General features: G+C 71.5%; 98 protein-coding genes (1 of these 98 only partly in view). 43 read left to right on the plus strand and 55 right to left on the minus strand.

Features of this window, described 5'->3' with window-relative positions:
- Nucleotides 1-76: 76 nt before the first annotated feature.
- Complete coding sequence (locus tag IG84_RS0104765; RefSeq protein ID WP_037799293.1) at nucleotides 77-433, plus strand: hypothetical protein; 357 nt, start codon at nucleotides 77-79, stop codon at nucleotides 431-433.
- A 42-nt stretch (nucleotides 434-475) separates the two neighbouring features.
- Here the strand turns inward: IG84_RS0104765 and IG84_RS0104770 are convergent, their stop codons facing one another.
- The 9 genes from IG84_RS0104770 to IG84_RS0104810 all read right to left on the minus strand — a co-directional run bounded on the left by IG84_RS0104770 (nucleotide 476) and on the right by IG84_RS0104810 (nucleotide 8457).
- Nucleotides 476-1225, minus strand: coding sequence for a disulfide bond formation protein B (locus IG84_RS0104770; RefSeq protein WP_245659219.1), 750 nt, complete (start codon nucleotides 1223-1225; stop codon nucleotides 476-478).
- A 70-nt stretch (nucleotides 1226-1295) separates the two neighbouring features.
- Nucleotides 1296-1460: a DUF5993 family protein gene (locus IG84_RS41475; protein WP_169749854.1), complete on the minus strand. Its 165-nt coding sequence runs from the start codon at nucleotides 1458-1460 to the stop codon at nucleotides 1296-1298.
- Between the two features lie 111 nt (nucleotides 1461-1571).
- Nucleotides 1572-2402 (minus strand): cytochrome c biogenesis CcdA family protein, encoded by an 831-nt coding sequence (locus tag IG84_RS0104780; protein WP_031051675.1) that lies wholly within the window; start codon nucleotides 2400-2402, stop codon nucleotides 1572-1574.
- Complete coding sequence (locus tag IG84_RS0104785; protein ID WP_031051678.1) at nucleotides 2399-3166, minus strand: DsbA family protein; 768 nt, start codon at nucleotides 3164-3166, stop codon at nucleotides 2399-2401. Before IG84_RS0104785 ends, IG84_RS0104780 begins: the two co-directional genes overlap by 4 nt.
- A 92-nt stretch (nucleotides 3167-3258) precedes the next feature.
- The gene (locus IG84_RS0104790; RefSeq protein WP_031051679.1) at nucleotides 3259-3699 is read right to left on the minus strand and encodes a hypothetical protein; all 441 of its coding nucleotides are present in this window, start codon (nucleotides 3697-3699) and stop codon (nucleotides 3259-3261) included.
- Nucleotides 3700-4082: 383 nt separating this feature from the next.
- A complete protein-coding gene (locus IG84_RS0104795) occupies nucleotides 4083-4631 on the minus strand; it encodes an ATP-binding protein (RefSeq protein ID WP_031051680.1) in 549 nt (182 codons plus the stop codon).
- Between the two features lie 276 nt (nucleotides 4632-4907).
- On the minus strand, nucleotides 4908-5675 hold the full coding sequence (locus IG84_RS0104800) for an enoyl-CoA hydratase/isomerase family protein (RefSeq protein WP_030258286.1): 768 nt from the start codon (nucleotides 5673-5675) through the stop codon (nucleotides 4908-4910).
- Between the two features lie 112 nt (nucleotides 5676-5787).
- Entirely contained in the window at nucleotides 5788-7014 is a 1227-nt protein-coding gene (locus IG84_RS0104805; protein ID WP_078648607.1) for a L,D-transpeptidase, read from the minus strand.
- A 225-nt stretch (nucleotides 7015-7239) separates the two neighbouring features.
- A complete protein-coding gene (locus tag IG84_RS0104810) occupies nucleotides 7240-8457 on the minus strand; it encodes a L,D-transpeptidase (RefSeq protein WP_382467305.1) in 1218 nt (405 codons plus the stop codon).
- Between the two features lie 165 nt (nucleotides 8458-8622).
- Between IG84_RS0104810 and glgX the strand changes: the two genes are divergently transcribed.
- The 6 genes from glgX to IG84_RS0104840 all read left to right on the plus strand — a co-directional run bounded on the left by glgX (nucleotide 8623) and on the right by IG84_RS0104840 (nucleotide 19744).
- Nucleotides 8623-10842, plus strand: coding sequence for a glycogen debranching protein GlgX (gene glgX, locus IG84_RS0104815; protein ID WP_031051689.1), 2220 nt, complete (start codon nucleotides 8623-8625; stop codon nucleotides 10840-10842).
- 120 nt (nucleotides 10843-10962) lie between these two features.
- On the plus strand, nucleotides 10963-12831 hold the full coding sequence (locus IG84_RS0104820) for an ABC transporter ATP-binding protein (RefSeq protein WP_078648608.1): 1869 nt from the start codon (nucleotides 10963-10965) through the stop codon (nucleotides 12829-12831).
- A complete protein-coding gene (locus IG84_RS0104825) occupies nucleotides 12828-14705 on the plus strand; it encodes an ABC transporter ATP-binding protein (protein ID WP_031051693.1) in 1878 nt (625 codons plus the stop codon). The genes IG84_RS0104820 and IG84_RS0104825 overlap by 4 nt, the downstream gene beginning before the upstream one ends.
- A gap of 33 nt (nucleotides 14706-14738) precedes the next feature.
- Nucleotides 14739-15584 (plus strand): hypothetical protein, encoded by an 846-nt coding sequence (locus IG84_RS0104830; protein ID WP_031051695.1) that lies wholly within the window; start codon nucleotides 14739-14741, stop codon nucleotides 15582-15584.
- A gap of 331 nt (nucleotides 15585-15915) precedes the next feature.
- Complete coding sequence (locus tag IG84_RS0104835; RefSeq protein WP_031051696.1) at nucleotides 15916-17904, plus strand: M4 family metallopeptidase; 1989 nt, start codon at nucleotides 15916-15918, stop codon at nucleotides 17902-17904.
- Between the two features lie 211 nt (nucleotides 17905-18115).
- Nucleotides 18116-19744, plus strand: a complete 1629-nt coding sequence (locus IG84_RS0104840) for a M4 family metallopeptidase (RefSeq protein ID WP_031051697.1) — start codon at nucleotides 18116-18118, stop codon at nucleotides 19742-19744.
- Nucleotides 19745-20029: 285 nt separating this feature from the next.
- Here the strand turns inward: IG84_RS0104840 and glgP are convergent, their stop codons facing one another.
- Nucleotides 20030-22669 (minus strand): alpha-glucan family phosphorylase, encoded by a 2640-nt coding sequence (glgP, locus tag IG84_RS0104845; protein ID WP_031051698.1) that lies wholly within the window; start codon nucleotides 22667-22669, stop codon nucleotides 20030-20032.
- A 416-nt stretch (nucleotides 22670-23085) separates the two neighbouring features.
- On the opposite strand from glgP, the gene IG84_RS0104850 reads away from it, so the two are divergent.
- The 5 genes from IG84_RS0104850 (at nucleotide 23086) to glgB (ending at nucleotide 33111) form a co-directional block, all read left to right on the plus strand.
- Nucleotides 23086-24315: a S8 family peptidase gene (locus tag IG84_RS0104850; RefSeq protein ID WP_031051701.1), complete on the plus strand. Its 1230-nt coding sequence runs from the start codon at nucleotides 23086-23088 to the stop codon at nucleotides 24313-24315.
- A gap of 329 nt (nucleotides 24316-24644) precedes the next feature.
- On the plus strand, nucleotides 24645-26636 hold the full coding sequence (locus tag IG84_RS0104855; RefSeq protein ID WP_031051703.1) for an alpha-1,4-glucan--maltose-1-phosphate maltosyltransferase: 1992 nt from the start codon (nucleotides 24645-24647) through the stop codon (nucleotides 26634-26636).
- Nucleotides 26633-28336: a maltose alpha-D-glucosyltransferase gene (gene treS, locus IG84_RS0104860; protein WP_031051705.1), complete on the plus strand. Its 1704-nt coding sequence runs from the start codon at nucleotides 26633-26635 to the stop codon at nucleotides 28334-28336. Before IG84_RS0104855 ends, treS begins: the two co-directional genes overlap by 4 nt.
- Nucleotides 28337-28718: 382 nt before the next feature.
- Nucleotides 28719-30335 (plus strand): maltokinase N-terminal cap-like domain-containing protein, encoded by a 1617-nt coding sequence (locus tag IG84_RS0104865; RefSeq protein ID WP_157848812.1) that lies wholly within the window; start codon nucleotides 28719-28721, stop codon nucleotides 30333-30335.
- A gap of 58 nt (nucleotides 30336-30393) precedes the next feature.
- Nucleotides 30394-33111 (plus strand): 1,4-alpha-glucan branching enzyme, encoded by a 2718-nt coding sequence (gene glgB / locus IG84_RS0104870; RefSeq protein WP_078648609.1) that lies wholly within the window; start codon nucleotides 30394-30396, stop codon nucleotides 33109-33111.
- A 311-nt stretch (nucleotides 33112-33422) separates the two neighbouring features.
- On the opposite strand, the gene IG84_RS0104875 is transcribed toward glgB, so the two are convergent.
- Entirely contained in the window at nucleotides 33423-35030 is a 1608-nt protein-coding gene (locus IG84_RS0104875) for a M4 family metallopeptidase (protein ID WP_051861427.1), read from the minus strand.
- A 249-nt stretch (nucleotides 35031-35279) separates the two neighbouring features.
- Nucleotides 35280-36686, minus strand: a complete 1407-nt coding sequence (locus IG84_RS0104880) for a cation:dicarboxylate symporter family transporter (protein WP_031051713.1) — start codon at nucleotides 36684-36686, stop codon at nucleotides 35280-35282.
- Between the two features lie 152 nt (nucleotides 36687-36838).
- Here IG84_RS0104880 and IG84_RS0104885 point away from each other — a divergent pair, with 152 nt between their 5' ends.
- The 7 genes from IG84_RS0104885 (at nucleotide 36839) to IG84_RS0104915 (ending at nucleotide 43935) form a co-directional block, all read left to right on the plus strand.
- Entirely contained in the window at nucleotides 36839-38455 is a 1617-nt protein-coding gene (locus IG84_RS0104885) for a sensor histidine kinase (RefSeq protein ID WP_031051714.1), read from the plus strand.
- Nucleotides 38452-39165 (plus strand): response regulator, encoded by a 714-nt coding sequence (locus IG84_RS0104890; RefSeq protein ID WP_051861394.1) that lies wholly within the window; start codon nucleotides 38452-38454, stop codon nucleotides 39163-39165. The genes IG84_RS0104885 and IG84_RS0104890 overlap by 4 nt, the downstream gene beginning before the upstream one ends.
- A gap of 84 nt (nucleotides 39166-39249) precedes the next feature.
- Complete coding sequence (locus IG84_RS0104895; protein ID WP_211266413.1) at nucleotides 39250-40584, plus strand: extracellular solute-binding protein; 1335 nt, start codon at nucleotides 39250-39252, stop codon at nucleotides 40582-40584.
- The gene (locus IG84_RS0104900) at nucleotides 40581-41501 is read left to right on the plus strand and encodes a carbohydrate ABC transporter permease (protein WP_031051720.1); all 921 of its coding nucleotides are present in this window, start codon (nucleotides 40581-40583) and stop codon (nucleotides 41499-41501) included. Before IG84_RS0104895 ends, IG84_RS0104900 begins: the two co-directional genes overlap by 4 nt.
- Nucleotides 41502-42353 (plus strand): carbohydrate ABC transporter permease, encoded by an 852-nt coding sequence (locus IG84_RS0104905; protein WP_031051722.1) that lies wholly within the window; start codon nucleotides 41502-41504, stop codon nucleotides 42351-42353. It begins immediately after the preceding gene.
- Between the two features lie 127 nt (nucleotides 42354-42480).
- Complete coding sequence (locus IG84_RS0104910) at nucleotides 42481-43029, plus strand: hypothetical protein (RefSeq protein ID WP_031051724.1); 549 nt, start codon at nucleotides 42481-42483, stop codon at nucleotides 43027-43029.
- A 204-nt stretch (nucleotides 43030-43233) separates the two neighbouring features.
- The gene (locus tag IG84_RS0104915) at nucleotides 43234-43935 is read left to right on the plus strand and encodes a helix-turn-helix domain-containing protein (protein WP_342668400.1); all 702 of its coding nucleotides are present in this window, start codon (nucleotides 43234-43236) and stop codon (nucleotides 43933-43935) included.
- Between the two features lie 68 nt (nucleotides 43936-44003).
- Here the strand turns inward: IG84_RS0104915 and IG84_RS0104920 are convergent, their stop codons facing one another.
- Nucleotides 44004-45029: a 6-phosphofructokinase gene (locus IG84_RS0104920; protein WP_031051727.1), complete on the minus strand. Its 1026-nt coding sequence runs from the start codon at nucleotides 45027-45029 to the stop codon at nucleotides 44004-44006.
- Between the two features lie 276 nt (nucleotides 45030-45305).
- Here IG84_RS0104920 and pta point away from each other — a divergent pair, with 276 nt between their 5' ends.
- From pta to pyk, 3 genes are all read left to right on the plus strand, one after another.
- Nucleotides 45306-47405, plus strand: a complete 2100-nt coding sequence (pta, locus tag IG84_RS0104925) for a phosphate acetyltransferase (protein WP_031051729.1) — start codon at nucleotides 45306-45308, stop codon at nucleotides 47403-47405.
- Between the two features lie 42 nt (nucleotides 47406-47447).
- A complete protein-coding gene (locus tag IG84_RS0104930; RefSeq protein ID WP_031051731.1) occupies nucleotides 47448-48659 on the plus strand; it encodes an acetate kinase in 1212 nt (403 codons plus the stop codon).
- A gap of 61 nt (nucleotides 48660-48720) precedes the next feature.
- Nucleotides 48721-50139 (plus strand): pyruvate kinase, encoded by a 1419-nt coding sequence (gene pyk / locus IG84_RS0104935; protein WP_031051733.1) that lies wholly within the window; start codon nucleotides 48721-48723, stop codon nucleotides 50137-50139.
- 84 nt (nucleotides 50140-50223) lie between these two features.
- Here pyk and IG84_RS0104940 read toward each other — a convergent pair whose 3' ends face one another.
- From IG84_RS0104940 to IG84_RS0104960, 4 genes are all read right to left on the minus strand, one after another.
- On the minus strand, nucleotides 50224-51507 hold the full coding sequence (locus IG84_RS0104940; RefSeq protein ID WP_031051735.1) for a hypothetical protein: 1284 nt from the start codon (nucleotides 51505-51507) through the stop codon (nucleotides 50224-50226).
- Nucleotides 51497-52087 (minus strand): DUF6114 domain-containing protein, encoded by a 591-nt coding sequence (locus IG84_RS0104945; protein WP_031051737.1) that lies wholly within the window; start codon nucleotides 52085-52087, stop codon nucleotides 51497-51499. Before IG84_RS0104945 ends, IG84_RS0104940 begins: the two co-directional genes overlap by 11 nt.
- Nucleotides 52088-52228: 141 nt before the next feature.
- A complete protein-coding gene (locus IG84_RS0104950) occupies nucleotides 52229-52846 on the minus strand; it encodes a DUF6230 family protein (RefSeq protein ID WP_031051739.1) in 618 nt (205 codons plus the stop codon).
- A 577-nt stretch (nucleotides 52847-53423) separates the two neighbouring features.
- Nucleotides 53424-54395, minus strand: coding sequence for a tetratricopeptide repeat protein (locus IG84_RS0104960; protein ID WP_031051741.1), 972 nt, complete (start codon nucleotides 54393-54395; stop codon nucleotides 53424-53426).
- 370 nt (nucleotides 54396-54765) lie between these two features.
- On the opposite strand from IG84_RS0104960, the gene IG84_RS0104965 reads away from it, so the two are divergent.
- Nucleotides 54766-55431, plus strand: a complete 666-nt coding sequence (locus tag IG84_RS0104965; RefSeq protein WP_245659220.1) for a TetR/AcrR family transcriptional regulator — start codon at nucleotides 54766-54768, stop codon at nucleotides 55429-55431.
- A gap of 53 nt (nucleotides 55432-55484) precedes the next feature.
- Here IG84_RS0104965 and IG84_RS0104970 read toward each other — a convergent pair whose 3' ends face one another.
- Together IG84_RS0104970 and IG84_RS0104975 are read right to left on the minus strand one after the other, a co-directional pair.
- Complete coding sequence (locus IG84_RS0104970; protein WP_031051745.1) at nucleotides 55485-56498, minus strand: GDP-mannose 4,6-dehydratase; 1014 nt, start codon at nucleotides 56496-56498, stop codon at nucleotides 55485-55487.
- Nucleotides 56495-57661 carry a UDP-N-acetylglucosamine--N-acetylmuramyl-(pentapeptide) pyrophosphoryl-undecaprenol N-acetylglucosamine transferase gene (locus IG84_RS0104975; protein ID WP_031051746.1) on the minus strand — a complete coding sequence of 389 codons (1167 nt, stop codon included), beginning with the start codon at nucleotides 57659-57661 and terminating at the stop codon, nucleotides 56495-56497. The genes IG84_RS0104970 and IG84_RS0104975 overlap by 4 nt, the downstream gene beginning before the upstream one ends.
- A 64-nt stretch (nucleotides 57662-57725) precedes the next feature.
- On the opposite strand from IG84_RS0104975, the gene IG84_RS0104980 reads away from it, so the two are divergent.
- Nucleotides 57726-58454 carry a response regulator transcription factor gene (locus IG84_RS0104980; RefSeq protein ID WP_031051747.1) on the plus strand — a complete coding sequence of 243 codons (729 nt, stop codon included), beginning with the start codon at nucleotides 57726-57728 and terminating at the stop codon, nucleotides 58452-58454.
- Complete coding sequence (locus tag IG84_RS0104985; RefSeq protein ID WP_031051749.1) at nucleotides 58451-59857, plus strand: sensor histidine kinase; 1407 nt, start codon at nucleotides 58451-58453, stop codon at nucleotides 59855-59857. The genes IG84_RS0104980 and IG84_RS0104985 overlap by 4 nt, the downstream gene beginning before the upstream one ends.
- A gap of 19 nt (nucleotides 59858-59876) precedes the next feature.
- Here IG84_RS0104985 and IG84_RS0104990 read toward each other — a convergent pair whose 3' ends face one another.
- From IG84_RS0104990 to IG84_RS0105020, 7 genes are all read right to left on the minus strand, one after another.
- Nucleotides 59877-60974 carry an alpha/beta fold hydrolase gene (locus IG84_RS0104990; protein ID WP_031051751.1) on the minus strand — a complete coding sequence of 366 codons (1098 nt, stop codon included), beginning with the start codon at nucleotides 60972-60974 and terminating at the stop codon, nucleotides 59877-59879.
- A 105-nt stretch (nucleotides 60975-61079) separates the two neighbouring features.
- Nucleotides 61080-62780: a coenzyme B12-dependent isobutyryl-CoA mutase large subunit gene (icmA, locus tag IG84_RS0104995; RefSeq protein WP_031051753.1), complete on the minus strand. Its 1701-nt coding sequence runs from the start codon at nucleotides 62778-62780 to the stop codon at nucleotides 61080-61082.
- Nucleotides 62781-62878: 98 nt separating this feature from the next.
- Nucleotides 62879-63952: an acyl-CoA dehydrogenase family protein gene (locus tag IG84_RS0105000; protein ID WP_031051755.1), complete on the minus strand. Its 1074-nt coding sequence runs from the start codon at nucleotides 63950-63952 to the stop codon at nucleotides 62879-62881.
- Between the two features lie 10 nt (nucleotides 63953-63962).
- Nucleotides 63963-64304, minus strand: a complete 342-nt coding sequence (locus IG84_RS0105005; RefSeq protein ID WP_078648621.1) for a DUF3817 domain-containing protein — start codon at nucleotides 64302-64304, stop codon at nucleotides 63963-63965.
- 88 nt (nucleotides 64305-64392) lie between these two features.
- Nucleotides 64393-64902, minus strand: a complete 510-nt coding sequence (locus IG84_RS0105010) for a MarR family winged helix-turn-helix transcriptional regulator (RefSeq protein ID WP_031051758.1) — start codon at nucleotides 64900-64902, stop codon at nucleotides 64393-64395.
- 97 nt (nucleotides 64903-64999) lie between these two features.
- A complete protein-coding gene (locus tag IG84_RS0105015) occupies nucleotides 65000-65302 on the minus strand; it encodes an MTH1187 family thiamine-binding protein (protein WP_031051760.1) in 303 nt (100 codons plus the stop codon).
- Entirely contained in the window at nucleotides 65299-65649 is a 351-nt protein-coding gene (locus IG84_RS0105020; RefSeq protein ID WP_031051762.1) for a DUF3817 domain-containing protein, read from the minus strand. The genes IG84_RS0105015 and IG84_RS0105020 overlap by 4 nt, the downstream gene beginning before the upstream one ends.
- 196 nt (nucleotides 65650-65845) lie before the next feature.
- Between IG84_RS0105020 and IG84_RS0105025 the strand changes: the two genes are divergently transcribed.
- The 4 genes from IG84_RS0105025 to IG84_RS0105040 all read left to right on the plus strand — a co-directional run bounded on the left by IG84_RS0105025 (nucleotide 65846) and on the right by IG84_RS0105040 (nucleotide 68515).
- Nucleotides 65846-66484 carry an AIM24 family protein gene (locus tag IG84_RS0105025; protein ID WP_037799297.1) on the plus strand — a complete coding sequence of 213 codons (639 nt, stop codon included), beginning with the start codon at nucleotides 65846-65848 and terminating at the stop codon, nucleotides 66482-66484.
- Nucleotides 66484-67134: an AIM24 family protein gene (locus IG84_RS0105030; protein ID WP_031051766.1), complete on the plus strand. Its 651-nt coding sequence runs from the start codon at nucleotides 66484-66486 to the stop codon at nucleotides 67132-67134. The genes IG84_RS0105025 and IG84_RS0105030 overlap by 1 nt, the downstream gene beginning before the upstream one ends.
- Nucleotides 67131-67901: an AIM24 family protein gene (locus IG84_RS0105035; protein WP_031051768.1), complete on the plus strand. Its 771-nt coding sequence runs from the start codon at nucleotides 67131-67133 to the stop codon at nucleotides 67899-67901. The genes IG84_RS0105030 and IG84_RS0105035 overlap by 4 nt, the downstream gene beginning before the upstream one ends.
- A gap of 137 nt (nucleotides 67902-68038) precedes the next feature.
- Nucleotides 68039-68515: a MarR family winged helix-turn-helix transcriptional regulator gene (locus tag IG84_RS0105040; protein WP_031051770.1), complete on the plus strand. Its 477-nt coding sequence runs from the start codon at nucleotides 68039-68041 to the stop codon at nucleotides 68513-68515.
- Nucleotides 68516-68618: 103 nt separating this feature from the next.
- Here IG84_RS0105040 and IG84_RS0105045 read toward each other — a convergent pair whose 3' ends face one another.
- Together IG84_RS0105045 and IG84_RS0105050 are read right to left on the minus strand one after the other, a co-directional pair.
- The gene (locus tag IG84_RS0105045; protein ID WP_031051771.1) at nucleotides 68619-70016 is read right to left on the minus strand and encodes a sensor histidine kinase; all 1398 of its coding nucleotides are present in this window, start codon (nucleotides 70014-70016) and stop codon (nucleotides 68619-68621) included.
- Between the two features lie 4 nt (nucleotides 70017-70020).
- Nucleotides 70021-70683: a response regulator transcription factor gene (locus IG84_RS0105050; RefSeq protein WP_031051772.1), complete on the minus strand. Its 663-nt coding sequence runs from the start codon at nucleotides 70681-70683 to the stop codon at nucleotides 70021-70023.
- A gap of 364 nt (nucleotides 70684-71047) precedes the next feature.
- Between IG84_RS0105050 and IG84_RS0105055 the strand changes: the two genes are divergently transcribed.
- Nucleotides 71048-71722 carry a PepSY domain-containing protein gene (locus IG84_RS0105055; RefSeq protein ID WP_031051773.1) on the plus strand — a complete coding sequence of 225 codons (675 nt, stop codon included), beginning with the start codon at nucleotides 71048-71050 and terminating at the stop codon, nucleotides 71720-71722.
- 85 nt (nucleotides 71723-71807) lie between these two features.
- Here IG84_RS0105055 and meaB read toward each other — a convergent pair whose 3' ends face one another.
- Together meaB and IG84_RS0105065 are read right to left on the minus strand one after the other, a co-directional pair.
- On the minus strand, nucleotides 71808-72767 hold the full coding sequence (gene meaB, locus IG84_RS0105060) for a methylmalonyl Co-A mutase-associated GTPase MeaB (protein WP_031051775.1): 960 nt from the start codon (nucleotides 72765-72767) through the stop codon (nucleotides 71808-71810).
- 41 nt (nucleotides 72768-72808) lie between these two features.
- Nucleotides 72809-74014, minus strand: a complete 1206-nt coding sequence (locus tag IG84_RS0105065; protein ID WP_031051777.1) for an acetyl-CoA C-acetyltransferase — start codon at nucleotides 74012-74014, stop codon at nucleotides 72809-72811.
- 136 nt (nucleotides 74015-74150) lie between these two features.
- Here IG84_RS0105065 and mce point away from each other — a divergent pair, with 136 nt between their 5' ends.
- The 8 genes from mce (at nucleotide 74151) to IG84_RS0105105 (ending at nucleotide 85621) form a co-directional block, all read left to right on the plus strand.
- On the plus strand, nucleotides 74151-74579 hold the full coding sequence (gene mce, locus IG84_RS0105070; RefSeq protein WP_030258452.1) for a methylmalonyl-CoA epimerase: 429 nt from the start codon (nucleotides 74151-74153) through the stop codon (nucleotides 74577-74579).
- Between the two features lie 162 nt (nucleotides 74580-74741).
- A complete protein-coding gene (scy, locus tag IG84_RS37670) occupies nucleotides 74742-79169 on the plus strand; it encodes a polarized growth protein Scy (protein WP_037799299.1) in 4428 nt (1475 codons plus the stop codon).
- Nucleotides 79170-79283: 114 nt separating this feature from the next.
- Nucleotides 79284-80219 (plus strand): coiled-coil domain-containing protein, encoded by a 936-nt coding sequence (locus tag IG84_RS0105080; protein ID WP_031051781.1) that lies wholly within the window; start codon nucleotides 79284-79286, stop codon nucleotides 80217-80219.
- A gap of 309 nt (nucleotides 80220-80528) precedes the next feature.
- Nucleotides 80529-81569 carry an ABC transporter ATP-binding protein gene (locus IG84_RS0105085; protein WP_037799344.1) on the plus strand — a complete coding sequence of 347 codons (1041 nt, stop codon included), beginning with the start codon at nucleotides 80529-80531 and terminating at the stop codon, nucleotides 81567-81569.
- A 2-nt stretch (nucleotides 81570-81571) separates the two neighbouring features.
- Entirely contained in the window at nucleotides 81572-82345 is a 774-nt protein-coding gene (locus tag IG84_RS0105090) for an ABC transporter permease (RefSeq protein ID WP_031051785.1), read from the plus strand.
- Nucleotides 82345-83235: a hypothetical protein gene (locus tag IG84_RS0105095; protein ID WP_051861396.1), complete on the plus strand. Its 891-nt coding sequence runs from the start codon at nucleotides 82345-82347 to the stop codon at nucleotides 83233-83235. The genes IG84_RS0105090 and IG84_RS0105095 overlap by 1 nt, the downstream gene beginning before the upstream one ends.
- Nucleotides 83236-83333: 98 nt before the next feature.
- Entirely contained in the window at nucleotides 83334-84560 is a 1227-nt protein-coding gene (locus IG84_RS0105100) for an ABC transporter ATP-binding protein (protein ID WP_031051787.1), read from the plus strand.
- Entirely contained in the window at nucleotides 84557-85621 is a 1065-nt protein-coding gene (locus IG84_RS0105105; protein WP_169749855.1) for an ABC transporter permease subunit, read from the plus strand. Before IG84_RS0105100 ends, IG84_RS0105105 begins: the two co-directional genes overlap by 4 nt.
- A gap of 51 nt (nucleotides 85622-85672) precedes the next feature.
- Here IG84_RS0105105 and IG84_RS0105110 read toward each other — a convergent pair whose 3' ends face one another.
- Nucleotides 85673-85990 (minus strand): hypothetical protein, encoded by a 318-nt coding sequence (locus IG84_RS0105110; protein WP_031051789.1) that lies wholly within the window; start codon nucleotides 85988-85990, stop codon nucleotides 85673-85675.
- Between the two features lie 192 nt (nucleotides 85991-86182).
- Here IG84_RS0105110 and IG84_RS0105115 point away from each other — a divergent pair, with 192 nt between their 5' ends.
- Nucleotides 86183-87211: an LLM class flavin-dependent oxidoreductase gene (locus IG84_RS0105115; RefSeq protein ID WP_031051792.1), complete on the plus strand. Its 1029-nt coding sequence runs from the start codon at nucleotides 86183-86185 to the stop codon at nucleotides 87209-87211.
- A 285-nt stretch (nucleotides 87212-87496) separates the two neighbouring features.
- On the opposite strand, the gene IG84_RS0105120 is transcribed toward IG84_RS0105115, so the two are convergent.
- The gene (locus IG84_RS0105120) at nucleotides 87497-87889 is read right to left on the minus strand and encodes an SCO5389 family protein (RefSeq protein WP_030258482.1); all 393 of its coding nucleotides are present in this window, start codon (nucleotides 87887-87889) and stop codon (nucleotides 87497-87499) included.
- 282 nt (nucleotides 87890-88171) lie between these two features.
- On the opposite strand from IG84_RS0105120, the gene nucS reads away from it, so the two are divergent.
- The gene (nucS, locus tag IG84_RS0105125; protein WP_030258485.1) at nucleotides 88172-88834 is read left to right on the plus strand and encodes an endonuclease NucS; all 663 of its coding nucleotides are present in this window, start codon (nucleotides 88172-88174) and stop codon (nucleotides 88832-88834) included.
- A 90-nt stretch (nucleotides 88835-88924) separates the two neighbouring features.
- On the opposite strand, the gene IG84_RS0105130 is transcribed toward nucS, so the two are convergent.
- The 3 genes from IG84_RS0105130 to IG84_RS0105140 all read right to left on the minus strand — a co-directional run bounded on the left by IG84_RS0105130 (nucleotide 88925) and on the right by IG84_RS0105140 (nucleotide 93063).
- Complete coding sequence (locus IG84_RS0105130) at nucleotides 88925-91462, minus strand: ATPase AAA (protein WP_031051795.1); 2538 nt, start codon at nucleotides 91460-91462, stop codon at nucleotides 88925-88927.
- A 284-nt stretch (nucleotides 91463-91746) separates the two neighbouring features.
- The gene (locus tag IG84_RS0105135) at nucleotides 91747-92070 is read right to left on the minus strand and encodes an STAS domain-containing protein (RefSeq protein WP_031051797.1); all 324 of its coding nucleotides are present in this window, start codon (nucleotides 92068-92070) and stop codon (nucleotides 91747-91749) included.
- Nucleotides 92071-92214: 144 nt separating this feature from the next.
- Nucleotides 92215-93063 (minus strand): 3-hydroxyacyl-CoA dehydrogenase family protein, encoded by an 849-nt coding sequence (locus IG84_RS0105140; RefSeq protein WP_031051798.1) that lies wholly within the window; start codon nucleotides 93061-93063, stop codon nucleotides 92215-92217.
- A gap of 275 nt (nucleotides 93064-93338) precedes the next feature.
- On the opposite strand from IG84_RS0105140, the gene IG84_RS0105145 reads away from it, so the two are divergent.
- Complete coding sequence (locus IG84_RS0105145; RefSeq protein WP_031051803.1) at nucleotides 93339-93911, plus strand: cob(I)yrinic acid a,c-diamide adenosyltransferase; 573 nt, start codon at nucleotides 93339-93341, stop codon at nucleotides 93909-93911.
- A gap of 3 nt (nucleotides 93912-93914) precedes the next feature.
- Here the strand turns inward: IG84_RS0105145 and IG84_RS0105150 are convergent, their stop codons facing one another.
- Nucleotides 93915-94505: a hypothetical protein gene (locus IG84_RS0105150; protein ID WP_031051804.1), complete on the minus strand. Its 591-nt coding sequence runs from the start codon at nucleotides 94503-94505 to the stop codon at nucleotides 93915-93917.
- A gap of 160 nt (nucleotides 94506-94665) precedes the next feature.
- On the opposite strand from IG84_RS0105150, the gene IG84_RS0105155 reads away from it, so the two are divergent.
- Together IG84_RS0105155 and IG84_RS0105160 are read left to right on the plus strand one after the other, a co-directional pair.
- Nucleotides 94666-95859 carry a sensor histidine kinase gene (locus tag IG84_RS0105155; protein ID WP_037799301.1) on the plus strand — a complete coding sequence of 398 codons (1194 nt, stop codon included), beginning with the start codon at nucleotides 94666-94668 and terminating at the stop codon, nucleotides 95857-95859.
- Entirely contained in the window at nucleotides 95856-96551 is a 696-nt protein-coding gene (locus IG84_RS0105160) for a response regulator (RefSeq protein ID WP_031051813.1), read from the plus strand. The genes IG84_RS0105155 and IG84_RS0105160 overlap by 4 nt, the downstream gene beginning before the upstream one ends.
- Nucleotides 96552-96591: 40 nt before the next feature.
- Here the strand turns inward: IG84_RS0105160 and IG84_RS0105165 are convergent, their stop codons facing one another.
- The 19 genes from IG84_RS0105165 to rho form a co-directional block, all read right to left on the minus strand.
- On the minus strand, nucleotides 96592-97056 hold the full coding sequence (locus tag IG84_RS0105165) for a DUF2550 domain-containing protein (protein WP_031051816.1): 465 nt from the start codon (nucleotides 97054-97056) through the stop codon (nucleotides 96592-96594).
- Between the two features lie 119 nt (nucleotides 97057-97175).
- Nucleotides 97176-97559 (minus strand): F0F1 ATP synthase subunit epsilon, encoded by a 384-nt coding sequence (locus IG84_RS0105170; protein ID WP_030258514.1) that lies wholly within the window; start codon nucleotides 97557-97559, stop codon nucleotides 97176-97178.
- A 108-nt stretch (nucleotides 97560-97667) separates the two neighbouring features.
- Nucleotides 97668-99110, minus strand: coding sequence for a F0F1 ATP synthase subunit beta (atpD, locus tag IG84_RS0105175; protein WP_031051817.1), 1443 nt, complete (start codon nucleotides 99108-99110; stop codon nucleotides 97668-97670).
- Between the two features lie 5 nt (nucleotides 99111-99115).
- A complete protein-coding gene (locus IG84_RS0105180) occupies nucleotides 99116-100039 on the minus strand; it encodes a F0F1 ATP synthase subunit gamma (RefSeq protein ID WP_031051818.1) in 924 nt (307 codons plus the stop codon).
- 20 nt (nucleotides 100040-100059) lie between these two features.
- A complete protein-coding gene (atpA, locus tag IG84_RS0105185; RefSeq protein WP_030258522.1) occupies nucleotides 100060-101649 on the minus strand; it encodes a F0F1 ATP synthase subunit alpha in 1590 nt (529 codons plus the stop codon).
- 154 nt (nucleotides 101650-101803) lie between these two features.
- Nucleotides 101804-102619: a F0F1 ATP synthase subunit delta gene (locus IG84_RS0105190; protein WP_031051821.1), complete on the minus strand. Its 816-nt coding sequence runs from the start codon at nucleotides 102617-102619 to the stop codon at nucleotides 101804-101806.
- On the minus strand, nucleotides 102616-103188 hold the full coding sequence (locus IG84_RS0105195; protein ID WP_031051823.1) for a F0F1 ATP synthase subunit B: 573 nt from the start codon (nucleotides 103186-103188) through the stop codon (nucleotides 102616-102618). Before IG84_RS0105195 ends, IG84_RS0105190 begins: the two co-directional genes overlap by 4 nt.
- 42 nt (nucleotides 103189-103230) lie before the next feature.
- Nucleotides 103231-103473 (minus strand): ATP synthase F0 subunit C, encoded by a 243-nt coding sequence (gene atpE, locus IG84_RS0105200; RefSeq protein WP_030258535.1) that lies wholly within the window; start codon nucleotides 103471-103473, stop codon nucleotides 103231-103233.
- 74 nt (nucleotides 103474-103547) lie between these two features.
- Nucleotides 103548-104363: a F0F1 ATP synthase subunit A gene (gene atpB / locus IG84_RS0105210; RefSeq protein WP_031051824.1), complete on the minus strand. Its 816-nt coding sequence runs from the start codon at nucleotides 104361-104363 to the stop codon at nucleotides 103548-103550.
- 264 nt (nucleotides 104364-104627) lie between these two features.
- The gene (locus IG84_RS0105215; RefSeq protein WP_031051825.1) at nucleotides 104628-105065 is read right to left on the minus strand and encodes a Cg1360 family ATP-synthase-associated protein; all 438 of its coding nucleotides are present in this window, start codon (nucleotides 105063-105065) and stop codon (nucleotides 104628-104630) included.
- 324 nt (nucleotides 105066-105389) lie between these two features.
- Nucleotides 105390-106727, minus strand: a complete 1338-nt coding sequence (locus IG84_RS0105220) for an MraY family glycosyltransferase (RefSeq protein ID WP_031051826.1) — start codon at nucleotides 106725-106727, stop codon at nucleotides 105390-105392.
- A gap of 99 nt (nucleotides 106728-106826) precedes the next feature.
- Nucleotides 106827-108167: a serine hydroxymethyltransferase gene (locus IG84_RS0105225; protein WP_031051829.1), complete on the minus strand. Its 1341-nt coding sequence runs from the start codon at nucleotides 108165-108167 to the stop codon at nucleotides 106827-106829.
- 176 nt (nucleotides 108168-108343) lie between these two features.
- Nucleotides 108344-109003, minus strand: coding sequence for an arsenate reductase/protein-tyrosine-phosphatase family protein (locus IG84_RS0105230; RefSeq protein ID WP_031051832.1), 660 nt, complete (start codon nucleotides 109001-109003; stop codon nucleotides 108344-108346).
- Nucleotides 109000-109647, minus strand: coding sequence for an L-threonylcarbamoyladenylate synthase (locus tag IG84_RS0105235; protein ID WP_030258559.1), 648 nt, complete (start codon nucleotides 109645-109647; stop codon nucleotides 109000-109002). The genes IG84_RS0105230 and IG84_RS0105235 overlap by 4 nt, the downstream gene beginning before the upstream one ends.
- 85 nt (nucleotides 109648-109732) lie before the next feature.
- Entirely contained in the window at nucleotides 109733-110572 is an 840-nt protein-coding gene (gene prmC, locus IG84_RS0105240) for a peptide chain release factor N(5)-glutamine methyltransferase (protein ID WP_030621168.1), read from the minus strand.
- Nucleotides 110573-110708: 136 nt separating this feature from the next.
- Nucleotides 110709-111779, minus strand: coding sequence for a peptide chain release factor 1 (gene prfA / locus IG84_RS0105245; protein ID WP_031051834.1), 1071 nt, complete (start codon nucleotides 111777-111779; stop codon nucleotides 110709-110711).
- A gap of 133 nt (nucleotides 111780-111912) precedes the next feature.
- Nucleotides 111913-112137, minus strand: a complete 225-nt coding sequence (gene rpmE / locus IG84_RS0105250; protein ID WP_030258568.1) for a 50S ribosomal protein L31 — start codon at nucleotides 112135-112137, stop codon at nucleotides 111913-111915.
- Nucleotides 112138-112305: 168 nt separating this feature from the next.
- Nucleotides 112306-113430, minus strand: a complete 1125-nt coding sequence (locus IG84_RS0105255; RefSeq protein WP_031051836.1) for an LCP family protein — start codon at nucleotides 113428-113430, stop codon at nucleotides 112306-112308.
- Nucleotides 113431-113825: 395 nt separating this feature from the next.
- On the minus strand, nucleotides 113826-115343 hold the 3' portion of the coding sequence (gene rho, locus IG84_RS0105260) for a transcription termination factor Rho (protein ID WP_031051837.1). Its footprint extends 537 nt past the window's final position; only the last 1518 of its 2055 coding nucleotides appear in the window; its start codon lies off the right edge, out of view; its stop codon occupies nucleotides 113826-113828.

A 115343-nucleotide genomic window follows, 5' to 3' on the forward strand; every position in this document is an offset into this window, starting at 1 on the left:
CATGCATCGGGCCATGGGATGCCACCAAGTGCGATCGGAAGATCAACTGTCAGTGGGTGCCTCTACGCTCCGGAGCATGAGTCACGCAGACCTGCGCGAACTCCATACCGCGCTCACTCTCGCCGCCGACCTCGCCTCGGGCCTGCAGACGGCCCCCAGCCGGCAGGACGCCGACCAGCTGGTCGACGTCCTGCGGCGCGCCCTGACCGCCGCCGGATCGCTCGGCACCGAGACCGGGCCGGCCGGCAGCCCGACCGGCTGCGCCGCGCATCCGCACGGCGCGGTCGACCCGCTGTACGGCGACCCCGAGGACCCGCTGCCGCCGGGGTACGGCAAGTGCCTGCTGTGCAACGACCGTCGCCGCCGCGCGGACGCGCGGCAGCCTTTGCGGCTGAACCGCCGCCGCTTTCGCGGACCTGATTGCTCGCCGTAGGGCTTCCTCAATTGATGGCTGATGTCTCATTCGCCAATGGACTCAGCCGGACAGCCCCAGGTCGTACAGGAGCTGATAGCGGCCGGGCGCGACGGGCAGAAAGGCGTGCAGTCCCGCCTGGAGGAAGACGGCCACCGTGCTCGCCCCGATGACCACTCCGGCGAGGAGCAGCGCGGTCTGCCCCGCCACGCGGTGCGGGCCCTGCGTGGGGATCCGCCGCGCCGTGGTGAGGTGCGAGGTGACCAGCACGGCGCCGATCGCGAGCACCGACGCCTGGAAGAACAGCCACGCCCAGACGCCGGCCGGCAGCCCCTGGACCAGGTCGCCGTACGCACCGGCGCCGTAGGTTCCACCGCCGAACGCCCCGCTGCCGTACGCCGTATCGCTCTGGGCCCCGCCGCCGGGCGTCCGGCCGCCGGGCAGGAGGTACGGCAGCGCCTGCCATCCCGCCGCCAGCGAACCGGCCGTGCAACCGACGAGCGCGAGCCCCCACCCCATGAGGTAGTCCCGGCGCGGCACCGCGCCGCGCAGTCCCTGCCGGACGATGTGCGCGGCGCCCAGCAGCGCCAGCACCATGAACATCCGCTGTACGACGCAGAGCGGGCATGGCGCTTCCCCCTCGGCGAACTGCAGATACAGCCCGGCGCAGAGAACGCCGGTCCAGGCGGTCACGAAGAGACAGGCGAACCAGTACTGCGCGCGGGCGATGATTCCCGGCGGCCCGGAATCCAGTGCGGGAATCGCCGGCATACTCATCGGCGTCGTCATCCGCCCGGTCAGCAGTGCACTCATGACAAAGAAAACTCCGGTCCAGTCGTTTCCGGTCCGTCGGCGGGAAAACGCCGGCGGGGCACGGCGCGGTTCACCGCGCGAGACCGAGCGCGAGAATCTCCGGGACGTGATGCGCCATCAGCCACACGACGGCGGCGAACATCGCCGACCACACCGCGACCACCACCACCCGGCTCCGCCGGCCCACGATGCACAGGAGCGTGGCGAAGAGACCGGCGAAGAGGAGGGCGTCCATGGCTCGGCAACGTAGTGGCCGGCCGGCGCCATACCGCGTACGCCACGGAAGGTCACCGGCCACCGCCCCGGATATGAGCCGAATGGCCCTACGCATCCCCCATGGGTGGGATCAGTCCTTCGTCTTCTTTTCCGGACGCAGCGCGATCCGGCCGAGCACCGCGGCGACCACGAGCGCGGCCGCCGCGATCAGCACGGAATCCGGCACGGCGGCGCCGACGCCGGACACCCATTCTTCCAGCCGGAATTCGGAGTCGGTGTCCAGAATTCCGGGCAGCGCACTCGTGCCGTTGAAGGCCAGGAAAAGAATGCCGATGCCGATGAAGAACAGCCCGGAAATCAGCGACGTGGTGTGCAGGCGCAGCGGCCCGACGGCGAATTCCCGGCCGCGCAGCCAGCCGCGCCGCCCCAGTTGGAAGCGGTCCCACAGCAGGGCCAGGACGAACAGCGGCAGCGCCATCCCGAGGGCGTACACCGCGAGCATCGACGCGCCGTACACGGGCGAGCCGCTGACCGCCGTGACCGTCAGCACGGCGCCCAGGATCGGCCCGGCGCAGAAGCCCGCGAGGCCGTAGACGCAGCCCAGGAGGAAGGTCGAGACGGCCGAGCGGGGGGTGATCCGCGCGGCGGCGGACTGTGCGCGGCGGGACGCGAAGCCCAGCCCCAGGATCTGCAGCACGCCCATCGCGATCACCACCCAGCCGCCGACGGCGATGAGCAGGTCGCGGTGGCCGTTGAAGAGCCGGCTCGCGGCGGTGCTGGCGGCGCCGAGCGGTACGAGCGTGACCGCCAGGCCCAGGTAGAACACGCCGGTCCGGGCCAGCAGCCGGCCGGGCGTGGCGAGCGAGTACGCGAAGAAGGCCGGCAGCAGCAGCGCGCTGCACGGGCTGAGCAGGGCGAGGGCGCCGCCCAGGAAAGCGGCGAGGTAACCGATGTCGGTCACTTGCCGCCCCCGCTCTTCCGCGCCCGGCCGGCGGCCTCGTCGACGGCCTGGGTGAAGGTGGCGGTGGGCTGTGCCCCGGCGATCGGCGCCCCGTTGACCAGGAAGGACGGCGTGGACTGCACGCCGAGCCGGTACCCCTCCTGCTGGTCCCGGTCCAGCGCCTTCTTCGCCGCGTCGCTCTTCATGTCGCGCCGGAAGCGGTCGATGTCCTCGACGCCGCTGTCGCGCGCCAGCTCGACCAGCTTGTCCTCGGCGAGCGCGGGGCCCTTGCGGCTCTTGGCGTACAGCGCGTCGTGCAGCTCCCAGAACTTGCCCTGCTGTCCGGCGGCCCAGGACGCGCGGGCCGCCCGCTCGGAGTCCTCGCCGTAGATGGTGAAGTTGCGGAACTCGATGCGCAGGACGCCCTCGTCCACGTACTTCTCGATCAGTTCGGGCTGGGTCTCGCGGGCGAAGCGGCCGCAGAAGCCGCACTGGTAGTCGGCGTACTCGACGAGTACGACCGGCGCGTCGGCGCGGCCGACGGCCAGCGCGTCGCCCTTCTCCCGGCGCGAGGTCTGCTTCGCGAGGTCGTCGTACATCTTCTGGCGCCCGCCGGGGTCCCCCTCCGAGACGGAGGCGGCGGGTTCGGGCTCGGCGGACTTGCTGTCGCCGCTGCCCTCGACGGCCGTGCCGACGGCGATGCCGAGGGCGACGAGTCCGACGATGAGGGCGAGGATCGCGCCGACGGCCGCGAGGCGGCGGCCCGGCGAAGCGGATGCGGACATGGGTGTGCTCCTGACGTACGGATGCGGATACGGAGGTGGTGCAGCCAGGGCGCGACGGCCGGTCCGGGGACGGACCGGGGCGCGCGGCGGGGCTATATCCGCAGTACGGGCAGGAGGGCGCAGGGGTCGGTGGCGGGGGCCGGGCCGGTGGGCGGCCGGGCGAGCGCGCAGCTCGCGGGGTCGTGGGAGAGGTACGGGACCGGGGTGACCGCGGGCGCCGCGAGCGGTTCACCGCGGTGCGTCGCGGGCGCGGGCACGGTCTCACCCTGCCCGGGCGCGTCGTGCGGCGCGCACTTCTTGGGCGCGGAGGCGGCGACGGGGGCGGGCGCGACGTCGGAGACGGGCGCCGCCTCGGATGGTGCGGAGCCCGGCGCCGCTACGGACGCGGTGGCCGGCATCGTCACGGATGCGGCGGCGGCCCGCGTCGCGGCCGGTCCGCCGGATGTACCGCACAGCAGCGGTGCGAAGACCACCGTCAGGAGGAGGAGCAGCGTCCAGGCCGCCGAGCGGTGCGCACGTCCCGTCGCTCCCATGCGTCCGCTCCCTCCCCGGTGTCCGGTGCCGCCCACGGGCGAGCGGCTCGGCGCCCATCCTACGGACCGCCGAGGCCCCGGCCCGGCACCCGTATCCCCCTTGGCGAATTCCGGTAATTACTCAGCGATTCCTGGCCGGGAAAGGCAATTGCAAGGTCGGTGGCACAACTCACCTTCGATCAGCCGTGACTTACTCCCTATACCTCCCCAGCTGACCGTTATGCCCTTTTGGCAGCCGCCCACCCCGCCTGCGATAGTCGGGGCAACGACCCCCCATTGACCCGGGCCAGGTCGTCAACGCGCCGCGGGCACACCCCTTCCGCTCTCGGCGCGCGACTACTGGGGCCCGTTCCGCGACACCGCGGAAGGGCCCCAGTCACGTTTTACGCGCGGTCCGTCACCCGCATCTCGAACCACGTCGTCTTGCCGCGCGGCAGCAGGTCAACGCCCCAGCGGTCGGAGAGCTTGTCCACGAGGAAGAGCCCGCGACCGCTGATGTCCAGCTCGTGGACCGGCATCAGACAGGGCAGGCCGCGGGACGGATCGCGCACCTCGATGCGGATCCAGCCGCGGCGGCGCAGCATCCGCAGGCCGAACGTGCGGGCGCCGGTGTGCCGGACGGCGTTGCCGACCAGCTCCGAGACGAGCAGCACGGCATGCTCGGCGAGCCCGGGCGTCAGCGACCACTGTTTCAGCAGGACGGACTGCGTCAATCTCCGGGCCGTGGCGGCCGATTCGGGGCGCGAGGGCAGCCGTACCTCTTCATGGGCGGGATCGCCGATGAGATCGAGCGTCCGGGACGCTCCGTCGTCCCGAGCGGCAGCCGTCACCCTGGCCCTCTCCCCCTCCGCGTCCTGGGCGGGCAGCACCCATCGCGCGGCAGCCGTGCCGGTCCCCGGCCGCGGCTGCTCCGTACCTTCGAGGCCCGCCATGCCACCATCATGGACGCAATGGGCACGGTACGGGGGCGGAACCGCTGGAATCGGTCGCCCGGAATCCACGGTTCCCCCGCCCCCTGCCGACATATGCCATGGGCAGTCAACACCCCCGCGCAGCCCTCCTGACCTGCGACGCAACCCGCCCGCAGATGATCGACAGGGCCGTTTCGCGAGGATCGCTCAAGCTTCCCCTGAGCCGGGCGTCATTCGCCCGCAAGGAGCACGGGCTATGGACGCCCGATCCCCTCCGTACCACCAACACCGCTCTTGTCAGCGGAACTTGGCCTTGCCGGGGCCCTCCTCGACGAAGCTGCGCATGCCCGTCGCACGGTCCTCGGTGGCGAACAAGCCTGCGAACCAGTTCCGTTCGATCGTCAGTCCGGTGTCGATGTCGGTCTCCAGACCGGCGTCCACCGACTCCTTCGCGGCGCGCAGTGCCATCGCCGGGCCCACGGCGAGCCGGGCCGCCCAGGCGTGCGCCTGCGCGTACACCTCTTCGGCGGGAACCACCCGGTCCACCAGCCCGAGGGCGAGCGCCTCGTCGGCCTTCACCTGGCGGCCGGTGAAGATCAGGTCCTTGGCCTTGGACGGGCCGATGAGGCGGGCGAGGCGCTGGGTGCCGCCCGCGCCCGGGATCAGGCCGAGCAGGATCTCGGGCTGGCCGAGCTTGGCGTTCTCCGCGGCGATGCGGAAGTCGGCGCAGAGCGCGAGCTCGCAGCCGCCGCCGAGCGCGTATCCGGTGACCGCGGCCACCACGGGCTTGGGGATGCGGGCGACGGCGGTGAAGGAGTCCTGCAGCGCCTTGGACCGGGCGACCATCGCCGCGTGGTCCATCACCTGCATCTCCTTGATGTCCGCGCCGGCCGCGAACACCTTCTCGCCGCCCCAGATCACCACCGCGCGGACGTCGTCGCGGCGGGTGGCCTCCTCGGCCAGCTCGCGCAGCCGGTCCTGGGTGGCGGTGTCCAGCGCGTTCATGGGCGGACGGTCCAGGCGGACGGTGCCGACGCCGTCGGCCACCTCGAAGTTCACAGTCATGAGGGCAGGTTAATAGCCGTTCACGGGAACGGCGCCGGTGCACTTGGTCACAGTGCACCGGACGCCCCGTCACGGCCCCGCCACAGCCCTTGCCGCGGCCCCGTACCGGCTCTTACTTACTGCGGCGCTTCCACTCCTCCCACGGCATGTTCCACACGTTCAAGCCGTTCTCCGGCTGGATGGTGCGGTCGTGGGAGTTCTTGACGACGACCAGGTCGCCGATCATGGAGTTCCCGTAGAACCACCCGGCGGGCGTGGAGGCGGAGCCGCCGCGGTAGTCGAAGAGGCCCACGCAGCCGTGGCTGGCGTTGCGCCGGCCGAAGGTCCACTGCCCGGACCAGTAGTTGCCGTGGATGAACGTGCCGGAGTCGCTGAGCCGCATCGCGTGCGGCACGTCCTTGATGTCGTACTCGCCGCCGAAGCCCACGGTGTCGCCGTTCATCCGCGTCACCGGGTGCTTCTCGCTGATGACCATCTTGCCGTTGTACGTCTCGGTGCCCGGGGCGCCCGAGGTGATCGGCAGCGTCTTGATCTTCTTGCCGTCGCGGACCACGGTCATCTGGTGCGACGCCGCGTCCACCGTGCTGATCTGGCTCCGGCCGACGGTGAAGGTGACCTTCTTGTTCTGCGTCCCGTACACCCCGGGGCGGCCCTCGACCCCATTGAGGTTCATGGTGACGGTGACCTTCGTGCCCGGCTTCCAGTACTTCTCCGGGCGGTACTCCAGGCGGTCGTTGCCGAACCAGCGGCCCTCGATGGGCACCGACGGCTCGGCGGTCACCTTGATCGCGTTCTCCACGGCCTTCGGGGCCGTGATGCCGCGCGTGAAGCGCACGTCGACCGGCATCCCGACGCCGACCGTCTGCCCGTTCTCCGGGACGTGGCGCCCGATGAAGGTGTTCTTGGGCACCAAAGTGGTGAAGTCGGCGTGCTCGGCGGCCTCACGGCCCTCGGAGTCCTTCGCCACCGCGTCGACCGTGTACTCCGTCGACGCGCCGAGGTGCCCGACCGGCTGCCAGACGCTGCCGCCCTTGGAGAGCCGCCCGTCGACGGTGTTGCCCTTGGCGTCCTTGACCGTCACGGACTTCAGCGTGCCCTTGTCCACCGTCACCTTCAGGGCGCCGCTCGTGGCGACGTCCTCGGCGCCGTCCTTCACCGAGATCTTCACCGCGGCCTGCGACGCGGCGTCCTTGCCGTCCTTGCCCCCCTTGTCCCCGCTGCCGCCGCACGCGGCCACCAGCACCATCAGCGCCCCGAGCACCGGAGCGAGCAGGACCTTTCCCCCCTGCCGCCGCCGAAACCGCCCTCGCGGCGCCCCCCATATCGGCTGCACGTCCAAGACTTGGCCTCTTTTCCCCTCGCACGGCCCGCATCCGCGGCGCGCGGCACGGGCCACGCGCGCGCCTGCCGCCAGATAACCACACCGGGGACGAGGGCGGACTCCCCGGACATGTCACCGTTTCGTCCCAACTGATAACGGTGGTACGGGACGTGCGGGAGAGGGCCGCGCGGGCGGTCAAGTCGGCCGGATAACGGTGCGGCCGGTGCCCGCGCCACCCCCGGATCAGCGGAGCGCGGAGCCCCGCAGCCATTCGTCCCACGGCATGTTCCAGCCACCCAGCCCGTTGTCCGGCGCCACCGTCACGTCCCGCGAGCGGATCACCTCGACGATGTCGCCGATCAGCGAGTTGCCGTAGAACCAGCCCGCCGGCGTGTCCGGGCTGCCGCCCTGCTCGTCGCGGAGCCCGACGCACCCGTGGCTGGTGTTGGCGCCGCCGAACGTCCCCCGCGACGCCCAGTAGTTCCCGTGCAGGAACGTCCCCGACGTGGTCAGGCGCAGCGCGTGCGGCACATCGGGGATGTCGTACTCGCCACCGAAGCCGACCGTTCCGCCGTCCATCCGGGTCATCGGATGCCGTTCCAGGATCACCATCCGGCCGTTGTACGTCGGGTTGTCCTGGTCGCCCGCGGTGACCGGCAGGGTCACCGGCGGCGTTCCCGCGCGCCGTACGGTCATGGTGTGCGCGGCGGCGTCAACCACGCTGGTCTGATCCCGGCCGATCCGGAAACGGACGGTCTTGTGCTGGATCCCGTACACCCCGGGTGCCGCACGCACGTCCCGCAGCCGCAGCGCCATCGTGACCTCCGTGCCCGGCCGCCAGCGCTCCCGGGGCCGGAAGTCCATCCGGCGCGCGCCGAACCAGTGGGGCGCGACGCGCACGGCGGGGCGCGCGGTGACGGAGACGGCCCGCTCGACGGCGGCGCGGTCGCGCACCGGGCGGTTGAAGTCGAAGGAGACGATCATTCCGGTGCCGACGGTGGAGCGGTGCTCGGGCCGGAAGAAGCCGACGAGACGGTGCCGGGGCACGTAGGTGGTGAAGGAGGTGTGCCGGGCGGTGCGCCGCCCGTGCCCGTCCAGCGCCACGGCCTCGACGGTGTAGCGGGAGGCGAGCGCGAGCGGGGGGCCGGCCGAGCGCCAGCCGAGCCCGTCGCGGGTGAGCCGGCCGGGCACCGGTGCGCTGCCGGTGTCCCCCGCCCGGGTGACCTCGACCCGCTCCAGGCGCCCGTCCGGTACCCGTACCTCGATGCGGTGGCCCGCGCGCACGCCGCGCGCGCCGTCGTCCGGTACCACCCGTACGGCCTCGCGCGTGGGCCGCGGCGCGTCGGAGGTCCACCCGCCCGGCCCCTGGCAGGCGGAGAGCAGGACGGCGCCGGTGAGCAGCGGTACGGCGGCCGTCCAGGGCCGCCCGGCCGCTCGGTTTCTGAGGGTTCGGTAGCTCACGGTGATCTCAACGAGCGTTCGCTTCGTGGGGAAACGTGAGGTCCTGCCCAGTTCGGGGAAGGAAGGGGGCAGGGATGGATCGCCGGGAGGGCACGTCCACGCGCGCGGCCGGGACGCCGCGCGGGCACCGCCCGATCGAGTCGCCGAGCGGCGGGAGGCTGCCACGTGTCGAGCGCGCTGGAGCAGGAGGCACTGCCGGACGACGGCCGGGCGAGAACGGCCCCGGGCACGGTCACGGTGCGGCCCGGAAGCCCGCAGCCCCTCGGGGCGCGCTTCCGCAGCGGTCCGGACGGCGTCGCGGGGACGAACTTCGCGCTGTGGTCGGCGGGCGCCGAGGCGGTGGAGGTGTGCGTCTTCGACGAGGCGGGCGCCGAGACGCGGTACGCGCTCACCGAGCTGACGCACGAGATCTGGCACGGCTTCGTCCCCGGCGTGCTGCCGGGGACGCGGTACGGCTACCGCGTGCACGGCCGCTGGGACCCCTGGACCGGGGCGCGGTGGAATCCGGCGAAGCTGCTGCTCGATCCGTACGCGCGGGCGATCGACGGGGACTTCCGGCTGCCTTCGGAGGTGTACGGCCATGTCCGCGACTGGCCCGAGCAGCACATAGCGGACACGGTGCGCGACAACCGGGACTCCGCGCCGCACGTCCCCAAAGGCGTGGTGGTGCACGACGACGCACCCGGTGACGAGTGGGCGGACGACCGCCGCCCGAAGACGCCGTGGGCCGACTCGGTCCTGTACGAGCTGCACGTACGCGGCTTCACGAAGCGGCATCCGGACATCCCGGAGCAGCTGCGCGGCACGTACGCCGGGCTCGCGCACCCGGCCGCGATCGGGCATCTGGCCCGGCTCGGCGTCACCGCCGTCGAGCTGCTGCCCGTGCACCAGTTCGCGCACGAGGACCATCTGCTCCGGCGCGGCCTGCGCAACTACTGGGGCTACAACTCCATCGGCTACTTCGCGCCGCACGCCGCGTACGCCGCTTCAGGGACGCGCGGCCAGCAGGTGGGCGAGTTCCGCCGGATGGTGCGCGCGCTGCACGACGCGGGCATCGAGGTCATCCTCGACGTGGTCTACAACCACACGGCCGAGGCGAACGAGATGGGCCCGATGCTGTCCCTGCGCGGCATAGACAATCGGGGCTACTACCGCCTCCAGCAGGACCCGCGCCGGTACGCCGACTACACCGGCTGCGGCAACACCCTGCACGTCGTCCAGCCCAACGTGCTGCGCCTGATCACCGACTCACTGCGCTACTGGGTCACCGAGATGGGCGTGGACGGCTTCCGCTTCGACCTGGCCGCGGCGCTCGCCCGGTCCATGCACGACGTGGACATGCTCTCGCCGTTCCTCGCGGTGATCGCGCAGGACCCGGTGCTGCGCCGGGTGAAGCTGATCGCCGAGCCGTGGGACGTGGGGATGGGCGGGTACCAGGTCGGGGCCTTCCCGCCGCTGTGGACGGAGTGGAACGACCGGTACCGCGACGCCGTGCGGGACTTCTGGCGCGGCGCGTACCCGGACGTCCGCGACCTGGGGTACCGGCTGTCCGGCTCCAGCGACCTGTACGCCTGGGGCGGCCGCCGCCCGCAGGCGTCGGTCAACTTCATCACCGCGCACGACGGCTTCACCCTGCGCGACCTGGTCTCCTACGAGCACAAGCACAACGAGGCCAACGGCGAGGGCAACCGCGACGGGACGGACGACAACCGCTCGTGGAACTGCGGCGCCGAGGGCGGGACCGACGACCCGGACATCAAGGCGCTCCGCCGCCGCCAGCTCCGCAACCTCCTCACCACGCTGCTGCTCTCCACCGGCGTGCCGATGCTGGTCGCGGGCGACGAGCTGGGCCGCACCCAGCAGGGCAACAACAACGGCTACTGCCAGGACAACGAGCTGGGCTGGCTGGACTGGTCGCTGGCGGACGATCCGGAGTGGCGGCCGCTGACCGAGCTGGTCACCCGGCTGATCACGCTGCGCCGGGCGCACCCGGTGCTGCGCCGCCGCGCCTTCTTCTCGGGGCGGCCGCAGGGGCCGAACGGACTGCGGGACCTGGCGTGGTTCACGCCCGCGGGCACGGAGATGACGGACGCGGACTGGTACGCGCACGCCGCGGGCCTGAGCATGTTCCTGTCCGGTACGGACATCCCGCAGCGCGACGAGCGCGGGCTGCCGGTCACCGACGACAGCTTCCTCGTCGTGCTGCACGCCGGGGAGGCGCCCGGTCGCTTCACCCTTCCGGGCGCGCCATGGGCCCGTACGTATGAACTCCTCGTCGACACCGCGCGGGAGGACCAGGAGGCGGCGCCGGGCACGGCGTACGAGGCGGGCGCCGAGGTGGAGATGCCGGGGCGGGCGGTGTGGCTGCTGCGGGCCGGGCGGTGACCGCTCGGTCCGGGGCCGCCCGGCCCGAGGCCGTGCTTCCCGTGTTCGCGCGTCCCGGGTCCGTGCGGCGGGAAAAAACCGCATGAGGAATGTCAGTGGTGACTTCTACGCTCGCTCCTGATGAGCGATGACGCGCACCGCCCCGAGTCCGCCGTCCCCACTCCCCGCTCCCCCGTGCGCTCGCTGCTGCGCCTGTGGCCGTACGTCCGCCCCGTGCGGGCCCGGCTGGCCGGTGCGGCGGGCGTCGCCGTCCTGGCGTCCGGCACGGGCCTGCTCATCCCGCTCGTACTGAAGTGGCTGGTGGACGGGCCGGTCGCGGCGCGGGACGCGGGCGGCATCTGGCTGGGCGGCGGGCTCCTGCTGCTCCTCGGGCTGGCCGAGGCCGGGCTCTTCGGGCTGCGCCGGTGGCTGGTCGCGCGCCCGCTCGCGAGCGTCGAGGCGGCCATGCGCGCCGCGCTCTACCGCCACCTCCAGCGGCTCCCGGTGGCCTTCCACGACCGCTGGCCCACCGGGCAGCTCCTCTCCCGCGGCACGACCGACCTGCAGCTCCTGCGGATGTTCCTGGCGTTCCCGCTGACGTTCCTGTTCGTCAACGGCGTCACGATCCTCGCCGGCTGCGCCATCCTGCTCACCCAGCGCTGGACGCTCGGGCTGGTCCTGCTCGCGCCGATCGTGCCGCTGGTGGTGCTGTGCTCGGTGTTCGAGGCGAAGTACTCCGTCGCGGCGCGCCGTTCGCAGGACCAGGTCGGCGACCTGACCACGCTGGTCGAGGAGTCGGTACTGGGCATCCGCATCATCAAGGGCTTCGGCCGGCACCGCGCCCAGGCCCACGCCTACACCGCCCTCACCCACGAGCTGCGCGCCACCGAGCTGCACAAGGCACGGCTGCTCGCCGCGATCTGGGGCGTCATCACGATCCTGCCGGAGACCGCCATCGGGGCCGCGCTGATCCTCGGCACGGTCCAGGTCGCCGACGGTGACCTGTCGGCGGGCACGCTCGTGGCGTTCCTGTCCACCGCGCTGGCGCTGCGCTGGCCGGTGGAGTCCATCGGCTTCCTGCTGGCGATCAGCAACGAATCGGCGACCGCGGCCGACCGGTACTTCGAGGTCATGGACGTCCCGCCGGCGGACGCGGCCGACGCGTCCGCACTCGCCGCCGCGGCCGCCGACGGCGCCCCGGCCCCCGACGGCCTGGCCCTCACCGGCGTGGAGTTCCGCTACCCCGACGCGCCCGCCGGCGCACCGCCCACGCTGCGCGGCGTCGACCTGCACGTCCGGCCCGGCGAGACGATGGCCCTGGTGGGCGCGACGGGCAGCGGCAAGACCACGCTCACCGCGCTGGTACCGCGGCTGTACGACGTCACCGGCGGCCGGATCACCCTGGACGGGCGCGACATCATGACCCTGCCGCGGGACGAGCTGCGGTCGCTGGTCGCGGTGGCCTTCGAGGAGCCGACGCTCTTCTCGGCGACCGCGGCGGAGAACGTCCTGATGGGCGGCGAGGAGGCGGACGGGGACGGCGTGCGGCGGGCGCTGCGGATCGCCCAGGCGCACGAGTTCGTCGCCGCGCTGCCTCAGGCCGAGCACACCCAGGTCGGCGAGCAGGGCCTGAGCCTGTCCGGCGGGCAGCGGCAGCGGCTCGCGCTGGCCCGCGCGGTGGTCGGGTCGCCGCGCTTCCTCGTCCTGGACGACCCGCTCTCCGCGCTGGACGTGCACACCGAGGCGCGGGTGGAGGCCGCGCTGCGCGAGGTACTGGCGACCACGACCGCGCTGATCGTCGCGCACCGCCCCTCCACGGTCCTGCTCGCCGACCGGGTCGCACTGCTCTCCGGCGGCCGCGTCACCGCCGTCGGCACGCATCAGCAACTGCTGCGCGAGAGCGCGGAGTACGCCCACCTGATGTCCGGCACGGGCCCGGCCGATTCGGCGCCGGCCGGCGCCGCGGGCCCCGCCGACCCGGCCCGCACCGCAGAGGAGACGGAGCGATGACCACGACCACGACCGCCGCCGGGCGGCCGCCCGAGGACAGCGACGCCGACGCTGCCACGCCGCCCGGCCCACCCGCCCCCGGCGACCCCTTCGACCAGGACGTCCTGCCCACTCCCAAGGGCGCCTCGCTCGCCCTGCTCCGCTCACTGCTGCGCCCGTACACGGCCCGCGGCCGGCTCACCGTCGTCCTGCTCCTCCTCCAGCAGGCCGCCGTGCAGGCCGGGCCGCTGCTGGTCGCGTACGCCATCGACCACGCCGTCCCCGCGCTGCGGGCGCACGACCACGGCCCGCTGCTCGCCGTGGGCGCCGGATACCTGGCGTGCGCGCTGGCCGCGGGCGCCCTGCAGTACGGCTTCACGCGGTCCTGCGCACGGGTCAGCCAGGACGTACTGCGCGACCTGCGCGGCCGGATCTTCCGGCACGCCCAGGCGCTCAGCCTGGACTTCCACGAGCGCTACACCTCGGGACGGCTGATCTCCCGCTCGACCACCGACGTGGAATCGCTGCGCGAGCTGCTCAACGACGGCCTGCAGGAGCTGGTCGGGGTCGTGCTGTCCATCGTCTACGTCACGGCGATGCTGCTGTACCTGGACTGGGGCCTGGGCACGGCGGCCGTGCTCTCCGCGGGGCCGCTGCTGCTCTTCATCCGCTCCTACCGGCGCCGCTCCAAGAGGGTCTACGCCCGCCGCTCGACGGCGATCGCCGCGGTCATCGTGAAGTTCGCCGAGACGCTCAACGGCATCCGACCGGTGCAGGCGTTCCGCCGCGAGCGGCCCAACGACGCGGCGTTCGGCCGCCTCAACCGCGTCCACGAGCGGGTCAACGGCAGCGCCACCCTGGAAATGGCCCGGTACGTCCTCCTCTCCCGCACGGCCGCCAACATCGCCGTCGCCGCCATCGTGCTGTGGGGCGCCTCCCGCGTCGCCACCGGCTCCCTCGCCCTCGGCGTACTGGCCGCCGCCGTCCTGTACCTGCGCCGCCTCTACGACCCGATCGACCGCCTCGGCATGTTCCTGAACGCCTACCAGTCGGCGGCCGCCTCCCTGGAGAAGGTCGCGGGCCTCCTCGCCCAGCGGCCCGCCGTCCCGGAACCGGCCGCGCCCGTGCCGCTGCCCGACCGCGCCGCCGACCGCCCGGGCCGCGAAGTGACCTTCTCGGGCGTCCACTTCGCGTACCGCACCGGTGGCGAGGTGCTGCCCCGCTTCGACCTCACCCTCGCCGCGGGGAAGACCGTCGCGGTGGTCGGCAGCACGGGCGCGGGCAAGTCCACCCTCGCCAAGCTGCTCGCCCGCTTCTACGACCCCACGGGTGGCCGGGTGCTGCTGGACGGCGTCGACCTGCGCGACCTGTCCACGACCGACCTGCGGCGCGGGATCGTCATGGTCACCCAGGAGGCGTTCCTCTTCTCCGGCACGGTCGCGGAGAACATCGCCATCGGCCGCCCCGAGGCCCCCCGCGCCGAGATCGAGCGGGCCGCGCGGGCCATCGGCGCCCATGACTTCATCGCCGCGCTCCCCGAGGGCTACGACACCGACGTCCGCAAGCGCGGCGGCCGCATCTCCGCCGGCCAGCGCCAGCTCGTCGCCTTCGCCCGCGCCCTCCTGGCCGACCCCGCCGTCCTCATCCTGGACGAGGCGACCTCCTCCCTCGACATCCCCGGCGAACGCGCCGTCCAGCGCGCCATGCACACCGTCCTCCGCGACCGCACCGCCGTCGTCATCGCCCACCGCCTCTCCACGGTGGAGATCGCCGACCGCGTCCTGGTGATGTCCCACGGCCGCATCATCGAGGACGGCACACCGTCCGAACTGATCGGCAGCAAGGGCGAGTTCGCCTCCCTCCACGAGGCATGGCAGGACAGCCTGGTGCAGTGAGGGCCGTCCCGCGCGCGTGAAATCATGTTGATCATGAGCACGCCGCCGCCTCCCGGGGCCTCCTATCCGCCGTATCCGCAGCAGCCCCAGCAGCCCGGCTTCGGCACACCGCAGTACGGCCCGCCGCAGGCTCCGCACCCGGGTCAGGCTCCGTACCAGGGGCAGGCGCCCTACCCGGGTCAGCCGCCGTACGGCCAGCAGCCCGGCGCTCCCTGGGGAATGCCGCCCATGGGGCCGCCGCCGAGGAAGAGCAACGCGGGCAAGGTCGTCGGCATCGTGATCGGCGTGGTGGTCGGCTGCTTCCTCGTCGGAGGCGTCGTGCGCGAATTCCTGCCGGGGGCGGGGGCTTCCCACTCCAGTACCGTCCCTTCCGGGCCCCGTTACACGCTGACGGTTCCCAAGACGCTCGACAACGGGACGTACAGGCTCGCCCAGGACATCAGCGACACGATCGACCGGCAGATTCCGCACGACGGCAACGGCATGCACGGCATGAAGGCGGTGGGCGGCCAGTACACCCGTGGCACCAAGTCCCTGACGTACACCGGGCTGTACGGCACCATCGACGACCCGGATCAGGCGCTCGACAACAGCATCAAGGGCATGAACGAGGGCGAGGGCGCCGCCCAGCCCGTGCCGGACCGGGAGTTCACCCCCGAGGGCGATGACACTCCGGTGACCTGCGGCGTCATGACCAAGGACCAGGCCGGCACGGTGATGACCGTGCCCTTCTGCGGCTGGGCCGACGGGAGCCACGAGGTGAGCGTGATGGAGGTGGACGGCGCCGACCCCGAGGCCGATCCGGCCTCCGTCGACCTGCAGGCATTCGCCGACAAGGCGGGCCGCATCCGGGACGAGGTACGCGTCGAGGCCGGCTGACCCGCCCTCTGCCCCGCCCGCCGTCATGGTTGACCGTTATACGAACACCAACCGCCGCTCTACGGACGGTTTCCGGCCATGTTGGTGAACGGATCCTGACAAGCGGGCGTGGCCGGTGGGAAGCTGCGCGGCAGTCGGAGCGGGTCCCCACAGCACCACTGCCCGCGCCGGTCACCTCCGTACCGCTCCCCCCACACGCACTTGTTCTGCCCGGACGGCCACCCCGCCGCCCGGTCCCCCCGGCCGTGGCCCACACCGCCGCGGCCCCGCAGAAGGAGCCAGCGTGAGACGCACCCCCCATGGACGTGCCGCGACGGGCCGCAGACGTGTGATGGCCACCGGCACGCTCGTCGCCGTGACGGCACTCCTCGCCGTCGGCGTGCAGACCGGCGCGGGCAACGCCGCGCCCAACCCCGGCAGCACACACGCACAGCCCCGGGCGGGCGCCCTGCCCGCCAAGCTCTCCCCCTCGCAGCGTGCGGAGCTGCTGAAGGACGCCGCCGCCACCACCGCGCAGACGGCGAAGAAGCTCCAGCTCGGCGCCAAGGAGAAGCTCGTCGTCCGGGACGTCCAGCAGGACCGGGACGGCACGACGCACACCCGGTACGAGCGCACCTACGAAGGGCTGCCCGTCCTCGGCGGCGACCTCGTCGTGCACGAGACCAGGACCGGCAAGGTCGAGCGGGTCACCAAGGGCGTCCGGGCCCGGATAGCCGTAGGCAGTACGAAGGCGGCCGTGACGCCCGCGACCGCCGAGGCGAAGGCCGTGCAGGCGTCGAAGGCGGAGGGCGCGGAGAAGTCCGCCGCCAAGGAGCCGCGCAAGGTGGTCTGGGCGGCGGACGGCAAGCCGGTGCTGGCCTACGAGACCGTGGTCGGCGGGGTGCAGGACGACGGCACGACGCCGAACCAGCTGCACGTCATCACCGACGCCACCACCGGTGAGAAGCTCTTCCAGTACCAGGGCATCGAGCAGGGCACCGGCAACAGCCAGTACAGCGGCCAGGTGACGATCGGCACGGCGCCCTCGTACACCATGACCGACAGCGCGCGGGGCAACCACAAGACCTACAACCTCAACCACGGCTCGTCCGGCACCGGCACGCTCTTCTCCGACCCGGACGACGTCTGGGGCGACGGCACTCCGCAGAACGCGCAGACCGCGGGCGTGGACGCCGCGTACGGCGCCCAGCTCACCTGGGACTACTACAAGAGCGTGCACGGGCGGAGCGGCATCCGCGGTGACGGCGTCGGCGCGTACAGCCGCGTGCACTACGGCAACAACTACGTCAACGCCTTCTGGGACGACAGCTGCTTCTGCATGACCTACGGCGACGGGTCCGGCAACTCGGCGCCGCTCACCTCGATCGACGTGGCCGCGCACGAGATGACGCACGGCGTCACCTCCGCGACCGCCGACCTCACCTACAGCGGCGAGTCCGGCGGCCTGAACGAGGCGACCTCGGACATCTTCGCGGCGGCCGTGGAGTTCAACGCCAACAACGCCAAGGACCCGGGCGACTACCTCATCGGCGAGAAGATCGACATCAACGGTGACGGCACCCCGCTGCGCTACATGGACAAGCCCAGCAAGGACGGCGCGTCCAAGGACTCCTGGTACTCCGGCGTCGGCAACGTCGACGTGCACTACTCCTCCGGCATCGCCAACCACTTCTTCTACCTGCTGTCCGAGGGCAGCGGCCCGAAGGACGTGAACGGCGTGCACTACGACAGCCCGACCTCCGACGGGCTGCCCGTGCCGGGCATCGGCCGGGCAGGCGCCGAGAAGGTCTGGTACAAGGCGCTCACCCAGTACATGAGCTCCAACACCAACTACGCGGGCGCCCGCACCGCCACCCTGCAGGCCGCCGCCGACCTCTTCGGCAAGGACACCCCGACCTACAACACGGTCGCCAACACCTGGGCCGCGGTGAACGTCGGCAGCCGCGTCGGGGACGGCGGCGACCCCGACCCGGGCGGCAACGTCTTCGAGAACACCAATGACGTGGCCATCCCGGACGCGGGTACCGCGGTCACCTCGTCGATCAGCGTCAACCGGACCGGCACGGCGCCCAGCACCCTCAAGGTCGGCGTGGACATCGTGCACACCTACCGCGGTGACCTGGTCATCGACCTGGTCGCGCCGGACGGCACCGCGTACCGCCTGAAGAACTCCAGCTCCTGGGACTCGGCGGCGAACGTGAACACCACGTACACCGTCAACGCCTCGGCGGAGAACGCGGCCGGCACCTGGAAGCTGCGGGTGCGGGACGTGTACTCCGGCGACACCGGCTACGTGAACAGCTGGAAGCTGACCTTCTGACGCAGCCCCGTTGAGTCACCGGTGCCACCCCCGCCGAGCGGCGGGGGTGGCACTCCTCCGTTATGCGGACGCGGGCTCGCTCTTTGCGAACAAATTGCGAAGCGGCGCCAATTACCCGGTGACAGACACCCGTTCGGGTGGCACGCTAACCCCGCACGTACCACCCGCATCGCTTTGCACCCCCACCACAGGCAAAGTTGAAGGAGCACGCGTGACCCCCCACATATCGCGTACCACCCGTATCGCCGGTGCCTCCGTGGCCGCCGCCGCGCTGCTCGCGGCCGGCATCGCCACCGGCACGGCGGGCGCGGCCCCCGCCGCCCACGAGGCAGCGGCCTCACCGGTCAAGATGACCGCCTCGCACCGCGCCGAGCTGCTGCGCGACGCGCAGGCCACGAAGGCGAAGACCGCCGAGGAGCTGGGCCTCGGGTCCAAGGAGAAGCTGGTCGTCAAGGACGTCATCAAGGACGCGGACGGCACCACGCACACCCGCTACGAGCGCACCTACGACGGCCTGCCCGTGCTCGGCGGCGACCTCGTCGTCCACCAGGCCAAGGGCGGCGCCATCAAGTCGACCACCAAGGCCACGAAGGCCACCATCAAGGTCGCCTCCACCACCCCGAAGATCGCCCCGAAGTCGGCCGCGATCTCCGCCGAGTCGGTGTCCGGTAAGACCGAGGGCATCAAGAAGTCCGACGCGGCGTCGCCGAACAAGGTGATCTGGGCCGCCTCCGGCAAGCCGGTGCTCGCGTACGAGACGGTCGTCAAGGGCGTCCAGAAGGACGGCACCCCCAGCGAGCTGCACGTCGTCACCGACGCCAGCACGGGCAAGAAGCTCTTCCAGCACCAGGCCATCGAGACCGGCGCCGGCACCAGCATGTACGGCGGCAAGGTCGAGCTGGCCACCAAGAAGGGCGGCAGCGGTTTCGAGCTGACCGACGACAGCCGCGGCGGCCACTCCACCTTCGACCTTGGCGGCTCGGAGAGCGGCGAGGGCAAGCTGCTCACGGACGACGACGACACCTGGGGCACCGGCAAGGGCGACGACCCGCAGACCGCGGCCGTCGACGCGGCGTACGGCGCGCAGGTCACCTGGGACTACTACAAGAACGTGCACGGCCGCAGCGGCATCAACGGCGACGGCAAGGGTGCGACCTCCCGCGTGCACTACGGCCAGAACTACGTGAACGCGTTCTGGGACGACAGCTGCTTCTGCATGACGTACGGCGACGGCGAGGGCAACACCCACCCGCTGACCGCCCTGGACGTCGCGGCGCACGAGATGTCGCACGGCGTCACCTCGGCCACCGCGAACCTGGAGTACAGCGGTGAGTCCGGCGGCCTGAACGAGGCCACCTCCGACATCTTCGGCACCTCGGCGGAGTTCAGCGCCAAGAACGCCGAGGACCCGGGCGACTACCTCATCGGCGAGAAGATCGACATCAACGGTGACGGCTCGCCGCTGCGCTACATGGACAAGCCCAGCAAGGACGGCAACTCGCTGGACTTCTGGAAGGAGGGCGCCGGCGACGTCGACGTGCACTACTCCTCGGGCATCGCCAACCACTTCTTCTACCTGCTGTCCGAGGGCAGCGGCCCGAAGGAGATCGACGGCGTGAAGTACGACAGCCCGACCGCCGACGGCTCCAAGGTCGAGGGCATCGGCCGGGACAAGGCCGAGAAGATCTGGTACAAGGCGCTGACCGAGTACATGACCTCCACGACCGACTACAAGGCCGCGCGCGAGGCGACCGTCAAGGCCGCCACCGACCTGTACGGCGCGGACGGCGCCGAGGTCAAGGGCGTCGAGGCGGCGTGGACGGGCGTGGCGGTGAAGTAACGCCGGTGAAGCGCTGCTCGTGAAGCAACGCTTCGCCACCAGGCCCCCCTTACAGTCCGGGGAGCTTAGGGGGGCGGGGAGCCGCGTGGGCGTTGTCCACAGGGTGATCCCGGGCGATCCGCCTCCTCCGGCCCGGAATCCCTCCCAGGGGGGCAGGCGATATGCACAGGCCGGGTGGGGGCGGGTCGTACGCACCCATCCGGTAGCGGCACACCGTACGCACGAGCCGGGCGGTGTCCGGGGGCTCCCGTTATCCCTCCGGACACCGCCCTTTCGCGGTTGCGGTCAGCGCAGCAGGACGCCGGCCGCCTCGCCGGTGGCTTCCGACGGGACGGCGATCAGGCCCATCTCCGCGTGTGTGGAGAGCAGGGGGTGGGCGGGGAGGATGCGGACCGTGTAGCCGAAGGGGCCGGTGCGGTCCAGGACGAGGGGGCCCTCGTACAGCCAGCGGCCTTCCAGGTCGGGGCCGCCCGCCGGCTTGAGCGGGACGGTGAGCGGGTCGGCGATCCGGTCGGACTCGTCGACCCGGCCGGAGACGAGCTGTACCTCGACGTCCTCGGGGGCCAGCTCGTCCAGCGTGACCCGGACGCGGAGCGCCAGGGTGCCGCCCAGTTCGGCCTGGCCGTTGGCGGGCGTGGTGGGGCTGCCGGTCTCGACGTGGTCCACCGCGACCCGCGGCCACGCCTCCCGCACCCTGGTCTTCCACTCCGCGAGACCGCGCGCGGACTCCGGGGTGAGGGCGCGGTGCGCGTGCGCCGCGGGGGCGTAGAGCCGCTCGACGTACTCCCGGACCATCCGGCCGGCGAGCACTTTCGGGCCGAGCGTGACCAGCGTGCGGCGGACCATCTCGACCCAGCGGTGCGGTACGCCCGCCTCGTCGCGCTCGTAGAAGCGCGGCGCGACGCGCTGTTCGAGCAGCTCGTAGAGGGCCGCCGCCTCCAGGTCGTCGCGGCGTTCCTCGTCGGTGGCGGTGCCGTCGGCGGTGGGGATGGACCAGCCGAAGTCCGGCTCGTACCACTCGTCCCACCAGCCGTCGAGGACGGAGAGGTTCAGGGCTCCGTTGAGCGCGGCCTTCATGCCGGAGGTGCCGCACGCCTCCAGCGGGCGCAGTGGGTTGTTCAGCCAGATGTCGCAGCCGGGGTAGAGCTTCTGCGCCATCGCCATGCCGTAGTCGGGCAGGAAGACGATGCGGTGGCGGACGCGCGGGTCGTCGGCGAAGCGGACCAGCTCCTGGACGAGGCGCTTGCCGCTGTCGTCGGCGGGGTGCGCCTTGCCGGCCACCACGATCTGGATCGGCCGCTCGGGGTGGAGCAGCAGCTCCATGAGGCGGTCGCGGTCGCGGAGCATGAGGGTGAGGCGCTTGTAGGACGGCACCCGGCGGGCGAAACCGATGGTGAGGACGTCGGGGTCGAGGACGCCGTCGATCCAGGCCAGTTCGGCAGTGGCGGCGCCGCGCTGCCGCCAGGAGGCGCGCAGCCGCATCCGTACTTCGGTGACGAGCTGTTCGCGCAGGGTGCGGCGGAGGTCCCAGATGGCGGGGTCGGCGATGTCGGAGACCCGGTCCCAGCGTTCGGAGCCGCCCACGGTGAGGGCGTCCTCGGTGCGCTGGGCGCCGATCTGGCGGGCGCCGAGGCGGAAGACCTCGGGGGCGACCCAGGTGGGCGCGTGCACGCCGTTGGTGACGGAGGTGATCGGCACCTCGTCGGGGTCGAAGCCCGGCCAGAGTCCGGCGAACATTTCGCGGCTGACGCCGCCGTGCAGCGTGGAGACGCCGTTGGCGCGCTGGGCCAGGCGCAGGCCCATCACGGCCATGTTGAAGACGTTGGGCTCGCCGCCTGGGTAGCTCTCCATGCCGAGGCCGAGGACGCGGGCCGCGTCGATGCCGGGGAGTTCGCCGTCGGGGCCGAAGTGCCGGGCGACCAGTTCGCGGTCGAAGCGGTCGATGCCGGCGGGCACGGGGGTGTGGGTGGTGAAGACGGTACCGGCCCGTACGGCTTCCAGGGCGCTGTCGAAATCCAGCCCGCCGGCGTCCTCTTCGGACAGTTCGCGGATGCGTTCCAGGCCGAGGAAGCCGGCGTGCCCCTCGTTGGTGTGGAAGACCTCGGGGGCGGGGTGGCCGGTGAGCCGGCAGTACGTACGGACGGCGCGTACGCCGCCGATGCCCAGCAGCATTTCCTGCAGGAGGCGGTGTTCGCTGCCGCCGCCGTAGAGGCGGTCGGTGACCTGGCGTTCGCCGGGGCCGTTCTCCTCGACGTCGGAGTCGAGGAGGAGGAGCGGCACGCGGCCGACGCGGGCCTGCCAGATGTACGAGCGCAGCCGGCGGCCGCCGGGGAGCGCGAGGGAGACCTGGGCGGGGCTGCCGTCGTCCTCGCGGAGGAGTTCCAGGGGCAGCTCGTTGGGGTCGAGGACCGGGTAGTGCTCCTGCTGCCAGCCCTCGCGGGAGAGGGTCTGGCGGAAGTAGCCGTGGCGGTAGAGCAGGCCGACGCCGATCAGCGGGACGCCGAGGTCGGACGCGGCCTTGAGGTGGTCGCCGGCGAGGATGCCGAGGCCGCCGGAGTACTGCGGGAGGGCGGCGGTGATGCCGAATTCCGGTGAGAAGTAGGCGACGGCCTCGGGCAGGGCACCGTCGACGGACTGGTACCAGCGGCGGCCGGCGAGGTAGTCCTGCAGGTCGTCGGCGCAGGCGGTGAGCCGGCGCAGGAAGCGGCGGTCGGCGGCCAGCTCGGCCAGGCGTTCGGCGGTGACGGTGCCGAGGAGCTGGACCGGGTCGGTGCCGGGCCGCTGCCGGCCCTCGGGGTCCAGGGCGTGGAAGAGCTCGCGGGTTTCGGTGTGCCAGGACCAGCGCAGGTTCCGCGCCAGTTCACTGAGCGGTCGTAGGGACGGGGGAAGGACAGGGCGCACGGTGAATCGACGAATGGCCTTCACGCTCCGACCGTAGCGGCGGGCGGGCCGCAGCAACCACAGCGCGCGCCCGGCGCTGCGGACAACCGCTCGAAAGGCCCGCCCCACGCGTCGGCCACACTCCCGTACGCCCCTTGCCGACCCTCCCGTACGCCTCTTGGCGGAGATGCCAGCACCGGAGCGGGCCCGTGGGCCCGCTCCGTGTGCCCCGCCGGGCGGCCGCGACCGGGCCGGGCGCGTGATCCGGCCAGAAATCGCCGCAACCTTCGCCATGCATCACCCACCCGATATGGCCGATTCCGCCCCGTCGTCCTCTCTTGTACGGACTGCGGGCCCACGGAAGGCTGCAGGATGGCGTCGGTGGAGCGCGGCGCGGCAGCCGGCGCCACGGAACGCAACACCCTTGCCTGCCTGCCGAGTTGAAGAGGGGAACTCCGTACATGGCCTGGACACGAACAGCCCGCCGACGGCTGGCCGCGGGGAGTACGGCCGCCGCGTCGGCGGCCCTGCTCTGCGCCGCCACGCTGCCGGCCCACGCCGCGCCGCCCGAAGGCCGGGTACTGGGGGCGGGGGCGTCCGGCGCGGTGAACAGCAGTTACATCGTCACCTTCAAGAAGGGCGCGCGGGGGGTCGACGCGCGGTCGGCGGCGGGGAAGCGGCTGGCGGCGAAGTACGGCGCGGCGATACGCCGGACGTACCGCAAGGCCATCAACGGCTACGCGATACGGGCGAACGCGACCCAGGCCCGGCGTCTCGCGGCCGACCCCGCGGTGGCGGCGGTGAGCCAGAACCGCACAGTACGGCTGACGGACACCGTGAAGGCGCCCGGGGCCCTGCAGAAGCACCCGCCGTCCTGGGGTCTGGACCGGATCGACCAGAAGACCCTGCCGCTGAACAAGTCCTACGTCATGCCGCCCGGCGGCGGCGCGGGCGTCAGCGTGTACGTGCTGGACACCGGCGTGCGCACGACGCACAAGGACTTCGGGGGACGGGTCAGAAGCGGGCACGACTTCGTCGACAACGACGAGGCCGCGCTCGACGCGAACGGCCACGGCACCCATGTGGCCGCCACCATTGCGGGTGAGAAGTACGGCGTCGCCAAGAAGGCCGACATCGTCCCGGTGCGGGTGCTGGACTCCAATGGCTCCGGCACCACCGACGATGTCATCGCGGGCATCGACTGGGTGACGCAGCACGCCAAGGGGCCCTCGGTGGCCAATCTGAGCCTGGGCAGCATGTTGTCACCGCAGCTGGACCAGGCGGTGAAGAGCGCGATCGAGGCCGGGGTGACGTTCACCGTCGCAGCCGGGAACAATAATCTGCCGGCCCACCTCTACTCGCCCGGCCGGGTCGCGGAGGCGATCACGGTCGGCGCCACGGACAGGGACGACACTCGCGCCGAGTTCTCCAACTGGGGTCCGGGAGTGGACCTCTTCGCGCCGGGGGTGGGGATCGCCTCGGCCTGGAACTCGGGCGACGCGGCCGAGAAGGTGCTCTCCGGTACCTCCATGGCCACGCCGCACGCCGCGGGCGCGGCCGCGCTGTACCTGGCGCGGCACCCGGAGGCGACGCCTGCGGAGGTGGGGAAGGCGCTGGCCGACGGCGCTTCGGCGAAGCAGGTCAAGAGCGGCGGGCTGGGCTCGCCCGACCGGCTGCTCCGGGTCAGGTAGACCGCCCCGGTCAGGGCCGTGAGGGCCGGCTCCGCCCGTCGGCGGGGCCGGTCCGCTGCTGTCGCGTGTCACGCGGCGGCCGGTTCGCCCGGCTCGATCGCGGTGCGGTGTTACGTACGAGTAGTTCACCCGCGGGCGGATTGCCCGGCCGCGGAGCGTGGGAAGGCTCTGGCGGATACGTACGTTGCGTGCCTCCCCCGCGTGTCCCGCCCTGCGCACCTCCAACCGAGTGAAAGGCGACAGGACCGTTCATGCCCGCAACCCGTAAGCCCGCCGCGGAGATACAAAGGACAACACCCCGCAAAGTGTCCCAAGTCTCAGGTGATCCCATGATCGGTCGCATTCCCGTCCTGGACGTCCGTCCCCAGATCGACTGCGGGCGCCGCCCGGCCAAGGCGGTGACCGGCGAAACCTTCGAAGTGTCCGCCACGGTCTTCCGGGAAGGCCATGACGCGGTCGCCGCCAATGTCGTGCTGCGCGACCCGGGCGGCCGGAGCGGTCCGTGGACGCCGATGCGGGAGCTGGCGCCGGGCACGGACCGCTGGGGGGCACTGGTCACCCCGGACGCGGAGGGCCGCTGGACGTACACCGTGGAGGCGTGGTCGGACCCGGTGACGACCTGGCGGCGCACGGCACAGGTCAAGATCCCGGCCGGTCAGGACACCGGCCTGGTGCTCGCCGAGGGTGCGGCGCTGCACGAACGGGCGGCGGCGGGGGTACCGAAGAACGCGGGGCGTGAATCGATTCTGCGGGTGGCCGACACGCTGCGCGACGAGAGCCTGCCGGCCGCCACCCGGCTGGCCGCCGCGCTCACCCCCGAGGTGATGGACACCCTCGGCCGGCACCCGCTGCGCGAACTGGTCAGCGCCTCCCGGCCGATGCCGCTGCTGGTGGAGCGGCGCCGGGCGCTGTACGGCTCCTGGTACGAGATGTTCCCGCGTTCGGAGGGCGCGTACGAGGCGCCCGACGGGACCCTGGTCAGCGGTAATTTCCGGACCGCCGCCGAGCGGCTGCCGGAGGTCGCCGCGATGGGCTTCGACGTGGTCTACCTGCCGCCGATCCATCCGATCGGCACGACCCACCGCAAGGGACCGAACAACGCGCTCTCCGCTGGCCCGCACGACGTCGGCTCGCCGTGGGCGATCGGCTCGGCCGAGGGCGGGCACGACGCCATCCACCCGGACCTGGGCACCTTCGAGGACTTCGCGCACTTCGTGCGCACCGCGCGGGACCTGCGCATGGAGGTGGCGCTGGACTTCGCGCTGCAGTGTTCGCCGGACCATCCGTGGCTGGACAAGCATCCGGAGTGGTTCCACCATCGCGCCGACGGCACCATCGCGTACGCCGAGAACCCGCCGAAGAAGTACCAGGACATCCACCCCATCGCCTTCGACGCGGACTTCCGCGGCCTGGTGAAGGAGACGGAGCGGCTGCTGCGCTTCTGGATGGAGAAGGGGGTGCGGATCTTCCGGGTCGACAATCCGCACACCAAGCCGGTGGTGTTCTGGGAGAAGGTGATCGCGGACATCAACCGCACCGATCCGGACGTCATTTTCCTGGCCGAGGCGTTCACCCGCCCTGCCATGATGCGCACCCTCGCGCAGGTCGGTTTCCAGCAGTCCTACACGTACTTCACCTGGCGCAACTCCAAGCAGGAACTGACCGAGTACCTCACCGAACTGTCCCGGGAATCGGCCGACTGCATGCGGCCGAATTTGTTTGTGAACACCCCGGACATCCTGCACGCCTACCTCCAGCACGGCGGCCGGGCGGCCTTCGAGGTACGCGCGGTGCTCGCCGCGACGCTGTCCCCGACGTGGGGCGTGTACGCCGGATACGAGCTCTGCGAGGGGACTCCGGTACGAGACGGAAGCGAGGAGTACCTGGATTCGGAGAAGTATCAGCTGCGTCCCCGGGATTGGCAGACAGCGGGCCGCGAGGGCCGTAGCATCGCTCCTCTCATCACGGCACTCAACCGGCTGCGCCGTCGTCATCCGGCACTCCAGCAGTTGCGTGCCCTGCACTTCCATCATGTCGACAACGACGCGGTCCTCGCGTACTCCAAGCGCGAGGGAGCCGACGTGGTCCTCACGGTCGTGAACCTCGACCCGCACCACACCCACGAGGCGACGGTGTCGTTGGACATGCCGGAGCTCGGCCTCGACCGGCACGAGTCCGTACCGGTGCGCGACGAGCTCACCGGCGAGACCTACCACTGGGGCAGGGACAACTATGTGCGCCTGGAGCCGGGCAGTGGCATTGCGCCCGCGCACGTGCTGTCCCTGCGACCGTCCTCACCGATCGGAGGGTCACCCAATTGATCGTCAACGAGCCCGTCCCCGACACGTTCGAGGACACTCCGGCCAAGGACCGCGATCCCGACTGGTTCAAACGGGCCGTCTTCTACGAAGTCCTGGTGCGGTCGTTCCAGGACAGCAACGGGGACGGCATCGGCGACCTGAAGGGCCTGACGGCCAAGCTGGATCATCTGCAGTGGCTGGGCGTCGACTGCCTCTGGCTGCCGCCGTTCTTCAAGTCCCCTTTGCGGGACGGCGGTTACGACGTCAGCGACTACACCTCGGTACTGCCGGAGTTCGGTGACCTCGCCGACTTCGTGGAGTTCGTGGACGCCGCGCACCAGCGCGGCATGCGGGTGATCATCGACATGGTGATGAACCACACCAGCGACCAGCACCCGTGGTTCCAGGAGTCCCGCACCGACCCCGACGGGCCGTACGGCGACTACTACGTCTGGGCGGACGACGACAAGCAGTACCAGGACGCCCGGATCATCTTCGTCGACACCGAGGCGTCCAACTGGACCTTCGACCCGGTGCGCAAGCAGTACTTCTGGCACCGCTTCTTCTCCCACCAGCCGGACCTCAACTACGAGAACCCGGCGGTCCAGGAGGAGATGATCTCCGCGCTGCGCTTCTGGCTGGACCTGGGAATCGACGGCTTCCGGCTGGACGCCGTGCCCTACCTCTACGCCGAGGAGGGCACCAACTGCGAGAACCTCCCCGCCTCGCACGCCTTCCTGAAGCGCGTGCGTTCCGTGATCGACGCGAACTACCCGGACACGGTGCTGCTGGCCGAGGCCAACCAGTGGCCGGAGGACGTGGTCGACTACTTCGGCGACCCGGAGACCGGCGGCGACGAATGCCACATGGCGTTCCACTTCCCGGTGATGCCGCGCATCTTCATGGCGGTACGCCGCGAGTCCCGCTACCCGGTCTCGGAAATCCTCGCCAAGACCCCGGCGATCCCGTCCGGCTGCCAGTGGGGCATCTTCCTGCGCAACCACGACGAGCTCACGCTCGAGATGGTCACGGACGAAGAGCGCGACTACATGTACGCGGAGTACGCCAAGGACCCGCGGATGCGCGCCAACATCGGCATCCGCCGCCGGCTGGCGCCGCTGCTGGACAACGACCGCAACCAGATCGAGCTGTTCACCGCCCTGCTGCTCTCCCTGCCCGGCACGCCGATCCTGTACTACGGCGACGAGATCGGCATGGGCGACAACATCTGGCTGGGCGACCGGGACGCGGTGCGCACGCCCATGCAGTGGACGCCGGACCGCAACGCCGGCTTCTCGTCCTGCGATCCGGGGCGGCTCTTCCTCCCCACGATCATGGACCCGGTCTACGGCTACCAGGTGACCAACGTCGAGGCCGCGCAGTCCTCGCCGTCGTCCCTGCTGCACTGGACCCGACGCATGATCGAGATCCGCAAGCAGAACCCCGCCTTCGGCCTGGGCACGTACACCGAACTGCCCTCGTCCAACCCGGCGGTGCTGGCGTTCCTGCGCGAGTACCAGGACGACCTCGTCCTGTGCGTGCACAACTTCTCGCGCTTCGCCCAGCCCACCGAGCTGGACCTGCAGACGTTCGACGGCCGGCATCCGGTCGAGCTGATCGGCGGCGTGCGCTTCCCGGCCATCGGCCAGCTTCCGTACCTGCTGACCCTGGCGGGCCACGGCTTCTACTGGTTCCGGCTGCGGAAGGACGCGGTGGCTTAGCCGGCACGTCGTTCCGGGCACCGGCCGGGCTTTCGGGCCGGTGCCGCGCGGGCGCACCTCACGGCGCGCCCGCGCACCGCCGCGTACGGGCCCGTCGCGCCGGCCGGCAGGCCGTCCGTGCCGGAGGCGCGAAGCTACCCGCCCGTACATGCACGCAAGGCGTGTTCGGGTGTTTTTCGACCTTTCGTCCGGGCAGTCTCCCTACTGCCGCACGGGCCGGACGATCCACGCGCCGCGCCTCCGGGCGTGGGGACACCTGCCGCAGCTCCGCTGCCGTACGGACGATCCTCGCCCGACACGTCCCGCACCGCCCCACAGTAAAGGCCGTATTCCGGGACACTTTGCCGTAGCTGTCGTGTGCCCGGGGAAAGGACGCGACGTCATGTCGGAAACCGCCTCGACCCGTGCTCTGCAAGGCCGGCACCACCGGCCGTCCGTCACCACCGCACCCGGACTGCTGCCCTCGCTCGACCCCTTGCTGCGCGAATGGGTGCCACGGCAGCGGTGGTTCGCGGGCAAGGGCCGGCCGGTCACCGGCTTCGATCTCGTCGCCGCCGCCGAGCTGCTGCCCGTCGACGGGACCGTCGACGGCGCCGCCGCGCCCGGACTGCTGCACCTGCTCGTCCGCGCCCGGCAGCCCGGCAGCCAGGTCCGGGCGCCCGAGGACGACGACTGCTATCAGCTCCTGCTCGGCGTGCACGGCACGCTGCCGCCGCGGCTCGCCCACGCGCTGATCGGCCGCCCGGACGGCGGACCGCTGGCCGGGCGCACGGTCTACGACGCGCTGCTGGACCCGCGACTGTGCACGCTGCTGCTGGAACGGCTGCGGGTGCCCGGGCAGCTCGGCGCGCTCCGCTTCACCGTCGAGCCGGAGACCTCCCTCGCCTCCGGCCTCACCGCCCGGCCGCTGACCACCGAACAGTCCAACACCTCCGTGGTCTTCGGCGACGCCTACATCCTCAAGGTCTTCCGGCGGGCCTCCCCCGGCCTCAACCCGGACCTGGAACTGCCGCTGGCACTGGCCCGCGCGAAGTGCTCCCGGGTGCCCCCGCCCGTCGCGTGGTTCGAGTCGGACGCGGCGGGGCCGGTGACGGCGGCCGAAGGGCCGCGCCACCACGCCGCAGAACCGATCACTCTCGGCGTGCTCACGCCGTTCCTGGACGGCGCGGCAGACGGCTGGCAGCTCGCCCTCAACGCCCTCTCGGTACGTGCCGACTTCACCGGCTCGGCGCGGGCGCTCGGCCACGCCACCGCCGAGGTGCACACCGCGCTCGCCGAGGCGCTGCCCACCACCGAGCTGCGCCGCACCCACCTGGAGCTGATCGCCGCCGGCATGGCCGAGCGGCTGGACGCCGCCGCCCGCGCGGTACCGGCGCTGCGCCCGTACCGCACCCGGCTGCGCACCGCCTTCCACGCGCTGACCACCCTGGGCCGGGACGGCCGCACCTTCGCCGCGCAGCGCATCCACGGCGACCTGCACCTCGGCCAGACGCTGCGCTCCGCGGGCGAGGGCCGCTGGTCGGTCATCGACTTCGAGGGCGAGCCGGCCCGGCCGTTGGCGGAAAGGCGCGATGTCCAGCCCGCGGTGCGTGACGTGGCCGCTATGCTCCGGTCCTTCGACTACGCGGCGCGCAGCGGCCCCGGCGGCGGCGACGCCTGGTCGCTGGAGTGGGCGCGGCGCGCACGGACCGCGTTCTGCCGCGGCTACGCCGAGGCCGGCGGCCTGGACCCGGACTCCGTTCCGGAGCTGATGCGCGCGTACGAGACCGACAAGGCCGTGTACGAGGTGCTGTACGAGGCACGGCACCGGCCGGACTGGCTGCCCATCCCGATGGCCGCCGTCCGCCGTCTCGCCGGCCCGGACCCGCGCCTGGGCACCGACCCGGAGCTGACGACCGACCCGCATGTGGGCGCGGGGCCCGACCCCTACGCCGAAGCGGACCCCGAGGAGGGCGATTCGTCGTTCACGACCTACGCGCCGCCCGAGGACCGCACCTGACCGTGATCCGCCCTTCGATCCCCCGACCCCCGAAACGCCCCGCCAGGAGGCTCCTCCCGTGACCCCCCGTCCGCCGTCCCGCCCCTCCTCCGACCCCGCAGCAGCGACGCCCGACGCCGACGTCCCGCCCACCTTCCTGCCGGCCGCCCGGTCGGAGGACGAGCAGGACGCCCCGCCGGCCCAGCGCACCGGGCCCGATCCCGAGGCGGAGGCGGCCGCCGCACGCGCCGTGGAGCCGGCGCGGAAGACCTCGCGCGCCAAGCCGGCCGGGGCATCGGTGACCGATGCCCCGGAAGCGGGGGAAGCGGCCGCCGCGGCCGCCAAGAAGCCCGCCGCGAAGAAGGCCGGCACGAAGAAGACCACCGCGAAGAAGACCGCGGCGAAGAAGACGACGGCCAGGGCGTCGGCCACGAAGCCGGCCAAGACGACGGCCGCCAAGAAGACCACGGCCGCGCGGCCCGCCGCCCAGAAGACCGCCGCACCCAAGGCCGCCGTACCCAAGGCCGCAGGGACCGCCACGCCCAGGGCCGCCGTGTCCAAAGCCGTCGTCCCCGAGCCCAAGGGCGGCGTCCGCGCCGCGCCCCCGCTCGGTGACACCGACCGCGGCCGGCTGCTCTCCGGTACGCACCACGACCCGCACGCACTGCTCGGCGCGCATCCCGTACGCGGCGGGGTGCTCTTCCGCGCGCTGCGCCCGTACGCCCTCTCGGTGGCCGTGCTCGCCAAGGGGCTGCGGGCCGAGCTGCACGACGAGGGCGACGGCCTGTTCGCCGGGGTGCTGCCGCTGTCGGAGATCCCCGACTACCAACTGGTGATCACCTACGGCGAGGGCCCGGACGCCCACGAGATCACCGTCCACGACCCGTACCGCTTCCTGCCCGCGATCGGGGAGCTGGACCTGCACCTCATCGGCGAGGGCCGGCACGAGGAGCTGTGGCAGGCCCTCGGCGCGCGCATCATGGAGCACGAGGGCGTGACCGGCACCCGCTTCACGGTGTGGGCGCCGAACGCGCAGGGCGTCCGCGTCGCCGGGAACATGAACTACTGGGACGGCACGGTCTACCCGATGCGCTCCCTCGGCTCCACCGGCGTGTGGGAGCTGTTCATTCCCGGGCTGGGCGAGGGCGAGCTGTACAAGTTCGACATCGCGCGCCCGGACGGCAGCCACACGCTGCGCATCGACCCGATGGCCCGGCGGACCGAGTGCCCGCCCGCCAATGCCTCGGTCATCGACGTCACGCGCCACGAGTGGGGCGACGCGGAGTGGATGGCGCGCCGCGCCGAACGCCCGGTGCACACCTCGCCGCTCTCCGTCTACGAGGTCCACCTGCCGTCCTGGCGCCCCGGCCTGTCCTACCGCGAACTGGCCGAGCAGCTCCCCGCGTACGTCAAGGACCTGGGCTTCACGCACGTGGAGCTGATGCCGGTCGCCGAGCACCCCTTCGGCGGCTCGTGGGGCTACCAGGTCACCGGCTTCTACGCGCCGACCGCCCGGCTCGGCTCCCCCGACGACTTCAAGTACCTGATCGACGCCCTGCACCGCGCGGACATCGGCGTGATCATGGACTGGGTACCCGCGCACTTCCCGCGCGACGACTGGGCGCTCGCGGAGTTCGACGGACGGCCGCTGTACGAGCACGAGGACCCGGCCCGGGCCGCGCACCCCGACTGGGGCACCCTCGAATTCGACTACGGCCGCACGGAGGTCCGTAACTTCCTGGTCGCCAACGCCGTCTACTGGTGCTCCGAATTCCACATCGACGGCCTGCGCGTGGACGCGGTGGCCTCGATGCTCTACCTGGACTACTCCCGTGAACACGGCGAGTGGACGCCCAACGAGCACGGCGGCCGGGAGAACCTCGACGCGGTCGACTTCCTGCAGGAAATGAACGCCACCGTCTACCGGCGCTGCCCCGGCGTGGTCACCATCGCCGAGGAGTCCACGGCCTGGGACGGCGTCACCCGCGCCACCCACCACGTCGGCCCCGGCGGCTTCGGCGGTCTCGGCTTCGGGCTGAAGTGGAACATGGGCTGGATGCACGACTCGCTGGAGTACATGGCCAAGGAGCCGGTGCACCGCAAGTACCACCACAACGAGATGACCTTCTCGATGGTGTACGCGTACTCCGAGAACTACGTCCTGCCCATCTCGCACGACGAGGTCGTGCACGGCAAGCGTTCCCTCGTCTCGAAGATGCCCGGCGACTGGTGGCAGCAGCGCGCCAACCACCGCGCGTACCTGGGCTTCATGTGGTCCCACCCGGGCAAGCAACTGCTCTACATGGGACAGGAGTTCGCGCAGGGCGCGGAGTGGTCCGAGGGGCACGGCCCGGACTGGTGGCTGCTGGACCCGGCGTACTCCGCCGAGCCGGACCACCGCGGCGTCCGCGACCTGGTCCGCGAGCTGAACCGGCTCTACAGCGCGACGCCCGCGCTGTGGGAGCGGGACACCGACCCGGGCGGCTTCTCCTGGATCGACGGAGGCGCGTGGGAGGACAACGTCTTCTCGTTCGTGCGGTACGACGCCGCGGGCGATCCGCTGGTCGCGGTCTGCAACTTCTCGCCGGTGGTCCGGCACGAGTACCGCCTCGGCATGCCGGAGAACGTCCCGGCCTGGCGCGAGGTGCTCAACACCGACGAGGAGCGGTTCGGCGGCAGCGGCGTGATCAACCCGGGGCCGCTGAAGGCCGAGCCGGTGCCGTACCACGGCCGGGCCGTCTCCATCGCGCCGGTCCTGCCGCCGCTCGCCACCGTCTGGCTGCGCCCCGCGGGCTGAGGGCGCCGGCCGGGAGCGCGCTCCGACGGCCGTACGGACGTGCTTGCGGGCCGGTGTCGCACCCCCTGCCCGTACGCACAGAAAAGGGGCCCGCCGGCGTCTGCCGCCGGCGGGCCCCGTTCCCCCGTGATCCCCCGTTCCCCCGTTCACCGGCGGTTTCCCGCCGGCCCTGGAAACTTTGCCGCCTCACAGCGTCCGGGGACAGTCCCGCCACGGGTTCGTTTCCGGCCCGCGACACCCTGATACGCAATCGAGAAATTCCGCACAAGATCGCGAACATGGCGGCCGCCGCGGCCGCCTCGGGGAGCGCGTCAGGCCACGTTCACCGCGGTCCAGGCGGCGCCGACCGTCCTGTACTCGCCGCTCGTCGCGCCGTACAGGTCAGCGGCGGCCTTCAGCGTCGCGGCGCGGGCCCCCTTGTAGTCCGTGGTGGAGGTCATGTAGACGGTCAGCGCGCGGTACCAGATCGCGGCGGCCTTCTGATTGCCGATGCCGGTGACCTTGGAGTTGTCGTACGTGGGGCTGTTGTAGCCGACGCCGTTGATGGTCTTGGCGCCGCTGCCCTCGCTGGCCAGGTAGAACCAGTGGTTTCCCACGCCCGAGGACAGGTGGACGTCCAGCTTGCCGACCTTGCGGGACCAGTAGTCCGCGGAGCGGCCGTCCAGGGAGGGCTTGTCCATGCGGCGCAGCCACGGCGGGGTGGACTGGTCGCTGAAGAGGTAGTCAGGGGTGTCGATCGCGTTGTCGGCGTACCACTCGACCATGGTGCCGAAGATGTCGGAGGTGGCCTCGTTCAGGCCGCCGGACTCGCCGCTGTACCGGAGGTCGGCGGTGGCGCTGGTGACGCCGTGGGTCATCTCGTGGCCCATGGTGTCCAGGTCGACCTGCTCGGGGTCGGTGGTGCCGTCGCCGTCGCCGGTCATCATGCAGAAGCAGTTGTCGGACCACTGGGCGTTGTCCCAGTGGGTGCCGACGTGGACGAAGACGGTGGCGCCCTTGCCGTCGTTCCTGATGCCGTTCCGGCCGAAGGTGTCCCGGTAGTAGTCCCAGGTCTTGGCGGTGTTGGCGTGCGCGTCGACGGCGGCGGTGGCGCGGTCGGTGGAGAACTTCTGCCCGTCGCCCCAGATGTTGTCGGCGTCGGTGAAGAGCGTGCCGGAACCGGAATTCAGGCCGGAGGACGAGACGTTGTGGGCGTCCCTGGTGATGGTGCCGCGGGTGGGGTCGATCAGCGCGTACGTGCCGTCGGCCTGCTTGGTCGTGTCGATCGTGACGTCGCCGGTGTACTCGGAGTGGCCGGTGCCGGCTTCCTGGTGCTCGGCGTCGTACGTCTCGATCCGCTGCCCGGAGTCCGCGTCGGTGACGACGATCTTCCCGGCCGGCTCGCCGTGCGCGCCGGTGCCGGCGACGGTGGTCCGCCAGGCGAGCCGCGGGGTGCCGTCGGCGGCCCAGACGATCAGCTCGGCGTCGGGCTCGGCGCCGCGGACGCCGGTGACGCCCTTGAGCGCCTGCGATTCGGTCGACTTCGCCGAGACGCCCGGCCGCACGGAGTCCACCGCGACCTTGCGGGCCTTGGCGTGCGAGGCGGCGACGAGCTTGCCGGCGCGAGTCTGGTGGACGACGAAGTCACCACCGACGACGGGCAGTTGGCGGTAGGTGCGGTCGAAGCGGACGTGCTCGGTACCGTCCCGGTCGACCACGACGTCCTTGGCGACCAGGGCCTGGTCCTTGCCGTACCCGAACGTCGCGGCATGGCGGGTGACGTTGGCCTCGGCCCGGGATATCGCGGCGTCGCGTATCCGCGCGCTGGGAGCACCGGCCTTCGCGGAACTCGCGGAACTCCCGGGCCTGTCGGGGCCCGCGGGGGCGGAGTGCGCGGGGAGGGCGAGCGCGCCGGTCGCGACGACGGCGGCGACGGCCATGGCCGCGAGCGCTGCGGAGGATCTGGGCACGGAAGTTCTGGGCACGGCGGGGCACGTCCTTGAGGGTGAGGGAGACCGGCCGCCCGGCCCCCGAGGGCCGGACACATGCGGCATTCTCACCCTCTTGGCATGCTCCTGACGTGATCGCATCCGGGGATAGGACTGGGCTATAGGGGGCGGTGACGTGCGACGGAGCCCCACCGGCGAGGGTGCCGGCGGGGCTCCGTGGTGAAGCGGGGAGGGGGCGGGTCAGACGGCAGCCTTGTCGCCCTTGGCGAGCGGGTCCGGGGTGGCCGGTTCGGGGGCCGGGGCATGACCGTCGTCCACCAGCGTCGTCTCGTCGAACGGGCGGCCGCCGGCCAGGACTTCCTGGACGCGGGGCTTGTCGATCTCCTTGGTCCAGGTGCCGATCAGGACCGTGGCGACCGCGTTTCCCGCGAAGTTGGTGAGGGCGCGAGCCTCGCTCATGAAGCGGTCGATGCCGACGATCAGGCCGACGCCGTCGACCAGGTCGGGGCGGTGCGACTGCAGGCCGCCGGCCAGGGTCGCCAGGCCCGCGCCGGTGACGCCCGCCGCGCCCTTGGACGCGATGATCATGAAGACGAGGAGGGAGATCTGCTGGCTGATCGGCAGCGGGGACCCCATCGCCTCGGCGACGAAGAGCGAGGACATCGTGAGGTAGATCGCCGTGCCGTCGAGGTTGAAGGAGTAGCCGGTCGGGACGGTGATGCCGACGACCGGCTTGCTGACGCCCAGGTGCTCCATCTTCGCGATCAGCCGCGGCAGCGCCGACTCGGAGGAGGAGGTGGAGAGGATCAGCAGGAACTCGCGGCCGAGGTACTTGAGCAGCGCGAAGATGTTCACCCCTGCGACGAGCCGCAGGAGCGTACCGAGCACGACGATCACGAACAGCAGGCACGTGACGTAGAAGCCGACCATGATGACCGCGAGGGACTTGAGCGCGTCCAGACCGGTCTCGCCGACGACCGCGGCGATCGCGCCGAAGGCGCCGACCGGGGCGGCCCACATGATCATGGACAGCACGCGGAAGACCAGCTTCTGCAGGTGCCCGATGCCGCGCAGGACCGGCTCACCCGCCTTGCCCATGGCCTGCAGCGCGAAGCCCACCAGCAGCGCGACCAGCAGCGTCTGCAGGACCTCGCCGGTGGTGAAGGCGGAGACCAGGGTGGTCGGGATGATGCCGAGCATGAACTCCGAGCTGGACTCGCCGCCGCCCTCGCTCTGCGCCTGGCCCGCGTGGCGGAGCGTCTCGGTCAGGTGCAGCCCGGAGCCGGGCTCCAGGATGTTGCCGACGACCAGGCCGATGGCGAGCGCCACGGTCGACATGACCATGAAGTAGCCGAGCGCCAGGCCGCCGACCGCGCCGACCTTGGCGGCCTTCCGGACGGAGCCGACGCCGAGGACGATCGTGCAGAAGATGACCGGCGAGATCATCATCTTGATGAGATTGACGAAGCCCTCGCCGAGCGGCTTGAGCTCCATGGCGAAGCCCGGGGCGATGAAGCCGACGGCGATGCCGAGCAGCACCGCGCCGATGACGGCGATGTAGAGGTAATGGGTCCGGTCACGCTTCTTCGGTGCGGGCGTGGCGGGCTCGCCGGGGGTCCCGCCGCCCGGCAGGATCGTTGCAGCCACGACTGCCTCCTGTCCTCGATTGTCCGGTTCTGCGTGCGACCTGCGGCTCTTGAACGCAAAACAAAGTCCCGGCGACTATGCACCCCTGTCTTGATCACGTCACCCTTACGTGCGTTTCGTTCATGTAAACGTCAGCGGGCATCCTTATGCACATGCGCCTCCCCCGCCCCCGCAGCCTGGCCGGGCAGCTCTTCGCCATGCAGGTCGTGCTGGTCGCCGTGCTCGTCGCCGGCACCGCGGTCCTCGCCTACGCCGCCGCCCTCGGGCAGGCCAAGGACACCGCGCTGCGCCAGGCCACCGCCTGTGCCACCGCGGTCGCCGACTCCCCGTACGTGACGCGGGCGGTCCGCGGTGACGACCCGACGAAACCGCTGCAGCCCTACACCGAGCGGGTGCGCAAGGACGCGGGCGTGGCCTTCATCGTGGTGATGGACACCGACAAGACCCGGTATACCCATACGAGGCCGTCCGCGATCGGCAAGAAGTACCTCGGCCACATCGGCCCCGCGCTGCACGGTCAGGTGTTCCAGGAGACCCATCTGGGGACCCTGGGGCCCTCCGTACGGGTGGTCGCGCCGGTCCGGGACCACGGCCGGATCACCGCCCTGGTCAGCTGCGGCATCACCGTCGAGACCATCGGCGACCGGCAGCGCCGCCAGCTTGCCTGGCTGCTGTCCGCCGCAGCCGTCGCACTGGCCCTGGGCGGCCTCGGCACGTACGTGATCAACGCCCGGCTGCGCCGGCACACGCACGGCATGAACGCCGCCGAGCTGAGCCGGCTGCACGACTACCACCAGGCCGCGCTGCACGCCGTCCGCGAGGGGCTGCTGCTGCTCGACGGGCGGCGCGCGGTCGCCCTGATCAACGACGGGGCGCGCGAGCTGCTGGGCCTGACCGGGGACGCGGTGGGCCGGCCGGTCGCGGACCTCGGGCTGCCCGCGCCGCTCACCGAGGCGCTGCTCGACCCCGATCCCCGCGTGGACGAGCTGCACCTGACCGCCGACCGGGTGGTCGTCGTGAACACCTCGCCGGTCGACGGCGGCGAGCGCCGCGGCACGATGGTCACCCTGCGCGACCACACCGAGCTGCAGGCGCTCTCCGGCGAGCTGGACTCGGTACGCGGCTTCGCGGAGGCGCTGCGCTCCCAGGCGCACGAGGCCGCCAACCGGCTGCACACCGTCGTCTCGCTCATCGAGCTGGGCCGGGCGGACGAGGCCGTGGACTTCGCCACCGCGGAGCTGGAACTGGCCCAGGCGCTCACCGACCGGGTGGTGGGCGCGGTCGGCGAACCGGTGCTGGCCGCGCTGCTGCTCGGCAAGGCCGCGCAGGCCAACGAGTACGGCGTGGAGCTCACCCTGACCGAGGACAGCGGCATCGACGACGGACTGCTGCCCGGCTGGCTGCCGGCCCGCGACCTGGTGACCGTACTGGGCAACCTCATCGACAACGCGATCGACGCGGCGGCGGGCGGGCGCCCGGTGGGCGAGCAGGGCCGGGTGGTGGTCACGGCACGCGCCACGGACGGCGAGCTGCTGCTGCGCGTCGCCGACTCCGGGCCCGGCGTCGACCCCGGCCACGCCGAGGAGATCTTCCGGCGCGGCTGGACGACCAAGGCCGCGGGCCCTACGGTGCACGGCCGGGGCCTCGGGCTGGCCATCGTCCGGCAGACCGTGCGGCGGCACGGCGGTACGGTCACGCTGGAGCGGGCCCCCGAGGGCGGCGCGGCATTCGCCGTCCGCCTGCCACTGCGGACGGAGCTGCCGGCATGACACAGGACGAGAGCGGGCGCGCGCCCAGATCCCCGGAAGGACCCCTCCGGGTGCTGGTCGTCGAGGACGACCCCGTGGCCGCCGACGCGCACGCGCTGTACGTCGGCCGGGTCGAGGGCTTCACCGTCTCCGGTACGGTGCACACCGCGGCGGCGGCCCGCCGCCACCTCGACCAGCACCCCGTCGACCTCGTCCTGCTGGATCTCTTCCTGCCCGACGGGCACGGGCTGCAGCTCGTACGGACGCTGCGCGCGGCCGGGCACACGGCGGACATCTTCGCGGTCACCTCGGCCCGGGACCTGACCGTCGTGCGCGAGGGCGTCTCGCTGGGCATCGTGCAGTACGTCCTGAAACCGTTCACCTTCTCCACGCTGCGCGACCGGCTCACCCGTTACGCCGTCTTCCGCTCGGCGGCGGGCGAGGCCAGCGGCCAGGACGAGGTGGACCGGGCCATCGCCGCGCTGCGCGCCCCCCGCCCCGCCACCCTGCCCAAAGGGCTGACCCCGGCGACGCTCCGGGCCGTGACCGACGCGCTGCGGGCCGCCCCCGAGGGGCTGTCGGCGGGCGCGGCGGCCGAGACGGTGGGCATCTCCCGCATCACGGCGCGGCGTTACCTGGAGCACCTCGTGGACGCCGGACGGGCGGTCCGGGCTCCGCAGTACGGCCACGTCGGGCGCCCCGAATTGCGGTATCGCTGGTCGGACCATTGACCTGACCGACCGGTCACCTTACGGTCACCGTGCAGCCCGCCGTGGCCAGTTGGAGGTACCGCCGTGCGTCCTTCCGTCCCGCTGATGCTCCTGAGCGCCGTCCTCGCCGCCGGCACGCTGACCGCCTGCGGCGGCGGCTCCGGGAGCGACCCGGATGTCGTCAAGGTCTCGTTCAAGCAGTCCACGGACAACCGGGTCCGGGTCATGGACACGTACCTGGCCGGGATGAAGAAAGAGTTCGAGAAGGCGAACCCGGGCAAGCAGGTCAAGCTGGTGCCGATCAAGGCACCGGACTCCGAGTACTACACGAAGCTCCAGCAGATGCTGCGCTCCCCCAAGACCGCGCCCGACCTCGTCTACGAAGACACCTTCCTCATCAACTCCGACATCACCAGCGGCTACCTGAAGCCCCTCGATCCCTACCTGGACAAGTGGCGGGACTGGGAGCAGTTCATCGATACCGCGAAGACCGCGGCCAGGGGCGAGGACGGCAAGACGTACGGCGTGCCCGACGGCACCGACACCCGCGGCCTGTGGTTCAGCAAGGACATCTTCAAGAAGGCAGGCCTGCCGGAGGACTGGCAGCCGAAGAACTGGGACGACATCCTCGAAACCGCCCGCACCATCAAGAAGAAGGTCCCCGACGTCATCCCGCTGAACGTCTACACCGGCAAGCCCGCGGGTGAGATGGCCACGATGCAGGGCTTCGAGATGCTGCTCTACGGCACGGGCGAGGACCCGCTGTACGACCCGGACCAGAAGAAGTGGGTCGCCGGCGGCAAGGGCTTCACGGACTCCCTGAAGTTCGTGGAGACCGTGTACAAGGAGAAGCTCGGCCCGGAGGTCTCCGACGCGCTCGACCCGAACATCGGCGCCCGCGCCCGCGGCGAGCTGATGCCCGAGGGCAAGCTCGCCATCAACCTGGACGGCTCCTGGCTGCCCCAGGACTGGATCAAGGGCTCGGGCCACGAATGGCCCGAGTGGTCTCAGGAGCTGGGCCTCGCGCACATGCCCACCCAGCACGGCCGGGCCCCCGGAAAGGTGAGCATGTCGGGCGGCTGGACGTGGGCGATCCCGGCCAAGGCGGGCAACCCGGATCTGGCCTTCGAGTTCATCAAGACCATGCAGACCAAGAAGAACGCGCAGAAGTGGTACATCGCCAACTCCGGCATCGCGGTCCGCAAGGACGTCGCCGAGGACCCGCAGTACGTGAAGGCGCAGCCCGGCATCAAGTTCTTCACGGACCTGGTCGCGCACACCCACTACCGGCCGGCCTACCCCGTGTACCCGAAGGTCTCCACCGCGATCCAGGAAGCCATGGAGGGCGTCACGACGGGCGACACCTCGGTGGCGGAGGCGGCGAAGACCTATGACGAGGAGCTGGATTCGATCACGAACGGCGAAGTGGTCGGGAAGTGAGTGCCGTCGGTACGCGCTCCGCGGCCGAAAAGTCCACCGCGGCCCCCGCCGTCCGGCGCCCGCGCCGCAGCCTGGCGCGGGCCCTGCCGGTGGCCCCCGGCGTCGTCCTGCTGCTGCTCTTCCTCGCGGGCCCGATCGGCTACTGCGTCTACCTGGCCTTCACCGACCTCCAGTTGACCGGCCAGGCGGAGTCGTCCTTCGTCGGCCTGGACAACTTCACCGAGGCGTTCGGCGACAAGGACTTCCTCAATGCCGTCTGGCTGACGCTGGTCTTCACGGTCGTCTCGTCCCTGATCGGCCAGAACATCCTGGGCCTGACGCTCGCGGCCCTGATGCAGCGCGCCTCCGGACCGGTGCGTACGCTCACCGGCGGCATCGTGGTGGCGGCCTGGGTGCTCCCGGAGGTGGTGGCGGGCTTCCTGCTCTACGCCTTCTTCCGCCGCGAAGGCACCCTGAACGCAGTGCTCGACTGGCTGCATCTGCCGGCCCAGAACTGGCTCTACACCCTGCCGATCCTGGCGGTCTCCTTCGCCAACGTCTGGCGCGGCACGGCCTTTTCGATGCTGGTGTACTCGGCGGCCCTGAACGAGATCCCCAAGGAGATCACCGAGGCCGCGCAGGTCGACGGCGCGAGCGGCCGGCGCCGCATGTGGCACATCACGCTCCCGATGATCCGCCGCTCCATCGGCACCAACCTGATGCTCAACACCCTCCAGACCCTCTCGGTCTTCGGTCTGATCTGGGTGATGACCCGTGGCGGCCCCGGCAGCCGCAGCCAGACGCTCCCCTTGTACATGTACGAACAGGCATTCCAGAACAGCATGATCGGCTACGCGACGGCCGTGGCCCTGCTCCTGCTCCTGGTCGGCTCCCTCTTCTCCCTCGTCTACATGCGCCTGCTGCGCACGGAGGTCTGAGTGGCCCGCTCCGCGAAGCGCACCCCGGCCGCCCGCCGCGCCACCCGCCGCCTCGCGGCGGACGCGGCGCTCCTGGTGGTCGCGGCGGCCTTCGTCCTTCCCCTGGCCTGGGTGATCCTCTCCTCCCTGGACGCGCAGGCCGACCTGAGGGTGAAGATCCCCGAAGAGTTCACCTTCGGCAACTTCGACGCGGTCCTCGTCCCCGAGGTGACCTTCACCCCGCTCCTCAACAGCCTGATCCTGTGCGGCGGAGCGACCCTCCTGACGATCGTCTGCGCGGCCCTGGCGGCCTACCCGCTGTCCCGCTACCGCTCCCGTACGGGCGGCGCCTTCCTGGCCACGATCCTCTTCGCCACCTGCCTGCCGATCACGGCGATCATGGTCCCGGTGTACGCCCTGTTCGTCCAGGTCGAACTGATCGACACCATGCACGGGACGATCCTGTTCTTCGCGGCGTCCCAACTCCCCTTCGCCGTATGGCTCATGAAGAACTTCATGGACGGTGTACCGAAGGAGCTGGAGGAGGCCGCCTGGACCGACGGCGCCTCGACCGTGCAGTCCCTGCTCCGTGTCGTCCTGCCCCTGATGGGGCCGGGCATCGCGGTCGTGACCGTCTACTCCTTCGTCATGATGTGGGGCAACTTCTTCGTCCCCTTCATGCTCCTGCTCGACCCCGAGCAGATGCCCGCCTCGGTCAGCATCAACGACTTCTTCGGCAACCGCGGGACCGTGGTCTACGGCCAGCTCGCGGCCTTCTCCCTCATCTACTCGACCCCGGTGCTGCTCCTGTACATCCTGATCGCCCGCCGCCTGGGCGGCGGCTTCGCACTGGGCGGGGCGGTGAAGGGCTGACGGGGCATCAATACGCCTAACTGACAACTGTGTTGCGCCACGCTCGGCATTTCTGTGGCGGCACGCGCGGCCGCGACGGAAGACTTGACACCTCTCTTCTCGCCCATCTCCACCAAGAGGTGCATGCATGTCGCGTTCCTCGCGCTTGTCGCGCGCATCCCGCCTGACCGCCGTCGCCGCGCTGCTCGCCGCGGCCGGGGTTCCAGTGGCGTCCGCCCCCGCGCACGCGGTGGGTACCGAGGTCGTCTGCAACGGCTCCCAGGACCAGAAATACTCGCCCGGCCTGAAGCTGGTCGCCACCCCACAGACCTTCTCGGAGACCACGACGTACGACATCTGCCGGCCACTGAGCGAGCTGGGCATCGCTTCCGGCACCTCTGAAAGCACGGGAAAGACGCCACCGATGACCTGCGTCGACGCCCTGCGGAACAACCACGTGAGCAAGAAGATCACCTGGAACACCGGGAAGACGAGCACCTTCACCTATGACGTGACCGCGACGCACGTGGGCGGGCAGACCGTGGTCACCAGGACCGGCACGATCACTTCCGGGGCGTTCGCCGGCCAACCGGCCCGAGAAGTCATCACCGGCCCGACCCCGGACACGCTCAAGTGCCTGAAGGGCGGCATCACCGAGCGCACGGGGGTGGCCACGCTGACGATCTTCGCCCTGTGACCCACCGCTGCCGACGAGGGCTGAGCGAGCGCTCAGAGATCCCCGCGATTTGGCCGAGAACCCACTCGCCAATCAGTCACGGTCCGTGAAAAAATCACCCATCGTTACAAGATCACTCTGTGCAACCCGTAGATTGCTACGAGTTTTCGAAGCGATGGGTAAAACTACCCGCGTAGACATATCTGGGTCGCTTACGGTGTGGCGGTGCACACGCCAGACAGGGGCGAGCGCCGCCCACCCTTCGACGCCCAGTCCGCCAAGCGCATGCGCGAGGCTCTCGGAATGACGCCCGCGCATGTCGCGTACGGCATCAACGCCGCGTACGGAAAACCGATTCAGCCACGGACGATCGTCGCCTGGGAGCGGGGTGAGGGATCGCCGACGGAGAGCGAGCTGAACGCGCTCGCGGGGGCGCTGTGGTGCGCGCCCGGCGATCTGCTCGGGACGCCCGACACCTTGCGCGAGTACCGGATCGCCCGCGGCATCGCCGCCGACGACCTCGCACTGCGGATCGGTATGGAGATCCCGGCGTACGAGCGGATGGAAGCCACCGGGCAGTGGCAGGGCAACGACCGGCAGGCCGCCGCCCTGAAGGCCGTGCTGGATCTGCCGCTGCCCGCGCTGGTCCGGCTGACCGGCCGGGCCCAGCAGCTCGCGGAGATGCTGCGCGGCGCCGCGACCACCCGCTGGCAGGCGTATGTGCGACCGGTGTGCAAGCTGCTCGGGCTGCCGAAGCCGGAGGTGCAGAAGGCGCTGGAGTACCTCTTCGAGGAGTACCACCGGCGGATGGCCGGGACTCTGGGCTGGGGCGGCGGGACCGAGAGCGCGGCGGAGTCCAGCGACGCGGGCCGCGAGTTCGTGCGCGACGTGCTCGACCACTTCTGGGAGCAGGTCGGAGAGAGGTGACCGGGCGGGTCCGCACGCCGGGCCCGCGCAGGGCCCGGCGGCGGCCGCCGTTCAGTACAGCGGACGGATCAGAAGACCGACTCGGCCTCGTCCATGCGGTTCGCCGGCACGGTCTTCAGGTGGGTGACCGCCTCGGCGAGCGGGACCATCGTGATGTCCGTACCGCGCAGCGCCGTCATCTTGCCGAACTCGCCGCGGTGCGCGGCCTCGACCGCGTGCCAGCCGAAACGGGTGGCGAGGACACGGTCGTACGCGGTGGGGGTGCCGCCGCGCTGCACGTGGCCGAGGATGACCGGGCGGGCCTCCTTGCCGAGCCGCTTCTCCAGCTCGACGGCGAGCTTGGTGCCGATGCCCTGGAAGCGCTCGTGGCCGAACTGGTCGATCTCGCCCTTGGCGTAGTCCATCGTGCCCTCGGCGGGGTGCGCGCCCTCGGCGACGCAGACGACGGCGAACTTCTTGCCCCGGGCGAAGCGCTCCTCGACCATCTTGACCAGGTCGTTCACATCGAAGGGACGTTCCGGCAGGCAGATGCCGTGGGCGCCGCCGGCCATGCCGGACTCCAGAGCGATCCAGCCCGCGTGGCGGCCCATGACCTCGACGACCATGACGCGCTGGTGCGACTCGGCGGTGGTCTTCAGCCGGTCGATGGCCTCGGTCGCGACGCCGACGGCCGTGTCGAAGCCGAAGGTGCGGTCGGTGGAGGAGATGTCGTTGTCGATCGTCTTGGGCACGCCGACCACGGGCAGCCCGGCGTCGGCGAGCATCCGGGCCGCGGTGAGCGTGCCCTCGCCGCCGATCGGGATGAGCACGTCGATGCCGTACTCCTTCGACATGTCCTTGGCGTCCTCGCACGCCTGGCGCAGCCGGGCGCGCTCCAGGCGGGAGGAGCCGAGGATCGTGCCGCCGCGGGCGAGGATGCCGCCGACGGCGTCGAGGTCGAGCTTCCGGTAACGGCCGTCGAGCAGACCAGCAAAGCCGTCCTCGAAGCCGATGACCTCGTCGTCGTGCTCGGTGACGGCGCGGTGCACCACAGAGCGGATCACGGCGTTGAGGCCGGGGCAGTCGCCGCCCGCGGTCAGGACTCCGATACGCATCGTGCTGAGTCTCCTGTGCTCGATGTTGGTTCTGGTGAGCCGGTGCGATTGTTTCACGGGCCGGTGACCGGCGCCCCACACGTCTCGGGTACCCCCACTCCGGGTACCCCGCGCAGAGGTGGTCACCCGCCTCGGCGGCCCCTCTTCGCGCACGGGCGCGCACCATGGACACTGGGAGAGCGGCCTATCCACTGACGCAGGTATTGTCAAGGGGGGCAAGCCCGCCATAACGGATAATTTTTCTCTGTGAGCAACGGAAAAGGACGGAGATCGCACGTGACGCGGAGCGTGTACGTGACCGGCATCGGCCGTGGCGACGGACGCCAGGTGATCGAGCTGGGGGTCATGGAGCTGCTGACCCGCCATGTCGACCGGGTCGGCGTCTTCCGGCCGCTCGTGCACGACGACGGCCCGGACCGCCTCTTCGACCTGCTGCGGTCGCGGTACCGCCTCACCCAGCCCGCCGACTCGGTGTACGGCATGGGCTACGAGGCGGCGGGCACCCTGCAGGCCGAGCGGGGCACCGACGAGCTGGTCTCGCACCTGGTGGACCGCTTCCACGCCGTGGCCAGGGAGTACGACTACGTCCTCGTGCTGGGCACGGACTACGCCGACACCAATCTGCCGGACGAGCTGAGCCTGAACGCGCGGCTGGCGAACGAGTTCGGTGCCTCGGTGCTGCCGGTCGTCGCGGGCCGCGACCAGGAGTCGGAGTCCGTACGGGCCGAGGCCCGCAACGCCTACCGCGCCTTCGACTCCATGGGCTGCGACGTGGTCGCCATGGTCGTGAACCGGGTGGCCCCGGCCGACCGCGAGGCCGTCGTGGAGCGGCTGGCGGCGCACCTCCCGGTGCCCTGCTACGCGCTCCCCGAGGACAGCTCGCTCTCCGCGCCGACCGTGTCCCAGATCGTGCACACCCTCGGCGGCGAGGTGCTGCTCGGCGACGACTCGGGCCTGGCCCGGGACGCCCGCGACTTCGTCTTCGGCGGCGCCATGCTGCCGACGTTCCTCAAGGCGCTGACCGACGGCTGCCTGGTCGTCGCCCCCGGGGACCGCGCGGACCTGATCATCGGCGCGCTCGCCGCGCACAGCGCGGGCGCCCCGCCCATCGCGGGCGTGCTGCTCACCCTCGGCGAGCGTCCGGGCCCGGACATCATGGCGCTGGCCGCCCGGCTGGCTCCCGGTACGCCGGTGATATCCGTGCCCGGCGGGTCCTTCCCGACGGCCGGCGAGCTGTTCGCCATCGAGGGCAAGATGAGCGCCGCCTCGCCGCGCAAGGCCGAGACCGCCCTCGGGCTGTTCGAGCGGCACGTGGACACCGTCGAGCTGACCAAGCGCATCTCGGTACTGAAGTCCGACCGCGTCACCCCGATGATGTTCGAGCACGAGCTGATCGAGCGGTCCCGCTCCGGGCGCCGCCGGGTCGTGCTGCCCGAGGGCAGCGAGGAGCGCGTGCTGCGCGCCGCCGACGTGCTGCTCCGCCGGGACGTGTGCGATTTGACGCTGCTGGGCGAGGAGGAGGCGATCCGCAAGCGCGCCTCCGACCTCTCCATCGACCTGGGCGACGCTCAGATCATCGACCCGCAGACCGCGCCGGTGCGCGAGCGCTTCGCCGAGCGGTACGCGGAGCTGCGCGCCCACAAAGGCGTGACGCAGGAGCTGGCGTACGACGTGGTCGCCGACGTGTCGTACTTCGGCACGCTGATGGTCCAGGAGGGCCTGGCCGACGGCATGGTGTCGGGCGCCGTGCACTCCACCGCCGCCACGATCCGGCCCGCCTTCGAGGTCATCAAGACCAAGCCGGACGCCCAGATCGTCTCGTCCGTCTTCTTCATGTGCCTGGCCGACCGGGTGCTCGTGTACGGCGACTGCGCGGTCAACCCGGACCCGAACGCCGAGCAGCTGGCCGACATCGCCATCCAGTCCGCCGCCACCGCCGCGCAGTTCGGCGTCGAGCCGCGGATCGCGATGCTCTCGTACTCCACCGGCACCTCCGGCTCCGGCGCGGACGTGGACAAGGTGCGCAAGGCCACCGAGCTGGTCCGTGAGCGCCGGCCCGACCTGCTGGTGGAGGGCCCGATCCAGTACGACGCGGCGGTGGACGCGAGCGTCGCCCGCACCAAGCTGCCGGAGTCCGAGGTCGCGGGCCGGGCCACCGTGCTGGTGTTCCCGGACCTGAACACCGGCAACAACACCTACAAGGCCGTGCAGCGGTCGGCCGGCGCGGTCGCCGTCGGCCCGGTGCTGCAGGGCCTGCGCAAGCCGGTCAACGACCTCTCGCGCGGCGCCCTGGTGCAGGACATCGTCAACACCGTCGCCATCACGGCCATCCAGGCCCAGGGCGGCACCGCTCAAGACGCACCGTCCGGCCGCTGACCCCCGTATCCCCACTCCCGTAACCGAACCGAAAGCTTTTCCATGACTGCCGACGCCACCCGAGTCCTCGTCCTGAACTCCGGATCCTCCTCGCTGAAGTACCAGCTCCTGGACATGAACGGGGGCACCCGGCTGGCGGTGGGGCTGGTCGAGCGGATCGGCGAGCCGGCCTCGCGGCTGGTGCACACTCCGCTGGCCGCCGGCGGCGACAAGCGCGAGCGCACGGAGCCGATGCCCGACCACGACGCCGCGCTGAAGGCCGTCGCGGACGAGCTGTCGGAGGACGGGCTGGGGCTGGACTCCCCCGAGCTGGCCGCGATCGGCCACCGGGTGGTGCACGGCGGGCTGAAGCTGACCGAGCCGACCGTCATCGACGACGCGGTGCTCAAGGAGATCGAGCGGCTGGTGCCGGTGGCGCCGCTGCACAACCCGGCCAACCTCACCGGCATCCGGACCGCGCAGCGGCTCCGCCCGGACCTGCCTCAGGTCGCGGTCTTCGACACCGCCTTCCACTCGACGATGCCGGAGTACGCGGCCCGGTACGCGATCGACGTGGAGACCGCGGACGCGCACCGCGTGCGCCGGTACGGCTTCCACGGCACCTCGCACGCCTACGTCTCCCGGGAGACCGCCAAGCTGCTCGGCAAGCAGCCGGAGGACGTCAACGTCATCGTGCTGCACCTGGGCAACGGCGCCTCCGCCTCGGCGGTGGCGGGCGGCCGCTGCGTGGACACCTCGATGGGTCTGACCCCGCTGGAGGGCCTGGTCATGGGCACCCGCTCGGGCGACATCGACCCGGCGGTGATCTTCCATCTGGAGCGCAACGCGGGAATGTCCAGCGAGGAGATCGACGCCCTGCTCAACAAGAAGAGCGGCCTGATGGGGCTCTGCGGCGACAACGACATGCGGGAGATCCGGCGGCGGATCGACGAGGGCGACAAGCGGGCGGCGCTCGCGTTCGACATCTACATACACCGGCTGCGCAAGTACATCGGCGCCTACACCGCGGTGCTGGGCCGGGTCGACGCGGTGGCGTTCACGGCGGGCGTCGGCGAGAACGCGGCGCCGGTGCGGGAGGCCGCGGTGCTGGGCCTGGAGGAGATGGGGCTGGCGGTGGACGCGCGGCTGAACGCCGAGCGGTCCGACGAGGCCCGGATCATTTCCCCCGAATACGCCCGCGTGGTGGTCGCCGTGGTGCCGACCGACGAGGAGCTGGAGATCGCCAACCAGACATACGCACTGGTCAGCAGCTAGTTTTCGGCGCTTCCGCCAGGTGGAATATTCCGCTCTGAAACAAACCGATAGGATTCAGCTCATGCGCCGTTCGAAAATCGTCTGCACCCTGGGCCCTGCCGTTGACTCCTTCGATCAGCTCAAGACGCTGATCGAGGCCGGTATGAACGTGGCCCGTTTCAACATGAGCCATGGCACCCACGAGGAGCACGAGGAGCGGTACCACCGGCTCCGCAAGGCCGCCGAGGAGACCGGCCGCGCCGTCGGCGTGCTCGCCGACCTCCAGGGCCCCAAGATCCGCATGGAGACCTTCGCCGACGGTCCGGTGGAGCTGGTGCGCGGCGACGAGTTCGTCATCACCACCGAGGACGTGGCCGGTGACAAGACCATCTGCGGCACCACCTACAAGGGCCTGCCCGGCGACGTCTCCAAGGGCGACCCGGTACTGATCAACGACGGCAACGTCGCCCTCCAGGTGATCGAGGTCGACGGCCCCCGCGTGCGCTGCATCGTCATCGAGGGCGGCGTCATCTCCGACCACAAGGGCATCAACCTGCCCGGTGCCGCGGTGAACGTGCCGGCGCTGTCCGAGAAGGACATCGAGGACCTGAAGTTCGCCCTGAACATGGGCTGCGACCTGGTCGCGCTGTCCTTCGTGCGGGACGCCAAGGACGTCCAGGACGTGCACCGCGTCATGGACGAGGTCGGCCGCCGGGTGCCGGTCATCGCCAAGGTCGAGAAGCCGCAGGCCGTCGCCAACATGGAAGAGGTCGTCGCCTCCTTCGACGGCGTCATGGTGGCCCGTGGTGACCTGGCGGTGGAGTACCCGCTGGAGAAGGTCCCGATGGTGCAGAAGCGCCTGGTGGAGATGTGCCGGCGGAACGCCAAGCCGGTGATCGTGGCGACCCAGATGATGGAGTCGATGATCACCAACTCCCGCCCGACCCGCGCCGAGGCGTCCGACGTCGCCAACGCGATCCTGGACGGCGCGGACGCGGTCATGCTCTCCGCGGAGTCCTCGGTCGGCCAGTACCCGATCCAGACCGTCAAGACGATGTCGAAGATCGTCGAGGCGGCCGAGGAGGAGCTGCTGTCCAAGGGCCTGCAGCCGCTGGTCCCGGGCAAGAAGCCGCGTACGCAGGGCGGCGCCGTGGCCCGCGCCGCCGCCGAGATGGCCGACTTCCTGAACGGCAAGGCGCTGGTGGCCTTCACCAAGTCCGGTGACACCGCGCGCCGGCTGTCCCGCTATCGCGCGGCCCAGCCGATCCTGGCCTTCACCACCGACGTCTCGACCCGCAACCAGCTCTCGCTGAGCTGGGGCGTGGAGACCTTCGTCGTGGAGCACGTCAACACCACCGACGCCATGGTCGACCTGGTCGACTCCGAGCTGCTGAAGCTCAAGCGGTACAACGCCGGTGACACCATGATCATCACGGCCGGTTCGCCCCCCGGCGTCCCCGGCACCACCAACATGGTCCGGGTGCACCACCTGGGCGGCTGACGCTCCGGTACCAAGCGAAGGCCCCGCTCCTCCGAGGAGGAGCGGGGCCTTCGTGGTGCGGCTCCCGGAAGGGCTCGGTGGGCGTCAGTCCTTGATGGACACGCGCATACCGGGAAGGTGGAGATTGCCGCCGAACTGACCCGCCTGGTCGAGCTTCACGTTGGTGAAGTACGCGTGCGGGATGTTGAGCGGCGGCGGGTGCTCCGGGTCGAAGACGATCGGGATGAGGCCGAAGAGATTGGCCTGCAGCCGCTCGGTGTACATGGTCACCTTGCCGCCACGGAAGGTGGACGTGGATCCCTTGGCCGTCTCGACGTGGTAGTGCTTCCCCGTCGCCGGGTCGTCCACGATCTGGTGCAGATCGCCGATGTCCACGCTGTCCGCGGTGAACTTCAGCACCTGCTTGGACTTCCCGCTCTGCGTGGTGATGTTGTAGACGCCCGCGTAGTCCAGGCCGCGCAGGGTGAGCGAGGTGGCCCGCAGGTGCCAGGGGTCGTCGGGCAGGGTGACGGGGGTCTGCTCGTCCTTGCCCTTCTGCTTGTTCGCAACGACGCAGGGGTAGCCCTTCTTGCCGTTGGCGTCCGTGCCGTCCAGACCACCGCCGGGCAGGGCGTTGTCGACCGTGCCCACGGCACCGTGGACGGTGTCGTTGACGGCCTTCGAGCCGCCCGAGAGCGACTCGCCCGCCTTGCCGACGCCGTCCTTGACGCCGTCGACGGTGTCCTCGACCGGCTTGGTGACCTTGCCGGTGGACGCATCCGAGGTCTTGGTGTCCTCGGCGGTGTCCTTGGACGCGGTCTCGGACTCGGACGGGGACGGGCTCGGCGAGGCGGTGGACTCCTCCTCGGAGGAGTCGCCGCCGCCGAGCAGGCCGCCGAGCGCGTCACCGACGCCGCCCAGCAGGCCGCCGTCCTTCTCCTCCTCCTCGGGGGAGGCGGACGGCGAGGGCGTCGCGGAGTCCGACGGCTCGTCGGTCTTCGGGTCGGCGGTCGGCTCGGACGTCTTGTCCTCGTCCGTGCCGGAGGGCGAGGGCTTCGCGGACGGCTCGGCAGTCTCCTTGCCGTCCTCCTTGTCCTTGTCCTCGGCCTTGTCCTTCGCCTTGTCCTTGGCGTCCTTGCCCTCCACCTTGTCCGGGGCGGACACGCACGGACCGCCCCGGAAGGGGCTCTCCGGGGGCTTGGGCTTGGCCATGGCCAGCTGGGGCGTGAGCCCCATGCCCATGAGCACGGCGGAGGGCATGGCGGCAATGGCTATCGCCTTGCCGGCGGGCACGTGCAGCCGCGTCAGCAGCGGCTTCCTCGGCGCCGCGTGCCGCCCGGATCTCGCCCCGGCGGCTGCGCCCTCGTCGTGCAGCTCCTCACCCGGCACGGTGCCTCCCGTTCGTCCCGTTGGTCGGGCTCTTACCTGACAGGTCGTCCAGTACGCCGCGCGAACCGCCCGCTCCGGTCGCCGCGGGCCGCCCGCCGCCGAACGGGTCGAACCCGTCGTCGGGGCTGTCCGCACGCCCGGACGCACCGTCGGTGTCCTCGGCGGCGGACTTCGCCGGCGCCGGCTTGCCGGGGGCCCAGGAGACCGCCAGCGCACCGCCGATCAGCCCCAGCAGGAAGCCGATCAGGAAGGCGCCGAAGTTGGAGACGACCAGGGACACCAGCGACAGCAGGATCGCCGCGACACCGGCGAAGACCCTCGAAGCGGGCTGGAACCACATGGTCAGACCGAGCACGACCAGCAGCACGCCGATGATCAGCGAGCCCGCGCCCGCCGTCGTCGCCATGCGGACGGTCAGGGAACCGATCGTGAGGTTCGCGTAAGGGATGTACATGATCGGGATGCCGGCGAGCAGGGTCAGCAACCCGGCCCAGTACGGGCGTTGTCCCCGCCAAACCCGGAACGAACGGCGCTGCCGGCCGATTGTCTCGCTCAGCCGTGGTCGCGTGTCGGCGCTCATCTCGTACAGCTCCTCGGGACTGGCAATTCGGTGGTACGTGAGCTGGTGGTGCTCGGTGCTTGTCGGCGCCCGGCGCACGGGCACAGGGAGGCGGCCCAAAGGGCCTGGCGTTCGGTCCCCCGTGCCCGCACGCTCAGTGCGTCAGTAGCACTCGTTCTTGCCCGCGGAGACCTTCATCTTCAGGCCGCTGAGCTTGAACGTACCGGCGGTGGTCGCCCACGCCGTCTGCTTGACTCCGGTCAGGACGGCCGTGTCGGCCTCCTGGGCGAACGAACCGGGGTCGGCCTTGTCGCCCTTCTTGATGCCGGGGCCCTTGGACGTCGAACCCGCCGCAACACCGATGTTGATGTTGTTGAAGGTCGCGTCCGCTTCGAGCTGGTCCAGGTCGATGTAGAGGTTCTTCGCCTCGACCGGCGTGTCACCGCCGCCCGCCTGGAGCTTCATCGACACGTCGCCGAAGACCGGGACGGGCACGACGACGGACTGGCACAGGTTCTTGATCTTGGCGTTGGAGAACGCCGAGACCGCGACCGGGATCTGCTTGCCGCCCTTCTGGGCGTCCACAGCTCCGTACTGGACGAATCCGGTGCCGTCCAGGCGGTCGGTCGACACCTTGAACTGCTGGCCGGACACGCTGAACGACGCGGCCAGCGCACCCTGCGAGAGGGCCACGCCGATCGCGGCCGTCGCAGCGACGCTCGGCACCATGACGACGGCGAACCGCTTCCATCTGGTCCCGCCACGAGCCAGGGACTCCATGACTTTCCTCCTTCTCGGACGTACATCTCCGGCACCGGCCGCTCGGGTCATGGATACGGCCGCACCTGGGATGGGAGAAGTGCTACGTCCTCGGGAAGGAGAGCGCCTGCTTCGGAGGTCTTGCGTTCCGAACCGCCGGCGATCACCCCCGAGCGACAACCACTGGCCACGCTCTCGCGCAACCTCTCTGGACAGGCTCCGCCGGTGTGGCGAAGACCCCCCTGTCCCGACCGGCGCCACTGCCGCCGGCCGCTCGGTGGGGACCCACCCTCCGCGGCTCCCGGCCGGCTGCCGGGCTGCGGGTGATGGACCGAGCTTGGCTGATCGTGGTCCATTCGGAGCCGCTGCACAAGGGGCTCGTTACCTACGAGTAACAGACAAATAACTGCCTCTGTACCGAGGGGAACCACCCCGGTACACAGGGTCGCCTTTAACGCAGAAGAAACATCCGGAAATTCCGCCCAAAACGGCTGAAGCCATACCAGCGCTCTTACTCCAAGTAACAGCGGCCACGATTACCAAGATTTGGTAAAACGTGGCCGCCGTTCCGTTTGAGGAGGGAGGAGTTGGCGAGTCGTCAGAACAAGACGCGGGCCAGAGCGGTACGTGCGCTCACGACGCGCGGGTCGTCGCTGCCGATGACCTCGAAGAGCTCCAGCAGCCGCACCCGGGCCGCCTCGCGGTCGTCGCCCGCCGTGCGCTTCACGACGTCGACCAGCCGCCCGAAGGCGTCCTCCACGTGCCCGCCGACCAGATCGAGATCGGCCGCGCGGATCTGCGCCTGCACGTCGGCCGGGCCCTCGGCCGCCTCCTTGCGCACCGCCTGCGGGTCGAGGTCCTGCACGCGGTACAGCAACTCGGCCTGCGCGAGGCCCAGCTTCGCCTCGGGGTTGGCCGGGTCGTCGGAGAGCACGTTCTTGTACGCCTGGATCGCGCCGCCGAGGTCGCCGGAGTCCAGCGCCTGGGTCGCGGCCTCCAGCAGCGCGTCGTACGGACCGGCCGGGACGGGCGCCTCGACGGGCTCCTCACCGCCCTGCTCCGCCGGGTCGACGGGCGCGCCGACGATGCCGAACTGCTGCTCGGCGGCCTGGACGAGCTGGTCCAGCACCTGCCGGATCTGCGCCTCCGGGGCCGCACCCTGGAACAGCGGGATCGGCTGGCCCGCGACGACGGCGAACACCGCCGGGATGCCCTGCACGCCGAACTGCTGGAAAAGGGCCTGATTGCTGTCTACGTCGATCTTGGCGAGCACGAACTTGCCGGCGTACTCCGCCGCCAGGCGCTCCAGCAGCGGGCCCAGCTGCTTGCACGGCTCGCACCACTCGGCCCAGAAGTCGATGACGACCGGGACCTCGGTGGAGCGCTGCAGGATCTCCTGCTGGAACCCCGCCTCGTCGACGTCGACCACGAGCCGGCCGCCGCCCGCCGGGGCCTGGCCGGTACGCGCCGCTTCGGCGCGCGCCTGTTCCGCTTTCTGCTTCGCTTCCCCGGCCGCCTTCACCGCGGCGAGGTCGACCACTCCACTCATGGACATATTGCGTGGCTGCATGGTCCTATCCTCCCCCCTGGGCGGGCCGTTCCGGAAAGCGGTGCGGAAAATCCAGGGCCCCCATGGCCCTGGACCCCGCGAGGTGAGCTCCGTACCCTGCCGCGCATCCCGCCGGATTGCCTGAAGCGGGCCGGAGACGGAGCTCTGTGTGGTCCCGAGGAGGACCGGTTCGTGCTGGTCCCGAGGAGGACCGGTCTGTGGTGGCCGGGGTCCCCACCCGCGGCCGGTGTGTGTGGCGTCGCTCTTTCGCTACGAGTCGTAGCGTAACTCTCCGGTCCCCCGCCGCCGCAAGCGTGCGGGGCCGCCGCGCTCGTGATCTCTCTCACCCGTCACGGGCGCCCCGCGCCTACCGGCCGGTATGGTCGGCCGCATGCAGTGCTCTCCCACCGGCCCCCGCAAGGGGCGCGCCCGCCTCACCGGCCGCACGGGACGCCCGCGCAGCGCCGCGGCCGACGCCGCGATCCTGGATGCCACCCGCGCGGCGCTCGTCGAGCTGGGCTGGGGGAAGCTCACGATGGGCGACGTGGCCGCGCGCGCCAAGGTCGCCAAGACCACGCTGTACCGCCGCTGGGCCGGCAAGAACGAACTGGTGCTGGACGCCGTCGCGGTCCTCTTCGACGAGCTGGAGCTCCCCGACCGGGGCTCCCTGAAGGACGACATCGAGGGCGTCGTGCTGCAGTTCGCCGCGCTGCTGGCCCGCCCGGAAACCAAGACCGCGCTGATGGCGGTGGTCGCCGAGTCCACCACGGACGACGCGCTGCGCACCCGGATCCGCGAGGCCGTCGTGGAGCGGCAGAAGCGGCTGGTGGTGCAGGGCCGGCAGCGCGCCCAGCGGCGCGGCGAACTGCCGCCGGACGGCGGCGGGCCCGAGGGCGCCGCGGCGGCGGCCCGCAGCGTGGACCTGATCTTCGATGTGATCGCGGGCGCAGTGGTGCACCGCGCCCTGGTCAGCGGCGAACCGGTCGACGCGGCCTGGGCGGCCCGCTTCACCACCCTCCTGCTCGCCGGGCTGGGCGGGCTGGAGACCAGGGACTGAGCGCGGGCCGCACCGGCCCGGGGTGCTCGGACCTGAGCGGTCCGCCGCGAAGCTCAGACCTGGTAGCGGTCCGCCGCGAAGAGGTGCAGGTGCCCGCCGACCCAGTCCGACGTACGCCGCAGCCCCACCTCCAGCGGGACCCGCGGCTGCCAGCCGGACAGCTCCCGGGCCCGCGCGTTGTCCGACAGCAGCCGCTCCACCTCGCTGCCCGAGGGCCGCAGCCGCGCCGGGTCCACGACCACCTCCGCCGTCCGGCCGGAGGCCGCGATCAGTTCCTCCGCGAGCTGCCCGATGGAGATCTCCCGCCCCGTACCGAGGTTGACGACCTCCCCCACCGCCCGGTCGCACTCCGCGAGCGCCAGAAACCCCTCGGCGGTGTCCGTGACATAGGTGAAGTCGCGGGTCGGCGTCAGGGAGCCGAGCCGGATCTCCCGGGCGCCGGAATGCAGTTGCGCGAGGATCGTAGGGATCACGGCGCGGGCCGACTGCCGGGGCCCGTAGGTGTTGAACGGGCGGACCACGGTGACCGGCAGTTCGAAGGCGTGCCAGTGGGAGAGCGCCATCATGTCGGCGCCGATCTTCGAGGCGGAGTACGGGGACTGCGGCTGGAGCGGGTGGTTCTCGGCGATGGGCGCGGTGCGCGCGGTCCCGTACACCTCGCTGGTGGAGGTGTGGACGAGCCGCCGCACGCCGTGCAGCCGGGCGGCCTCGCACACGTTCTCCGTACCGACCACATTGGTCTGCACGTACGCGCCGGGCGAGTCGTAGCTGTACGGGATGCCGATCAGCGCGGCGAGGTGGAAGACCGTGTCGCAGCCGGCCACCGCGTCCCGCACCCGGCCCGCATCGCGGATGTCGCCCGCCATCATCTCGACCGGGCCGTCCGGACGCAGGTACCGGGACAGATGGCCCTTCTCGGCGTACGGCTTGTAGTGAACCAGCGCCCGGACCTGAGCGCCCCGCTCGACGAGCAGGTCGACGAGCGTGGAGCCGATGAACCCCTCGGCGCCGGTGACGAGGACCCGGCGGCCCTGCCACGGGTTGTAGGGGGTGTGCTGCGTGGTCATGCGTACTCCTTCGGAGAGACGGGTGTCGTGGGGAAGGGGGAGCGGCCGGCCAGCCGGAGGACCTTCGCCGCCAGCAGGTCGGCGGCGCGGGCGTGGGTGCCCGGATCGGCCGCGGCGCCCATCGCCGCCAGCCGGGCCGGGTCGTCGAGGAGCGGGCCGACGACGGCGTCGAGCCGCTCGGCGGTGGTCTCGGCGTCCGGCAGCAGCAGCCCGGCACCGGCGTCGGACAGCACCCGCGCGTTGTGCGTCTGGTGGTCGCCGGGCGCGTGCGGATACGGGACGAGGACCGCGGGCATCCCGATCGTGGCCAGCTCCGCGACGGTCGCCGAGCCGGCCCGGCACACCACCAGGTCGGCGGCGGCGTAGGCGAGATCCATCCGGTCCAGGTACGGGACCGCCTCCGCGACCGCGGCGCCGCCCCCGGCGACCAGCCGCTCGCGCGCAGCGTTCAGCGCGTCCGGGCCGGTCTTGATCAGCATCCGCAGGTCCGGGCGGTGGCGGTGCCGGGCGGCGAGTCCGATGGCGGCCTCGGTGAGCCGGGCCGCGCCCAGGCTGCCGCCGTTGACCAGCAGCAGCCGGGCGCCGTCCGGGATGCCCAGCGCCCGGCGGGCCGGGCCGCGCAGCGCCGCCCTGTCCAGCCCGGCGAGCGGACCGGACAGCGGCATGCCGACCGTCTCGGCCCGCTCGCCGCCCGGCAGGTGCGCGCGGCTGCGGTCGAAGGCGAGCGCGATGTGCGGGGTGAGCCGCGCGGCGAACGTGTTGGCCCGCCCCGGTACCGCGTTGGACTCGTGGATCAGGCTCGGCAGCCCCGCCAGCCGGGCGCCCACGATCACCGGCGCGCTGGGGTACCCGCCCATGCCGACCGCGACCTGCGCATCCTGCGCGCGCAGGATCGCCCGGCACTGGGCACCGGACTTCAACAGCGCGGCGGGCAGCAGATAGCGCCGGGCACCCAGCGCCGGGTCGAAGGGGATCATGTCGACGGTGTGCAGGCGGTAACCGGCCCGCGGGATCAGCCGCTTCTCCAGCCCGCGCTGCGTACCGACGAAGGAGATCACCGCATCGGGCACGGCGCGGCGCAGCGCGTCGGCGAGGGCGAGCCCCGGATAAATGTGGCCACCGGTGCCCCCGGCACCGATGACGACGGAGAGTGGTGTGCGCATGGCCGCCACGCTCGTCGCGCGCCCTAAGAAGGTTCTAAGAGCGCCCTTTGGCAGCCTTGGGGCCATGCCACCGACCGCATCGCCCCCGCCGACCCCGGGCGCCGCCCCGTCCGCACCCCGCATCCTGGTCGTCGACGACGACGCGGAGGTGCGGGCGGCCGTCGAGGACGGCCTGGCCGTGGAGGGGTACCGGGTACGCGGCGCGGCCGACGGGCTGGCCGCGCTGAGCGCGGTCGCGGAGTGGCAGCCGGACGCGCTGGTGCTGGACGTGATGATGCCCGTACTGGACGGCCTCGCGGTCTGCCGGCGGCTGCGCGCGCTGGGCGACCGCACGCCCGTCCTCGTCCTGACCGCGCTGGACGCGGTCAGCGAGCGGGTGGACGGGCTGGATGCCGGCGCCGACGACTACCTCGTCAAGCCCTTCGCGCTGGACGAACTGACCGCCCGGCTCCGGGCCCTGCTGCGCCGCGTCGCCGCACCGGACGCCGAGGACTCCACGCTGGCCGTCGCCGACCTGGTCCTCGACCCGGCCACCCGCACCGGGCGCCGGGCCGGCCGCCGGCTGGAGTTCAGCCGCACCGAGTGGGCCCTGCTGGAGCTGTTCGCGCGCAACCCCGGACAGGTCGTGCCGCGCGAGGTGATCCTGGAGCGGGTCTGGGGCCGCGACTTCGGCCCGGCCTCCAACTCCCTTGCGGTGTACGTGGGTTACCTGCGTCGCAAGCTGGAGGCGGGTGGTGAATCACGCCTGCTGCACACCGTGCACGGCGTCGGCTACCGGCTGGGGGACGCATGAGCGGCCGCCGTGGGCTCGGGGCGGCCTGGCAGCGCCGCCGGCCGCTGCGGACCCGGCTGGCGCTGGCCGCCTCGGCGGCCGTGGCGCTGGTCGCCGTCGGCGTGTGCACCGCCGCGTTCGTCATCATCCGGTACGCCATGGGCCACCAGCTCGAGCTGAACCTCACCCAGTCCGCGACCCTGGCCATGCAGCAGAACCGAGAGGAAGGACCCGGGGTCATGGCCGCCCAGTGCCGCTACCTGGCGGCCCCGGCCTGCTCCCAGATCGTCCCCGCCGACCCCGCCGACGACCCGTCGCAGCCCTACGCGCTGCCGGTCACCGACGCCACCCGCGAGGTCGCGGCCGGCCGGCACGCCCCGTACTACAGCGAACTCACCCTGCACGGCCGCCCGGCCCGGATGCTCACCCAGCACTTCAAGGACGGCACGGCGGTCCAGGTGGCGCTGCGCGCGGACACCGTGGAGAAGGGGGTGCGGCAGGCCTCCGGGATGCTGGCCGCGGTGGGCGGCGCGGGCGTCCTGCTGGCCGCCGCGCTCGGCTACTGGGTCTCCCGTACGGGCCTGGCGCCGGTCGCCCGGCTGACCGCCGCCGCCGAACGGATCGCCGCGACCCGCGACGCCGGCCACCGCATCGAACTGCCCGCCGGGCCGCCCGGCCGCGAGGACGAGCTGACCCGGCTGGCGGCCAGCTTCAACACCATGCTCGGCGAGCTGGAGCAGTCGGTCACCGCCCAGCGCCGGCTGGTCGCCGACGCCTCCCACGAGCTGCGCACGCCGCTGACGGCGCTGCGTACCAACGCCGAACTCCTCGCCCGCGCCGACCGGCTGACCGAAGCCCAGCGCGACCGGGCCTCCGCCGCCCTCGGCCGCCAGTTGCGCGAGGTGACCACGCTGGTCAACGACCTGATCGAGCTGGCCCGCGACGAGGAACCGCAGCCGCTGGTCGAGGAGGTACGCCCGGCCGCGCTGCTGGAGCACGCGGTCGCCGCGGCCCGCGAGCACTGGCCCGCGATCGCCTTCACCGTACGGACCGACGCGCGCGCCGCCGCGGACTCCGTGCCCGGTGTACCGGCCCGGCTGACCCGGCTGCTCTCGAACCTGCTCGACAACGCGGCCAAGTTCTCGCCGCCCGGCGGCCCGGTCGAGGCGGAGCTGACCGCCCCGGCGGGCGCGCTGGAGATCACGGTCCGGGACCACGGCCCGGGCATCGCCGCCGAGGACCTGCCGCACGTCTTCGACCGCTTCTACCGCGCCCGGGCCGCCCGGACGCTCCCCGGATCGGGGCTGGGCCTGGCGATGGCCCGGCAGATCGCCCGCGCGCACCGCGCCGAGCTGACCGCGGAGCGGGCGCCGGGCGGCGGGGCGCTGTTCCGGCTGCGGTTCCCACTGGAGCGGGCGGAGTAGCGGACGGTCAGTCGCCCGCCTACTGCCAGGCACAACTGCCCAGCGTGGCCCGCCCGCCGGCCACCAGCTTCTCGGCCGCAGCGGCCTTCGCCAGCTCGCTGTGGTCCTTGAAGCAGATCACCGTGCGGTCCGTGAACCCGGCCAGGTCGGCCAGGATCTGGTCCCAGTGCCGGTACTGCACGTCGTGCCCGGAGTCGGCGTACGCGCGCACCACCGGCTTGCCCGGCAGGTGCTGCCGCCACGTCGCGATGGTGCTCGGCGGGACGGTGGTGTCCTTCTTGCCGCTGTAGAGGAAGACCGGCGCGGCGAGCTTGGATAGGTCGGGCCCCGGCCGCTCGCAGTACAGCTTCTGCTCGTGCACCTGCGGTGCCGGGTCGGCCTTCTGGCCGCGCTGGTTGTAGGTGCGCGCGCCCTCTTCGTACGCCGTGTCGGCGAAGCCCGGGATCTGCTTCGTCGGGCTGTCGTCGGGGAACGCCCACCACTTGCGCGGGTCGGCGAGCGTGGGGGCCAGCTCCTTGCCCAGCTCCTCGTCGGAGAGGGCGCAGTAGTCGGGCTTCGCGCCGTACGGGGGCAGTGCGGCGGCCAGGTGCAGCGCCTCGATGCGCTGCGGTGCCCGCGCGGCGAGCTCGGCGGCGTACGGCCCGCCGCCGGAGATCGCGATCACGCTCGTCTTCCGCACGCCGATGCGGTCCAGGACCTCCAGCGCGTCCTTCGCGAAGTCGGCCTTGTCCAGGTCCTTGTCGTACGCGGTGTCACCGAAGCCGTTGCGCTCGACCGATATCAGCCGCAGGTTCAGCGATTCGCGTGTACTGCGGAAGAAGTCCGTCATGTGCGCGGCGCGGGCGCTGGTGCCCGTACCGCCGATGAACAGCACGGGCTTACCGTCCCGCGGCCCCTCGTCGATGTAGTGCGCGGTGCGGCCCGACGACAGCTTCGCGGCCTGCACTTCGGGGCCGAGGGAGTCGAAGTCGTCCTGGATCCGGGCCTGGTGGAGGCCGGCGGCGTGCGGCTTCGGCGCGGGCCCGGCGGTGGCGGGCGTGCTGATGACCGCGGAACCGGCCAGCAGGACGGTGGCGAGCGCTGCCGTGCCGAGGGCGGTCGGAACGGGTCTTTTCACGTACGTCTCCCGGAGGGATAGATGGATGCAGACCGCACCCACCTACCCGGACCGCCCAGAAGAACGCCACGGATTCCGTCGTGTACCCGGCCGCTGCGCGCCTGCTCAGAAGCCCGCGGGCTCCGTGTACACGCCCCACTCGTCGCGCAGCGCGTCGCAGATCTCGCCGAGGGTGGCCTCGGCCCGGACCGCGTCGAGCATGGGCTCGATCATGTTGCGGCCGTCGCGGGCCGCGGCCAGCATGCCGTCCAGCGCCGTCCGCACCGCCGCGTCGTCGCGCGCCGCCTTGCGGCCGCCGAGGATGCGCACCTGCTCGCGCTCGACCTCGTGGCTGACCCGCAGGATCTCCAGGTCGCCGGTGACCGAGCCGTGGGCGCAGTTGACGCCGACGACCTTCTTGTCGCCCTTCTCCAGCGCCTGCTGGTACTGGAAGGCGGACTCGGCGATCTCGCCGGTGAACCAGCCGTCCTCGATACCGCGCAGGATGCCGGAGGTCATCGGGCCGATGGGGTGCTGACCGTCCGGGACGGCGCGGGCGCCGCGTTCCTTGATCCGGTCGAAGATCTTCTCGGCGTCCGCCTCGATCCGGTCGGTGAGCTGCTCGATGTACCAGGAACCGCCCAGCGGGTCCGCGACGTTGGCGACGCCGGTCTCCTCCATCAGCACCTGCTGCGTGCGCAGCGCGATCTCCGCGGCCTGCTCGCTGGGCAGGGCGAGGGTCTCGTCCAGCGCGTTGGTGTGCAGGGAGTTGGTGCCGCCGAGCACGGCGGCGAGGGCCTCGACGGCGGTGCGTACGACGTTGTTGTACGGCTGCTGGGCGGTCAGCGAGACGCCGGCGGTCTGCGTGTGGAACCGCAGCCACTGCGCCTTCTCGCTGGTCGCGCCGTACACGTCGCGCATCCAGCGGGCCCAGATCCGGCGCGCGGCGCGGAACTTGGCGATCTCCTCGAAGAAGTCCACGTGCGCGTCGAAGAAGAAGGACAGGCCGGGCGCGAACGTGTTGACGTCGAGGCCGCGGGACAGCCCCAGCTCCACGTATCCGAACCCGTCGGCCAGCGTGTACGCCAGCTCCTGCGCGGCCGTGGAGCCCGCCTCGCGGATGTGGTAGCCGGAGACCGAGAGCGGCTTGTAGTCGGGGATGGAGCGCGCGCAGTGCTCCATCAGGTCACCGATCAGGCGCAGATGCGGCTCGGGCTGGAAGAGCCACTCCTTCTGCGCGATGTACTCCTTGAAGATGTCCGTCTGGAGCGTGCCGTTGAGGACGCCGGGGTCGACGCCCTGGCGCTCGGCGGCGACCAGGTACATGCAGAAGACCGGAACGGCCGGCCCGGAGATCGTCATGGAGGTCGTGACGTCGCCGAGCGGGATGTCCTTGAAGAGGACCTCCATGTCGGCGGCGGAGTCGATGGCGACGCCGCAGTGGCCGACCTCGCCGAGCGAGCGCGGGTCGTCGGAGTCGCGGCCCATCAGGGTCGGCATGTCGAAGGCGACGGACAGGCCGCCGCCGCCCGCCTTGAGGATCATCTTGTACCGCTCGTTCGTCTGCTCGGCGTTGCCGAAGCCCGCGAACTGGCGAATGGTCCAGGTCCGGCCCCGGTAGCCGGTCGGATACAGGCCGCGCGTGAAGGGGTACTCGCCGGGCCAGCCGATCCGCTCGAAGCCTTCGTAGGCGTCGCCGGGGCGTGGACCGTACACCGGGTCGACGGGGTCGCCCGAGAGCGTACTGAAGTCCGCGTCGCGCTTGCGTGCGGAGTCGTACCGGGCCTGCCAGCGACGGCGGCCCTCTTCGATCGCGTCAGCGTCCATGCCACCAATTTACTTGGACGTCCTAGTAAATGTAAGTACTAGGGCGTCCTAGTACTTGTGGCTGGCGCTCCGCCGCGGCCCCTCGGACAGTGGGTCCGTCAGCCCCGCAGGGCCGCCAGGTGCGCGTCCCTGACATCCGCCGTCTGGCCCTGGACCAGCAGGAACATGCCCTCACGGGCCAGCCGCTGAGCCGGGCTGTCCAGGCCCACGGCCCGGCCCCCGCCCGCTACGACAGCCGCGGTGGTCGCCGCCCGCAGCACGTCGTACGCGCGCATCTTGGCGGCCAGCCGGTCGGGAATGCGCTCCTGCGCGGGCACCTCGTCCAGCAGCGCGTACGCGTCCTTGCGCACCGCCGTCAGCCGCTCGCGCAGCACGCCGGCGGTCTGCACCGCGGTCTCGTCGCCCGAGGCGTCCAGGAGGTCCAGCGCGGCGCCGGTGACGCCCAGCACCGCCGGGTTGACGTTGGTGTTCTTCGGCCGGTCGGCCGCGGCCCAGTCCTCGTACGGCTGCCGGAGAGCCACCGCGCCGTCGGGCAGCACCAGCCCGTCCAGCTCCAGGCCGACCGTGCGGCTACCGGAGAGCGCGGCCAGCTCCAGCGGCTCGGTGGCATGCAGTCCTGGCTGCTCGCGGGCCTCGGTGACGGCGAAGACGACCTCGCCGTCCGCGGTCGCGCCGCCGAGCAGCAGGACGTCGTTCAGGCCCCAGCCGGTGTACCAGGGCACCCGGCCGTCGAAGCGCCAGCCCGCGTGCTCCCGGATGACCCGCACCGGCAGCTTCGGGAAGGCCCGGAGATGGGAGAAGGCGACGCCGGCCAGCAGCGTCCCGTCGCACAGCGGGCGCAGCAGCTGCTCGCGGACCGGTGTGCCCTCGGGCGCCGCGGCGATCGTGGTGACCGGCGTGTGGTGCTGCACCTGGACGAAGAAGGTGGCGCAGCAGGCCCCGGCGAGGATCTCGACGATCTCCCGGACGACGGGGGCGGGCGCCGCGGAGCCGCCATATGCGACCGGGCCGACGGCGCCGAGCACGCCCGATGCCTTGACCGCGGCAATCGTGGCCGGATCCACACCCTCGCGGTCGGCGCGCTCGGCGGCCGGGGCGAGGGTGTCGCGGGCGAGCCGCCGGGCGGCGGCGACCAGCGGATGGTCGCGGTGATCGGCGTACGGCTCGCTCATGCGGGGCCGGTCAGACCTTGGCGGTCTGGGGGGCCGCGGTGCCGGAGACCAGCGGCTCCAGCTCGCGCGAGACCTTGCGCTCGACGAAGAACGCGGCGGTGGGGATCGTGCCGGCGATCAGCACCCACAGCAGCTTGCCGAACGGCATCTTGGCCTTGGAGCCCATGTCGAAGGCGAAGATCAAGTACACGACGTACAGCCAGCCGTGGGCGATGCCGACGACGCTGGTGAAGCCGGCCGCACCGTCGATGTGCAGCAGGTACTTGGCGATCACGCCGAGGGTCAGCAGGACCAGCAGCACGCCCGTCACGTACGCCATCGTCCGGTAGCGGGTCAGCACGCTTCGTTTCATGCCCACGAGCGTAACCGTACGAGCGGGGGCGATCTTCGCCGCCCCCGGGCGTGGCGGAGGGCTTAACCGCCCCGTATTCACGGTGCTTTTACTCGTCCTTGAAATCCGCCGCCGCCACCCGCAGCGGACGCAGCAGGGCGAAGATCTCCTGGCACTCCTCGGCGTCGTACGCGCCGAGCCCGAAGTCCATCGCCATCAGGTCCTGGGTCGCCGCGTCGCACACCTCGCGCCCCTTGTCCGTGATGGACGCCAGCGTGCCGCGCCCGTCGTTCGGGTTCGGGCGCTTGGCCACCAGGCCGGACTTCACCAGCCGGTCGACGGTGTTGGTGACCGAGGTGGGATGCACCATCAGGCGTTCGCCGATCTTGGACATCGGCAACTCGCCGGCCTGCGAGAAGGTCAGCAGCACCAGGGCTTCGTAGCGCGCGAAGGTGAGGCCGTACGGCTTGACCACGGCGTCCACCTCGCCGAGCAGGATCTGCTGGGCCCGCATGATCGAGGTGATCGCCGCCATCGACGGGACGGCCCCCCACCGGCGCTGCCACAGCTCATCGGCGCGGGCGATGGGATCGAAGGGGAGACTGAGCGGCTTCGGCACGTATCCGACCCTACCGGTCGCCCATATGGTGGTCAGCCCCGTCTCAGAAGACGGGCGCGGACGGTGCCTCACCGGCCACGCCCGCGGCCGCCGGCCGTCAGTCCCGCGGCTCCGCGAGGTACCGCTCGACCGTGTCCACCTTCGAGGTCAGCCCGTCGGTCACGCCCTGCCGGATGTCGGCCTTGAGGACGAGCGAGACCCGGCCCGCGCGCGCCTCGACCGCGGCGACCGCGCGCTTGACGACGTCCATGACCTCGTCCCACTCGCCCTCGATGGAGGTGAACATGGCGTCCGTACGGTTGGGCAGCCCGGACTCGCGGACGACCCGTACCGCCTCGGCCACGTACTCCCCGACGTCCTCACCCACGCCGAGCGGGCTCACCGAGAATGCGACGATCATGCGCTGACCACACCTTCCTTCTCCTTGCGCGCGCGGGCGGCGATGACCGACGCCTCGGCCTCGCCCTTCAGCTTCCGCTCGGCGAAGAAGCCGCCGGTGGGCAGGACGGAGAGGACGAAGTAGAGCGCGGCGGTGCCGAACGACCACTTCGTACGGTTCCAGGCGTCCAGCCAGAAGATCACGTACAGGATGAACAGCACGCCGTGGACGGCGCCCATCACCGGCACCGCGTTGAACTCCGTGGTCCGCTTCAGGACCGAGCAGATCAGCAGCAGCAGGAAGGAGACGGCCTCGGGGGCGGAGACCAGGCGGAGCCGGCGCAGGGCGGAAGCGGTCTTGATGTCCACGGGAACCTCGTTCGGGTGGGGTGGGTGCAGCCTTTAGCTTGTGCTTACATTCACAAGCACCGCTCCATTGTGACAGCCGCGCCGCACTCCCCCGTCGCCGGGCCCGTCGCCCGTTCCGTTGCCGGACCCCGCCGCCCGGCCGGTCCGCACCCGGTCCCCTGCCCTCCGCCGCCGCGGCGGACTACGGTCTGATGCCGTGGCTCAGTTTCGGCTCCAGGGGAGCAAGGTGCTCGCCGTCGACATGACCGGCGATGCCGTCAAGGCGAAGAACGGTGCGATGGTCGCGTACGACGGCCGGATGGCGTTCAAGAAGATGAGCGGCGGGGGCGAGGGCCTGCGCGGCATGGTCACCCGGCGGCTGACCGGGGAACAGATGGAAGTCATGGAGGTGAAGGGCGAGGGCACCTGCTATTTCGCGGACCGCGCGAGCGAGATCAATCTCGTGAATCTGCACGGCGAGAAGCTGTACGTGGAGGCCAGCAACCTGCTGTGCACGGACGCCGCGCTGCGCACGGGGACCACCTTCACCGGACTGCGCGGCGCCTCGCAGGGCAACGGGCTGTTCACCACGACCGTGGAGGGCACGGGCCAGGCCGCGCTCACCTCCGACGGGCCCGCCGTCATCCTGCGGGTGACCCGCGAGGCCCCGCTCCAGGTCGACCCGGGCGCCTACGTCGCGCACACCGGCGACCTGCGGCAGCACTTCCAGTCCGGTGTGAACTTCCGCACGTTCATAGGAGAGGGCTCGGGCGAAGCCTTCCAGATCCGCTTCGAGGGCGAGGGCCTGGTGTACGTACAGCCCAGCGAGCGCAACACCGTCGGCGGTGAGGTCTGATGCCGTTCACGGTCCTCAACTCACGCATGGTCAGGGCCGAGGTCGGGCCCGGGCAGCGGCTGTTCAGCCAGCGCGGCGCGATGCTCGCCTACCAGGGCGAGGTCAGCTTCACCCCGAACCTCCAGGGCGGCCAGGGCGGCATCGGCTCCATGATCGGCCGGCGGATCGCGAACGAGGCGACCCCGCTGATGACGGTGGAGGGCAGCGGCTCGGTGATGTTCGGGCACGGCGGCCACCACGTCCACGTCATCGACCTCACCGGCGACACCCTCTACGTCGAGGCCGACCGGCTGCTGGCGTTCGACGGGACGCTGCGCCAGGGCACGATGTTCATGGGCTCGCAGGGCGGCGTGATGGGCATGGTGCGCGGCCAGGTGACCGGCCAGGGACTCTTCACGACGACCCTCGAAGGCCACGGCTCAGCGGCGGTGATGGCACACGGCGGCGTCATCGAACTGCCCATCCGCCAGGACCGCCCGGTCCACGTCGACCCACAGGCGTACGTCGCCCACCGCGGCAACGTCCGCAACAAGCTCTCCACGGCCCTCGGCTGGCGGGAGATGGTCGGCCGCGGCTCGGGCGAGGCATTCCAGCTCGAACTGTCGGGCCAGGGCACCGTGTACGTACAGGCGTCGGAGGAAAAGTTGTGAGCGGTCCCGTCATTCACGATGTGCATTCGCTGCCGAAGGACGACAACGTCAATCCGTATGCGTTCAGCGTGGAGCTGGACGGGCAGTGGTTCCTGCAGAAGGGAAAGATGATCGCCTATTTCGGGCAGATCGATTTCCAGGGAATCGGGCACGGCGCGCTGGACCGGCTGATCGCGTCCAGTTTCCATTCGCCGCTGCACGCCGCGGACTGGGTGGTCGCGCAGGGGCGCGGGAAAATGCTGCTGGCGGACCGGGCGTTCGATGTGAATTCCTATGACCTGGAGGAGGGCAACCTCACGATCCGGTCGGGAAACCTGCTCGCTTTTCAGCCATCCCTGTCGCTGAAGCAGTCGATCGTGCCGGGCTTTTCGACGCTCATCGGCACCGGGAAATTCGTCGCGGCCTCCAACGGCCCGGTGGTCTTCGCGGAGCCGCCGATCCGGGTCGATCCGCAGGCGCTGGTGGGCTGGGCGGACTGCCCCTCGCCGTGCCATCACTACGACCATCAGTATCTGCGCGGCTTCCTCGGGGGCCTGCGGGCGCACACCGGGATCGGCGGAGTCTCGGGCGAGGAGCACCAGTTCGAGTTCGTCGGGGCCGGCACGGTGCTGCTGCAGTCGACCGAGCAGCTCATGCCGGAGGCGCCGACGGGGACGGTGCCGGCGGAACCCGGGGTACCGGGCGGGTCCGCTGGTCACGGCGGTGGCTCACAAATGCCGCAGCTCCCGGGATCGCTCGGGGGGCTCCAGCGCCGCTTCGGGCTGTGAGCGGTAGTCTGCGGAGGGTGACCTCGAACGTCTGAGCCCTGTCCGCCGGAATGACCCCCGGCGGGAAGGGCTCGGTGAGGCCACGATCACGGGGCATGACTAATTTACCATTCAACTTTCACGGGTAGAATTCATTCATGACGACCGACAGTGACACCCCCTGGCTGACCGACCAGGAGCAGCGTGCCTGGCGCACCCATCTCGACGTCAGCAGGCTGCTGACGCACCAGCTCGAGCGGGATCTCCAGCCGTTCGGGCTGACCTACAACGACTACGAGATCCTGGTGAACCTCTCCGAGGCCGAGGAGCGCAGAATGCGCATGAGCGACCTCGCGGCCTCCACGCTCCAGTCCAAGAGCCGGCTCTCGCACCAGATCACCCGCATGGAGAACGCCGGGCTGGTGCGCCGCGAGAGCTGCGAGTCCGACCGGCGCGGGCTGTACGCGGTGCTCACCGACGACGGCTGGGACACCATGCGCCGGGTCGCGCCGCACCACGTGGCCTCCGTGCGCAAGCACTTCATCGATCTCTTCTCGGCGGACGACCTGGACGCGCTGCGTGCCTCGCTGACGCCGGTGGCGGATCACCTGCGGGGGCACCGCGGCAAGTACTGATCCGCGTACGGGCCCGGGCTGCTGACCGGCCGGACGCCGCGCGGGACGCGGGTGGGGGAACGTGGGGGAACATCGCCGCACCCGCGCGGCACCGCCGGTCCCGTCAGTCCCGGCTGTCCGTCGCGACCGGCAGCCGCAGTTCGAAGGCCGCGCCCTCGCGTACCGCCAGCGTGCCGCCGTGCCGTTCGGCGATGTCCCGGGCGATGGCGAGGCCCAGGCCCGCGCCGCCGTCGTCCCGGCTGCGCGCGTCGTCCAGCCGGACGAACCGCTCGAAGATCCGCTCCCGGTCGGCCTCGGCCACCCCGGTACCGTCGTCGTCCACCCGCAGCACCGCCCACCGGCCGTCCCGGTGCACGTCCACCGTGACCTGCGAACGGGCGTGCCGCTGGGCGTTGTCGACGAGATTGCCCAGGATCCGGCTGAGCTGGCCGCGCGAGCCGGACACCTCCACGCTCGGCAGCTCCCCGGCGCGCACCGGCAGCCGGTCGGCGACCCGCTGCGACAGCTCCTCGCGGGCCAGGGCGCCCAGGTCGATCCGGGTGCCCTTGGGCCGCTCCCCCGCGTCCAGCCGGGCCAGCAGCAGCAGGTCGGCGGCCAGGTGCTGGAGCCGTACGGTGTCCTCCACCGCGCCCGGCAGGTCCAGCAGCTCGGGGTGCGCCTCGGCGACCTCGAGCTGGGTGCGCAGGCTCGCGATGGGGCTGCGCAGCTCGTGCGAGGCGTCCGCGATGAAGCGGCGCTGGCGCTCGACGGACGCCTCCAGCGCCGCCAGCGTCTCGTTGGTGGTCCGGGCCAGCCCGCCGATCTCGTCGCGGGACGCGGGCTCCGGTACCCGCCGGGAGAGGTCCGTACTGGCGGTGATCGCGGCCATTTCGCTGCGGATGCCCTCGACGGGGCGCAGCGCTCGCCGGGTGACCAGCCAGGTGACGCCGGCGACGACCAGGAGCAGCAGGGGCAGGCCGATGAGCATGGCGTTCCGCACCGAGCCGATGGTCTCCTCCTCGGCGGCGCGCGAGGTGCCGGCCATGACGGTCACCGTACGGTCGTGGGTGTCGGTGGCGTCCACTTCGGCCCAGCGGTAGTCGGCGCGCTCGCCGTCCACGACGGCCGTGCCGTCGGAGTGCTCGACCTCGTCGTCCACCTCCCCGGGGCGAGGGGTGGCGCCGTCGTCGTCATCGTCACCGTGGCGGCCGTTGCCGGGCGCCCCCAAGGAGACCTTCGTGCCGTCGACGACCTGCAGGTCCTCACCGGCCGCCAGCACACGGCCGTTCTCGTCGTCGATGAGCACGGGGTGGTCGTCGGCGTCCGGCAGGTCGAGGTCCCGGTAGGCGGTGCCGGTGGCGATCTGGGAGGCCACCTCGCGGGCCGTGACCTCGGCGTGCAGGTCGGCCTGGCCGGCCAGGTTGGTGCGCAGTACCAGCAGGACGGCTATCCCGACCGCGATGAGGGCGACGGCCACCACGGCCGTCGCGCCGGCGGCCGCTCTGGCCCGTACCGATCCCATGGCCCTAAACACCGGGCACCATCCGGTAGCCCGCGCCGCGCACGGTCTGGATGGTGGCCGCGCCGAGCTTGCGGCGCAGGGCGCTGACGTAGACCTCGACGATGTTCGGGTCGCCCTCGTAGGCGAAGTCCCAGACATGTTCGAGGATTTCGGACTTGGAGACCACCTCGCCGGCCCGCAGCGCGAGCTGTTCCAGTACGGCGAACTCCTTGGTGGTCAGCGGCACGTCCTCGTCGGCGCGGCGCACGGTGCGGGCGCCCTGGTCGACGGTGAGGGCGCCGACGGTCAGTACGGGCAGCGCGGTGCGGCCGCGGCGGCGCAGCAGCGCCTTCACGCGGGCGACCAGCACGACGTAGCTGAAGGGCTTGGTGAGGTAGTCGTCGGCGCCGGTGTCCAGGCCCTCGGCCTCGTCGTACTCGCCGTCCTTGGCGGTGAGCATGAGGATGGGCACGTCGTTGCCGGCGGCGCGCAGCGCGCCGCAGACGCGGTAGCCGTTCATGCCGGGCAGCATGATGTCCAGGACGAGGAGGTCGTACGCGCCCTCGCTCGCCCTGTGCAGGCCCTCCAGGCCGTCGTGCACGACGTCCACGGCGTATCCCTCGGCGGTCAGGCCGGCGGCGAGGGAACGGGCCAGCCGCTTCTCGTCCTCCACGATCAACAGGCGCATGCGACAAGAGTGCCACCGGCTTGCTGAAGGCCGCTTCAGGGTCAGAGCCTGTGTCATAACCCCGGTCGGATCAGCGCGCGTCGTCTGGTGCGTGCTATCGCAAGGCGCCGGAAGGGCCTCGTAGCGGAGCTACTAGGGCCTTTTGGCAACGCCGCGAGAGTGCGTGCCAGGCGGCGGGCGCCCGACCGAGGTTATGTCACAGGCTCTCCGTTCCTGAAGGCGGCTTCAGGCTCCTTCAGGGTGGCTTCAGGAAGGGATCGGCAGTGTGTGGTCATCACCTGGGGGCCACCCCCGGCCCCCTCCGGGAGACCCCCCGGCCCCCGGGTGATCCTGTCGAACAGCAACCCGTCCTGGAGGCTTCACCATGAAGCGCAATGTCGTCATCGCCACCGTTGCCGCGGCCGCCCTGATCGCCGGCGGCACCGCGACCGCCGTCGCCATCGGCAGCGAGGACGGGACGGCAGCGGCGTCGAGCTCGTCGCCTGCACAGGGGCAGCAGGCCGAGGGCGTGGCGTCGTACGAGAACGCGCAGGGCCAGGGCGGCGACAACGACGGCGACGACGCCCGGGAGGCGAAGGCCGCCTCGGTCACCGCGCAGCAGGCGGCGGCCGCCGCGCTGAAGGCCGTGCCGGGCACGGTCACCGAGGCCGACCTGGACGACGACGAGTCCGGTGTCGCCTGGGACGTGAACGTGCTGGGCAAGGACGGCAAGTGGCACGACATCACCGTCGGCGCCGACAAGGCCGAGGTACGCAGCCAGCACGTCGACCAGGACGACGACGGCGACGAGGGCAAGGACCGGGTCCGCTCCGTGCTGAACGACGCCTCCGTGGACATCGCTCAGGCGGCCGGGAAGGCCGCCGCGCACGGCACGGTCGTCTCGGTCGAGCTGGACGGCCCCGACCACGGCAAGAAGCTCGCCTGGGAGGCCGAGACGGTCACCAAGGACGGCGCCGAGCACCACGTGACCGTCGACCCGGGCAGCGGTGCGGTCAGCAACGCGCCGTCGGACGACGACAATGACGGCGACGACGACTGACCGTCCCGAGACCGGCGGCGCCCCCCGCCGCCCACCAGGCCGACCGGCTCCCCGCCCCCCGGGGAGCCGGTCGGCTCCTGTCGTGTCAGCCCTGTTCCGTCAGGCCCGCCACCAGTTCGTCGGCGGCGGTGTACGGGTCGAGCGTGCCGGCCACGATGCGGTCGGCCAGGGCGCCGAGGCGGCGGTCGCCGTGCAGGTCGCCGATGCGCTCGCGGAGGGTCGTGACGGCGATCGTCTCGACCTCGCGGGCGGCCCGGGCGGCCCGCCGCTCGGCGAGTACGCCGTGCTCGTCCATCCAGGCGCGGTGCTTCTCCAGCGCCTCCACGACCTCGTCGACGCCCTCGCCGCGGGCGGCGACGGTCTTGACGATGGGCGGGCGCCAGTCGCCGGGCGCGCGGGACTCCCCCAGGCCCAGCATGTGGTTCAGCTCGCGCGCCGTGGCGTCCGCGCCGTCCCGGTCGGCCTTGTTGACTACGTAGACGTCGCCGATCTCCAGGATGCCCGCCTTGGCGGCCTGGATGCCGTCGCCCATGCCGGGGGCCAGCAGCACCATGCTGGTGTCGGCCTGGGAGGCGATCTCCACCTCGGACTGGCCCACACCCACGGTCTCGACCAGGATCACGTCGCAGCCCGCCGCGTCCAGGACGCGGATGGCCTGCGGCGCCGCCCAGGCGAGGCCGCCGAGGTGGCCGCGGGTGGCCATGGAGCGGATGTAGACGCCGGGGTCGGAGGCGTGCTCGCTCATCCGGACCCGGTCACCGAGCAGGGCGCCGCCGGAGAACGGGGAGGACGGGTCGACGGCCAGGACGCCGACCCGCTTCCCGATCTTCCGGTAGGCGGTGACCAGGGCCGAGGTGGACGTCGACTTGCCGACGCCCGGGGAGCCGGTGAGGCCCACGACGTACGCCTGCCCGGTCAGCGGCGCCAGTGCGGCCATCACCTCGCGCAGCTGTGGCGATGCCCCCTCCACCAGCGAGATGAGGCGGGCCACCGCACGTGGCCGGCCCTCCCGGGCCTGCGCGACCAGGGTGGGGACATCTGCCATTGCTCAGCGCTCCGTTCTCGATCTTCCGGTACGGGTACCCGTCACTTGCCCGGCACGCGCACGATGAGCGCGTCGCCCTGGCCGCCACCGCCGCACAGGGCGGCCGCGCCCACGCCGCCGCCGCGCCGCTTCAGCTCCAGCGCGAGGTGCAGGACGATACGGGCACCGGACATGCCGATGGGGTGGCCGAGCGCGATGGCGCCGCCGTTGACGTTCACCTTTTCCGGCGAAACTCCGAGGTCCTTCATGGACTGCACGGCGACCGCGGCGAACGCCTCGTTGATCTCGATGAGGTCGAGGTCGGCGACCTTCAGCCCCTCCTTGCCCAGCGCGTGGTTGATCGCGTTGCTGGGCTGGGACTGCAGGGAGTTGTCCGGGCCCGCGACGTTGCCGTGCGCGCCGATCTCCGCGATCCACTCCAGGCCCAGCTCCTCGGCCTTGGCCTTGCTCATCACGACCACGGCGGCGGCGCCGTCGGAGATCTGCGAGGAGGTACCGGCGGTGATCGTGCCGTCCTTGGCGAACGCCGGGCGGAGCTTGCCCAGCGACTCGGCGGTGGTCTCGCCGCGGATGCCCTCGTCCTGGCTGAAAACGACCGCCTCGCCCTTGCGCTGCGGGATCTCGATGGGGGTGATCTCCGCCTCGAAGAGGCCGTTCTTCTGGGCGGCGGCGGCGCGCTGGTGGGAGCGGGCCGCGACCTCGTCCTGCTCGGGGCGCCGGATGCCGAGGCGGGTGTTGTGCTTCTCGGTGGACTCGCCCATCGCGACGTTCTCGAAGGAGTCGGTGAGGCCGTCGTGCGCCATGGCGTCGAGCATCTCCACGGCGCCGTACTTGTAGCCGCCGCGGGACTTCGGGAGGAGGTGCGGGGCGTTGGTCATGGACTCCTGGCCGCCGGCCACGATCACGTCGAACTCGCCCGCGCGGATGAGCTGGTCGGCCAGCGCGATGGCGTCCAGGCCGGAGAGACAGACCTTGTTGACGGTCAGGGCGGGGACGTTCATCGGGATGCCGGCCTTCACGGCCGCCTGGCGGGCGGGGATCTGGCCCGCGCCGGCCTGCAGGACCTGGCCCATGATCACGTACTGCACCTGGTCGCCGCCGATGCCGGCCCGGTCCAGTGCCGCCTTGATGGCGAAGCCTCCCAGGTCGGCGCCGGAGAAGGACTTCAGGGACCCCAGGAGGCGTCCCATGGGGGTACGGGCCCCCGCGACGATCACGGAGGTGGTGCTGCCGTTCGATGAGGACATCAGCGCGGCCTTCCTGTGCAGGGAAGTTAACGAGGGTTTTCCTCAATGTACTGAGCGGTACCGGCCGGGTCACCGGCCTGCCGGTGTGATCGCGCGCACGTTGCGTAATCATGCGTGCGAGCGGTGCACTGGAAGCATGCTGACGCGAATCGACCACATCGGAATCGCCTGCTTCGACCTCGACAAGACCGTCGAGTTCTACCGGGCGACCTACGGCTTCGAGGTGTTCCACTCCGAGGTCAACGAAGAGCAGGGCGTGCGGGAGGCCATGCTGAAGATCAACGATACGTCGGACGGCGGCGCTTCGTACCTTCAGCTCCTGGAGCCGACCCGTCAGGATTCAGCCGTGGGCAAGTGGCTGGAGAAGAACGGTGAGGGGGTGCACCACATCGCCTTCGGCACGGCGGATGTGGACGGTGATGCTGCTGACATCCGCGGGAAGGGCGTACGGGTGCTCTACGACGAGCCGCGTACCGGTTCGATGGGCTCCCGGATCACCTTCCTGCACCCCAAGGACTGCCACGGTGTGCTGACCGAACTGGTCACGGCCTCCCAAGAGCACTGACCTTCACGTTCCCCGGCCGGTAGAGTGCTGCTTCGGCCGGGGTCCGGATCGGGGCTCGGTCCAATCTCCGCCGATGATCTGACACCATTTCTTCGGAAGGGTCAGCTCCACGCACGACGGAGCCGGCCGCCACCATGACCAGGGGACGGATGGGACCGCGCAGTGCGGGGCAACGACCGCTACGAGGCTGACGATCACCTCTCGCAGTTCGAGGCCGAGATGGAGCGGCTGAAGACGGAGCGGGACAAGGCCGTCCAGCATGCCGACGACCTCGGCTATCAGGTCGAAGTTCTGCGTGCCAAGCTCCACGAGGCACGCCGTACCCTGATGACGCGCCCGGCGTACGACAACATCAGCGCCCAGGCCGAACAGCTGCTGCACAACGCCCAGGTGCAGGCCGACCAGCTGCGCGCGGACGCCGAGCGCGAGCTGCGCGAGGCCCGTGCCCAGACCCAGCGGCTGCTGCAGGAGCAGGCCGAGCGCCAGTCCCGGCTCGAAGCCGAGCTGCACACCGAGGCGGTGGAGCGCCGCCGGCGGCTGGACGAGGAGCTCAACGAGCGCCGCCAGACCGTCGAGAGCCACGTCAACGAGAACGTCGCCTGGGCCGAGCAACTGCGCGCCCGCACCGAGTCCCAGGCCCGCCGGCTCATGGACGAGTCCAGAGCCGAGGCCGAGCAGACGCTGTCGCAGGCGCGCGCCGAGGCACAGCGGCTGGCCGAGCAGGCCCGCGAACGGCTGGGCGCCGAGGCCGAACAGGCCCGCGCGGAGGCCGACGCGATCCTGCGCCGCGCCCGTACGGACGCCGAGCGGCTGCTGAACGCCGCCTCCACGCAGGCCCAGGAGGCCACCGACCAGGCCGAGCAGCTCCGTACGTCCACGGCCGGCGAGTCCGAGGAGGCCCGCCGGCGCAGCGCCGAGCTGACCCGCACCGCCGAGGAGCGGCTGCAGGAGGCCGACACGGCGCTGCGCGAGGCGCGCGCCCGGGCCGACAAGCTCGTCGAGGAGGCCGAGGCGAGCGCCGCCAAGCGGCTGTCGGCGACGGAGTCGGAGAACGAGCAGCGCACCCGTACGGCCAAGCAGGAGATCGCCCGGCTGGTCGGCGAGGCCACCAAGGAGGCCGAGGCACTCAAGGCCGAGGCCGAGCAGCTCCGTGCCGATGCCAAGGCCGAGGCCGAGCGGCTGGTCGCGGAGGCCCAGGAGGCGGCCCGCGCGAAGGCCGCCGAGGACTCCGCCGCGCAGCTCGCGAAGGCCGCGCGGTCCGCCGAGGAGATGGTGAGCAAGGCGTCGGAGGACGCCAAGGCCACCACCCGGGCCGCCGCCGAGGAGGCCGAGCGGATCCGCAAGGAGGCCGAGGCCGAGGCGGACCGGCTGCGCGAGGAGGCGCACGAGACCGCCCAGCAGCTCAAGGGCGCCGCCAAGGACGACACCAAGGAGTACCGCGCCAAGACCGTCGAGCTGCAGGAGGAGGCGCGCCGGCTGCGCGGCGAGGCCGAGCAGCTCCGGACCGAGGCCGTCGACGAGGGCGAGCGGATCCGCGGCGAGGCCCGCCGCGAGGCCGTGCAGCAGATCGAGGAGGCCGCGGCCACCGCCGAGGAGCTGCTGGCCAAGGCGAAGTCCGACGCGGAGGAGACCCGTTCGGGCGCGACGGCGGACAGCGAGCGGCTGCGCGCCGAGGCTGCCGAGCGCGCCGCGCAGCTCCGTACGCAGGCCGAGGAGGCGCTGGAGCAGGCCCGCGGCGAGGCCGAGGACCTGCACGCGGCGGCCGAGGAGGCCGCGGCGGCGACCCGTGCCGAGGCCGAGGAGGCCGCCGGCGAGCTGCGGGCCGAGGCCGAGCGCAGCGCGGACGAGCGGCGCGAGCTGGCCCAGGCGGAGCTGGACCGGCTGCACGGCGAGGCGGAGGAGCGGGTCAGCGCGGCCGAGACGGCGCTGCGCGAGGCCCGCGAGGAGGCCGAGCGGCTGCGCAAGGAGGCCCAGGAGGAGACCGCGCGGCTGAAGGCGGAGTCCGCCGAGCGGCGCCGGGAGAAGGAGCAGCAGGCCGAGGAGGAGGCCGAGCGGCTGCGTGCCGAGGCCGCCTCGGACGCCGCCGAGGCACGTGCCGAGGCCGAGGCCACCGCCACGCGGCTGACCACGGAGGCGGCCGCCGAGGCCGAGCGGCTGAAGTCGGAGGCGCAGGAGACCGCCGACCGGGTGCGCGCGGAGGCCGCAGCGGCGGCCGAGCGTACGGGCACGGAGGCCGCCGAGGCGCTGGCCGCGGCCCAGGAGGAGGCCGCGCGCCGCCGCCGGGAGGCCGACCAGCAGCTCGGCGAGGCCCGCGAGGAGGCCCACCAGGAGCGTACGGCGGCCCGCGAGCAGAGCGAGGAGCTGCTGGCCGCGGCCCGCAACCGGGTGGCGGAGGCGCAGGCCGAGGCCGAGCGGCTGGTCGAGGAGGCGGACCGGCGCGCCGAGGAACTGGTCGCCACCGCCGAGCAGACCGCGCAGCAGGTGCGCGACGCGGTCGCCGGGCTGCACGAGCAGGCCGAGGAGGAGATCGCCGGGCTGCGGTCCGCCGCCGAGCACGCGGCGCAGCGTACGAAGGACGACGCGCAGCAGGAGGCGGACCGGCTCCGCTCCGACGCGTACGACGAGCGCGAGCGGGCCTCGCAGGACGCCGGCCGCATCCGGCAGGACGCGCAGACCGAGGCCGAGGCCGCCAAGTCGCTGGCGGAGCGCACGGTTTCGGAGGCGATCGCCGAGGCGGAGCGGCTGCGCACGGAGGCGCGGAGCGCGCTGGACGAGGCGCGGCAGGCCGCCGACAAGCGCCGTGCGGACGCCGCCGAGCAGGCCGACGAGCTGCTGGCCGAGGCCACGCAGGAGGCCGACCGTACGGTGGCCGAGGCGGGCGCCGAGGCCGAGCGGCTGCGCACGGAGGCCGACCGCACGCTGGACGAGGCGCGCGAGGCCGCCAACAAGCGCCGCAGCGAGGCCGCCGAGCAGGCCGACGAGCTGCTGACGGAGGCCACCGCGCAGGCCGAGAAGCTGGTCGCGGACGCCACGGAGAAGGCGCAGCAGCTCCGGACGAACGCCTCGGACGCGCTGGCCGCCGCCGAGCAGGACGCCGCCCGGGCCCGTGCCGAGGCGCGCGAGGACGCCAACCGGATGCGGACCGAGGCCGCCGAGCAGGCGGACCGGCTGATCGCCGAGGCCCGCACGGAGGCCGAACGGATCGTCAACGAGGCCACCGAGCTGACCTCGTCGGCCCAGGCGGACGCCGACCGCTCCGTCCGGGAGGGCCAGGAGACCGCCGACCGGCTGCGGGCCGAGGCCGCCGAGCACGCCGAGCGGCTCGTCGCGGACGCCACGGCGCAGGCCGAGCGGCTGCGAGCAGAGGCCGCCGAGGCGCTGGAGAACGCCCGCGCCGAGGCCGACCGGACCGCGGACGAGGCGCGCAAGGACGCGGCCAAGCGCCGCGCGGACGCCGCCGAGCAGGCCGACAGCCTGATCTCCGAGGCCGGTACGGAGGCCGAGCGGCTGCGTACGGAGGCGGCGGAGACCACCGCGACGGCGGAGCGGGAGGCGGACCGCACCCGGGCCGACGCCCGCGAGCAGGCCGACCGGATGCTCGCCGAGGCGACGGCGGACGCGGACCGGATGCGCACCGAGGCGGCCGAAACGGTTACCTCCGCGCAGCAGCACGCGCAGCGCACCCGCAACGAGGCCGACCAGGTCAAGGCGGACGCAGAGGCCGAGGCCGAGCGGTTCCGCAACGAGGCCCTGGAGGAGGCCGACCGTACGCTCGACGAGGCGCGCAAGGACGCGGCCAAGCGCCGCGCGGACGCCGCCGAGCAGGCTGACCAACTGATCGCCAGGGCGCAGGAGGAGGCGCTGAAGGCGGCCACCGCCGCCGAGGAGCAGGCCGACACGATGGTCGGCGCGGCCCGCAAGGAGGCCGAGCGGATCGTCGCGGAGGCCACCGCCGACGGCAACGCACGGGTGGAGAAGTCCCGTACGGACGCCGACACGCTGCTCAGCGAGGCGCGCGGGGACGCGACCGCCATCCGGGAGCGCGCCGAGGAGCTGCGCGCCCGCATCGAGGCCGAGGTCGAGGAGCTGCACGACCGGGCCCGCCGGGAGTCGGCCGAGACGATGAAGAACGCCGGTGAGCGGGTGGACAAGCTCATCGCGCAGGCCGAGGCGCAGCGGGTGGAGGCCGAGGAGAAGGCCAAGGAGATGCTCTCGGACGCGAGCAGCGAGGCCAGCAAGGTCCGTATCGCGGCGGTGAAGAAGGCCGAGGGGCTGATCAAGGAGGCCGAGCAGAAGAAGGCGCAGGCCGTACGGGAGGCGGAGGCGCTGCGCGCCGAAGCCGAGCAGGAGGCCCAGCGGATCGTGGACGACGGGAAGCGCGAGCTGGAGGTGCTGGTCCGCCGCCGGGAGGACATCAACACCGAGATCTCGCGGGTCCAGGACGTCCTGGAGGCGCTGGAATCCTTCGAGACGCCGGGCGGTGCCGGCGGCGGAAAGGGCGGCTCGGGGCAGGGTTCCGGTTCGGGGGGCGTCAAGGCCGCGGCGGGCGCGGGAGCAACTCGTTCGGGTGGCAAGCAGTCTGATGCTTAGCCACTCAAATGAGGGTTCATTCTCCACTTCAAACGGTCAATGACTCGATGACACGCCGCTCGGGCCCCTAGGATTCCCCTTATCACCTCACCGGTCTCTTTCGACAGGAACCCCATGAGCGACACTTCCTCCCCCTTCGGTTTCGAGCTCGTGCGGCGTGGGTACGACCGCGGTCAGGTCGACGACCGCATTACGAAGCTCGTCGCCGACCGCGACAGCGCGCTTGCGCGTATCACCTCGCTGGAAAAGCGCATCGAGGAGTTGCACCTCGAAACGCAGAATGCCCAGGCCCAGGTCAACGACGCCGAGCCGTCCTACGCGGGCCTCGGTGCCCGGGTCGAGAAGATCCTCCGTCTCGCCGAGGAGGAGGCCAAGGATCTGCGCGAGGAAGCGCGCCGGGCCGCCGAGCAGCACCGCGAGCTGGCCGAGTCGGCCGCCCAGCAGGTCCGTAACGACGCCGAGGCGTTCGCCGCCGACCGCAAGGCCAAGGCGGAGGACGAGGGCGTCCGGATCGTCGAGAAGGCCAAGGGCGAGGCGCAGACGCTGCGGGCCGACGCGCAGAAGGACGCGCAGTCCAAGCGCGAGGAGGCGGACTCCCTCTTCGAGGAGACCCGCGCGAAGGCCGCCCAGGCCGCCGCCGACTTCGAGACCAACCTCGCCAAGCGCCGCGAGCAGTCCGAGCGGGACCTGGCCTCGCGTCAGGCCAAGGCCGAGAAGCGGCTCGCGGAGATCGAGCACCGCGCCGAGCAGCTCCGCCTGGAGGCCGAGAAGCTGCGTACGGACGCGGAGCGCCGGGCCCGCCAGACGGTGGAGACCGCGCAGCGCCAGGCCGAGGACATCGTGGCGGACGCGAATGCCAAGGCGGACCGTATCCGCAGCGAATCCGAGCGCGAGCTCGCGGCGCTGACGAACCGCCGCGACTCCATCAACGCCCAGCTCACCAACGTCCGCGAGATGCTCGCGACGCTGACCGGTGCGGCGGTGGCTGCCGCGGGGACGCCGGGCGAGGAGGAGTCGTCCCGCGGGGTGCCTGCCCAGCAGGGCCGCTGACGCGGCGCCGAGCCGATCCGTTCGCTCCGTCCGCCCCGTGCCGTTGACCGCGGTGCGGGGCGGTGGTGTGTCGGGTGCGGGTCACGTGCATGTGCGGCTCCCGTATCGCGGCCTGGCGGCCGCTCGTCCTCAAACGCCGGACGGGCTTGATTTTCGCCGCTGGTACGCAAACGCCCAGCGGGTCTGATGTGGCCGCTGGTGCGCGATCATCCCACGGGCTTGTTCTGGCTGGGCGTCCTCGAACGGCGGGCGGGCTGGAATGGGGGTATCCAGGCGGCGGAGGAGCGTGAGCGCGCCTACCGTGGGCGCATGATCGAGATCGAGGGGCTGACCAAGCGGTACGGGGAGAAGCTCGCTGTCGACGGGCTGAGCTTTACCGTGCGGCCCGGGATCATCACAGGGTTTCTCGGGCCCAACGGGGCCGGGAAGTCCACGACCATGCGGATGATGCTCGACCTGGACAACCCCACCGCCGGCACGGTCCGTATCGACGGCCGGCACTACCGCCAGTTGCGCGACCCGCTCACGTACATCGGCGCCCTGCTGGACGCCAAGGCCATGCACGGCGGGCGCAGCGCGTACCACCATCTCCTCTGTCTGGCGCAGAGCAACGGCATTCCACGCGCCCGCGTCCACCAGGCGCTGGACACCGTGGGTCTGACCGCCGTCGCCAAGAAGCGCGCCAAGGGGTTCTCGCTCGGCATGGGGCAGCGGCTCGGCATCGCCGCCGCGCTGCTCGGCGATCCGCGCATCCTGATGTTCGACGAGCCGGTCAACGGTCTCGACCCCGAGGGCATCCACTGGATCCGCAACCTCATGAAGAGCCTGGCCGCGCAGGGCCGTACGGTCTTCGTCTCCTCGCACCTGATGAGCGAGATGGCGCTGACGGCCGATCACCTCGTCGTCATCGGGCAGGGCCGGCTGCTCGCCGACACCTCCATGGCCGAGTTCATCCGGCGCAATTCGCGCAGTTACGTCCGGATGCGCTCCCCCGAGCACGAGCGGCTGCGGGACGTCCTCGCGGCGGCCGGGCACACCGCCGTACCGGTGGCGGACGGCGCGCTGGAGATCGACGGGGTGAGCGCCGGGGACCTGGGCGAGCTGGCGGCCGGGCACGGCCTCGTCCTGCACGAACTCAGCCCGCAGCAGGCATCGTTGGAGGAGGCGTTCATGCAGCTCACGGCCGAGTCGGTGGAGTACCACGCGCACTCGGACACGGCGGGTCCGGCCGTGCCGGCGGGGCCCGCTCCCGGCCCGGACGCGAGCCCGCCGCCGCCTCCAACGCCCCCGCCCCCACCTCAGCCGGCCGGCGACTGGGGCGCCGACTGGCGGCGGAAGAAGGGGCGCTGACGATGGCAGTGGCCTCACAGGTCCTCACCTCGGAATGGACCAAGATCAGATCGGTGCGCTCCACCGTGTGGACGCTGGGCATCGCCGTGGTCGTCACGGTCGTCATGGGCGCGGCGATCTGTCTGCTCGTCAAGAACGACTTCGATTCCATGCCGGTCCGCGAGCGGCTCACCTTCGACGCCACCAGCACGGCCTTCGCCGGAATGGGCCTGGGCCAGCTCGCGATGATCGTCTTCGGGGTGCTGGTGGTCGGAGGCGAGTACAGCACCGGCATGATCCGCACCTCGCTGGCCGCCGTGCCGCAGCGCGGCACCTTCCTCTTCAGCAAGATCACGGTGGCCACCCTGCTCGCGTTCGTCGTGTCCCTGGTGACCAGCTTCGTCGCCTTCTCCGTCGGCCAGGCCATGCTGGGCGCCGACCTCCGGGTGGGGCTGGGCGACCCGGGCGTGCTGCGCGCGGTCTTCGGCGGCGCGCTCTACATGACGCTGATCGCGCTGTTCTCCATGGGCGTGGCCGCGGTGCTGCGCAGCCCGATGCTCTCGCTGGGCATCCTGATGCCGTTCTTCTTCCTGATCTCCAACATCCTCGGCGCCGTCTCGGCCACCCGGAAGCTCGGCCGGTACCTCCCCGACCAGGCGGGCCAGAAGGTCATGAAGGTGGTGACCACCGGCGACGACGTCCCGTACGGCCCGTGGGGCGGGCTCGGCATCATGGCCCTCTGGGTCATCGCCGCGCTGATCGCCGGGTACCTCTTCCTGAAGAAGCGGGACGCGTAGTGCTGCCCACGGGAGCGCCGGGGCTCGGCCCCGTCCCGGCCCTGGAGCCGCTGACGTATCCGGGGCGGCCGGTGACGGCGCCCGCGCTGCTGGACGGCGGGACGCTGCTGCCGCTCACCGCGGTCCCCGGCCCGCACCGGGTCGGCGGCTGGCGGCTCGGCCCGGACCCGGACCGCACCCTCGACGACGTGCTGCGGGCCCGCGGCCTGCCGCCCGCCGGGCAGCGCCACCCCGTCCTCGCCGTCGGCTCCAACGCCTGCCCCGCACAGGTCTCGTACAAGCTCACCCGGCGCGACATCCCCGCGGCCGTCCCGATGGTCCCGGTACGCCTGCGCGGCATCGGGGTGGGCAGTTCGGCGCACATCGGTACGCCGGGTTACGTGGCCGCCGCGCCGTTCACCGACCCGCACTCCGAAGTGACGCTCGTGGCGGGGTGGCTGGACGCCGCGCAACTGGCGGTCGTGGACGCCACGGAGGCCCACTACCACCGCGTCCTGCTCCCCGGCGACCGGTTCCCCATGACGCTGCCGTCCGGGGAGCGGCTGAGCGGCGCGTACCTGTACGTCGGCCGGCACGGCGTGCTGGCGGGGCCGGACGGCGGGCCGCGCCCCGCCGGGCCGCAGCCGGCGCTCCTCACCGAGCTGCTGTCCGGGTCGGCCGCGCTGCGGCGGATCCTCGGGCCCGGCCCGGAGGCGTGGGTGGCGCGGGCCGCCGCGGACAGCGCGGTGCGGTCGGAGGCGCGTCGGATCTTCCGCGCGGAGGGCCGGGTGCTGCCGCAGGAGGAGTTCGCACCGTATGTGGACGACGGCGCGGAGGTCCGGACGTACGACGATCTGCCGCCCATCGGGGGCGAAGCGGGACTTCGCCGGTCACCGACACGCGGGGATTGAGCGGAACCGTCAATGGCTCGTTAGCCTCGTAACCCTCACGGGGGCATGAGGTGATTTCGGCATGCCGTGCCCCGACACCATCTCGCGAGGGGCGGAGAATGATCGAGGCAGTCGGCCTGACGAAGCGCTACGGCGCCAAGACGGCCGTGCACAACCTGTCGTTCCAGGTACGGCCGGGGACCGTCACCGGCTTCCTGGGGCCCAACGGGTCCGGGAAGTCCACCACGATGCGCATGATCCTGGGGCTGGACACCCCGACCTCGGGGCACGTGACGATCGGCGGCCACCCCTTCCGCAAGCTGCCGAACGCACCGCGCCAGGTGGGCGCGCTGCTCGACGCGAAGGCCGTGCACGGCGGCCGCAGCGCCCGCCAGCACCTGCTGTCGCTGGCGCAGCTCTCCGGGATCCCGGCGAGCCGGGTGGACGAAGTACTGGGCCTGGTCGGCCTGCAGGACGTGGCGAAGAAGCGGTCCAAGGGCTTCTCGCTGGGCATGGGGCAGCGGCTCGGCATCGCCGCCGCGATGCTCGGCGACCCGCAGGTGCTGCTCTTCGACGAGCCGGTCAACGGCCTGGACCCGGATGGCATCCTCTGGGTCCGCAACCTGATGAAGCAGCTGGCGTCGGAGGGCCGTACGGTCTTCGTCTCCTCGCACCTGATGAGTGAGATGGCGCTGACGGCCGAGCACCTGATCGTGATCGGCCGCGGCCAGCTGCTCGCCGACATGAACGTCAAGGACTTCATCGCGGCCAACTCCACCGGCTTCGCGCGGGTCCGCACGCCCGACACCGAGCCCGCACAGGGCGAGAAGCTGACCTCCGTGCTGAGTGAGGCGGGCGGCCAGGTCGCGCCGGAGCCGGACGGGGCGCTGCGCGTCACCGGGCTGGCGCTGCCGCGGATCAGCGATCTGGCGCACGAGGCCGGGGTCCGGCTGTGGGAGCTGTCGCCGCACCAGGCGTCCCTGGAAGAGGCGTACATGCAGCTCACGCAGGGCGCGGTGGACTACCGCTCGGCGGTCCCGCCGCAGGCGGTGCCGGGCGTCGTGCCGGGCGGGATGCCCGGTGGCGTGCCTGGTGGGGTACCCGGTGGGCTGCCGCCGCAGGGGTACGCGGGTGATCCGTACGCCGGCGCGTACGGCCCGCAGGCCGGGGCGCCCGGACCGTACGCCGGACAGCCCGGCCCGTACGGAGCGCAGCCGCAGGGCGCGCCGGCCCCCGGGCCGTACGGAGCGCCCCCGGCGCCGCCCCAGCAGCAGCCGCAGGCCCAGCCGCAGCAGCACGCCGCCCCCGCCGACCCGACCCAGCAGCACAGCGAGGACGCCCGATGACCACCCCCGACCAGCCGCAGCAGCCGCAGCCGCCCCGCCAGGACGAGGGCACGATGATGCTGAACGCCATCGGCCCGCGGGCCGGCGGACCGCAGCCGGGCGCACAGCCGCAGCCCCAGGCCCAGCCGCAGCCGGGCACACAGCCGCAGCCCGCCGCACAGCAGCCGCAGCAGGCGCCTGCCGTTCCGCCTCAGCAGCAGGCACAGCCCCAGCAGCAGCCCGCCTACGCCGCCGCTCACCCGCAGGCGCAGTTCTCCGGGGGCGGTTACGTCTCGCCCATACCGGTGCGGCCCACGCACCTGGGGCACGCGCTGGCCTCGGAGTGGACGAAGATCAAGTCGGTCCGCTCCACCGTGTGGACGCTCAGCGTGATGATCGTCCTCGTGCTCGGCGTCGGCACACTCACCGGCTTCGGCATCTCCGCGAGCGGCACCGACCTGCGCGGCGCCTCGCCGCTGGGCTTCGGCATGTTCGGCATGCTGCTCGGCCTGATGTGCGTGATCACGCTGGGCGTGCTGTGCGTCTCCTCCGAGTACGGCACCGGCATGATCCGTACGACGCTGACCGCCTGCCCCAGCCGGGCGCGGGTGCTCGCCGCGAAGGCGATCGTCTTCTTCCTGCTGTCCTTCGTGGTCACCGCGGTCACCACGACGCTGGTCGCGCTGATCGAGACCGGCCTGCTCAGCGGCCAGGGCGGCGCCACGCCGAGCGGCTCGGAGTGGTTCAAGGCGACGGTCGGCGTGAGCCTGTACGTCGCGATGCTCGGCCTGCTCGCGCTGTCCGTCGGCGCGCTGCTCCGGCACTCGGCGGGCGCCATCACGATCATGATCGGCCTGGTGCTGCTGCCGCTGGTGCTGGCGCTGTTCATGATGGCGGAGAGCCTGCAGGACCTGCGGGAGTTCCTGTTCGAGTACTCCATCCCGAGCCAGCTCGGCGTGATGTACAGCAACGCCGTCGCCTCGTCCGGCCCCTCGGGCTGGGACCCGCTGTGGATCGTGACGGGGCTGACGGCCGTCGTCCTCGGCGGCGCCTTCGTGGCACTGCACCAGCGGGACGTCTAGGGACCACGGGGACAGGGACCGCAAGGAGTCCGAAAAGCGTCGCGTCCGGGGTCAGTATCGGGGCGCGTTACGGGACCGCTGGAGCCGGGCGCTCCGGCGGTCCCGCGCGTTCCAGCACGCCTTGTGCCAGTGCCGCCGGTCGTCGCCGTCGCTGTACTGCGGCCAGGCCACCACATGCGGCACACCGGGCGGGATCTCCTGGTCACAGCCCGGGCAGCGGTAGTGCTTGGCCGCCGCGCCGCCGCCGATCTGCCGTACGTACCACTCCTCGCCGCGCCACTCCTCCGTACGCTCCAGTCCGTAGCGCGGGCCGCCCACGCGATCCGAGGGATTCTCACCGCCGCGCGGACGGTTTCGACGGGGGGACACTGGGCACCTCGGGACTTCTCAGGGGGAGTAACGGGCTGTCACCAGCCTACGACGACCGGCCGGGGTCCCGGGCCCTCCGTCGCAATGCTGCGATCATCAGGAAACTTCGGCGGGAGCCGTGCCCTTGGCACGTGTCAGCCGTTGTTGCCTGTAAGGGGGATGTCGCGTCGGCTGCGAGGAGGCAGAAGAGCGATGCGCGTTGGGGCTTTTATCCTGGCCGCCCAGTTTCCGGGCCAGGGCGAGGGGGAGACACTGCACCGGGCCATGCGGTCCGCCGAGGTGGCCGAGGAGGCCGGTCTCGACGACGTCTGGGTGGCCGAGCACCATTTCGTGCCGTACGGCATCTGTCCGTCGGCGGTGACCCTGGCAGCGCAGTTGCTGGGGCGTACGCACCGCATCGGAGTCGGCACGGCCGTGAGCGTCCTGCCGACCGCGCATCCGGTCGCGCTGGGTGAGCAGGCGGCGCTGCTGCATCTGACGTCCGGCGGGCGGTTCACGCTCGGCGTCGGGCGGGGCGGGCCATGGGTCGACCTTGAGGTCTTCGGGTGCGGCCTCTCGGCGTTCGAGGAGGGGTTCCCGGAGTCCCTGGACCTGCTGCTGCGCTGGCTGCGCGAGCCGCGCGTCGGGGCCGCCGGTGGGCGGTACGCCTTCCGGGACGTGGCGGTGGTGCCGCGCCCGACCGAGGAGCCGGCCGGGCGGGACGGCCCGCCGGTGGTGGTGGCCTGCACCTCTGTCCGCTCCGTGCGGCTGGCGGCCGAGCGCGGCCTGCCGATGCTGCTCGGGATGCACTCGGGGGACGAGGAAAAGGCCGAGATGGTCGACTGCTGGCGGCGTACGGCGCTGGCCGCGGGGCGGGATCCGGACGAGGTCGCGGCGGCCGCCCATGTCTCGGCGGGCGTGGTGCAGATCGCCGACGCCCGGCAGGACGCCAGGGAGACGCTGCTGAAGGCGATGCCCGGCTGGCTGCGCCAGGGGCTCGCGGCCCATGTCACGGTCGACGGCCGGCGCCGCGCCATGCGGGACCCGCTGGCCTATACCGAGCTGCTCTGCGAGCTGCACCCGGTCGGGACGCCGGAGGACTGTGCGGACCGGCTCGCCGCGACGACGGAGCGCACCGGCATCGCGCGCCACGCGCTGCTGGTCGAGGGCTCCGGCGACCTCGCCGTGACGGAGGAGAACATCCGCCGGCTGGGCAAAGAGGTCCTGCCGATGCTGGCCTGAGTACCACTGTCCTCAGTACGGCCGCATTGAGTACCGCTGCACTGAATGCCGCTGTAGAAAGCTTCTGTCCCGAGTACCGCTGTCCTGAGCGCCGCTGGGCCGAGGGCCCGGGCGAGAGGACCCCGGGGGCCGGGGGGTCCGTGGAGATCCTTCATGTGCCCGACGGGCGGTCCGCCCACCGACGGGGCCCAAGAGCCCCGCCGGCGGACCGTTGCGGTTGCCGCCGCTCGCGTACTGACGCCGATCCGGCGCCACATCCCACGCACACGGCGGCGGCAACTCCGGTCAGCAGTCGCGCAGTTCGGGCGACTGGTTCAGGAGCTGGCCGCGCACGGAGGTGAAACGGGCCAGGCGGTCGTCCGCCGACGGGTCGAGCGGGAAGACCGCGACCCGGTGACAGTTCTGGAACGCCAGCCGCACGCCGAAGTGGCGCTCGAGCGACCCGCGTATCGCGTCACTCGCCAGTGCTCGCAGCAGTTGGCCGCGCGCCTGCTCGTCGGGCGGCGGGGTCAGGTTGTCGGCGAACTCTCCGCCGTCCACCTTCAGGCGGGCCACCAGCGAGCTGATCATCTCCCATGCATAGGGCAGAGAAGTCCGGACGCAGTCGACAAATGCGGCTTCGTCGACCTCGCCTCGCTCGGCCTGTTCGAGGAGGGCCGGTGAGACGTCGAGCGACATGAGGTTCTCCTCTCGCGGCTCCATAAGGGGCGGAGCCTCAGGGACAGTACGAGGGACCGCCACGCAGCGTGTCCGCGTCACGACCCCCCGCGTCAACGGTATTCCGCCTTTCTTGCCCGCACCAGGAGATTGCGCACACAACCGGCCACGCGAGCCCGCCGGAGCTGCGTTGGTTTCCCCCGCAACGTCACCCCGCGCGCGGCCCCGCCGCCATACGAGTACACCGCGTACGCCTGTGGGCGAATCGCGTGGACCACCCGGCGTCGAGTAGCGTGGCGCACCATGCGTCTCGTCATCGCCCGCTGTTCCGTGGACTACGCCGGCCGGCTCACCGCCCACCTGCCCTCCGCTCCCCGTCTGATCCTGGTCAAGGCAGACGGCAGCGTTTCCATCCACGCAGACGACAGGGCCTACAAACCGCTCAACTGGATGTCCCCGCCGTGCACCCTCAAGGGCGGCGACGGCGATGTGTGGACCGTGGAGAACAAGGGCGGCGAGAAGCTCATCATCACGATGGAGGAGATCATGCACGACTCCTCCCACGAGCTCGGCGTGGACCCGGGGCTCATCAAGGACGGTGTGGAGGCGCACCTCCAGGAACTGCTCGCCGACCGGATCGACACGCTCGGCGAGGGCTACTCCCTGATTCGGCGTGAATACCCCACCGCCATCGGCCCGGTGGACATCCTGTGCCGGGACGCGGACGGTGCGACGGTCGCCGTGGAGATCAAGCGGCGCGGTGAGATCGACGGCGTCGAGCAGCTCACCCGTTACCTCGAACTCCTCAACCGCGACCCGCACTTGGCGCCGGTGAAGGGCGTCTTCGCGGCCCAGGAGATCAAGCCGCAGGCCCGGGTGCTGGCCACCGACCGCGGCATCGGCTGCGTCGTCCTGGACTACGACGCGCTGCGCGGCATCGAGGACGACAAGCTGCGACTGTTCTGAGGCACCCCGCCTCCCCGTGCCTACGCGCCGGCCCGCCCGCGAGACGTTCCGCGGGCGGGCCGGCGCTACTTGTACGGCGGTACGGGCCGGTCAGGCAGTCGGCTCAGACGGGTCGGACGCGGTCCCGGAGGCGGAGTCACTGCCCGTCCCGGCGCTCATCGGGCTGCTCGCGGCCGGGCCGCCCTCGGACTGCGACGGGGACTCCGACGTGCCGGGCGTGGTCTCCGACGGGGTCGGGTCCGGGTCCTGGGTCGGCGTGGTCGGGTCCTCCGTCGGCTCGGTGGGCGTCGGCGACGTGGGCTTGCTCGTCGGCGGCTTGGTCGAGCCGGTCGGCTTGCCGGACGGCGATGTCGGCTTCCCCGAGCCCGTCGGCCGGCCGCTCGGCTGTGTGGAGCCGGGGCTGCCGGGCTCGGCGCTGGTGGCGGGGTCGCCGGGGCTTGCGCTGCCGGACGTGGCGGGCGTACCGGTCACCGTGCCTCCAGTACTGCTGTCCCAGGCGCCCGGGCCGGTCGCGCCGCGGGACGGCTCGTCGGCGGTCAGACCGCCGCTGTCCTTGCTCTCCTCGGCGGACTGGCCGGACTTGACCTTGTCCGCCGGGGCGTCGCCGCCGGAGGTGGCGCCGAGCGTGACGATCGTGCCGAGAACGGCGGCCAGCAGGGTGCCCGCGCCGGCCGCGGCCATCTTGCGGCGCGCGCCGGTGAACCCCGCGGCGCGCTTCTTCTTCGCGCCCGCAGGGCCCGCCGCGGTCACCACCGCGGGGGTCACCACGGTCGCCGCGGCCTCGTCCACCTGCGGTATCGGCGTGGTGATCGCGGTCGGCGAGCCGGGCGGCGAGGCGGACTCGTCGGTCCCGGTGTGCGGGATCTCCTCGCCCGCCACCGCGGCCGCGGTGATCTCCGGGGACACGGGGACGCCGGTGCGGTCGGCGACCAGGGCGAGGGCGCGCCGCCCCGCGACGGCGCCGCGCCGGTCGGCGAGCGCGCCGCGCAGCCCGATGGACGCCTCCAGCTCGGCGCGCGCCTTGTCCAGGTGGCCCAGGCAGAGCGCGAGGACGCCCGCCTCGTGGTGGAAGTACGCCTCCTCGCCGACCTCGCCGGCGACCCTGGCGGCCTCCTGGCCGAGCCGCAGGCTGCGCTCCCAGGCGTTCCACCGCAGGGCCGCGGCGAACGCGGGGGCGGCGGTACGGGCGAGCAGCACGGCGGCGCTGGCGTGCCCGGACTCCCGGCTCGCGGTGAGCCGGGCCATCACGGCGAGCAGCGCGTCGGCCTCGGCGGCGGCCCGCTCGGGGGCGACCGAGTGGTGCCCGGCCCACCAGGAGTAGTGCTGGGCCGCCGCGTGCGCGTGGCCGGCCGCGCCCTCGGCGTATCCGGCGGCGGTGAGCTGGTCCAGTACGGTCGCCGCGAGGCGGTAGTGGGTGCCGGCCGGGCTGATCAGCCCGCAGGCCAGCAGGTCGCCGAGGGCGGCGTCCGCGCGGCTGTCCTTGAAGAGCGCGGGCAGATGGGTGGGGTGCGGGAGGTCGCCGCCGAGGGCGACGGCCAGCCGCAGCGCGTCCTGTGCGGCCGGCGCGAGCTGCTCCACGATCAGCGCGGCGAAGGAAGCGGCCTGGGGGATGCCGGGGAGCGGCGGCTGGGCAGCGGCCGCGTCGTCGGTCCCGTCCGTGCCTTCCGGGCTCTCCGTACCCTCGGACGCGGCGCCGTCCCCCGCGGCGTCGGCGCCCGCCGCCTCGGCGCTCCGCCGGTCGCGCTGCCGCAGCAGCGCGCCGGCCTGCAGGAAGCGCAGCGGCAGCCCCTCGGACTCGAACCACAGGTCGCCCGCCCAGGCGGCCTCCTCGTCGGTCAGCGGCCGGCCCGCCGCCCGCTCCAGCAGCTCCTGGCAGGCGGCACGGCCGAGGCCGGCGACGAAGACCTCTTCGATGTGCGAGGCGGCCGAGGGCGCGGGCACGTCGGGGGTGGCCGAGAGCAGGAAGGCGCACTCGGGCGTGGCCCCCAGCAGCTCCTCCAGCGCGTCGCCGCCGAACTCCAGGTCGTCCACGACCACCACGGCGCCGACGCGGGCCAGCGCGGCGAGCAGCTCGGGGCGGCCGGGGCGGTAGTGCGGCGCCCTGTACACGGCGGCGAACAGGTCGTACATCAGGTCGGTGGCCGTGCGGCGGTATCCGGAGAGCCGGACGACGCCGTCGGGCGCGAGGCCGGCGCAGCCGGCGGCGACCGCGTCCAGCAGCCGGGTGCGGCCCGCGCCGGAGGGGCCGGTGAGGCGTACGGAGCGGCCGCGGGTGAGCAGCCGGGTCAGCCGCTCGGTCTCCTCCTGGCGCTCCAGCAGCGGGAGCCGGTCCACGGGGTGGCCGAGGCCGCCGGGCGGCACCGGCGGGGCGCTCATCGCGCGGGCCCGCTCGGCGCGCTCCTTGGGCGTGTGCTTCTGCGGCGTGCCCGGCTCCTCGCCCGGCGGCGTCGGCTCGATCTCACTGCCGTCGACGGGATTGACGGTGAGGAGGTAGTCGCCGGTGATCAGCCGCGCGGTACGGACCGGGCCGTCCGGCACGAACTGCGAACTGTCGGCGCCGGACGGCAGCGGGTCGGCAGGATGGTCCTGCGCGCTGTGCTCCGGCCGCCGGCCGTTGTGCGGATCCATGGACTCAAGCCCCCCAGATGCGTGGCGTGCCGACTGCTCCTCCGGCCGTCCGCACTCCCGACCGGGCCGGGGCGGGGCCCCGGCCGCCGCTTCTGGTCCGGTGTCCGCCGCGGCCGCTCGGGGCGCGACGAGAACCGAACATTAAGCCTTCCGACAGTATCTACGATGCGCCGGGGCCCTGCTGTGCCCGGTACGTCACGGATTCGTGAGGATCAGTGCCGTATGTACCGCTTGCGCCTCTCAGTTACCTACCGCCGCGCAGTCCCCCGCAGGTCACGCGGGGCTCAGACGCGGGGCAGCGACTCCGCTTCGAGGCCGCCCTCAATGGCCAGAATGCGGTGCAACCGTGTCGCCACGAGCAGGCGCTGCATCTGGGGCGGCACCCCGCGCAGCACGAGCCTGCGGTTCACCCGGCCCGCGCGGCGGTGCGCGCCCATGATCACGCCGAGTCCGGTGGCGTCCCAGGAATCCAGCTCGGTCAGGTCCAGCACCAGGTCGCCGCAACCGGAGTCGACGGCGGTGTGCAGGGCCGTACGGGCGTCCGCCGCGCTGCGGACGTCGAGGCGGCCCCCGACGACCAGCTCGGCGTGGTCGCCCTTGATGTGCATATGCGCTCCCCGTGATGCGAAAAATGTTTTTGCGTCTACAGAACTGACTGCCTCTCACGCGACGAAGTTGCCGCCTGTAAGCGAACCGATACCGAAATCACTCCCAGGAGTGACGGCTGAACGGGTGTGCCGCGGACCGGTTCCTCAGTGCTCGTAGAATCCCTGCCCGCTCTTGCGGCCGATATCTCCGGCGTCCACCATGCGGCGCATGAGCTCCGGCGGCGCGAACTTCTCGTCCTGCGATTCGGTGTAGATGTTTTCCGTGGCGTGCAGGAGGATGTCGACGCCGGTGAGGTCGGCGGTGGCCAGGGGGCCCATCGCGTGACCGAAGCCCAGCTTGCAGGCGGTGTCGATGTCCTCGGCGGTGGCCACGCCCGACTCGTACAGCTTCGCGGCCTCGACGACCAGCGCGGAGATCAGGCGCGTGGTGACAAAACCGGCCACATCGCGATTGACGACGATGCAGGTCTTACCGACCGATTCAGCGAACTCCCGGGCGGCGGCGAGGGTTTCGTCGCTGGTCTTGTAACCGCGCACCAGCTCGCAGAGCTGCATCATCGGCACCGGCGAGAAGAAGTGCGTGCCCACGACCCGATCGGGGCGGGCGGTGGCCGCCGCGATCTTGGTGATCGGGATGGCGGAGGTGTTGGAGGCCAGCACCGCCTCGTCCCGCACCAGCTTGTCCAGCGTCTGGAAGATCTCCCGCTTGACCTCGATCTTCTCGAAGACGGCCTCGACGACGACGTCGGCGTCGGCCGCCGCCTCCAGGTCGGTGGTCGTGGTGATCCGGGCCAGCGCCTGCTCGGCGTCGGCCGCGTCCAGCTTGCCCTTGGCGACGAACTTCTCGTACGACGCCTCGATGTCCGCCTTGCCGCGGGCCAGCGCGCCGTCGGTGACGTCCCGGAGGGTCACGTCCCAGCCCGCCTGGGCGGAGACCTGTGCGATACCGGACCCCATGAGTCCGGCCCCGATGACGGCGAGCTTCTTTGCCACTGAATGACCCCTCACACCTGTGCACTTCACGGCTTCTTCCGAGCGACGTTAGCGCTCGTTCGCCGCCATTTGGAGCCTTAGAGATGCGCGTCACGTCTCACATGACGGACATCACACGGGCTTGGCCCCCAAGGGCCTCATGCGGCGCTCCGTACCGCGTAATTGAGGCCCCGTCCGCTCACCAGGCCCTCGGCCACGACTGCATCGTAGGCGGCTCGCCGTGACGGTGGGCACACGTGCCTTCCGCACGGCCCGGGCATAACTACGCTGACGGAATGGTCAATCTGACGCGCATCTACACCCGCACCGGCGACCAGGGCACCACCGCCCTCGGCGACATGAGCCGGACCGCCAAGACCGATCTGCGGATCGCGGCGTACGCCGACGCCAACGAGGCCAACGCCGCCATCGGCAGCGCCATCGCCCTCGGCGACCTCCCCGAGGAGGTCGTCAAGGTCCTCGTCCGCGTCCAGAACGACCTCTTCGACGTGGGCGCCGACCTGTCGACACCGGTCGTGGAGAACCCGGAGTTCCCGCCGCTGCGGGTCGAGCAGAGCTACATCGACAAGCTGGAGGCGGACTGCGACCACTTCCTGGAGCAATTGGAGAAGCTGCGCAGCTTCATCCTGCCCGGCGGCACGCCCGGCGCGGCCCTGCTGCACCAGGCGTGCACGGTCGTCCGCCGCGCCGAGCGGTCCACGTGGGCGGCCCTGGAGGTGCACGGCGAGACGATGAACACGCTCACCGCCACCTACCTGAACCGCCTCTCCGACCTGCTCTTCATCCTGGCGCGGACGGCGAACAAGGAGCTCGGTGACGTCCTCTGGGTCCCGGGCGGCGAGCGCTGATCATCACGGCTCGGTCAGGGTCCGGGGCCGCTCCCCCGCGACGGCCCCGGACGGGTCCTGCCCGGTCTTCTTCGGCTTCTTCGGCCAGATCGTGTACGTGAGGGCGATCAGCCCGTGGATCCCCACGATGCGGGCCGCGGTGATCTGCCAGGAGCGCAGCGACGCGGTGTCGCCGTCCCCCACGTACCAGACGGCGGCCTGCAGCAGTCCGGCCGCGACCACCCCCATCACCACCGTGCGCAGCCACAGCTTCCACTCGTGGACCGCGCGCGCCCGGCCGTAGCCGGGGCCCGGCGGCTTCGGCCCGCCCGCGAAGCGGTACGCGAACTGCCCGTCCGCCCACCGGATCGTGTAATGGCCGTAGGCCACCGTGAAGCCGATATAGACCGCGGCCAGCCCGTGTTTCCAGTCCGCCTGCGCACCGTTGCGCAGGTCGAGGACCGTCACCACGAGCAGTACCAGCTCCAGCAGCGGCTCCATCAGCAGGACGGCGGCCCCGGTGCGCGGCATCCGCGCCAGGTAGCGCAGCGCCAGCCCCACGGCCAGCAGCACCCAGAACCCGACCTCGCACAGCACGACCAGCGTCACGATCACGGCGCGCTCCCTTCGCTCCCCTCCAGCCTCGCCGCCGCGCACGCCCCTTTCGTCGTCGCCCATGACGATCCGGCACTGCATCCTTCGATGTACGCGGCGCCGGCGGCGGATCGTCGCCGATGGGGAGGTCCGGGGCGCGGCGGCGTTGTTGGATGGCCGGGTGAGCCCCTTCAGCGCCCCCGGCCGCCCGCACCGCGACGACGTCCTCATCGCGGCGTCCGGGCTGCTCGGCGGCGTCCTGCTGTGGTTCCTCGGTCTGCACGGCGGCCCGCCGCTGTTCGGCCTGCCCGCGCGGCTCGCGCTGCTCGCCCTCGCCGCGATGGCCGGCGCCGAGATGCTGCGCCGCACCGCGCCCGGTACGGCACTGGCCGTCGCCGTCGCCGCGCTCACCCTGGACGTGCTCACCGGCACCGTGATCGCCACCGTCCTGATGTTCACCGACGTGGTCTACGCGGCCGTCATGTACGGCTCTCCTGCCGCGGCCCGCCGCATCCCGCGCGCCTGCGTGCTGGCCACCGTGCTCGCCACGCTGCTGCCCGTCGCCCTGCTCCGCGACCCGCAGGCGCTGCTCATCGGCGTCGCCGTGGGCGTCGGCACGATCGGCCCCGCCTGGACCGCGGTCATCATCCGCAACCACCGCGAGGCAGCCCGGGCCGCCCGGCTGCGCGCCGAGCAGACCGCCCTGCTGGCCGAGCTGGACCGCCGCGAAGCGGTACTCGCCGAACGCGCCCGGATGGCCCGCGAGCTGCACGACATGGTCGCGAACCACCTCTCCGCCATCGCCCTGCACGCCACCGCCGCGCAGGCCGTCGACGAGCCCGCCGCCACCCTGGAAGCGCTCGGCGTCATCCGCGAGAACAGCGTGCAGGGCCTGGCGGAGATGCGCCGCCTCATCGGCCTGCTGCGGAACGCCGGGGCCCAGGACGCGCCGGCCGCCACGCCCCGCCTCGACGCCCTGGACGCCCTCCTGGAGCGGGCCCGGGGCCACGGCGCCGGAAGTGGCCTCACCTTCACCCTCACGGACGACCGGCCGCCCGGCGGTCCGCCGCTCGCCGCGCCGGTGGAGCTGGCCGCGTACCGCATCGTCCAGGAGTCAGTGACCAACGCGCTCAAGCACGCGGCGCCCGGCGAGGTGACCGTACGCCTGAGCCGGGCCGACGGCGCCCTGTCCCTCGCCGTCACCAGCCCCTACGGCCGACGCCCCGGCCCGCGCGCGCCCGGCTCCGGCTCCGGTCTGGTCGGCATGGGCGAGCGGGCGGCGCTGCTGGGCGGCACGTTCGACGCGGCACTCGACGGTGACGTATGGCGCGTACGGGCGATGCTGCCCGCCGACGAGAAGGAGCAGCCTCAATGACCGACCGCACCGACCGCACCGACCGCCCGGTCCGGGTCCTGGTCGCCGAGGACCAGTCAGCCGTCCGCGCGGGCCTGGTCCTCATCCTGCGCTCGGCGCCCGACATCGAGGTGGCGGGCGAGGCGGCCGACGGCGAGGAGGCGGTACGGCTGGCCGCCGAGCTGCGCCCCGACCTGGTGCTCATGGACGTCCAGATGCCCCGGCTCGACGGCGTCTCGGCCACCCGGGAGATCACCGGGCAGGGGCTGGCCGACGTGCTGGTGCTGACCACCTTCGACCTGGACGAGTACGTCTTCGGGGCACTCCGCGCGGGCGCTGCCGGGTTCCTGCTCAAGACCAGCGACGCGGCGACGCTGCTGGCGGCGGTCCGTACGGTCGCGGCCGGGGAGGGGATCATCGCGCCCGCCGTCACCCGGCGGCTGATCGCGGAGTTCGCGGCGCCGCGTACGGCCGCCCCGGCCCCCGACACCGCCGCGCTCGACGTGCTCACGCCCCGCGAGCGCGAGGTGCTGGACTGCCTCGGGGAAGGGCTGTCCAACGCGGACATCGCGGGGCGCCTGGACATGGCGGAGGCGACGGTGAAGACACACGTCAGCCGGCTGCTGAACAAGCTGGCGCTGCGCAGCCGGGTGCAGGCGGCCGTGCTCGCCCAGGAACTGGGCCTCGGCGCGGCCCGCCGCGGCACCCACTGATCACCGCCGGGCCCCGGAAAACACAAAACCCGGACAGTCGTCAGGCCACGTTGACCCTCTGTCCGGGCGGTGCCGCCTCCAGCCACGCGAGGAAGCCGGTGAGCGCGTCCTCGCTCATCGCCAGCTCCAGGCGCGTTCCGCGATGCCGGCAGGCGAGGACGAGGGAGTCGGAGAGCAGGGCGAGCTCTTCCTCGCCCTCCGGGCTGCGCCGCTCCAGTACCTCGATGGAGGCCCGCTCCAGGACGCGCCGCGGGCGTGGCGCATAGGAGAAGACCCGGAACCACTCGATGCGGTCACCGTTGTACCGGGCCACACCGTAGATCCAGCCTTTGCCGCTGGGCTCGCCGTCCGGCGTCGCGACGGCCGTCTCGGGCACGTCCCAGCGCAGACTGCAGTCGAACGTGCCGCCGGACCGCTGGATCAGCCGCCGCCGCAGTCCGAAGACGAAGAGCCCCAGTAGTACCAGGACGACGACCGCGGCGCTCACACACAGAGCGAGGACCATCTCCACCGACCTCCTCGCCTCGAATACGGGAAACGCACCTGCATCGGCTCAGCCGCGGACCGCTCTGGAGAATTCCAGCGCAGCCCGCGGCTGAGGGTAAAGCTCGTCTGTGACAGGGTTCAGTGAACGCCTGCCACCGCACGCAGCCGGACATCGGCGCGGCGCTCGGCGGCCGCGTCGGCCTCCGACTTCGCCCGCTCCAAGGCCCGCTCCGCGCGCTGGACATCGATCTCGTCCGACAGCTCGGCGATCTCCGCGAGCAGAGAAAGCTTGTTGTCGGCGAACGAGATGAAGCCGCCGTGCACCGCGGCGACGACCGTGCCGTCCCCGCTTTCGCCGGTCGTACGAATCGTCACCGGACCGGACTCCAGCACGCCGAGCAGCGGCTGGTGACCGGGCATGACGCCGATGTCGCCCGACGAGGTGCGCGCGACGACCAGGCTGGCCTCGCCGGACCAGACCTGACGGTCCGCGGCGACCAACTCGACGTGCAGCTCAGCCACGATGGCTCCTCGGGTCTTCACCTGCCGGTACAGCAGATGTCGGGTCAAATACTAGTGGGCGTCGGGCCCGGGGGCGGCAAGGGCCGCCCCCGGATCCGGAAGCCGGGGTCAGGAGACGCCCAGCTCCTTGGCGTTGGCCTTGAGGTCCTCAATGCCACCGCACATGAAGAACGCCTGCTCGGGGAAGTGGTCGTACTCACCGTCGGCGATGGCGTTGAACGCGGCGATGGACTCGTCCAGCGACACGTCGGAGCCGTCGACACCGGTGAACTGCTTCGCCACGTGGGTGTTCTGCGACAGGAAGCGCTCGATACGACGGGCACGGTGGACGGTGAGCTTGTCCTCCTCGCCCAGCTCGTCGATACCGAGAATCGCGATGATGTCCTGCAGGTCCTTGTACTTCTGCAGGATCGTCTTCACACGCGAGGCGCAGTCGTAGTGCTCCTGCGTGATGTAGCGCGGGTCCAGGATGCGGGACGTCGAGTCCAGCGGGTCCACCGCCGGGTAGATGCCCTTCTCCGAGATCGGACGCGACAGAACGGTCGTGGCGTCCAGGTGCGCGAAGGTGGTGGCCGGCGCCGGGTCGGTCAGGTCGTCCGCGGGGACGTAGATCGCCTGCATCGAGGTGATCGAGTGACCACGGGTCGAGGTGATGCGCTCCTGCAGGAGGCCCATCTCGTCCGCCAGGTTCGGCTGGTAACCCACCGCGGAGGGCATGCGGCCCAGCAGGGTGGACACCTCGGAACCCGCCTGGGTGTACCGGAAGATGTTGTCGATGAAGAAGAGGACGTCCTGCTTCTGGACGTCACGGAAGTACTCCGCCATCGTCAGACCGGCCAGCGCGACCCGCAGACGGGTGCCCGGGGGCTCGTCCATCTGGCCGAAGACCAGCGCGGTCTTGTCGATGACGCCGGACTCCGTCATCTCCTCGATGAGGTCGTTGCCCTCACGAGTACGCTCACCGACGCCCGCGAACACCGACACACCGTCGTGGTTGTTGGCGACGCGGTAGATCATTTCCTGGATCAGAACGGTCTTGCCGACACCGGCACCACCGAACAGACCGATCTTGCCGCCCTTGACGTACGGGGTCAGCAGGTCGATGACCTTGACGCCGGTCTCGAACATCTCGGTCTTGGACTCGAGCTGGTCGAAGGAGGGCGCCTTGCGGTGGATGGGCCAGCGCTCGGTGACCTCGGAAGCCGCCTCCGGCTTGTTGAGGATCTCGCCGAGGGTGTTGAACACCTTGCCCTTGGTGACGTCACCGACGGGGACGGTGATGCCCGCGCCCGTGTCGGTCACCGCGGCCTGGCGGACCAGACCGTCGGTGGGCTGCATCGAGATCGCGCGGACCAGGCCGTCACCCAGGTGCTGGGCGACCTCGAGGGTCAGCGTCTTCTTCTTGCCGGCCTCGGCCGGGTCGGCGACCTCGACGGTCAGCGCGTTGTAGATGTCCGGCATCGCGTCGACGGGGAACTCCACGTCGACGACCGGGCCGATGACCCGCGCGACGCGGCCCGTCGCCGTGGCCGTCTCAACAGTGGTGGTCATAGTTGTCAGTCACTCCCCGCGGTCGCGTCGGCCAGTGCGCTCGCGCCACCGACGATCTCGCTGATTTCCTGGGTGATTTCGGCCTGTCGGGCCGCGTTGGCAAGCCGCGAGAGCGACTTGATGAGCTCTTCCGCGTTGTCGGTCGCCGACTTCATCGCACGCCGGGTGGCGGCGTGCTTGGAGGCGGCGGCCTGCAGCAGCGCGTTGTAGATGCGCGACTCGACGTACCGCGGCAGCAGGGCGTCCAGGACGTCCTCCGCCGACGGCTCGAAGTCGAACAGCGGCAGCAGCTCGGTCTTGGACGCGGCCTCCTCGTCCTCGCCGCTCTTCGCGTCGAGGCTGAGCGGCAGCAGCCGGTCGTCGACCGGCGTCTGCGTCATCATCGACACGAACTCGGTGAAGACGATGTGGAGCTCGTCCACGCCGCCCTCGGCCGTGTCCCGCTGTACGGCCTCGATGAGGGGCGCCGCGACCGCCTTGGCGTCCGCGTACGTCGGGCTGTCGGTGAAGCCGGTCCACGAATCCACGACCTTGCGCTCGCGGAAGCCGTAGTACGACACACCCTTGCGGCCGACGATGTAGGCGTCGACCTCCTTGCCCTCGGCCTTGAGCCGCTCGGTGAGCTGCTCGGCGGCCTTGATGGCGTTGGAGGAGTAGCCGCCCGCGAGGCCGCGGTCGCTCGTGATGAGCAGGATCGCGGCCCGGGTCGGGTTCTCCACCTCGGTCGTCAGGGCGTGGTTGGTGTTCGAGCCGGTCGCAACCGCCGTCACCGCGCGGGTCAGTTCACTCGCGTACGGCGTCGATGCCGCCACCTGGCGCTGCGCCTTGACGATGCGCGAGGCGGCGATCATCTCCATCGCCTTGGTGATCTTCTTGGTCGCGGTGACGGAGCGGATGCGACGCTTGTAGACCCGGAGCTTGGCTCCCATGGATCAGGTCCCTTCCGTCGTCACTTGCCGGCGCCCGGAGCGTCCTCACCGAGCAGCTTGCCGTCCGAGGTCTCGAACTGCTGCTTGAAGGTGGCGACCGAGTCCGTGAGGGCCTGGATGGTGTCGTCGGACATCTTCCCGCCCTCGACGATGCCGGTGAGCAGTTCCTTCTTCTCGCGGCCCATCCAGTCGAGCAGCTCGCGCTCGAAGCGGCGGATGTCCTCCACCGGGACGTCGTCCATCTTGCCGGTGGTACCGGCCCAGATGGAGACGACCTGCTCCTCGACGGGCATCGGCTGGTACTGACCCTGCTTGAGCAGCTCGGTCATGCGCTGACCACGGGCGAGCTGCGCCTTGGAGGCCGCGTCCAGGTCGGAACCGAAGGCGGCGAACGCCTCCAGCTCACGGAACTGGGCGAGGTCCACGCGCAGTCGGCCGGAGACCTGCTTCATGGCCTTGTGCTGGGCGGAGCCACCGACTCGGGAGACGGAGATACCGACGTTCAGCGCCGGGCGCTGGCCCGCGTTGAACAGGTCGGACTCCAGGAAGCACTGGCCGTCGGTGATGGAGATGACGTTGGTCGGAATGAACGCCGACACGTCGTTCGCCTTGGTCTCGACGATCGGCAGACCGGTCATCGAACCGGCGCCCATGTCGTCCGACAGCTTCGCGCAGCGCTCCAGCAGACGCGAGTGCAGGTAGAAGACGTCGCCCGGGTAGGCCTCACGGCCCGGCGGACGGCGCAGCAGCAGCGACACGGCACGGTAGGCGTCGGCCTGCTTCGACAGGTCGTCGAAGATGATCAGGACGTGCTTGCCCTGGTACATCCAGTGCTGGCCGATGGCCGAACCGGTGTAGGGGGCGAGGTACTTGAAGCCCGCCGGGTCGGACGCCGGAGCCGCGACGATCGTCGTGTACTCCAGGGCGCCGGCCTCCTCCAGGGCGCCGCGCACGGACGCGATGGTGGAGCCCTTCTGGCCGACCGCGACGTAGATGCAGCGGACCTGCTTCTTCGGGTCGCCCGAGCGCCAGTTGTCGCGCTGGTTGATGATGGTGTCGACGGCCAGCGCGGTCTTGCCGGTCTGGCGGTCGCCGATGATCAGCTGACGCTGACCGCGGCCGATCGGCACCATCGAGTCGACGGCCTTGTAGCCGGTCTGCATGGGCTCATGCACCGACTTACGGACCATGACGCCCGGAGCCTGCAGCTCCAGGGCGCGGCGGCCCTCGGACTCGATCTCGCCGAGGCCGTCGATCGGGTTGCCCAGCGGGTCGACGACGCGGCCGAGGTAGCCCTCGCCCACGGCGACCGAGAGCACCTCACCGGTGCGCTGCACCGGCTGGCCCTCCTCGATACCGCTGAACTCGCCGAGGACGACCGCACCGATCTCGCGCTCTTCGAGGTTCAGCGCGAGGCCGAGGGTGCCGTCCTCGAACTTCAGCAGTTCGTTCGCCATCGCCGAGGGAAGTCCCTCGACCTTCGCGATGCCGTCACCGGCCTCGCTGACCGTCCCGACCTCCTCGCGCGAGGCCGCGTCCGGCTTGTACGCCTGGACAAAGTTCTCCAGCGCGTCCCGGATCTCCTCCGGCCGGATCGTGAGCTCCGCCATCTGGGTTCCCTGCTCTCCTTGTTGGGCCCGAAGTCTTGTTGCGGGGCATGGGCTCCCCCGCCGCAGGCAGAGGGCGGGTTCGCCCCCTGTTGCTGTTCCCTGCGTTACGGCCCAACTCGGGCCGCTGCTCATGCTGTTGAGTTGGTTGGCTGCCTCAGCCGGCCATCCGCCGCGACGCCTCGTCCAGGCGCTCGGAGATGGTCCCGTTGATGACCTCGTCACCGATGCGCACCTGCACGCCGCCGAGGACCTCGGGGTCCACGTCGAGGTTGAGGTGGACCCGCCGGCCGTACAGCGAGGCGAGTGCGGCGCCCAGGCGCTGCTTCTGCGTCTCGCTGATCGGCACCGCGGAGGTGACCACCGCGACCAGCCGGTCCCGGCGGTGCGCGGCGAGCTTGGACAGGGCGTCCAGCCCTGCATCCAGGCTACGGCCCCGCGGCTGTGCGACGAGTCGGACGACCAGCCGCTCGGTGACCGCGTTGGCGCGGCCGCCCAGCAGCGAGCGGATCAGCTCGGCCTTGGCCGCGTTGCCCGCCCGGCGGTCGACCAGTGCGGAGCGCAGCTCGGGCGAGGAGGACACGATCCGGCCGAACCGGAACAGCTCGTCCTCCACGTCGTCGAGCGCGCCGGACCGCTGTGCGGCGACGAGGTCGGCGCTGTACGCCAGCTCCTCGATGCCGTCCACCAGGTCACGCGACTGCGACCAGCGGGAGCGCACCATGCCGGAGACCAGATCGACGGTCTCGCCGCCGACCTGGCCGCCCAGCAGGCGCCCGGCCAGCTCGGCCTTGGCCTCGCCGGCCTGCGCCGGGTCGGTGAGGACCCGACGCAGCGACACCTCGCGGTCGAGCAGCGCGGTAACGGCAGCCAGCTCCTCGGCGAGCTTCGGCGCGTCGACGGTCACGTTGTCCGTCAGCGCGTCGAGACGCTCGCGTGCGGAGGCCAGTGCCTCGCGGCTCGCTCCATTCATCGGCCGGCCTCGGCCTTCGCCGTGTCGGTCGCCGCCTTCGCCTCGAGCTCGTCGAGGAAGCGGTCGATCGTGCGGCTCTGCCGGGCGTGGTCCTCGAGGGACTCACCGACGAGCTTGCCGGCCAGGTCGGTGGCGAGCTTGCCCACGTCCTGACGCAGCGTCTGCGCGGCCTGCTTCCGGTCCGCCTCGATCTGGGCGTGACCGGCGGCGATGATCTCCTCGCGCTGCCGCTGGCCTTCCGCGCGCATCTCGGCGATGAGCGCGGCACCCTGCTCCTGCGCCTCCTGGCGCAGGCGCGCGGCCTCGTGGCGGGCGTCGGCGAGCTGGGCCCGGTAGTCCTCCAGGACCTGCTGGGCCTCGGCCTGCGCGGCCTCCGCCTTCTCCATCCCGCCTTCGATCGCCGCACGGCGCTCGTCCAGAACCTTGTTGATGTTCGGGAGGAGCTTCTTGGCGAGGAAGCCGAAGACGATGAAGAAGGCGACCAGGCCGATGACGAGCTCTGGGATCGGCGGAATGAGGGGGTTCTGGGGAACCTCCACCTCACTCGCCAGGGTGACCAGGGCGTTCACATCAATGCCTTCCGTCTAAGGGGTTCGTCGATGTGGCTCGGTTTACTTGTAAACGAAGCCCATGACGATGCCGATCAGGGCGAGCGCCTCACAGAAGGCGAAACCCATGATCTGGTTGGTGCGGATCAGGCCGGCGGCCTCGGGCTGACGGGCCAGCGCCTGGGTGCCGTTACCGAAGATGATGCCGACGCCGACGCCGGGGCCGATGGCGGCCAGGCCGTAACCGATCGCGCTGGCGCTGCCGGTGAACGCTTCGGCGGAGGCGAGGGTCTGGAGAGCGGACATGCCGGTTCTTCCTTCTCTTTCAAGGACCGGTGGGGGTTGGCCACCGGACGACTGTGGGTTGGGGGAACGGGGGCTCAGTGGTGCTCGGCGAGCGCGCCCTGGACGTAGTTGCAGGCCAGCAGCACGAAGACGTACGCCTGGACGGCCTGGATGAACAGCTCGAAGGCGGTCATCACGATGGTCATCACGAAGGAGGCGCCCGCGTAGACGAAGCCGACGCCGTTCGCCAGGTAGAAGCTGGCGATGGTGAACATCACGATCAGCATGTGGCCCGCGAACATGTTCGCGAAGAGCCGGACCGCGTGGGTGAAGGGCCGGATGATCAGGTTCGAGAAGAACTCGATGACCATCAGCAGCGGCAGCACCGCACCGAGCGACTTGTCGTAGCCGGTGATGTTCTTCCAGCCGCCAACGAAGCCCTGCTTCTTGAAGGTGAGGTACACCCACAGGACCCAGACCATGATGGCGAGTCCGGCGGGGAAGGCGATGACCGATGTCACCGGGAACTGGGCGAGCGGAATGATCGACCAGATGTTCATGACCCACACGAAGAAGAAGAGCGACACCATGAAGGGGACGTACTTCTCGCCCTCCTTCTTGCCGAGCGCGTCATACACGAGCCCGCGGCGCACGAAGTCGTAGCCCGCTTCGGCGATCATCTGCAGCTTGCCCGGCACGACCTTCGCCCGTCCGAAAGCAGCCCAGAAGAACCACACCACGACGATGGTGCTGACCAGGGCCAGCAGCATCGGCTTGTTGAAGTTGAAGCTGCCGATCGAGAAGAGCGGCTCGAAGACGAACGAGTGCAGGCCGGGAGCCTCGAAGCCACACCCTGGAATGAAGAGGTGACACTCGGTGTTAAAGGCGAGCGTATTCATGTCAGCACTCACCGCGAGCTCCTTCAGCGTGGCGCATAGGTACGGCAACCTCGTTGTGTCGGCGCGGCGTTGATCCGCGGAACGGCACTGGACTGGTCTTACGGATTTGGGGGCGGCACTTCGGCACTGGGCCGGTTCGCGTCACAGGCGGGGGCCGCAGGAGAGGGTCGTCCTGCCCCGGGGGACTCGGGAGCCGCGCCGCCTGCGCCAACTGTGCCGCAGATGGCACCGGACGATAGCAGGCTTGCGTGGCTGCGTTTATCCCGGCCCTACGTCTCACGTCGCGGACCCCGCCGTTTCCGCGCGCTTCGCTTCGGCGGAGTCGGGGTCGACGTAGAGAATCTTCGCCTTCATGTACGCACGGGCCTGTGCGCCGATCCACACAAGGGTCGACGCGAGCAGCGTGAACGCGAATGCCTTGGTGTCGAAATGGGAGGTGTCCTTGAACGCCATCAGGAAGACCGCGACGAACAGGATCTGCACGGCGTACAGCATGAGCCCCATCATCTGGAACAGCCCGGGGTACTTCTTGGCGGTCTGCTGCAGGACGACGAGGCTGACACCCATCACGAAGAGCACCAGCACCACACCGACCACGGCACCGATCGCACCCTTTCCGCCGGCGACCAGCGCACTGACGACGACAGCGAGGGCGCCGACGACAAGCGTAGGGACGAGGGCACGAAGAAACAGGCGAGCGTCATGTGACTGCATGGCGGCGCTCCGGCGGGGTGGGGGCAGGTGTGCTCGCGGACGAGCGTAGACCCGGCACGACGGCGAGCTGACGAGCTGACGAGCCGAATGGTCTGTCCGACTCGGGACTTACGGCTCTATCACCGGGTCTCGTGAACGGTATCACAAACTATTTGATGAGGTCTTTACCTACTTCGTGTGCTACCTGTCACACGTGAGCAGTACCCCGCGCGTTGGTGCGCTGACGGCCGCCACTTTGTGTGCTATGCGACCGGAATGGTCCGATTTTCGGTGTGGTGAACATAATCTCGAAAAAAGCTGCGGCAATTTTCCGGAACCCGCGCTTCAGCGCCGGCTGCCGACCCCGCGCCAGTCGCTGAACCGGGACCGGTCGCCGATCGCGGTGGCCCCGTGGATCCCCGCCGGCACCGGCTCCCGCTGCTCCTCCTCCGCCGCGGCGGCCGCAGCGGACGGGCCGGCTTCCGCAGCCGCACCCGTGCCGGCCTGCCGCCGGTAGCGCGGCGGCACCATCCACTGCGCCCAGCGCGGCGTCCGCGGCCGGAACCGCGGGAGCAGCAGGAGACCGAGGCCCACCGCGCTCAGCGCGACGATGCCCAGGACGATCCAGACGCTGGCGTTGTTCACGGAGTACGCCACCGCGCCGAACGCGATCAGCGCCGACCAGAAGTACATGATCAGCACCGCGCGGCTGTGCGAGTGGCCGATCTCCAGGAGCCGGTGGTGCAGGTGGCCGCGGTCGGCCGTGAACGGCGACTGGCCGTTCCAGGTCCGCCGCACGATCGCGAGGACCAGGTCGGCGAAGGGCACCGCGATGATCGTCAGCGGCAGCAGCAGCGGGATGTAGACCGGCACCATCGTGTGCACCGCGAGCCGCTCGCTACCGGCGAAGAGCTGCATCGCGTCCGGGTCCACCTGGCCGGTGACCGAGATCGCGCCCGCGGCCAGCACCAGCCCGATCAGCATCGAGCCCGAGTCGCCCATGAAGATCCGCGCCGGGTGCATGTTGTGCGGCAGGAAGCCCAGGCACATGCCCATCAGAATCGCCGCGAAGAGCGAGGCGGGCGCCGCCGCCTCCAGGCCGTAGCCGTACCAGATGCGGTACGCGTACATGAAGAACGCGGCGGCCGCGATGCACACCATGCCGGAGGCGAGGCCGTCCAGGCCGTCGACGAAGTTCACCGCGTTGATGGTGATGACGACCAGCGCGACGGTGAGCAGCGTGCCCTGCATGGGGGTCAGCGAGACCGTGCCGATACCGGGGACCGGGATCCACAGGATCGTCAGACCCTGCAGGACCATCACGCCCGCGGCGATCATCTGGCCGCCGAGCTTGATGAGCGCGTCCACGCCCCACTTGTCGTCCAGGACGCCGAGGATCCAGATGAGCGCGGCGCCCGAGAGCAGGGCGCGCGGCTCGTTGGAGAACTCGAAGACGCTCTTGATGTTCGTCAGGTGGGCCGAGACCAGCAGACCCGCGCACAGACCCCCGAACATCGCGATGCCGCCGAGCCGCGGCGTCGGTTCGCGGTGCACGTCACGGGCGCGGATCTCCGGCATCGCGCCGGCCGCGATCGCGAATTTCCGTACCGGCCCGGTCAGCAGGTAAGTGACCGCGGCCGTGACGCACAGCGTCAGCAGGTATTCACGCACGGGCTGCCCCATTGGTATCGCTGGCCATCACAGCCACACACCATATGCGTGTCCGCCCCCCAGCCGTGAATGTAGGTATGGACGTTGCTCGCGCGGAAGTGGTTCCCGGATTCAGGCGTGCGGGGGATATGGCGGGAAGTTCCGGACCAGTTCCGTGGTCGCCGCACGGACCGCGCCGTCCTCCCGCAGTGCCGCTCCGATCAGCGCACCGACACGTGCCATCTCGGCTTCCCCCATTCCCTGCGTGGAAACGGCCGCGGTACCCAGCCGGATGCCGGTCCTGCGTACCGAGGCGTCCGCCGGGCAGGGCAGCGCGCAGGTGTCCAGGACGATGCCGGCCGCGGCCAGCCGGCCGCGCGCCGTCCGCGCGTCCAGGCCCACCGGCGCGGTGTCGGCGGTGATCAGGTGGGTGTCGGTGCCCCCGGTCGTGACCGTCAGGCCCTCCCCCTCCAGCGCCTCGGCGAGCGCCCGCGCGTTGGCCGTGACCCGGTGCGCGTACTCCGTGAACGCGGGCGTCGCGGCCTCCCCGAACGCCACCGCCTTCGCGGCCACCGTGTGCATCTGCGCGCCGCCCTGGGTGAACGGGAACACCGCCCGGTCGATCCGCTCGGCGAGGTCCGCGCCGCACAGGATCATGCCGCCGCGCGGGCCGCGCAGCACCTTGTGGGTGGTCGCGCACACCACGTCGGCGTACGGGACCGGGTTCGGCGCCGCTCCCCCGGCCACCAGCCCTATCGGGTGCGCCGCGTCCGCGATGAGGTACGCGCCCACCTCGTCGGCGATCTCCCGGAAGGCCGCGTAGTCGATGTGGCGCGGATACGAGATCGAGCCGCAGACGATGGCCTTGGGGCGGCGCCGGATCGCCAGCTCCCGGATGCGGTCGTAGTCCAGCAGACCGGTGTCCGGGTCCACGCCGTACCCGGCGAAGTCGAACCACCGTCCGGAGAAGTTCGCCGGCGAGCCGTGCGTGAGGTGACCGCCGTGCGGCAGCGACATGGCCAGCACGCTGTCCCCGGGGCGCAGCAGGGCCGCGTAGGCGGCCAGTACGGCCGAAGAGCCGCTGTGGGACTGGACGTTGGCGTGTTCGGCGCCGAAGAGGGCCTTGGCGCGTTCCACGGCCGTCCGCTCGGCGAAGTCCACCATTTCGCAGCCACCGTGGTGACGGGCGCCGGGATATCCCTCGGCGTACTTGTTGGCGAGCGGGGAGCCCAGCGCCGCGAGGACGGCCGGGGACGTGAAGTTCTCCGCGGCGATGAGCTGGAGGCCCGCCGCCTGCCGGGCGCTCTCGCCGAGGAGCGCCTCGGCGATCTGCGGGTCCTGGGCGCGCAGCTGCTCGAAGCCGGGGCCGCTCCAGGCGCCCGGCGTGCTCGCCTGCGGCGGCCCGTCGCTCTGCTGCCGGGCCGGCCGGGAGTGCGGGGTGGCGCTGCGGATGGACGCGGGAGTCGCTGGCATCGCTCGCTCCGGGCCTCGTACGGGGGACGTACGTCCAATGTAGGCGCGGAACGGCGTCCGGGCGCGGTGTACGGCGGGACGGAGCGGCCGGGCGGGTGTCAGGGGGCGTCTTACGGCCAGGGGCGGCCACGGGGCGGCCACGCGGGCCGTGAGGCGGCTCGGGCGGGTGGGACGGCTCAGGCGCGCGCGGGGACCCCGGTGAGGGCCGTGACGACCGGGTCGAGGGCCTGGTTGATCTCGTCGCCGATGGAGCGGAAGAACGTGATGGGCGCGCCGTAGGGGTCGTGCACCTCGTCGGCCTCGGCGTTCGGCGCGAGCAGCCAGCCGCGCAGCGCGGCGGCCGCGCCGACCAGGGCGCGGGCACGGACCACCAGGCCGCCGTCCGGCAGCGCCGGGTCCGGCCCGGGCAGGGTGGCCGGGTCTATGGCCTTCACCAGCCGGTTGAACTCCTTGAGCGTGAAGGTGCGCAGGCCCGCGGAGTGGCCCATGGAGATGACCTGGGCGCGGTGATCGCGGGTGGCGGTCAGGACCAGGTCGGCGCGGATGACGTGCTCGTCCAGCAGCTCGCGGCCGATGAAGCCGGCCGGGTCGGCGCCGTAGTCGGCCAGGACGGTGGCGGCGTGGGTCTCCATCGGGGCGCCCTCATGGCCCCAGGTGCCGGCGCTCTCCACCACGATCCCGCTGGTCAGCTCGGTACCGAGTCTGCGTTGCAGGCCATGGCGGTGCAGCCGCTCGGTGATCGGCGAGCGGCAGACGTTGCCGGTGCTGACGTGGAGGATGCGGAAGGTGTAGTCGTCGTGCGTTCCCGCTATGCCACGCCCCTGCGGGGCCATCAATTGGCCACCTCGAGCTCGGGTACGACCTTGCGGAGCTCGTCGGCGTCGAGGGCGCCGGCCCGCAGCAGCCGCGGGATCTTGCCCGTGACGTCGACGATGGAGGACGGCACGGCGGCGGGGGTGGGCCCGCCGTCCAGGTACACCGAGACGGAGTCCCCCAGCATGTCCTGGGCCGCGTCGCAGTCCTGCGGGGACGGGTGTCCCGTGAGGTTGGCGCTGGAGACGGCCATCGGGCCGAACTCGGTCAGCAGCTCGATGGCGACGGGGTGCAGCGGCATCCGCACGGCCACCGTGCCGCCGGTCTCGCCGAGGTCCCAGGTGAGCGAGGGCTGATGCCGCGCGACCAGGGTCAGCGCACCCGGCCAGAAGGCGTCCACCAGCTCCCACGCCTGCTCGGAGAAGTCCGTGACCAGGCCGTGCAGGGTGTTCGGCGAGCCGACCAGGACCGGCGAGGGCATGTTCCGGCCGCGGCCCTTGGCCTCCAGCAGGTCGCCGACGGCCTCCGAGTTGAAGGCGTCCGCGCCGATACCGTAAACGGTGTCGGTCGGCAGCACGACCAGCTCCCCGCGCCGGACCGCCGAGGCGGCCTCGCGCAGGCCGGTCGCGCGGTCGGTCGCGTCGCTGCAGTCGTATCGCCGTGCCATTAGCGGGCCTCCTGGTGCGGAACGGTGTTGGGGGTGGAACGGCGCCCGGCGGCGGCCGGGGCCCGGTCGAAAACTGCGGATACGGTCACGGCGTCGCCCTGCGGGCGGTCGCGAAGCGCGGCCGGTTGTTCAGGTCGGGGTGGTCGGCCGCGTCCGCCCAGCCGCGCTCCTCGGTGAAGATCCACGGCACCTGGCCGCCCTGGGTGTCGGCGTGCTCGATCACGACGACGCCGCCGGGCCGCAGCAGGCGGTGTGCGGTGCGTTCGATGCCCCGGATCGTGTCCAGGCCGTCCTCGCCGGAGAAGAGCGCGAGCTCGGGGTCGTGGTCGCGGGCCTCCGGTGCGACGTGCTCCCACTCGGTCAGCGGGATGTACGGCGGGTTCGAGACGACCAGGTCGACCTGGCCGTCCAGCTCGGGCAGCGCGGTCAGCGCGTCTCCCTGGTGGAGAACGACGCGGGACCCCTCGACGTTCTTGCGTGTCCACACCAGGGCGTCCTCGGACAGCTCCACGGCATGCACCCGCGAGCGCGGCACCTCCTGGGCGAGCGCGAGCGCGATCGCCCCGGAGCCCGTGCACAGGTCGACGATGAGCGGCTCGACGACGTCCATCGCGCGCACCGCGTCTATCGCCCAGCCCACCACGGACTCGGTCTCCGGCCGGGGCACGAACACCCCGGGGCCGACGTGCAGTTCGAGGTACCGGAAGAACGCGCGCCCGGTGATGTGCTGGAGCGGCTCGCGGGCCTCTCGGCGGGCGATCGCCTCCCAGTACCGGGCGTCGAAGTCCGCGTCCGCCACCATGTGGAGCTGGGACCGCTTGACGCCGTGCACGTGGGCCGCGAGCTCCTCGGCGTCGAAGCGCGGCGAGGGCACGCCCGCGTCGGCCAGCCGCTGGGTCGCCTGGGCCACCTCGGCGAGCAGCACGGACCGGGCCTTGGGCCCGCGGCCGGGCCGCTGAGGGGTGCCGTGTCCCCCGGGAGACTGCTGCACTGGTCCTCCAGCCGGTACGTACTTCGGTCGTGCGGTGAGTCGGAGCGGGCGTGACCGCCCGCCGCCGGGCTTACTGGGCGGCGGCGAGCTTGGCCGCCGAGTCGGCGTCCACGCACGCCTGGATGACCGGGTCGAGCTCGCCGTCGAGCACCTGGTCCAAGTTGTACGCCTTGAAGCCCACCCGGTGGTCGGAGATCCGGTTTTCCGGGAAGTTGTATGTCCGGATGCGCTCGGAGCGGTCGACCGTACGTACCTGGCTGCGCCGGGCGTCCGACGCCTCCTTCTCTGCCTCCTCCTGCGCCGCGGCGAGCAGCCGGGAGCGCAGGATGCGGAGCGCCTGCTCCTTGTTCTGGAGCTGGCTCTTCTCGTTCTGGCAGGAGACGACGATGCCGGTGGGCAGGTGGGTGATGCGCACGGCGGAGTCGGTGGTGTTGACCGACTGGCCGCCGGGGCCCGAGGAGCGGTAGACGTCGATCCGCAGGTCGTTCGGGCCGATCTCGACCTCGACCTCCTCGGCCTCGGGCGTGACGAGCACGCCGGCGGCGGAGGTGTGGATGCGGCCCTGCGACTCGGTCGCGGGCACGCGCTGCACGCGGTGCACGCCGCCCTCGTACTTCAGGCGGGCCCACACGCCCTGGCCGGGCTCGGTCTGGCCCTTGGTCTTCACGGCGACCTGGACGTCCTTGTAGCCGCCGAGGTCGGACTCGTTGGCGTCGAGGATCTCGGTCTTCCAGCCGATCCGCTCGGCGTAGCGCAGGTACATCCGCAGCAGGTCGCCGGCGAACAGCGCGGACTCCTCGCCGCCCTCGCCGGCCTTGACCTCGAGGATGACGTCCTTGTCGTCGCTGGGGTCACGCGGTACGAGCAGCAGCCGGAGCTTGTCGGTGAGCTCCTCGCGGCGGACCTCGCCCTCCTTCACCTCGTCGGCGAAGTCGGGATCGTCGGCGGCCAGTTCCCGGGCCGTCTCGATGTCGTCGCCGGTCTGCTTCCAGGCGCGGTAGGTGGCGATGATCGGGGTCAGTTCGGCGTAACGCTTGTTGAGCCGCATCGCCTCGCGCTGGTCGGCGTGGACCGCGGGGTCGGCGAGCCGCTTCTCGAGGTCGGCGTGTTCGCCGATCAGTTCCTCGACCGCCTCGAACATCGTGGTGTTCCTCTGCTGGCTGGGATGTACCGGGGGTGCCCGCGGCCGGCGGGCCGGCGGGCCAAGGACGGCAAAACGCCGGTCCGGTCGCCCCTGCGCGAGGGGCGACCGAGAACCGGCGCCTTGTGGGTCGCTACTTCTTGGCGGACCCGGCGGCCTTGCCGAAGCGGGCCTCGAAGCGGGCCACACGGCCACCGGTGTCGAGGATCTTCTGCTTGCCCGTGTAGAACGGGTGGCACTCGGAGCAGACGTCGGCGCGGATGGCGCCGCCTGCAACGGTGCTACGGGTGGTGAACGAGGCGCCACAGGTGCAGCTGACCTGGGTCTCGACGTACTCCGGGTGGATGTCGCGCTTCAAGGGAATCTCCTATGTATCGGGAGGGCACCGGGTCGTGCTCGCGGGATGCGTCACGTGAACCGGGGCCGACGGTCCAGTTTGCCAGTACTGGCCGCATCTCCCCAAACCGGGGGGCGGCTCCCGATATTCCCGGCCCCCGCGCGGGGCCGGATACCGGAGCCGCCTTCTTCACCGTACGTAGTTGCTCGTACCGCCCTTGTCGCCCGCCGAGTCCTTCAGGGCCGACTTCGGGATCGCCTTGTCCTCCCGCAGCGCCTTCCAGACCTGCTTGTTCGCGGCCTCCAGCGGCAGCACCCGGTTCGGGTTCTGCGGGTCGTACGTCACCGGCAGCGTGGCCATGTTGATGTGGTCCGAGCCGATGCCGCCGACGCTCTTGGCCAGGCCGACCAGCGCGTTCACCGAGTTCAGCTTGGTGTCGGTGGTGATCGCCCTGGTGGCGGTGTTCCCGATGTCGTAGAGCTTCGCCGGGTTCGAGAGCACACCGAGCTGCTTGAACTGGTCCATCAGCGCCTTGATGAAGGTCTGCTGCAGCTGGATGCGGCCCAGGTCACTGCCGTCGCCGCCGGGCACGCCGTGCCGGGTGCGGACCAGGCCGAGGGCCTGCTCGCCGTCCAGCTTGTGCGTACCGGGGTCCAGGTCGAGGTGGCTGTCCGGGTCGTGGATGGGCTTCGTCGTGGTGATGTCGACGCCGCCGAGGGCGGTGATCAGCTTCTTGAAGCCGCTGAAGTCGACCTCGACGAAATGGTCCATACGGATGCCGCTCATGGACTCCACCGTCTTGACGGCACAGGCCGGGCCGCCGACCTCGTACGCGGTGTTGAACATGACGTGCTGCGCCGGCGGGGTCTGCTGCCCGCCCTTGGTGCACGAGGGCCGCGAGATCAGGGTGTCCCGCGGGATGCTCACCACGCTGGCCTTCTTGTGGCCCTTGTAGACGTGCACCACCATCGCGGTGTCGGAGCGGGCACCGCCGCCGTCCGAGCCGTACTTGGCGTTGTCCCCGGCCCGGGAGTCCGAGCCGAGCACCAGGATGTCCATCGAGCCGTTGTCGACGTTGTCCGGCCGGTCGGCGCCCAGCGCCGCGTCGATGTCCACGCCCTTGAGGTTGCCGTTGAGCTGGTAGTAGACGAATCCGAGCCCCGCGCCGGCCAGCAGCACACAGCTCACCAGCGCGCACAGCGTGATCGTCAGCGCCCTGCGGCGCCTCGTGGGTCCCTTACGCCGGCGGCCGGTGGCGCGTATGCCGTGGGAACGGCTCGCGGCCGTCCGTCCGGCCCTGCTGCTGTCCGCCATCTGCTCCTCAGTCCTCTTGCTCGGCCGGCCTCGCCGTCCCCGGCTGTCACGTCCTCTCACCGGTGGTGGTCTCGCACCCCTTCAGACGGGAGGCATCCGGGAAGGGTTGCACAGACGGCGGGGCGGGCACGGCTGCGCCGGCCGGGCGTGCCGGACTCGCCGTACGGCCGTTCGCACCTCGCTCACCAGGGCTTTTGTCCGGCTCGTCGGCCGCACACCGGGACGTATAAGGACTTTATGTCTGTGCGGAAGGTCTCAAGAGGGGCCCTTGGGGGCGCGTCATGCGTCACACCATTTTCACGGGCCGTCCGCACGGCCGCGGTACGACGAAGCCCTCCCCGTCACCGGAGTGACGGGGAGGGCTTTCGCTGACGGCGCGCGGCCGCCGGGCGGCGTCAGTCGTTGCCGTTGCCCGGGGTCGGCGTCGTCTTCTGGATCTGCAGCAGGAACTCCGCGTTGGACTTCGTCTGCTTCATCTTGTCCAGCAGCAGCTCGATGGCCTGCTGCTGGTCCAGGGCGTGCAGCACCCGGCGCAGCTTCCACACGACCGCCAGCTCGTCGCTGGACATGAGGATCTCTTCCTTACGCGTACCGGACGCGTCCACGTCCACCGCGGGGAAGATGCGCTTGTCCGCGAGCTTCCGGTCGAGCTTGAGCTCCATGTTGCCGGTGCCCTTGAACTCCTCGAAGATCACCTCGTCCATCCGCGAGCCGGTCTCGACCAGCGCGGTGGCCAGGATGGTCAGCGAGCCGCCGTCCTCGATGTTGCGCGCCGCACCGAAGAAGCGCTTCGGCGGGTACAGCGCGGTCGAGTCGACACCACCGGACAGGATGCGGCCGGAGGCGGGCGCCGCGAGGTTGTACGCGCGGCCCAGACGGGTGATGGAGTCCAGCAGCACGACGACGTCGTGACCCAGCTCCACCAGGCGCTTCGCGCGCTCGATGGCGAGCTCGGCGACGGTGGTGTGGTCCTCGGCCGGGCGGTCGAAGGTCGAGGAGATGACCTCGCCCTTGACCGACCGCTGCATGTCGGTGACCTCTTCCGGACGCTCGTCGACGAGGACGACCATCAGGTGGCACTCGGGGTTGTTGCGGGTGATCGCGTTGGCGACCGCCTGCATGATCATGGTCTTACCGGTCTTCGGCGGGGCCACGATCAGACCGCGCTGGCCCTTGCCGATCGGCGACACGAGGTCGATGATCCGCGTGGTGAGCTGGCCGGCCTCGCCCTCCAGGCGCAGCCGCTCCTGCGGGTACAGGGGCGTCAGCTTGCCGAACTCCGGGCGGCCGCGGCCCTGTTCGGGGGCGACGGAGTTGACCGAGTCCAGGCGCACCAGCGCGTTGAACTTCTCGCGGCGCTCGCCCTCGCGGGGCTGGCGGACCGCGCCGGTGACGTGGTCACCCTTGCGGAGGCCGTTCTTGCGGACCTGGGCGAGGGAGACGTACACGTCGTTCGGACCGGGCAGGTAGCCGGAGGTCCGGATGAACGCGTAGTTGTCGAGGATGTCCAGGATGCCCGCGACGGGGATCAGGACGTCGTCCTCGGCGACCTGCGGCTCGGCACCGAAGTCGTCGCGGCCGCGCCGGCCACGGCGGTCCCGGTAACGGCCCCGGCGCCCGCGCCGGCCGCCGCTCTCGTCGTCGAAGTCGTCCTGGCGGCCGCCCTGCTGGCGGTTGCCGCCGCCCTGCTGACCCTGGCCCTGACCCTGCTGGCCGCCGTCGTTGCCGTCGTTGTTCTTGCGGCGGTCGCGGCCGCCGCGGCGGTCGCCCTTCTGGCCGCGGTCCTGACGGTCGCCGCGGTCCTGACGGTCACCGCGGTCCTGGCGGCCCTCGCCGCCCTTGCGGCCCTCGCCCTCCTGGCCGGACCCGTCCTTCTGACCGTCCTTGACCTCGGTCTTCTGCTCGGCCTTGGC

This window comes from Streptomyces ochraceiscleroticus, assembly GCF_000720485.1.
GTDB classification, from domain to species: domain Bacteria; phylum Actinomycetota; class Actinomycetes; order Streptomycetales; family Streptomycetaceae; genus Streptomyces; species Streptomyces ochraceiscleroticus.

Coding starts and splice junctions, on each gene's coding strand:
- IG84_RS0104765 (WP_037799293.1), top strand. CDS start 77: ATGAGTCACGCAGACCTGCGCGAACTCCATACCGCGCTCACTCTCGCC.
- IG84_RS0104770 (WP_245659219.1), bottom strand. CDS start 1,225: ATGAGTGCACTGCTGACCGGGCGGATGACGACGCCGATGAGTATGCCG.
- IG84_RS41475 (WP_169749854.1), bottom strand. CDS start 1,460: ATGGACGCCCTCCTCTTCGCCGGTCTCTTCGCCACGCTCCTGTGCATC.
- IG84_RS0104785 (WP_031051678.1), bottom strand. CDS start 3,166: ATGTCCGCATCCGCTTCGCCGGGCCGCCGCCTCGCGGCCGTCGGCGCG.
- IG84_RS0104790 (WP_031051679.1), bottom strand. CDS start 3,699: ATGGGAGCGACGGGACGTGCGCACCGCTCGGCGGCCTGGACGCTGCTC.
- IG84_RS0104795 (WP_031051680.1), bottom strand. CDS start 4,631: ATGGCGGGCCTCGAAGGTACGGAGCAGCCGCGGCCGGGGACCGGCACG.
- IG84_RS0104800 (WP_030258286.1), bottom strand. CDS start 5,675: ATGACTGTGAACTTCGAGGTGGCCGACGGCGTCGGCACCGTCCGCCTG.
- IG84_RS0104820 (WP_078648608.1), top strand. CDS start 10,963: ATGAGCGATGACGCGCACCGCCCCGAGTCCGCCGTCCCCACTCCCCGC.
- IG84_RS0104825 (WP_031051693.1), top strand. CDS start 12,828: ATGACCACGACCACGACCGCCGCCGGGCGGCCGCCCGAGGACAGCGAC.
- IG84_RS0104830 (WP_031051695.1), top strand. CDS start 14,739: ATGAGCACGCCGCCGCCTCCCGGGGCCTCCTATCCGCCGTATCCGCAG.
- IG84_RS0104835 (WP_031051696.1), top strand. CDS start 15,916: ATGGCCACCGGCACGCTCGTCGCCGTGACGGCACTCCTCGCCGTCGGC.
- IG84_RS0104850 (WP_031051701.1), top strand. CDS start 23,086: ATGGCCTGGACACGAACAGCCCGCCGACGGCTGGCCGCGGGGAGTACG.
- IG84_RS0104855 (WP_031051703.1), top strand. CDS start 24,645: ATGATCGGTCGCATTCCCGTCCTGGACGTCCGTCCCCAGATCGACTGC.
- IG84_RS0104865 (WP_157848812.1), top strand. CDS start 28,719: ATGTCGGAAACCGCCTCGACCCGTGCTCTGCAAGGCCGGCACCACCGG.
- IG84_RS0104875 (WP_051861427.1), bottom strand. CDS start 35,030: ATGGCCGTCGCCGCCGTCGTCGCGACCGGCGCGCTCGCCCTCCCCGCG.
- IG84_RS0104885 (WP_031051714.1), top strand. CDS start 36,839: ATGCGCCTCCCCCGCCCCCGCAGCCTGGCCGGGCAGCTCTTCGCCATG.
- IG84_RS0104890 (WP_051861394.1), top strand. CDS start 38,452: ATGACACAGGACGAGAGCGGGCGCGCGCCCAGATCCCCGGAAGGACCC.
- IG84_RS0104895 (WP_211266413.1), top strand. CDS start 39,250: ATGCTCCTGAGCGCCGTCCTCGCCGCCGGCACGCTGACCGCCTGCGGC.
- IG84_RS0104910 (WP_031051724.1), top strand. CDS start 42,481: ATGTCGCGTTCCTCGCGCTTGTCGCGCGCATCCCGCCTGACCGCCGTC.
- IG84_RS0104920 (WP_031051727.1), bottom strand. CDS start 45,029: ATGCGTATCGGAGTCCTGACCGCGGGCGGCGACTGCCCCGGCCTCAAC.
- IG84_RS0104930 (WP_031051731.1), top strand. CDS start 47,448: ATGACTGCCGACGCCACCCGAGTCCTCGTCCTGAACTCCGGATCCTCC.
- pyk (WP_031051733.1), top strand. CDS start 48,721: ATGCGCCGTTCGAAAATCGTCTGCACCCTGGGCCCTGCCGTTGACTCC.
- IG84_RS0104945 (WP_031051737.1), bottom strand. CDS start 52,087: ATGAGCGCCGACACGCGACCACGGCTGAGCGAGACAATCGGCCGGCAG.
- IG84_RS0104950 (WP_031051739.1), bottom strand. CDS start 52,846: ATGGAGTCCCTGGCTCGTGGCGGGACCAGATGGAAGCGGTTCGCCGTC.
- IG84_RS0104960 (WP_031051741.1), bottom strand. CDS start 54,395: ATGCAGCCACGCAATATGTCCATGAGTGGAGTGGTCGACCTCGCCGCG.
- IG84_RS0104965 (WP_245659220.1), top strand. CDS start 54,766: ATGCAGTGCTCTCCCACCGGCCCCCGCAAGGGGCGCGCCCGCCTCACC.
- IG84_RS0104970 (WP_031051745.1), bottom strand. CDS start 56,498: ATGACCACGCAGCACACCCCCTACAACCCGTGGCAGGGCCGCCGGGTC.
- IG84_RS0104975 (WP_031051746.1), bottom strand. CDS start 57,661: ATGCGCACACCACTCTCCGTCGTCATCGGTGCCGGGGGCACCGGTGGC.
- IG84_RS0104980 (WP_031051747.1), top strand. CDS start 57,726: ATGCCACCGACCGCATCGCCCCCGCCGACCCCGGGCGCCGCCCCGTCC.
- IG84_RS0104985 (WP_031051749.1), top strand. CDS start 58,451: ATGAGCGGCCGCCGTGGGCTCGGGGCGGCCTGGCAGCGCCGCCGGCCG.
- icmA (WP_031051753.1), bottom strand. CDS start 62,780: ATGGACGCTGACGCGATCGAAGAGGGCCGCCGTCGCTGGCAGGCCCGG.
- IG84_RS0105000 (WP_031051755.1), bottom strand. CDS start 63,952: ATGAGCGAGCCGTACGCCGATCACCGCGACCATCCGCTGGTCGCCGCC.
- IG84_RS0105005 (WP_078648621.1), bottom strand. CDS start 64,304: ATGAAACGAAGCGTGCTGACCCGCTACCGGACGATGGCGTACGTGACG.
- IG84_RS0105015 (WP_031051760.1), bottom strand. CDS start 65,302: ATGATCGTCGCATTCTCGGTGAGCCCGCTCGGCGTGGGTGAGGACGTC.
- IG84_RS0105030 (WP_031051766.1), top strand. CDS start 66,484: ATGCCGTTCACGGTCCTCAACTCACGCATGGTCAGGGCCGAGGTCGGG.
- IG84_RS0105040 (WP_031051770.1), top strand. CDS start 68,039: ATGACGACCGACAGTGACACCCCCTGGCTGACCGACCAGGAGCAGCGT.
- IG84_RS0105045 (WP_031051771.1), bottom strand. CDS start 70,016: ATGGGATCGGTACGGGCCAGAGCGGCCGCCGGCGCGACGGCCGTGGTG.
- IG84_RS0105050 (WP_031051772.1), bottom strand. CDS start 70,683: ATGCGCCTGTTGATCGTGGAGGACGAGAAGCGGCTGGCCCGTTCCCTC.
- IG84_RS0105055 (WP_031051773.1), top strand. CDS start 71,048: ATGAAGCGCAATGTCGTCATCGCCACCGTTGCCGCGGCCGCCCTGATC.
- meaB (WP_031051775.1), bottom strand. CDS start 72,767: ATGGCAGATGTCCCCACCCTGGTCGCGCAGGCCCGGGAGGGCCGGCCA.
- IG84_RS0105065 (WP_031051777.1), bottom strand. CDS start 74,014: ATGTCCTCATCGAACGGCAGCACCACCTCCGTGATCGTCGCGGGGGCC.
- mce (WP_030258452.1), top strand. CDS start 74,151: ATGCTGACGCGAATCGACCACATCGGAATCGCCTGCTTCGACCTCGAC.
- IG84_RS0105080 (WP_031051781.1), top strand. CDS start 79,284: ATGAGCGACACTTCCTCCCCCTTCGGTTTCGAGCTCGTGCGGCGTGGG.
- IG84_RS0105085 (WP_037799344.1), top strand. CDS start 80,529: ATGATCGAGATCGAGGGGCTGACCAAGCGGTACGGGGAGAAGCTCGCT.
- IG84_RS0105090 (WP_031051785.1), top strand. CDS start 81,572: ATGGCAGTGGCCTCACAGGTCCTCACCTCGGAATGGACCAAGATCAGA.
- IG84_RS0105100 (WP_031051787.1), top strand. CDS start 83,334: ATGATCGAGGCAGTCGGCCTGACGAAGCGCTACGGCGCCAAGACGGCC.
- IG84_RS0105105 (WP_169749855.1), top strand. CDS start 84,557: ATGACCACCCCCGACCAGCCGCAGCAGCCGCAGCCGCCCCGCCAGGAC.
- IG84_RS0105115 (WP_031051792.1), top strand. CDS start 86,183: ATGCGCGTTGGGGCTTTTATCCTGGCCGCCCAGTTTCCGGGCCAGGGC.
- IG84_RS0105120 (WP_030258482.1), bottom strand. CDS start 87,889: ATGTCGCTCGACGTCTCACCGGCCCTCCTCGAACAGGCCGAGCGAGGC.
- nucS (WP_030258485.1), top strand. CDS start 88,172: ATGCGTCTCGTCATCGCCCGCTGTTCCGTGGACTACGCCGGCCGGCTC.
- IG84_RS0105130 (WP_031051795.1), bottom strand. CDS start 91,462: ATGGATCCGCACAACGGCCGGCGGCCGGAGCACAGCGCGCAGGACCAT.
- IG84_RS0105135 (WP_031051797.1), bottom strand. CDS start 92,070: ATGCACATCAAGGGCGACCACGCCGAGCTGGTCGTCGGGGGCCGCCTC.
- IG84_RS0105145 (WP_031051803.1), top strand. CDS start 93,339: ATGGTCAATCTGACGCGCATCTACACCCGCACCGGCGACCAGGGCACC.
- IG84_RS0105160 (WP_031051813.1), top strand. CDS start 95,856: ATGACCGACCGCACCGACCGCACCGACCGCCCGGTCCGGGTCCTGGTC.
- IG84_RS0105165 (WP_031051816.1), bottom strand. CDS start 97,056: ATGGTCCTCGCTCTGTGTGTGAGCGCCGCGGTCGTCGTCCTGGTACTA.
- atpD (WP_031051817.1), bottom strand. CDS start 99,110: ATGACCACCACTGTTGAGACGGCCACGGCGACGGGCCGCGTCGCGCGG.
- IG84_RS0105180 (WP_031051818.1), bottom strand. CDS start 100,039: ATGGGAGCCAAGCTCCGGGTCTACAAGCGTCGCATCCGCTCCGTCACC.
- atpA (WP_030258522.1), bottom strand. CDS start 101,649: ATGGCGGAGCTCACGATCCGGCCGGAGGAGATCCGGGACGCGCTGGAG.
- IG84_RS0105190 (WP_031051821.1), bottom strand. CDS start 102,619: ATGAATGGAGCGAGCCGCGAGGCACTGGCCTCCGCACGCGAGCGTCTC.
- atpE (WP_030258535.1), bottom strand. CDS start 103,473: ATGTCCGCTCTCCAGACCCTCGCCTCCGCCGAAGCGTTCACCGGCAGC.
- IG84_RS0105215 (WP_031051825.1), bottom strand. CDS start 105,065: ATGCAGTCACATGACGCTCGCCTGTTTCTTCGTGCCCTCGTCCCTACG.
- IG84_RS0105220 (WP_031051826.1), bottom strand. CDS start 106,727: ATGGGGCAGCCCGTGCGTGAATACCTGCTGACGCTGTGCGTCACGGCC.
- IG84_RS0105225 (WP_031051829.1), bottom strand. CDS start 108,167: ATGCCAGCGACTCCCGCGTCCATCCGCAGCGCCACCCCGCACTCCCGG.
- IG84_RS0105235 (WP_030258559.1), bottom strand. CDS start 109,647: ATGGCACGGCGATACGACTGCAGCGACGCGACCGACCGCGCGACCGGC.
- prfA (WP_031051834.1), bottom strand. CDS start 111,779: ATGTTCGAGGCGGTCGAGGAACTGATCGGCGAACACGCCGACCTCGAG.
- IG84_RS0105255 (WP_031051836.1), bottom strand. CDS start 113,430: ATGGCGGACAGCAGCAGGGCCGGACGGACGGCCGCGAGCCGTTCCCAC.